Origin of the sequence: Nocardia sp. CDC159 (assembly GCF_023740735.1) — a bacterium.
Lineage (GTDB): Bacteria > Actinomycetota > Actinomycetes > Mycobacteriales > Mycobacteriaceae > Nocardia > Nocardia pulmonis.
Window position 1 is genome coordinate 1 of sequence record NZ_JAMRXH010000023.1, and the last position, 106,928, is coordinate 106,928.

General features: G+C 65.6%; 72 protein-coding genes and 1 pseudogene. 27 read left to right on the forward strand and 46 right to left on the reverse strand.

What is annotated here, in order from left to right; genetic code table 11:
• The 10 genes from NDR87_RS33525 to NDR87_RS33570 all read right to left on the reverse strand — a co-directional run.
• A partial coding sequence (locus NDR87_RS33525) for an acyl-CoA dehydrogenase family protein (protein WP_251941287.1) occupies positions 1-1,314 on the reverse strand: 1,314 nt, incomplete at its 3' end.
• A 483-nt stretch (positions 1,315-1,797) separates the two neighbouring features.
• Positions 1,798-3,297, reverse strand: a complete 1,500-nt coding sequence (locus NDR87_RS33530) for a serine hydrolase (RefSeq protein ID WP_251917929.1) — start codon at positions 3,295-3,297, stop codon at positions 1,798-1,800.
• Between the two features lie 41 nt (positions 3,298-3,338).
• The gene (locus NDR87_RS33535; RefSeq protein WP_251917930.1) at positions 3,339-5,495 is read right to left on the reverse strand and encodes an MMPL family transporter; all 2,157 of its coding nucleotides are present in this window, start codon (positions 5,493-5,495) and stop codon (positions 3,339-3,341) included.
• Positions 5,492-7,354, reverse strand: coding sequence for a non-ribosomal peptide synthetase (locus NDR87_RS33540; protein ID WP_251917931.1), 1,863 nt, complete (start codon positions 7,352-7,354; stop codon positions 5,492-5,494). The genes NDR87_RS33535 and NDR87_RS33540 overlap by 4 nt, the downstream gene beginning before the upstream one ends.
• Complete coding sequence (locus NDR87_RS33545; protein ID WP_251917932.1) at positions 7,351-7,539, reverse strand: MbtH family NRPS accessory protein; 189 nt, start codon at positions 7,537-7,539, stop codon at positions 7,351-7,353. Before NDR87_RS33545 ends, NDR87_RS33540 begins: the two co-directional genes overlap by 4 nt.
• Before the next feature lie 13 nt (positions 7,540-7,552).
• Entirely contained in the window at positions 7,553-9,184 is a 1,632-nt protein-coding gene (locus NDR87_RS33550) for a cyclic peptide export ABC transporter (RefSeq protein WP_251917933.1), read from the reverse strand.
• Entirely contained in the window at positions 9,181-13,764 is a 4,584-nt protein-coding gene (locus NDR87_RS33555; RefSeq protein WP_251917934.1) for a condensation domain-containing protein, read from the reverse strand. Before NDR87_RS33555 ends, NDR87_RS33550 begins: the two co-directional genes overlap by 4 nt.
• Positions 13,761-15,887 (reverse strand): non-ribosomal peptide synthetase, encoded by a 2,127-nt coding sequence (locus NDR87_RS33560; protein ID WP_251917935.1) that lies wholly within the window; start codon positions 15,885-15,887, stop codon positions 13,761-13,763. The genes NDR87_RS33555 and NDR87_RS33560 overlap by 4 nt, the downstream gene beginning before the upstream one ends.
• On the reverse strand, positions 15,874-16,863 hold the full coding sequence (locus NDR87_RS33565; protein WP_251917936.1) for a TauD/TfdA family dioxygenase: 990 nt from the start codon (positions 16,861-16,863) through the stop codon (positions 15,874-15,876). Before NDR87_RS33565 ends, NDR87_RS33560 begins: the two co-directional genes overlap by 14 nt.
• Positions 16,860-25,697 carry a non-ribosomal peptide synthetase gene (locus tag NDR87_RS33570; RefSeq protein WP_251917937.1) on the reverse strand — a complete coding sequence of 2,946 codons (8,838 nt, stop codon included), beginning with the start codon at positions 25,695-25,697 and terminating at the stop codon, positions 16,860-16,862. The genes NDR87_RS33565 and NDR87_RS33570 overlap by 4 nt, the downstream gene beginning before the upstream one ends.
• 446 nt (positions 25,698-26,143) lie before the next feature.
• Here NDR87_RS33570 and NDR87_RS33575 point away from each other — a divergent pair, with 446 nt between their 5' ends.
• The 6 genes from NDR87_RS33575 to NDR87_RS33600 all read left to right on the forward strand — a co-directional run bounded on the left by NDR87_RS33575 (position 26,144) and on the right by NDR87_RS33600 (position 32,148).
• Entirely contained in the window at positions 26,144-26,572 is a 429-nt protein-coding gene (locus NDR87_RS33575; RefSeq protein ID WP_251917938.1) for a helix-turn-helix domain-containing protein, read from the forward strand.
• A 102-nt stretch (positions 26,573-26,674) separates the two neighbouring features.
• Positions 26,675-27,151, forward strand: coding sequence for an ImmA/IrrE family metallo-endopeptidase (locus tag NDR87_RS33580; protein WP_251917939.1), 477 nt, complete (start codon positions 26,675-26,677; stop codon positions 27,149-27,151).
• A 4-nt stretch (positions 27,152-27,155) separates the two neighbouring features.
• On the forward strand, positions 27,156-28,400 hold the full coding sequence (locus NDR87_RS33585) for an MAB_1171c family putative transporter (RefSeq protein WP_251917940.1): 1,245 nt from the start codon (positions 27,156-27,158) through the stop codon (positions 28,398-28,400).
• A gap of 256 nt (positions 28,401-28,656) precedes the next feature.
• Entirely contained in the window at positions 28,657-29,070 is a 414-nt protein-coding gene (locus NDR87_RS33590; RefSeq protein WP_251917941.1) for a hypothetical protein, read from the forward strand.
• Between the two features lie 331 nt (positions 29,071-29,401).
• Positions 29,402-30,541, forward strand: a complete 1,140-nt coding sequence (locus NDR87_RS33595; protein ID WP_251917942.1) for a lipase family protein — start codon at positions 29,402-29,404, stop codon at positions 30,539-30,541.
• 164 nt (positions 30,542-30,705) lie between these two features.
• A complete protein-coding gene (locus NDR87_RS33600; RefSeq protein WP_251917943.1) occupies positions 30,706-32,148 on the forward strand; it encodes an FAD-binding oxidoreductase in 1,443 nt (480 codons plus the stop codon).
• On the opposite strand, the gene NDR87_RS33605 is transcribed toward NDR87_RS33600, so the two are convergent.
• The gene (locus NDR87_RS33605) at positions 32,069-32,701 is read right to left on the reverse strand and encodes a UbiD family decarboxylase domain-containing protein (RefSeq protein ID WP_251917944.1); all 633 of its coding nucleotides are present in this window, start codon (positions 32,699-32,701) and stop codon (positions 32,069-32,071) included. The genes NDR87_RS33600 and NDR87_RS33605 overlap by 80 nt on opposite strands.
• Before the next feature lie 194 nt (positions 32,702-32,895).
• Entirely contained in the window at positions 32,896-34,818 is a 1,923-nt protein-coding gene (locus tag NDR87_RS33610; RefSeq protein WP_251917945.1) for a primary-amine oxidase, read from the reverse strand.
• Positions 34,819-35,396: 578 nt separating this feature from the next.
• On the opposite strand from NDR87_RS33610, the gene NDR87_RS33615 reads away from it, so the two are divergent.
• The 4 genes from NDR87_RS33615 to NDR87_RS37535 all read left to right on the forward strand — a co-directional run bounded on the left by NDR87_RS33615 (position 35,397) and on the right by NDR87_RS37535 (position 41,899).
• Positions 35,397-36,950 carry an amidohydrolase gene (locus tag NDR87_RS33615; protein ID WP_251917946.1) on the forward strand — a complete coding sequence of 518 codons (1,554 nt, stop codon included), beginning with the start codon at positions 35,397-35,399 and terminating at the stop codon, positions 36,948-36,950.
• Positions 36,951-37,032: 82 nt separating this feature from the next.
• A complete protein-coding gene (locus NDR87_RS37795; protein WP_251917947.1) occupies positions 37,033-38,703 on the forward strand; it encodes an alpha-keto acid decarboxylase family protein in 1,671 nt (556 codons plus the stop codon).
• 24 nt (positions 38,704-38,727) lie between these two features.
• On the forward strand, positions 38,728-41,643 hold the full coding sequence (locus tag NDR87_RS33625; RefSeq protein WP_251917948.1) for an FAD-binding and (Fe-S)-binding domain-containing protein: 2,916 nt from the start codon (positions 38,728-38,730) through the stop codon (positions 41,641-41,643).
• Positions 41,644-41,767: 124 nt separating this feature from the next.
• On the forward strand, positions 41,768-41,899 hold the full coding sequence (locus NDR87_RS37535) for a hypothetical protein (RefSeq protein WP_286014351.1): 132 nt from the start codon (positions 41,768-41,770) through the stop codon (positions 41,897-41,899).
• 29 nt (positions 41,900-41,928) lie between these two features.
• Here NDR87_RS37535 and NDR87_RS33630 read toward each other — a convergent pair whose 3' ends face one another.
• From NDR87_RS33630 to NDR87_RS33655, 6 genes are all read right to left on the reverse strand, one after another.
• Positions 41,929-42,555 carry a response regulator transcription factor gene (locus NDR87_RS33630; RefSeq protein WP_251917949.1) on the reverse strand — a complete coding sequence of 209 codons (627 nt, stop codon included), beginning with the start codon at positions 42,553-42,555 and terminating at the stop codon, positions 41,929-41,931.
• A gap of 1 nt (position 42,556) precedes the next feature.
• The gene (locus NDR87_RS33635; RefSeq protein ID WP_251917950.1) at positions 42,557-43,729 is read right to left on the reverse strand and encodes a sensor histidine kinase; all 1,173 of its coding nucleotides are present in this window, start codon (positions 43,727-43,729) and stop codon (positions 42,557-42,559) included.
• Positions 43,730-43,734: 5 nt separating this feature from the next.
• Entirely contained in the window at positions 43,735-45,903 is a 2,169-nt protein-coding gene (locus NDR87_RS33640) for an MMPL family transporter (protein WP_251917951.1), read from the reverse strand.
• 693 nt (positions 45,904-46,596) lie between these two features.
• Complete coding sequence (locus NDR87_RS33645; protein WP_251917952.1) at positions 46,597-46,884, reverse strand: recombination protein NinG; 288 nt, start codon at positions 46,882-46,884, stop codon at positions 46,597-46,599.
• A 102-nt stretch (positions 46,885-46,986) separates the two neighbouring features.
• A complete protein-coding gene (locus NDR87_RS33650) occupies positions 46,987-47,370 on the reverse strand; it encodes a hypothetical protein (protein ID WP_251917953.1) in 384 nt (127 codons plus the stop codon).
• A 582-nt stretch (positions 47,371-47,952) separates the two neighbouring features.
• Positions 47,953-48,831 carry a hypothetical protein gene (locus tag NDR87_RS33655; RefSeq protein ID WP_251917954.1) on the reverse strand — a complete coding sequence of 293 codons (879 nt, stop codon included), beginning with the start codon at positions 48,829-48,831 and terminating at the stop codon, positions 47,953-47,955.
• Between the two features lie 902 nt (positions 48,832-49,733).
• Between NDR87_RS33655 and NDR87_RS33660 the strand changes: the two genes are divergently transcribed.
• Together NDR87_RS33660 and NDR87_RS33665 are read left to right on the forward strand one after the other, a co-directional pair.
• Positions 49,734-51,155, forward strand: a complete 1,422-nt coding sequence (locus tag NDR87_RS33660; RefSeq protein ID WP_286014352.1) for a cytochrome P450 — start codon at positions 49,734-49,736, stop codon at positions 51,153-51,155.
• A 26-nt stretch (positions 51,156-51,181) separates the two neighbouring features.
• The gene (locus tag NDR87_RS33665; protein WP_251917956.1) at positions 51,182-52,528 is read left to right on the forward strand and encodes a cytochrome P450; all 1,347 of its coding nucleotides are present in this window, start codon (positions 51,182-51,184) and stop codon (positions 52,526-52,528) included.
• Here the strand turns inward: NDR87_RS33665 and NDR87_RS33670 are convergent.
• From NDR87_RS33670 to mvaD, 4 genes are read right to left on the reverse strand one after another with little or no spacing between them, the layout of a single operon-like run.
• Positions 52,476-53,585 (reverse strand): hydroxymethylglutaryl-CoA reductase, encoded by a 1,110-nt coding sequence (locus NDR87_RS33670; protein WP_251917957.1) that lies wholly within the window; start codon positions 53,583-53,585, stop codon positions 52,476-52,478. The genes NDR87_RS33665 and NDR87_RS33670 overlap by 53 nt on opposite strands.
• A gap of 9 nt (positions 53,586-53,594) precedes the next feature.
• Positions 53,595-54,692, reverse strand: coding sequence for a type 2 isopentenyl-diphosphate Delta-isomerase (fni, locus tag NDR87_RS33675; protein WP_251917958.1), 1,098 nt, complete (start codon positions 54,690-54,692; stop codon positions 53,595-53,597).
• Complete coding sequence (locus NDR87_RS33680; protein ID WP_251917959.1) at positions 54,689-55,783, reverse strand: phosphomevalonate kinase; 1,095 nt, start codon at positions 55,781-55,783, stop codon at positions 54,689-54,691. Before NDR87_RS33680 ends, fni begins: the two co-directional genes overlap by 4 nt.
• Positions 55,780-56,802, reverse strand: coding sequence for a diphosphomevalonate decarboxylase (mvaD, locus tag NDR87_RS33685; RefSeq protein ID WP_251917960.1), 1,023 nt, complete (start codon positions 56,800-56,802; stop codon positions 55,780-55,782). The genes NDR87_RS33680 and mvaD overlap by 4 nt, the downstream gene beginning before the upstream one ends.
• A 365-nt stretch (positions 56,803-57,167) precedes the next feature.
• Between mvaD and NDR87_RS33690 the strand changes: the two genes are divergently transcribed.
• From NDR87_RS33690 to NDR87_RS33710, 5 genes are read left to right on the forward strand one after another with little or no spacing between them, the layout of a single operon-like run.
• The gene (locus NDR87_RS33690; RefSeq protein ID WP_251917961.1) at positions 57,168-58,082 is read left to right on the forward strand and encodes a polyprenyl synthetase family protein; all 915 of its coding nucleotides are present in this window, start codon (positions 57,168-57,170) and stop codon (positions 58,080-58,082) included.
• 44 nt (positions 58,083-58,126) lie between these two features.
• A complete protein-coding gene (locus NDR87_RS33695) occupies positions 58,127-59,554 on the forward strand; it encodes a family 2B encapsulin nanocompartment shell protein (protein ID WP_251917962.1) in 1,428 nt (475 codons plus the stop codon).
• A 19-nt stretch (positions 59,555-59,573) separates the two neighbouring features.
• Positions 59,574-60,824 carry a terpene synthase family protein gene (locus NDR87_RS33700; protein WP_251941288.1) on the forward strand — a complete coding sequence of 417 codons (1,251 nt, stop codon included), beginning with the start codon at positions 59,574-59,576 and terminating at the stop codon, positions 60,822-60,824.
• A gap of 43 nt (positions 60,825-60,867) precedes the next feature.
• Positions 60,868-62,289 (forward strand): family 2B encapsulin nanocompartment shell protein, encoded by a 1,422-nt coding sequence (locus tag NDR87_RS33705; RefSeq protein ID WP_251917964.1) that lies wholly within the window; start codon positions 60,868-60,870, stop codon positions 62,287-62,289.
• Positions 62,290-62,295: 6 nt separating this feature from the next.
• Positions 62,296-62,529: a hypothetical protein gene (locus NDR87_RS33710; protein ID WP_251917965.1), complete on the forward strand. Its 234-nt coding sequence runs from the start codon at positions 62,296-62,298 to the stop codon at positions 62,527-62,529.
• Positions 62,530-62,594: 65 nt separating this feature from the next.
• On the opposite strand, the gene NDR87_RS33715 is transcribed toward NDR87_RS33710, so the two are convergent.
• The 4 genes from NDR87_RS33715 to NDR87_RS33730 form a co-directional block, all read right to left on the reverse strand.
• Positions 62,595-63,767 carry a hydroxymethylglutaryl-CoA synthase gene (locus tag NDR87_RS33715; RefSeq protein WP_251917966.1) on the reverse strand — a complete coding sequence of 391 codons (1,173 nt, stop codon included), beginning with the start codon at positions 63,765-63,767 and terminating at the stop codon, positions 62,595-62,597.
• Positions 63,739-64,773: a mevalonate kinase gene (gene mvk / locus NDR87_RS33720; RefSeq protein WP_251917967.1), complete on the reverse strand. Its 1,035-nt coding sequence runs from the start codon at positions 64,771-64,773 to the stop codon at positions 63,739-63,741. Before mvk ends, NDR87_RS33715 begins: the two co-directional genes overlap by 29 nt.
• A gap of 34 nt (positions 64,774-64,807) precedes the next feature.
• Positions 64,808-66,208 carry a helix-turn-helix domain-containing protein gene (locus NDR87_RS33725; protein WP_251917968.1) on the reverse strand — a complete coding sequence of 467 codons (1,401 nt, stop codon included), beginning with the start codon at positions 66,206-66,208 and terminating at the stop codon, positions 64,808-64,810.
• Positions 66,209-66,460: 252 nt separating this feature from the next.
• Positions 66,461-67,900 (reverse strand): carotenoid oxygenase family protein, encoded by a 1,440-nt coding sequence (locus NDR87_RS33730; protein ID WP_251917969.1) that lies wholly within the window; start codon positions 67,898-67,900, stop codon positions 66,461-66,463.
• 707 nt (positions 67,901-68,607) lie between these two features.
• Between NDR87_RS33730 and NDR87_RS33735 the strand changes: the two genes are divergently transcribed.
• On the forward strand, positions 68,608-69,663 hold the full coding sequence (locus NDR87_RS33735; RefSeq protein ID WP_251917970.1) for a helix-turn-helix domain-containing protein: 1,056 nt from the start codon (positions 68,608-68,610) through the stop codon (positions 69,661-69,663).
• Between the two features lie 223 nt (positions 69,664-69,886).
• Here NDR87_RS33735 and NDR87_RS33740 read toward each other — a convergent pair whose 3' ends face one another.
• The 4 genes from NDR87_RS33740 to NDR87_RS33750 form a co-directional block, all read right to left on the reverse strand.
• Positions 69,887-72,451 (reverse strand): hypothetical protein, encoded by a 2,565-nt coding sequence (locus tag NDR87_RS33740; protein WP_251917971.1) that lies wholly within the window; start codon positions 72,449-72,451, stop codon positions 69,887-69,889.
• 421 nt (positions 72,452-72,872) lie between these two features.
• Positions 72,873-73,529, reverse strand: a complete 657-nt coding sequence (locus NDR87_RS37965; RefSeq protein WP_372494381.1) for a CGNR zinc finger domain-containing protein — start codon at positions 73,527-73,529, stop codon at positions 72,873-72,875.
• Between the two features lie 851 nt (positions 73,530-74,380).
• Positions 74,381-74,851 (reverse strand): helix-turn-helix transcriptional regulator, encoded by a 471-nt coding sequence (locus tag NDR87_RS33745; protein ID WP_251941289.1) that lies wholly within the window; start codon positions 74,849-74,851, stop codon positions 74,381-74,383.
• A 218-nt stretch (positions 74,852-75,069) separates the two neighbouring features.
• Positions 75,070-75,354, reverse strand: coding sequence for a hypothetical protein (locus tag NDR87_RS33750; RefSeq protein WP_251917973.1), 285 nt, complete (start codon positions 75,352-75,354; stop codon positions 75,070-75,072).
• Positions 75,355-76,200: 846 nt separating this feature from the next.
• On the opposite strand from NDR87_RS33750, the gene NDR87_RS33755 reads away from it, so the two are divergent.
• Both NDR87_RS33755 and NDR87_RS33760 read left to right on the forward strand, forming a co-directional pair.
• Positions 76,201-77,124 (forward strand): alpha/beta hydrolase, encoded by a 924-nt coding sequence (locus NDR87_RS33755; RefSeq protein WP_251917974.1) that lies wholly within the window; start codon positions 76,201-76,203, stop codon positions 77,122-77,124.
• A 143-nt stretch (positions 77,125-77,267) separates the two neighbouring features.
• Complete coding sequence (locus tag NDR87_RS33760; protein ID WP_251917975.1) at positions 77,268-77,585, forward strand: hypothetical protein; 318 nt, start codon at positions 77,268-77,270, stop codon at positions 77,583-77,585.
• 11 nt (positions 77,586-77,596) lie between these two features.
• Here NDR87_RS33760 and NDR87_RS33765 read toward each other — a convergent pair whose 3' ends face one another.
• From NDR87_RS33765 to NDR87_RS33795, 7 genes are all read right to left on the reverse strand, one after another.
• Entirely contained in the window at positions 77,597-78,772 is a 1,176-nt protein-coding gene (locus NDR87_RS33765; RefSeq protein WP_251917976.1) for a GGDEF domain-containing protein, read from the reverse strand.
• A 46-nt stretch (positions 78,773-78,818) separates the two neighbouring features.
• Positions 78,819-79,721: an MBL fold metallo-hydrolase gene (locus NDR87_RS33770; protein WP_251917977.1), complete on the reverse strand. Its 903-nt coding sequence runs from the start codon at positions 79,719-79,721 to the stop codon at positions 78,819-78,821.
• A gap of 57 nt (positions 79,722-79,778) precedes the next feature.
• Positions 79,779-80,717, reverse strand: coding sequence for a LysR family transcriptional regulator (locus NDR87_RS33775; RefSeq protein WP_251917978.1), 939 nt, complete (start codon positions 80,715-80,717; stop codon positions 79,779-79,781).
• Between the two features lie 1,966 nt (positions 80,718-82,683).
• Complete coding sequence (locus NDR87_RS33780) at positions 82,684-84,459, reverse strand: NCS1 family nucleobase:cation symporter-1 (RefSeq protein WP_251917979.1); 1,776 nt, start codon at positions 84,457-84,459, stop codon at positions 82,684-82,686.
• A gap of 330 nt (positions 84,460-84,789) precedes the next feature.
• Positions 84,790-85,797: an ABC transporter substrate-binding protein gene (locus NDR87_RS33785; protein ID WP_251917980.1), complete on the reverse strand. Its 1,008-nt coding sequence runs from the start codon at positions 85,795-85,797 to the stop codon at positions 84,790-84,792.
• Positions 85,794-86,672 (reverse strand): ABC transporter permease, encoded by an 879-nt coding sequence (locus NDR87_RS33790; protein WP_251917981.1) that lies wholly within the window; start codon positions 86,670-86,672, stop codon positions 85,794-85,796. The genes NDR87_RS33785 and NDR87_RS33790 overlap by 4 nt, the downstream gene beginning before the upstream one ends.
• Positions 86,669-87,472 carry an ABC transporter ATP-binding protein gene (locus NDR87_RS33795; protein ID WP_251917982.1) on the reverse strand — a complete coding sequence of 268 codons (804 nt, stop codon included), beginning with the start codon at positions 87,470-87,472 and terminating at the stop codon, positions 86,669-86,671. Before NDR87_RS33795 ends, NDR87_RS33790 begins: the two co-directional genes overlap by 4 nt.
• Before the next feature lie 682 nt (positions 87,473-88,154).
• Here NDR87_RS33795 and NDR87_RS33800 point away from each other — a divergent pair.
• Entirely contained in the window at positions 88,155-88,820 is a 666-nt protein-coding gene (locus tag NDR87_RS33800) for a TMEM175 family protein (RefSeq protein WP_251917983.1), read from the forward strand.
• 4 nt (positions 88,821-88,824) lie between these two features.
• Here NDR87_RS33800 and NDR87_RS33805 read toward each other — a convergent pair whose 3' ends face one another.
• Positions 88,825-89,403 (reverse strand): TetR/AcrR family transcriptional regulator, encoded by a 579-nt coding sequence (locus NDR87_RS33805; protein ID WP_251917984.1) that lies wholly within the window; start codon positions 89,401-89,403, stop codon positions 88,825-88,827.
• Between the two features lie 92 nt (positions 89,404-89,495).
• Between NDR87_RS33805 and NDR87_RS33810 the strand changes: the two genes are divergently transcribed.
• On the forward strand, positions 89,496-90,440 hold the full coding sequence (locus NDR87_RS33810; RefSeq protein WP_251917985.1) for an NADP-dependent oxidoreductase: 945 nt from the start codon (positions 89,496-89,498) through the stop codon (positions 90,438-90,440).
• 121 nt (positions 90,441-90,561) lie between these two features.
• Here the strand turns inward: NDR87_RS33810 and NDR87_RS33815 are convergent, their stop codons facing one another.
• Complete coding sequence (locus NDR87_RS33815) at positions 90,562-90,759, reverse strand: hypothetical protein (protein ID WP_251917986.1); 198 nt, start codon at positions 90,757-90,759, stop codon at positions 90,562-90,564.
• An 851-nt stretch (positions 90,760-91,610) separates the two neighbouring features.
• On the opposite strand from NDR87_RS33815, the gene NDR87_RS33820 reads away from it, so the two are divergent.
• Both NDR87_RS33820 and NDR87_RS33825 read left to right on the forward strand, forming a co-directional pair.
• Positions 91,611-92,201, forward strand: a complete 591-nt coding sequence (locus NDR87_RS33820; protein ID WP_251917987.1) for a DUF4360 domain-containing protein — start codon at positions 91,611-91,613, stop codon at positions 92,199-92,201.
• A 948-nt stretch (positions 92,202-93,149) separates the two neighbouring features.
• Positions 93,150-94,571, forward strand: a complete 1,422-nt coding sequence (locus NDR87_RS33825; RefSeq protein ID WP_251917988.1) for a hypothetical protein — start codon at positions 93,150-93,152, stop codon at positions 94,569-94,571.
• Positions 94,572-94,767: 196 nt separating this feature from the next.
• Here the strand turns inward: NDR87_RS33825 and NDR87_RS33830 are convergent, their stop codons facing one another.
• The 4 genes from NDR87_RS33830 to NDR87_RS33845 form a co-directional block, all read right to left on the reverse strand.
• Positions 94,768-95,970 (reverse strand): MFS transporter, encoded by a 1,203-nt coding sequence (locus NDR87_RS33830; protein ID WP_251917989.1) that lies wholly within the window; start codon positions 95,968-95,970, stop codon positions 94,768-94,770.
• A 186-nt stretch (positions 95,971-96,156) separates the two neighbouring features.
• Positions 96,157-97,752: a carboxylesterase/lipase family protein gene (locus tag NDR87_RS33835; protein WP_251917990.1), complete on the reverse strand. Its 1,596-nt coding sequence runs from the start codon at positions 97,750-97,752 to the stop codon at positions 96,157-96,159.
• A 134-nt stretch (positions 97,753-97,886) separates the two neighbouring features.
• Positions 97,887-99,119, reverse strand: a complete 1,233-nt coding sequence (locus tag NDR87_RS33840; RefSeq protein WP_251917991.1) for an acetyl-CoA hydrolase/transferase family protein — start codon at positions 99,117-99,119, stop codon at positions 97,887-97,889.
• 7 nt (positions 99,120-99,126) lie between these two features.
• Positions 99,127-100,314 (reverse strand): acyl-CoA dehydrogenase family protein, encoded by a 1,188-nt coding sequence (locus tag NDR87_RS33845; protein WP_251917992.1) that lies wholly within the window; start codon positions 100,312-100,314, stop codon positions 99,127-99,129.
• Positions 100,315-100,637: 323 nt separating this feature from the next.
• On the opposite strand from NDR87_RS33845, the pseudogene NDR87_RS33850 reads away from it, so the two are divergent.
• A pseudogene (locus NDR87_RS33850) lies at positions 100,638-101,775 on the forward strand (IS30 family transposase).
• Between the two features lie 228 nt (positions 101,776-102,003).
• On the opposite strand, the gene NDR87_RS33855 reads toward NDR87_RS33850, so the two are convergent.
• Both NDR87_RS33855 and NDR87_RS33860 read right to left on the reverse strand, forming a co-directional pair.
• The gene (locus tag NDR87_RS33855; RefSeq protein WP_251917993.1) at positions 102,004-102,888 is read right to left on the reverse strand and encodes a hypothetical protein; all 885 of its coding nucleotides are present in this window, start codon (positions 102,886-102,888) and stop codon (positions 102,004-102,006) included.
• A 1,172-nt stretch (positions 102,889-104,060) separates the two neighbouring features.
• Entirely contained in the window at positions 104,061-104,333 is a 273-nt protein-coding gene (locus NDR87_RS33860; RefSeq protein WP_251917994.1) for a hypothetical protein, read from the reverse strand.
• 673 nt (positions 104,334-105,006) lie between these two features.
• Between NDR87_RS33860 and NDR87_RS33865 the strand changes: the two genes are divergently transcribed.
• A complete protein-coding gene (locus tag NDR87_RS33865; RefSeq protein ID WP_251917995.1) occupies positions 105,007-105,198 on the forward strand; it encodes a hypothetical protein in 192 nt (63 codons plus the stop codon).
• 26 nt (positions 105,199-105,224) lie between these two features.
• Here NDR87_RS33865 and NDR87_RS33870 read toward each other — a convergent pair whose 3' ends face one another.
• Positions 105,225-105,794 carry a TIGR03086 family metal-binding protein gene (locus NDR87_RS33870; protein ID WP_251917996.1) on the reverse strand — a complete coding sequence of 190 codons (570 nt, stop codon included), beginning with the start codon at positions 105,792-105,794 and terminating at the stop codon, positions 105,225-105,227.
• A 276-nt stretch (positions 105,795-106,070) separates the two neighbouring features.
• On the opposite strand from NDR87_RS33870, the gene NDR87_RS33875 reads away from it, so the two are divergent.
• On the forward strand, positions 106,071-106,598 hold the full coding sequence (locus tag NDR87_RS33875; protein ID WP_251917997.1) for a hypothetical protein: 528 nt from the start codon (positions 106,071-106,073) through the stop codon (positions 106,596-106,598).
• The last annotated feature ends 330 nt before the right edge of the window (positions 106,599-106,928 follow it).

Genomic DNA, 106,928 nt, shown 5'->3' on the forward strand with positions numbered 1-106,928 from the left:
GCGGATGTACTGCTCGATCGGGTAGTCCTGCAGGAAGCCCGAACCACCCAGGGTCTGCAGCGATTCGGTCAGGTACTGGTAGGCCCGCTCCGAGCCGACACCCTTGACGATCGGCAGCAACAGATCGTTGACCCGCGCGGCCAGATCGGCATCCGCACCGGAAACCTGCTCGGCCACCACCGGATCCTGATGGGCGGCGGTGTACAGGTACACCGCGCGCAAGCCCTCGGCATAAGCCTTCTGCATCGCCAACGAACGCCGCACATCCGGGTGCTGGATGATCCGCACGCGCGGGGCCGACCGATCGCCCGCATGGATGAGATCGGCTCCCTGTACGCGCGTGCGCGCATACGCGAGAGCATTGAGGTGACCCGTGGACAGGGCCGCGGCCGCCTTGACCCCCACCATCATTCGCGCCAGCGCGATGACCTCGAACATCTGCGCGATGCCGTTGTGCACCTCGCCGACCAGCCAGCCCTTGGCCGGAATGCCGTGGCCGCCGAAGGTCACCTCGCAGGTGGCCGAGACCTTCAGGCCCATCTTGTGCTCGACGTTGGTGACGAAGACGCCGTTGCGCTCGCCCAGCTCACCGGTCTCGCGGTCGAAGTGGAACTTCGGCACGAAGAACAGCGACAGGCCCTTGGTGCCCGGGCCCGCACCCTCGGGGCGGGCCAGCACCAGGTGGACGATGTTCTCGAAAAGGTCGTCGGAATCGGCCGAGGTGATGAAGCGCTTGACGCCCTCGATGTGCCAGGAGCCGTCCTCCTGCTGGATCGCCTTGGTACGACCCGCGCCCACATCCGAACCCGCGTCCGGCTCGGTGAGCACCATGGTGGCGCCCCAGTCGCGCTCGACCGCGATCTCGGCCCACGTCTTCTGCTCGTCGGTGCCGTTGTTGTAGAAGATGGCGTTGAATCCGGGACCGGCGGCGTACATGTACGCGGCGGGCTGCGCGCCGAGGATCAGCTCGCTGATGGCCCAGTGCACGGTGCGCGGCACGCCGAGTCCGCCGAGTGCCTCGGGCAGGCCGACCTTGTCCCAGCCGCCTTCCTGCAGGGCGCGTACGGACTTCTTGAACGATGCGGGGATCGCGACGGTGTGGGTCCGGGGATCGAAGACCGGCGGGTTGCGGTCGGCCTCGGCGTACGACTGCGCGAGCGGACCCTCGGCCAGGCGACGCACCTGCGCGAGCATCTCCCTGACCGTGTCGGTATCCAAGTCACCGAACGCGTCTCCGTCCAGGATCGGCCCCAGACCCAGCACCTCGAAGAGATTGAACTCCAGGTCGCGGACATTACTCCGGTAGTGTTGCATTCACTATTCCTTGCTCGATGCACATTTCCTGGAACACTCACGGACGATCCCGGAAATAAATACACAGCCCTCTAATTCTAGGGCGAGCCAGGCATATCCCCGCCCCCCACATCAGTTTGCTGTAGACGAATGTCACCGGAGTGACCACACGGTGAATAATCGGTGCGGAGATCATATTGGTCGTATACTTCCCAAACGGCGTCCGAGATGCCATGATGTCCTCGCACGACGCTAATACAAGAGGGGATCTGCAATGGATATGGGTTACGTTTGGCTGGCGCTCGGGTGGATGGCATTCATAGCTATCGTAGTGGTGGTTGTCACCGCATTCTTGATAATCGTGATCCGGGGTAGCATGAATCGCAGCAACGGAACCGCGGGCTCGACGGAAAAAGCCGCCACTACCAAGAGCCCCGACCAGTAGCGACCCGGTGCCCGCCGACCGTTCCGGGACGGCGGGCACGGTCTACGCCGACGGCACCGCTATTCTGCCCCCCTCCGGCCGAGTATTCCGACGAGACGCTCATGCCGAAGAATGTGACGCAGGACGAGCAGTCCGGTCACGAGGAATATCTCGGCGACGAGAATCCAGAACAGCAGTGCGATATCGGGGGCCCAATTGCTGATGACCGTCAGTGGCGCCCCGACGATCCGCGGGACCCCGGCAAGCCCGCCGAACAGAAGCAGACCTCCTGTGACGGCGACGAGACCGACCCGGACACAGACCGTGCCGGTGCGACTGGGCCGAAGATCGCCACCGATCAGTGTGATGACGATTCGAGTGAGCCAGGCGACAAGGACCGTACCGACAAAGCAGAGGGTGGCCAACGTGGCCTCGTAGGCGCCCGGCCCGAATCCGAAGCGATCCGGGATCCCGAGCTCGGACCGGACCAGCGAACGGGCCGCGGCGGCGAAGCGCTCGGACTCCATCTCCCCGTACCGATTGGCAACCAGCACGACGGCCAGATCCCGTTCCGGAATCAGCGCCACGTGGGTGAAGAATCCCGGCACCGCTCCCGAATGCCACCGAACTTCGGTCGCTGTCCCGTCCGCACCCGCCATCCGCTCGACGAACCAGCCGAATCCGTAGCCTGCCGCACCGCCGGTGGCCACCGTCCCCGATCGAGACAAGGCCGCGGCCGGATCGGCCGAGAGCAGATCGGCGAGCTGCCGGGAGGCGTAACGGCCCAGCTGCTCGACCGACCCGGCCAGGTAGCCATAGCCCACCCCGGCGGCGTCGAATCCCGTGTGTATCCGCGCCGGAACGGTGAAGAACGGAACGAATCCGGGCGGCACCCGCTGCGTGAAAGTGTCGGCATCGGTGATGATGTCGTCGGCCCCGGCCGGGTCCGCGACCTCGTGCCGGACGACCTCGCCGAACGACTGCCCGGTCACCCGCTCGACGATCGCCTGCAGCACCAGGTAATTGAGGCTGGAGTACCGGAACACGCCCCGCGACGAGACATTGTCGACGCGCCCGAGATCGACGATCGCATCGAGCGCGCGACCGCGGCGAGACCAGTCGTCGGTGCGGGCCATGTCGTGCGGTAGGCCGCTGGTGTGATGGACCAGATCCGACACCGTGGTGGCTCGGTCGCGCACGACACGCTCCGCCGCCTCGGGCAGAAGCTGGGTGACGGGGGTGTCGAGAGTCAATTCCCCGCGCGCGGCCAACCGGGAAACGATCAGCCCCGCGAACGACTTGGACACCGATCCCCACACGAAGGGGGTTCGCTCGTCGATCGGTCGATCGTTGCCGTCCTTTCCCCATACCGCCCTGTCGACCACACCGCGACTGTCGACGATCTCGACGGCCATGCCGGGCACATCGAGCTCACCGGCGATCCGGGATACCTCCCGCGCCAGTCCATCGCCCGTGGCATTCGCCGCCGGAGCGCCGATCGACAGCGCGAACATCGACAACACCGCGAGCAGGGCCGCGACCCCACCAGCAGTTGTGCCGCCGAAGCATTTCCACACCATGCCGCCTTCTCTCGGATCTGCCTGTGTCGCTCGGCCCGCCATCACGCTGTCGAAACCGCTCGACGCGAATGCATCCCTCCGTGTCCGGCACCGCCCGTCGGCGTTGCGGACCGACGCCATACCCGATCACCGAGCAGCATGAGGACCGAAGGCAGAAGAATTCCACGCACAATGGTGGCATCCAATGCGATCGCCGCGGCGAGGCCTATTCCCAGCTGCTTCATCTCCTGTGTCGGAAGAATGGCGAACATCGCGAAGACGACCACCATCACCGCCGCCGCGGCCGTCACCGGCGCCGCCGAATTCACCACCCCCGCGCGAACCGCGTGATCGAGTCGAGCCCCGTGCGCGATTGCCTCCCGCACTCGCGACAGGATGAACACGTGGTAGTCCATCGACAGTCCGAACAAGATGACGAACAACATGATCGGCAGGAGCGTCACCACCGGCCCCACGTAGTCCGAACCGAAAATCGGCGCCCCCAATCCGACCTGAAACACCATCACCAGAATTCCGTAGGCCGCCAGGACCGAGAGCAGGTTGAGCACCACGCTCATCGCCGCCAATCCGAGCGAGCGGAACGCCAGCAACACCAGCAGGAACGAGATCACCAGCACGAACGGGATCACCACGACGATATTTCTGTACATCGATCGTGAAGTGTCGACGCTGACCGCGGTTTCGCCACCGACGAGCACGCGCCGATCCGCGGCCACCGCCGGGATGATGTCCTCGCGGAGCGCGGTGAGCGTACTGCCGGCCTCCGGGGAGTCGATGCCCGGCGCGCGAACCGCGATCTCGACGCGGGCGACGGTGTTGTCACTCGAGAACTCGATCGCACGCCGCTCCGGTGCGAATCCCGGTGTCGCCGCCGCCTTCTCGCTGATCGCCTCGAGTGTGCGACGAGCGCCGTCCGGGTCACCGTGCACAGCCGTCGCGGCCGTGTGGCTGATGCCGTACAGCGGATACTGGCCTGCCACGGCATCGAAGGTCCGCAGGGACTGGAAGGTTCGGGGCATACTGTCGGTCCCGGGCCATTCCAGGCGCATGAACAACGCCGGGGCGGCCAGGCAGACGAGAACCGCGGCCCCGATCACCGCCGCCACGCTCGGCCGACGGACCACGATGGCCGAAAGCCGAGCCCACATGCCCCCGTTGCTGTCCGCGGAATCCGATGCCTGAGCACCGAAATGACGGTGCACGACACCCTTGCGGCCGAACCCGAGGAGCGCGGGCAACAGGGTCATCGAGGCCAGCAGCGCGGCGACGACCACGAGGACCATGCCCAGGGTCAACGAATGGAAGATCCGCGAATCGGTGAGAAACGTCGCGGTGACCGATACCCCGGTCGTGATCCCGGCGATGAAAACCGAATGTGATGTCGCGGAGACCGCTATGCGGGCGCTCGCGTCCAGATCCGGGTTCTTCGCGAACTCCTCGCGCATCCGCCGGACGAAGAACAGCGAATAGTCCACTCCCAGGGCCAGACCCATGAGGATGATGAGACTGATCTGGTTCTCGTCCATCGGCACCAGGTGCGAGGTGATCCCGCCCCACAGGGCCGCGAGCAGCACGACGGCCAGGCCGATCGCCAAAGGCACCGCGGCCGCGATGATTCCGGCGAAGACGAGGAACAACACCACGGCCGTGATCGGCAGACTCACGACCTCCAGCAGGGACAGTTGGCGGGCGTAGGTCTGCGTCACGTCGGCTCGCACCGAATTCGGCCCGGTGGTGTCGATCGTGATGCCGGGATGCGCCGCCCGGGTCCGCTCGATCGCCGACGTCACGCCCCGCAGCCGAACCGACGGCGCCGCCTTCTCGTCGGTGAGGACGACTTGGATGAGCCGCGAACCCCCGTCGCGTGCCGACAGGATATTACCCACGGACTCAACCGATTTCGCCTGCCGCAACTCCCCGGCGAGCGCCTCGGCCGCGCGGTCGGCGGCCGCTTGGTCCGTGGCGGAGACGAGCACGCTCTCGGTCCGCGACGCGACGAAGTCCGCGGATCCCTCCAGTTGCTCCGCCGCGCCCGCCTCCCCCACGAAGCCGTCGGGAGTCGGCAGCTCGCGCACCCCCACGGCCGTGTACAGCACCGCGGAGAGCAGCAGGGCGGCCACCCAACCGAGCAGGACGATGCCGCGCCGACGGTAACTCCAGCGCGCGAGTCCGTCGACAAATGTGAGCAGTGCCGTCACACGATTTCCTTCCGTACCCTATTGAATTCTTCTCCCGCCGACACGTCGGACCGTCTGCTGCGCGCCAGTTCCGCATCGACGAGTACGGCCAGCTCGCGGATCGTCAACCGTTCCATGACATCCGCGAGCTGCAGTTGTACGCCGAACGTCCGGCGGATTCCGGACGAGAGCCGGGCCACCAGCAGGGAGTGTCCCCCGAGCGCGAAAAAGTGATGCGTCGTGCCGATATCGTCCACCCCGAGGAGTCGTCGCCAGAGTTCGAGCAGCCGCTGCTCGGTGGGGCTCTGCGGCGGCACCACCGCGGAATCCCCGACGGCGAAGTCGGCGGCGGACGGCGGCGGCAGCCGATCGCGAGCGAGCTTCTCCCCCACCGATATCGGAATGTCCTCGATTTCGACCAGCGCGGCGGGTACCGCATGCCGCGGGAGCCGACTGTGCAGGGTGCGCCACAGGGCCGACCGGTCGAGGCCGACGGCGTGATCTCTGCGCGCGAAGTAGGCGATGAGGACGTCTCCGTCGGTCCCGCCGACCGTCGCATGGCACCACCGCACATTCTCGTGCGCGGCGATCGCGCGTTCGACTTCGGTGAGTTCCAGTCGATAGCCGCGCAACTGCACCTGGTTGTCGAGCCTGCCGAGATATGTCACCCATCCGCTCCCGTCCGCCGTCACGCGGTCACCGGTGCGATAGCGCCGACCGCCGTGTGCGTCCGGATCGGGGACGAATGCCGCCGCCGTCGCGCGGGGGTTACCGAGATATCCGAGGGCGAGCTGGTCACCGGCGACGGCGAGCTCCCCCGGTCCGACCGAGCGGCCGTCGGATTCGATGCGATGGTCCTCGCCGTCCTCACCCAGAACGCAGGCGCGCACGCCCGGAAGCGGCGGGCCGATGGTGAGTTCGATCTTGCGTAAGCGCTCGTCGTCCAACCGACCACCGGTGCAGGACACGGTCGCCTCCGTCGGCCCGTACCAATTGTCCAGTCGGCACCCGGCGAAGGACGGGGCCGCGAGTACATCGGCCAACCGCAGGCCGTCCGCCGCCTCGCCGCCCACCAGCAGGCGACGCAGCGCCAGCCCGCCTCCGACGGCCTTGTCGTGCGAGCCGAGCTGGTACGCGGCCGACGGCGTCGTCGACAGCACGGTGCAGCCTTCTCCGGCAAGCACGGCGTGCAGCCGTGACACGTCGGCGGCCACCGACTCGACCACGAGCACAGACGTCGCGCCCGCCGTCAGGGAGCCGAAGAGCTCCCACACCGACAGATCGAACGCGGCCGATGACCGCGCGGCAACGATATCGGTCGGAGCGAGGTCGACGACCGCGCGAGCGGCGTCGAGAAACGCGGCGACGGCTCGATGCGGAACCGCGACGCATTTGGGCGTGCCGGTCGTGCCGGAGGTCGTGCACACGTAGCACACCTCATCGGCACTGCGCGGCCCGCGCTCGGTTGCCGGCCGGGCCGATCGGTCGACGAGGAGGTGCAGGCGCTCCGACAGTGCGAGTCGCGGCCGTCCCAGCCACGCGGCGGGCGCGAGATCGTCCCAGGCGATGACCGCCCGCGGGCGAATCGTTCGCAGCACCGTGTTTTCGACGTGGACCGGAGAGTTGAACGGGATCACCGTGTAGGCGGCGCCGGAGCGGAGGATGCCCAGCAACACCGGGAGGAGCCAGGAGTCCCTGCGGCCCTTGATCGCGACGACATCGCCGCGTCCGATCCCCGCCGACTCCACCTCGCGGCGCACATACTCGCAGCGCTCGAGCACCGTCGGTGCGTCCAGATCCTGGTCGATACAGCGCTGCACGACACGGCCGCCGAAACCGCGCAGGGCCGCGAGACAGCGTTCGTCGACGAAGACGCTCACGCCTCCCCCAGCGAACGACGCAACGACAACGGGCGGATATCGGTCCACACGGTCTCGATATGGTCCAGACACTCGTCGCGGGTTCCCTCGAAGCCCATCGCGGACCATCCGGCGGGTAGTTCCCGATCGACCGGCCACACCGAGTACTGTTCCTCGTCGTTTCGAACGACAGCCCATTCGGACATTCGCGAGCCCCTTTCAGTGGGAGATATTCGTATCGGCCAGGCTTTCGAGGGCCCGGGAGGGTGAAACCTGAACGCCACGTTCGAGTTTCAGAAGCGCGTCACAGGCGTGGAAGTACCTGTCGTCATGGGTGACGACCAGCACGATCCGCCCGGCATTCCGCAGGGCGGGAAGAAATTCGTGGTAGAAGCGGTGCCGAAATATCGGATCCTGTTCTGCCGCCCACTCGTCGAGAATGACGACGGCACGGGGGTCGGCCAGCACCTCCACCAGTGCGAGGCGCTTCCGCTGACCCGTGGACAGGCCGGAGAACTCGAAGCGGTCACCGGCGATCACCACCCGTTCGTGCAGACGCAATTCGCGCAACCAGTACTGCATCCGCTCGCGCACCGCCGGGTCGGTCGACCTGATTCGGCCGAACAGGTACGAGTCGGCGAAGCAAGCGCTGACGTTCTCCCGATAGGCCGCGAGGTCAGCGCCGGTGAGCGCCGCGCCGTCGACGACGAGCCGCCCGGAGGCCAGCGGGTACAGCCCGGCGAGTGCCTTGGCGAGAGTGCTTTTCCCGCTTCCGTTTCCGCCGACGATGAAGGTGACGGTGCCCCGCTCGAAAACATGGGACACCGGCCCGAGCCGGAATGTCTCGTCGTCGTCGCCATAGGTGAACACGGCGTCCTCCAGCGCGGCGGCACGCACCATCGACGGCGGTCGGGTCGGCGCGGCCGCCTCCTCGGACGATCCGTGCGCCGCGACGTCGAGGAGCCGATCCAACGCGACGGTCGCTCGATTGAGCACCGGGACGATGTTGAGCACGGTCACCAGCGGCGTATTGATGTAGAGCACCGCGAGGGCGACGGCGTACTGATCCCGCTCGGCGATGCCCAGCCACTGACCCGCGAAAACGATCGCGCCGACGCAGCCGAGGAACAACATCTGGCCCCAGTACCCGGCGACCAGGGTGATCGTGGATCCCTTCACCACGCTCTCGGCGTGGCGCCGGGAATGTCCTCGAAGATCCTCGTCCACGATCGCCGACCGCAGGGCGGTATTCAGCTTGAGATCCTTGAACCCGGCGGTGAGCGCCTCGAAGGCGGCCTGCATATCGTCCTGGGCTTTGCGGGCGCAACGCACATGCACCGCCGCGCGGCCACCGGCCCAGCCGTACGCCGCGGCGCCCGCGACGAATGCCACCACGAGCACCACGAGCGCGGGGAGCGACAGGATTCCCACATATGTCGCCGCGGACACCACGACCACCGCGTTGATCAGAAGCAGCGGCAGAGCCTGCACGGCCTGGCCGATGGCGGTCAGATCGTCGGTGAGGACGGCCAGAGCCCGGGACGGCTTGTAGGCCTCGAAATGGCGCAGCGGCATGGCCATCAGGTCGCCGACGACCTTCGTCCGGAGCTGATCGGTCGACCGCTGCGTGACTCGCACCAGCGCATTCGACGCGACCGCACCGGAAACCAGCACGGCGGCAGCCGCTCCCGCGAACATACCGATGCGCTCGGGCCCCCCGCTCGAGCCGACCGTGGACGTGATGATCGAGATCATCGCGATCGTGGCGACACCGGTCACGATCCCGGCCGTCACCGCGAGCATCGACATCAACCGGCCGCCCCGTAGCAAAACCGACAGCAGCGTTCTCACCAGTGCACCCCTTCGCTGGCACCCTCGTCGCGACCGACGCCCACAACGGCCGCGATCGTGGTCGAATACAGTTCGCGCAGCAGGTCCAGACGCTCGGCACTGATCCGCACCCGGTCCGCCACGAGCATCAGCGCGAGCGAATGCTCGGGCGGATGCACCGAAAACGTCGCCATCAACGCGTAATCCGTGTCCTCTCGCGAATAGTGCGGATCGGCGCTGGTTCCGAAGCGGTGCGTCCGCTCGACCTCGGCCAACCGGTGGAACTGCACGAAGTTGAATCCGAAATCGAACAGGGGCCCCCGGCCGACCAGCTGTTGTATGTCGATGTTGGGGACGCGGCGATGCGGTGCCATGGCCGCGTCGACCCGCGCGCAGTCCCGGGCCACCGCCACCGGATCACCCGTGACCACCAGGCGACGAGGCACCATGTTCAAGAACATGCCGCGGGTCTCGATTCCACCCGGCAGCTCGAGGCGTCCGTTCGCGGTGATGCCCGACACCACGTCGTTGTCACCGAACACGTCGGCCAGCACCAGGAAGTGAACCGCCATCGCCATGTGCCGCAACGACACTCGCGCCGACCGCGCCGCGCGCGCGAACGCGGTGGCGGTGTGATGATCGATCGGGATCGGCGTCCGATGCACGTCTCGGCCGCTGCCGCCCCGGATATCCGCGATCGACCTGGGCGTCACCGTCTCGAGGTGCCGCTGCCAGGCGGCGCGAGACGTTTGCGAGCGGCGCGCGGTCCGCTCGGCCGCGATGAAGTCGGCGAACCGTACCGAGTTGTCCGCGACCGGCGTCGTGTCGTAGTCGGGATCTCGGCGGCAGAGCGCATTGTGTCTGGCGATGATCTCCGCCAGGGTCGACGTCCAGCTCCAACCGTCGAGGATGATGTGGTTGTCGCTGATGATGAGCTGGTTCTCCGCCCTGCCGACCCGTACCAGCACCATCCGGAACAGCGGTGGCGTCGAAAGATCGAAGGCAGTCCGTCGTTCCTCGGCGACCAGCCGATCCAGTAGCGCACCGATGTCGTCGCTGTCGCGGGCATCGATGAATCGAAACGGCGGTGCGACCTCGCGGTAGACGATTTGCAGTGGCTCCGCGGCGATCTCGTCGTCGATCGCTGTCCGCAGCACGTCATGCCGTCGCACCGTGTCGGCCAGCGCGACGCGGAAGGCGCGCGGGTCGAGCGTGCCCCTGATGCGAATACTCACCGTGTTGTGGTAGACGCCGACCTCGTCATCGAGGCGGATGTGAAACAGCATGCCCTCCTGCGCCGCCGACAGCGGATAGGCATCGGCGGCGTCGTACGGGAGGAGGTCGCGCACGGCGGCGTCGACGAGTTCGAACCTCTCGACTCGATGCCATCCCGTGCCGTCGGGCGCGGTAGTGGGCTCACCCGCGGACAGGCCGGACTCCGGAACCTCACCGGCGAGGACGGTCTCGCGCAGCGTCTGCAGGCTGTCGGTCGCGAGCAGGTCGCCCACGCTCAGCCGGATACCGGCGCCTCGCAGTTCCCCGACGAACTGCACGGCGGTGATCGAGTCACCGCCATTGGCCAGGAAGGACTTTCGTATGTCGACCGTCCGGTCGCCGCCGAACACCTGCCGGAGGGCAGCCGTGAACGCGTCCGTCCCACCGGCACTCGCTTCGCGGCCGATGCTCGCCGCGAGTGCGACCGACCGCAACCGGTCGAGACGACGGTCGAGTTTGCCGTTCGCGGTGTAGGGGAAGGCACGAACCGCGTAGATCTGGTCGGGAATCTCATAGCGCGCGAGGTGGGCCACCGCATGCGCGCGAACGGTCGCCAACCCCGAATCGACCGTCGCGGCATCGGGGGCGGCTCCCGTGTCGGGGACGAACTCGACGAAGGCGATGAGCGCGCCCTCGGCCGCGACGACACAGCTGCGCTGCACCATCTCGGCCGACTCGAGCACGCGCTCCACACCGTCGAGCTCGATCCGGTGACCACGGACCTTCACCTGATTGTCGAGCCGGCCGCGACACAGCAGGGCCGCGACCCCGTCGATCGCCTGCCATCTGCCCAGATCGCCGGTCAGATACATCCGGTCCCCCGGCCCAGCGCCCGCGAACGGGTCGGGGACGAAGCGGGCGGCGGTCAGTCCGCCCTGCCGGAGATAGCCGACCGCTACGCCGTGGCCGCGGACGGCGATTTCCCCGTCACATCCCATCGGGAGGGCGTGCCCGTCCGGATCCACCACCACCACGTCGAGATGGTCGAGGGCCCGGCCGACGGGCACGATCCCCGAGTCGCCCGCTTCGGTCACCGCCCCCCGCGTGGTGTGCACCGTCGTCTCGGTCGCGCCGAGCATATTGACGATCTCGCACCGCGCACCGAACCGCTCGCGCCACGCCGTGACGTACGCCGGTGTGACGGCTTCCCCGCCGAGTACCACACGGCGGACGGTCCGTCCGATCGCCGTCACCGCCGCCGCCGAGTGTTCGCATGCGGTGAGCAGCGCACCGTAGGCGGTGTTGGTCAGCGAGAGCACCGAAACCCCGGCAGCCCCGATCGCCTCGGCGAGTACGAACGGATCTCGGATGGTGGCCGCGTCGAAGAGCACCACGCGGGCGCCGTGCGCCAGGGCGCACCACAGCTCCCACACGCTGTAATCGAAGGTGAACGAGTGAAGGCAGGACACCACGTCACCCGGACCGATCAGCTCGCCGGTCGCCTCGACGAGCGCGAGGACATTCCCGTGTGTCACGGGAACACCCTTGGGGCGCCCCGTCGTCCCCGAGGTGAAGATCGCATAGGCGGGTGCCGCGGCCCCCACCGCGGGCACGACGGAACCTTTCGCCCGCCCACGACCCGCGGGCGCGGCGCTGGCCCGGTCGACAGCCCGCAGACCCAGACCCGTCATGACCCGGGCATGGTCCGCGGGAACTATCGCGACGGTGGCGGCGCAGCGGTCGACGATCGACGCGAGCCGGGCACCGACCCGCGCGACATCGACGGGCACATAGGCAGCGCCGAGTGCCATGACCGCGCCGGCCCACTGCACGAAGAACTGGTCACGCTCGGCGGAGACCAGCACATGATCGCCGCGTCGGACCCCGGCCTCGGCGAGAAGCGCTGCCCGCGCATCGATTCCGGCGATCAGTTCGCGCCACGTCAAGGTCGCGTCCGGAGCCACGAGCGACACCTCGTCGGGGCGTTCGGTGGCGCGGGCACGAATCACCTCGGTGATCGACGACATCGACCGTGCCCGGCGCACGAGTGGCGCGCCGACCAATCCGACCTCGACATCCGCTGTGCGGCGATCGATGTCCGCGGCCATCGTCGCCAGGGCCGTCACCAGCGCGCCGCGCAGGCCCGCATGGGTGGAGCGGTCCCATCCGGCCAGCGCCGACTCCGTCTGACATTCGGCTCGGTCGCCCCCCACCTGCAGACTGACGGTCAAGGCGCCCTTCGTCTCACCGGTGTGCACGGGCACGGGCCGAAGGACGGCGTCGTCGATACGCAGCCCGGACCTATCCGCGGACTGGAAGTTGAAATACAGATCGTCCACCGGCCAGTAGCTCGGCACCGATTCGCGAATCCGCTCGACGACCTCCCCGATCGGTGCGTTCGAGTGCGTCAGCATGCTCGCCATCGCCGCATCGATGCGGGCAAGCAGATCGGCCAGTGACTCGCGCGCGGACACCTCGACGTGAACCGGCACGGTGTTGACGAAGGGGCCGATCGCGTCGAATTCGTCCAGTTCGCTCCGATTGGCGAAAGGCACCCAGAAACGGAACGATTCCGACCGCAACATTCGACTGAGCACCAGCGCCGTGGCCGCCAACCAGACGGAGACCTCGTGCACGCCGTGCCGCCCAGCGACCTTCGCGGCGGCATCCCGTGCCGAGGGCGCGAGATGTTCACGGCTCACCGTGGCCTCGCCGCGCCCATGCTCCTCGGCATTCCACACCCGCGCCTCGGCCCGCGAACGAAGGTGCGCGTACCACCATTGGGTGGCGTCGGTGTCGTCACGCGCTCCGACGACGTCGCGATAGCGTGGCCGCGGGGTCGATGCCGCCGTCCCGGGCGCCTGGAACTCCCGCAGGACGTCCGAGAGGAACAACGACATCGAGACACCGTCGATCACGACGTGATGGAAGACGACAGCAATTCGCCTCGTCGCGTCACCGTGGGCGAGCACCCCGACCCGTACCAGCCAGCCAGGGCGGTCCGCGGCGAACGGTCGGGAGACGAAGTCGAGGGTCGCCCGCTCGATGTCGCCGGCCGTCGCGACGTGCTCGGGAGTGCACGAGCCGTCGAGGGGGACCATGACATGCCCGTGCTCGGTGGACACAATCGTCGATCGAAGAATCGGATTCGTGTCGACCACCGCGCAGACGGCATCGACCACCCGCTGGTGGTCGATCCGCCCCGGGACATCGAACACGCATGGCACGGTGTACCGGGAGCCGGTACCGGCGAGGTGCCCGCGCCAGATGCGCTCCTGATAGCTGCTCAGGGGCGCGGGACCGTCCGACCCGATCGTCCTCGTCGACGGGCCGCCCGAGACCCTCAGCAGGGCCTCGAGCGCTGAGCTCTGCGACGGGCTGTTCACCGAGCCGACTCCAGCGTCGAGACGAGGGCGTCGAGCTTGTCCCGGTCGACCCGCTGCAGGAGCACGTCCTCGTGGTCGCCGAGGGTGTCGCGGTCCCGGAAGTCATCGATCGAAACGTCCACCTCGAGGATCCGGCGGTACAGCGCGATCAGCTTGAGCCGCTTCATCGAGTCACCACCGAGATCGGCCAGCGAGGTGTCCCGGGACCGCGCCGGACTGCCGAGGACGTTGCTCCAGATGATCTCGAGCACGCGATGCGAGGCATCGGTGTTCGCACCGTCCGCGGCGGCCACCGGTGCGGACACCAGCCTGCGGAGCGCGGTGAGGTCGACCTTGCCCGACGCGTGCCGGGGCAGTGCGTCGACCGCCCAGATGTGGCCGACGCCGATTTCGACACGCCAGGTCCGCCGCACGTAGGTCTGGACCGCCGAGACGACGTCGGGGCCGGTCGGCACGATGAAGATGTCGATGGAGCCGCCCGCGGTGTCGACGGCGGCCGCCCGCACACCGGGAACGGCCGATAGGTCCGCACGCAGGGCCTCGAGGTCCACCCGCACGCCGTTGACCTTGCGTTGCATATCCGAGCGGCCCAGGAACACCAGCCCGGCGGAGGTCTGCCGCACGAGATCTCCGGTCGCGTACATCCGATCGCCGGGTCGGCACCCCGGCGCGGCGCCGACCGACGGAAGAAACGATCTCGCGGTACGACCCGGATCCGCGTGATAACCGCGCCCGACACAGGCACCCGAGACATACAGTTCGCCGACACCACCCACGGGCACGGGTCGAAGCGCGCTGTCGAGCACGTGGGTGAACGAGCCGTGGACGGCCCGGCCGATCGGCGCGACGTCGCGATCGGTGCCGCAGTCGTGCAGCCAGGTCGCGTTGGAGGTGCATTCGGACGGCCCGTAGAGGTTCACGATGCGCACGCCGGGCCACCGCCGCAGGGTGCGCTCGATCAGCGTCACGTCGAGCGCCTCACCGCCGAGCAGGAGAACGCCGGATTCCGGAAACGCCTCGGTCGGGAGCAGGTCGAGGATTTCGCGCCACACCGTAGGAACCGTGTTGATCGTGACGCCGTCGATCCGCAGCGCCTTCTCGATCTCGTGCACCGGGTCGTCGGTTGTCGGTATCCGGACCGCACCGCCGACACTCAACTGACCCCAGATCTGTTTCACGATGGCGTCGAACCCCGGCGCGCTGAGCGCGGGCATCACCACATCGGGTCCGCATATTCCGGTCTCGGACAGGAATCGACAGTAGGCCGACAACTGCGCGTGCTCGATCACGATCGCCTTGGGCGAGCCCGTCGTCCCCGAGGTGAACGACACATACGCCGCGGCGGCGCCGGTCGCCGGTCGCCACGGGGCCGGTCGGTCCTCGGCACCAACCGGTTCGACCGGCGCCCGCGTCGCCCCTGTCCAGCGCATGACCTCGGCGTTGTAGTCGGTCGCATCCGTTTCGGACAGGAGCAGGTAGGCCCGCCGGGACACCAGAACACCCAGCAGCACGACGACGGTGTCGACGACACGGCGATACGGCACCGCGACGACCTCCGCCGCACCCTCGTCGTCGAGGACCGCCGCATACCGTCGCGCCCGCGCAACCAGTGCGCCGAAGGTCAGGGTGTCGTCGCCGACGCGAACCGCGACGCGGTCGGGATCCCGCTCGGCGACCTCGAAGACGCGCGTCACGATGTCGGCCACCTCGGCCGCGGCCGTCTCCGGCGGGCCGGCGGGCCGGGGAACGTCCACACCCAACTGGCGGGCCACCGACGCGGCCAGCGACTTGGCGACCAGGTCGTCGAGCCGAAATTCGCCGTGCCGCCCCCGCACCTCGATGGCCGAGACCGCCCCCTCGTCCACCCGCAGGTGAACCTCGACAGCGGCTGCCGATCCCGGCGTCTCGTCACCGATCGACACCGCCACCAGGCCGCCGGAACCGTCGTGTTCACCGACCAGGAACGGCGATGTCGCCCGGCTCACCGCCCGCTCGATCTCGACTCGATCCACCCTGGGCCGCATCCACGGATCCAGTTCGACGACCCCTCGCCCGGCGGCGTCGCGGGCCCACGCCCCGGCCCATCCCGCTGCGGACGAGCGGTTGTGGTCATGCATCACCATTCACTCCTGTTCCTACGATGCGACGCGCGTACGGCGGCGCCCACGTTCCCGCTCCTGTCATGCACACGCGGATCTCACGCGCACCCGCGAACGGTTCCCGACCGTGCGCGAATCGCCGATTGTCGATGACCAGCAGATCCCCCGGCTTCCAGGAAAAACGGATCGACGCCGACGCCACCGCGTCCCGTACCGCGGCGATGTCCTCGTCGGAGAAGGGGCGGCCGTCACCGAAGGTGGAGTTCTTGGGCACCCGCTCCTCGCCCGCCACCTCGAGCAGATCCGCGCGCAGATCGTCCGGCAGGGTACGAATGTTGAACGCGACGACCTGGTTGAACCAGTGTGCGGCGCCGTCGATTTCGAGGTATGCGGGCAGGACGATCGTGGTCGTCACCGCCCCATCGGACCCGACCTCGAGTTGTTCGCCGCGCTGCCGCACGGCGACCTCCAGCGCCTCGAGATCGTCGGTGCCGAACGCGACGGTCCAATCCTCGCCCAGCAGCGGGTGGAAGCAGCGGCGGTAGCGCACCCCGACCTCGTCGAGCGCGGCCCGAAGCCGAGCCGGAATGCGCTCGGCGACAACGTCTGTGGGCGCGATCGGGGTCGCGCCGTCGCGCGATGCGGCCCGCGTGCAGCAGAAGCCCAGATACCTGGGCCAGGTGGTCGCGTACGCCATCTCCGAATGCAGATCGATGGCGTACTGCGGGGGAAAATCGGTCGAGGTGTACACATTCTCGTGCAGCCGGGTCCGGGGCGTCGCGCCTCCGGCATAGGGTTGGGGCTGCTCACCGGTGATGTGGGCGACGACGGTGTCGAACCGATCCGCGACCGTGCCGAGTCCGCGCAGCAGCACCACGCCGGTCGCGGCGAAGGTCTCCCGAATCTCCTCCATATGCCCGGCGATCCAGTTCTCTACGCGCGGGCCGCAGTCGAACGTGGCGGGAACGCCGCGGTGTCGAATCACGTTGGTGGGCATCATCTTTCCCCCGTGCTGGTTGGTTCGTGGCTTCCGGGTATTCCCGCAGCCGAGTGTCCGAATCGATTCCGTGCGGCGGCCAGCACAGTGGCGACCGTCCCGTTCAGATCCCCGATCGCCTCGAGAACCATCTCGATACGGCGCAAAATCCGAGTGCCCGCGGCAATAGCGACGTGGTGGGTGTCGCAGTTGAGGGTGATCTCCACGGTGCCGTCGCCGTGCGCGTTGTCGACCACGCTCACCGTGAGCGGGAGCCCGGTCCGTTCCCGGGTCGAGAGAACGTCGATGGGCTCGTCCAGGAAGGTGCCCACCTGGCTTGCCCCGCGCGCGTCGTCGACGATCACCGCGCACTCGTACATGCCGTCGGCGGACACCGTGACACCCGCCGTCGCCGATGGCTCGTCCCGCAGTGCAGCGTGCATGGCCGTCAGCAGCCCGCCGATGTCCGACGTGGGCGCGAGCGATACCTCGACCGCCCGCCCGACGATGTACATCCCCAGAGCGTCCGCGTGGCCCTCCGGCCGCCGCTGCCCCACGGTGCCGAAGCGAACCGTGCGCGTGCCGTGACCCTCGGCGTCGTTTCCCGCCAGGACGATCGCCCACGCGGCGTGCACCAGCGCGGCGAACGTCACTCCGTGCGCGGCGGCGGTACGCCGTACGCGCTGACCGGCCTCGCCGTCGAGAAACACGGTCAGGTCGACATTGCCTTCGGGCGCACCGTTTTCCGGGGGACCGCCGTTCGGTGCACCGCCGAGATCGGGCAGCAGGACCGCCGCCTGCCGGTCCACCGCCCCGCCCGCGTCCGCGGCGCGCGCGTGCGATAACGATCGCGACACCACCATGTGGTCGAGCATCCGTCGATCCGGTTCGCCGCCCGTGGCGATGGCACCGATGTATGCCTGCTCGATGTAGCGAAGCAGCCGCTGGGTGGTCCAGCCGTCCACGACAAGGTGGTGATAGGTCAGCAGAAGGTACTTCTGCTCGCCGTCGACGACGAGCGCACGGAACAGCTGTCGGCCCTCGGAGCGGATGAGGGCACGCACCTCCCGTTCGGCCAGGCGCTCGGATTCCCCCTCGACGCACTCGGCCCGAACCTCGCCTTCGGCAGGCACCACGAGCACGGGGTCGGCCAGGACGCCCCATTCGATCGACCCGCGCAGCAGCGGATAGTGCTGCCCTGCCGCACGAACCGCCTCGGCCAGGCGCCGCGCATCCGCCCCAGCGGGAATCCGCAGCACCGCCTGCTCGATATAGGCCCCCTTGTCACCGTCGGATTGACTGCGCAGGTACATGGCCTCCTGGGCGCTGGTCAACGGAGCGATCGCGTCCAACAGTCCATACGTCCGGACGAGTGCGGACAAATCGTTGCCGCGCAGGTCCACCGCGCACCATCCGGTCCGGACCACCGGCCGGGCCTGCTTCGTCGCCCCGGCAATCGCGACCGCGAACGCCTCGCCGTATGAGATGGCCTCGCCGAGGTCGTAGTGCTCGATCGACACCGCGAGGCGGTCACCGTCGATCCACGCGTCGACCGCGAATTCGACCGGTCGGCGCGCGTCACCGGCACGCAGCCGACCGGTGCCGTACGGCCGGATCACGGCGGCGGTTCCGGGCCGGGCCACCCGTCCGAAGAAGTTCACGCCGACATCGACGCTCAGCCCCGGGGCCGGGTCCCGGCCGACGAAGTGGCGCAACGCTTCCACCCGCTGGCCGGACCGCCCGAGGAACCGTCGACGGCCTCTCAGTTCGGCGAGTTGCCCGGGGGCACTGCCGGTTCCGATCGGAATCGCGAGCAGACCGGTGAACCATCCGACCGTGCGGGTGAGATCGATCCCGTCGATGTCGAGATCGCGACCATGGGTTTCGACCTCCAGTACGGTGCGCTCGCCCCCGCGGTGCCGAAGATATGCCGAAGCGCACGCGATCTGGACGAGCTCCTCCAACGAGGCGCCCAGAGCAGCGGCGGCGGCCTCGACACCAGCCAGTTCCAACTCGATCGCCGTGCTCGCCGCGGACGCCTCACGACCGGGATCGCGCGACGAATGCCCGTCCACGCCGCGATAGGCGGCCCGCGTCGTTTCGAACACGTCGTCCTGCCGTACCGACGACGCCAACCATGACACCCATTCGTGAACGCTCGTGTACTCGGGTTCGAGCCGGGCGGGCCGCCCGGCCCGGATCGACGTGAGGGTTTCCACGAGATCGCCCGCCACGATCTGCAGCGACACGATGTCCATCACGAAGTGATGCGCCACGATGACGACCGCGGTGCGCGCGACGTCGAGCGCGCGCACGACGCCGAATCCGATCGGCTGTCCGCGTGTCATGTCGACTCGCCGGTTCAGCGTGTTGAACACCGCCGCGCAGGCGTGGTCGACCTCCTCGCCCCTGGTGTCGAGATAGTGCACCAGCGGGTCGTGGTCGGTGAGAACGAAGGACCATGCCGAACCGGTCGTATCCAGCCTCGTCCGCAGCATCGGATGCACGCGCAGTACGGCGGCGATGGCGCAATCCAATTCGGCCGACGCGGGCAGCCCCTCGATCTCCAGGCGAACGGCCATATTCCAGCGCGGCGGGACGCCGTGGCCCGACACTCGGCGCCGAAACCAGTGGATGGCGGGCGGAAGGTGCTCGCTGCGCGCGGGCTGCACACCCTTGCTGGCGGCGGCAGGGTCGACGGCGGCCCCGGCGAGGAGATCCTCGAGCGTGCCATCGGCCAGCAGTGTGCGGCTGTCGACGACGACGCCGTACCGACGCGCGGCGGCGCTGACGGTCAGAGCGCGAAGCGAATCACCCCCGGCGGCAAGGAATCCCGTCGACCGGTCGGCAGCGCCGACCGCCTGCCGCCACGCGTCGACGACGACGCGCTCGATGTCGGCCGAATCCGAACCGGCGCCGCCGCTGTCGGCGTCACCGGCCGCGGCACCCCCGCTGAGCCGACGCCGGAGGGCCTCGTCGTCGACCTTCCCATTGCCGGTCAGCGGCAATTCGTCGACGACGTGCACCACCGCGGGCACCAGATGCGACGGCAGCCGATCGGCGAGCGCCGCCCGTACCGCGGCACCGTTACGCTCGGCGCCGTCGATCACCACCGCGCAGTCCAGTCGCGGCACACCCCCTTCGGCAAGGGTGACGGGCAGAACGCGGGCGATGACAACGCCGTCCACCGCCATCGCCGCGTTCTCGATCTCGGCCGGATCCACCCGGTATCCGCGAACCTTCAACTGTCGGTCGACACGTGCGACGTAGGTGACCACGCCGTCCGCGGACCGGTAGGCCAGATCTCCGGTCCGGTAGACACGCGCACCCGGCACATCGGTGAAGGGATCGGGCCGAAACGCGTCGGCGGTGCCCCGCGGGTCACCGAGGTAGCCGGTGGCCAGCAGGGACCCACCGAGCCACAGCTCGCCGACGACACCCGGACCGACCGGTCGCAGATCCGGCCCGAGAACGTAGGCGGCGCGGTCACCGGCCGGAACGCCGATGGGAACCACCTCGCCGTCCCGTTGCGAAACCCGGTGGGACAGAGCGGTGATGACGCCCTCGGTCGGACCGTAGGCATTCCAGAACCGCAGCGGCTCATTGGACCAGCCGTCGGCCAGCCGGGCCGACAGGTGTTCACCTCCGACGACGATCGTCCGCAGCGACGCCAACGCGGTCTGCCGGTAGGCCCGCATCGACGGGCCGAACTGTCGCCAATAGCCTGTGGGCGGATTGAACACCGTGACACCGTGCGCACCGATCGTCCGGGCCACGTCGGCAGGCTCGAGCGCGGTCCGGGGCCGCAGCACGGCCGTCGCGCCCGCGTAGAGGCTGCCCAACAGTTGCTCGAGCGCGGCATCGAATCCGAGCGAGCCGAAGACCAGGATGACGTCGTCGCCGGTGTAATCGAACCGGCGGCAGATGGAATCGAGGTGACCGTCGAGCGCGTCGGTCCCGACGGCGATGCATTTCGGTTCGCCGGTCGTGCCCGAGGTGAAGATCAAATACGCGTCGCCCATGCGGCCGCGCGCCCCGGCCCGCGGCCCCGCGGCGTCGGCGACCTCGGTCACCGCCCACTCGTCGCGGGACCACGCGAGCGACCACCGGGCGCCGGAGCGGCCGAGCATCGCCGACACCCGCGACGTCGGCAGGTCGTCGTCGAGGACGATCCAGGTGGCCTTCGCCGTGCGAATGCCGAGCAATGCCGAAGCGGGTTCGCACTCCGGCGTGACCTCGACCGCGACCACCTCACCCGGCCGTACCCCGGCCGTGATCAAGCGATCGGCAAGATCGAGCCGTCTGCGGTCGAGCGTGCGGTAGTCGACGACCGTCCCGTCGCGCACGACCGCGGCGGCCTGCGGGCGGCGCCGGGTGTGGCCCGCCACGCGCTCGAGCAGATCCTCCGCACGGCGCACATCGCCGGGCGCGGTGACGAATCCGGGCGGCGCCAGGGTGTCGAGCAGCGCGCCGACACGGGAGTCGGTGTCGAATTCGGCGAGACGGCGGAGGACCCGTTCGAAGGTCCGCGCGATCGTCGCGACCGCGTCGGCACCGACCCGCGACGAATCCACGTGCAGCAGAAGGCGTTTTCGAGGCCACTCCCGAGCCTGGAGCACCAGGGCGAATTCGGTTTGTTCGAGCAGGTCGGCATGGGTCAGGACAACGCCCTCGCCGAAATCGAGTGCCGCGGGGTCGAGCGGATAGTTCTCCACCACGACCACGGTGTCGGGGGTCTGCGATGACCCGGTGGCGCCCGCCACGGCATCGGCCACCTCCTGGCCGACGTGGCCGATGACCTCCGCGACGGATGCGTCGCGGCGCCACTCGACGGCCAGCCCGTGCGCGCCGATGAACAGACCCACCGCACGGTCCATTCCGGGCTCGGAGATGTCGCGGCCGCTGCTGATCACCCCGTGCTGCGTGCGGTCCGTACCGAGCGCCGCGGCGAGGGTGAGCGACCAGGCGGTGTTCAGCAGCGTCCCCACGGTGACATGCCACCGTGCGGCTACGGCGTCGACCGCGACGTCGAGTTCGAGTTCGACCGACAGCTGCCGGTCCGATCGCGAGGCTCCGGCCGGTGCCACGACACGATCGAGCACCCGGACGGTGCCGCCTTCCGCGCCGGGCTGGCGGCGACCTTCGGCATCGGCGCGTCGGCGGGCGTACGCCACCAGGTCGAATTCGGGCGGCCGCGGATCGCGACCGGCATAGGCGGCGCACAGATCCGTGATGACCACGGGAAGCGACCACCCATCGGCGACGGCGTGGTGATGGGTCCAGACGCATCGGGTGCCGGCCGGACCGTCCGCGATGACCACCCGGGACAACGTCTCGGCGCCGATGGCGAATCCGCGCCGTCTGTCCTCCTCGAGCCAGCGCGTCCACTGCGACGAGTCGGCCCCCACGAAGGTGGTCTCGTCGACGACGACGGGGGTCGACGCGGCCTTGTCACGCAACAGTTTCTCGTTCGTGTCGTCGACGACGGAGCCCAGAATCGGATGCGCCGCGAAGACCGATCGCCATGCCCGAACCAGCCGTTCCCGGTCGACCCGACCGCTCAGATCGAGGACGAGTTGCTCGATGTACACACCGGAATGCGGATCGGCCGCGGTATGCAACACCATCGCCCGCTGCCCCCTGGTCATGGGTACCGGCAGGCCATGATCGATCCCGGCGGACCGGGTGATATGCCGCACGTCGACCGATTCGACATCGGCTGCCACGGCGTCCAGGCTCGCCCGCGACATCAATCGTTTGGGGGACAGCCGAATTCCGCGTCGGTGCAGATATCCGATGGCTCGCATGGCCGCGATGGAGTCGCCGCCCTGGTCGATGAACGACCGGTGCGGATCGACGGGTCGGTCGAGTGCGCGCTCGACCGCCACCAGCACGACGGATTCGCCCTGCTCGACCGTTCGGTCCGCGGCTCGGTCCCCGCGATCGGTCGCACGGTGACGGATCGAGCGCTCCGACTCCGCCGCCATCCCCGCCACCGCTCGCCGGTCGACCTTCCCGTTGACACCCCGGGGGATCTCGTCGACGACCACGGTCTCCGTCGGCACCATGTAGCGGGGCAGGAGACGGGCGATCTCGCCGAACGCCGCGTCGAGATCCACCGCCGCCACCGTCCGACGGTCGAGGAGGGCGACCAGGTTCCGCCGACCGGTCGGGCCGTCGGTGCGGGCGGTCACAACGCACTGCGCTCCAGTCGCCGCATGGAAGGCCGCTTCGACTTCGCGAGGCTCGATCCGGAAGCCCTGAATCTTGAGTTGATCATCGACGCGCCCCAGAAAATACAGACGTCCGCCCTCGCCGACCCGAACCCGATCGCCGGTGCCGTACATCCGGCCACCCGATTCCCGCGACCACGGGTCGGGTACGAAAGCGGCCGCCGTGGCGCGCGGATGTCCGAGATACCCCACGGCGAGGTTACCGGCGACATAGAGCTCTCCGGAATCACCGGCCGACACCGGTTCGAATGCCTCGTCGAGCACCAGCGTCCGGATTCCGGGGATCGCCCGGCCGATGGAAATATCCCCGTCGGAGCGGTCCAGATGATCGTAGGTCGACCACACGGCGGCCTCCGACGGCCCGTATTCGTTGGTGAGCGACGTCATCGGCAGTCGACGCCGGTGAGCCTCGCGCACCGCGCTGGCGCACTCCTCACCCGCGACGATCACCTGCCGCAGCGTGGTGAGGTCGGCCTCGTCGTCATCCAACAGCGAACCGTACAGCGAGGGGATCGCCAGTAGGTGGGTGATCCCGCGGGCTTCGATCGCCTCGACGATCTCGACCGTCGACGGCGCCGCGGCCATATCCATCAGGACCAGTTCGCCACCGGTCGTGAGCGTCCAGAACAAGCCCGCGTAGGCACTGTCGAACGACAGCGACGACAGGTGCAGGAAGCGTTCGGGCGGGCCCGCATACACGTCCCCGCGCACCGAGGTCGAGTGCGACAGCGCACGGTGGTCGACGAGAACCCGCTTGGGGACACCGGTCGTACCGGAGGTGAAAACCAGATACGCGGGATGTTCGGGACCGATCGACACACCGGTCTCGACCTGCGCTCCGGCCGGGGTCCGGTCGAGGTCGTCGATCCACCACACCGGCCCGTCGTACGTCTCGGGAATCGCCTGCGCGGTAGCCCGATTCGCGACGATGCCGGACACCCCGGCAGCGATCATCGTCGAACGGCGATCCGCCGGGTAGCCGGGATCCACCACGACGAAGGGACGGCCGGACGCGAGCACGCCGACGATCGCGACAACGGCATCGATTCCCTTCGGCAGGAGCACACAGACCGGGTCGTGCCCCTCGGCGTCGATACGACCGGCCACCGCCTTCGCCCCGGCCCACAACTGCGCGTAGGTGACCGTCCGGGTGCCGGAGCTGACCGCGGGCGCGCGCGAACGGTCGCGGACGACCGCCGCGATCCGGTCCAGCACGGTCGTCGTGTCGCGCACGAGTGCCTTCGACCGATCGGCCCGGTACGTCACCACGAGGCTCCCCGCGGGATGCCGCCAGCCGGAACCGAATTCGCCGGGCAACACGACTCGAATATCTCCGTGACCGCGCGCGAGGTCACGCAGTTCGGCAACCACCAGATCGGCGAGCTTACGAGCTTGCCCGCGAGTGACAGCGCCGGGATCGAAGTGGACAGCGCCGAGATATCGACCGTGGACGAACCCGGCTTGGAATCGGAACGGGAACTGACCGACCTGCGAGGGCAACGGATACGGTTGCGTGCGGTAGCCGGACATATCCAGCTCGAACCGGTCACCGAGAACGAATGCGGTGCCGAACCCGAGATACGAGGGCTCGTAGAGGAATGTCGTCTGGAGCACGTTCGACGCGTTGGCCGCGTACCGAATCATCTCGGTCGTCGGCAGCCGTCCGTGCCGGCGAGCGTTCTGCACACCGAGTCCGACCTTTACCAGGTCGTCCTCGATGTCCGCGCCCACGGCGACCCGGACCGCGGCCGGTTGGGTGAAACTACCTATGGTGGTCGCAAAGCGCGTATCACGCCGCAGAACGGGCAGGGCCACCGCAATATCGGCGGTATCCGCATCGGGAGCCGCGATCGCACCGAGCGCGCGCATATACGCCGCGAGGAATGCGGCGGCAGGCGAGATCCCTTTGTCCTCGGCCCGGCTCCGAATGGCGCCGGACGCCGTCGCATCGACCTCGATGCGCACCCACTGTTCCAGTGGGTCACCGGGTTCATCCGCATCGGGCAGAGCCGCGATCGCGGCGACGAGGTCGGTGTCGTAGCCAGCGAGGGCGCCCTTCCAATAGCTCCGGTCCGCACCTACCTCCGCCGAGGCCAAATAGTCCTGCTCCGCGAGGACGAACTCACCGAACTCCGCCGACTCCGCAGCCGATTGCCGCTGTTCGCCGTGCTCCAAAGACCACAGCTCCCCGAAGAATTCGCGAACGACGAACAGCGCACTCACCACGTCGACCAGGACATGGTGGCACACCGACACGACCACGGCCCGGACACCGTCGCAGCGAACATGGAACCGCACCAGCGGACCCTCGAAAATAGCGAAGGGGCGCTGCACCAGTTCCGACAGTTCCTCGCGAACCGGCCGTCGCCTGGTATCCGCCACCATTCGCACATCCAGGTCCACCAGCCCCGGATTGGTGACGTAGCCGAATCCGGAGTCGTCGGCCGCTATTCGGCTGGTCAATATCGGGTGTCTCTCGACGACGCGGCGCCAGGCAATCTCTACGGTGTCGGGACTTGCCGTCGTTTCGCCGTAGAACGAGGCGACGGTATTGTTTCCGACATTCTCCGGCTCGGCGACCTGGTCGAAGAGCATGGCCAATTGTGCCGAAGTGAATGGGTTCATCACTTTTCCTACGACTTCTGTGCCGATCGCCTTTCCGGCATTCACAGCACTGCTCACAGATCCCCCTTCGACCCCGGATCGGTCCACGCGTCTTGCTCGGCGGACTGGAATAGATGTCCAGCGAACGTAGACTTCGAGTCGCCCCGCCGAGCCGTCCGGTTCGTCCCCGTACCCGCGGCAGCAAGTGTCCGTCTACTGAGATAGCCACTTTTTCTCAGTCCGTTTACATCAGTCGACACTAATGAACGATCTTGTACCCGAGAAGATCAAGGGGAGGGAGTTCGTTACCTATTCAGCTTACGTTCATCGAAGGCGCTGTTCAGGGTCTCGACCGCGGCACCCGGCACCGGAGACCCGAGCGCCACCCCACCGCTGGCACGAAAGCGTCGATTGGGCTAGCATCTCGAGCAGGCCGGACCGTTTACCACAGCATACGAAAGCTCGCCATGACAGATGCCGCCGCCAAGCCGCTGGCCGCGAAGATCGAGTACCTGTTCCAGACGGTTCAACCGCTGGGCCGGGAATATTCGCTGCAGGAGGTGGCCGACGGCTGCCGGGCGATCGGCGGCGCCAGCTTTTCGAAAGCGTATGTGTGGTCATTGCGTACCGGACATCGTGACAACCCGACGATGCGGCATCTCGAGGCCCTGGCAGCCTTCTTCGGGGTGCCGGTGGCATATTTCTTCGACGACGAAGCGGCCGAACGAGTCGAGACACAGCTGGCTCTGGCCACGGCACTGCACAACGCGGATATTCGGGCCGTGGCATTGCGGATGACCAAACTCAGCAATTTGGATCGAAAGTCCCTGATTCGGATCGTCGACGAAATCCAGCGCATCAAGGAAGGGGCGACCGCTGCCGATCCCGAGAACTAGAACGCGAGGAAATGTTCCGCCGGGTCGAACGGTCAGGCAGCGGGGGGTGTAGTGGGGTATTTCATGGGCTGCCGTTCGGAGCAGCAGAACATTGCGGAGCTGGTGTCCAGGTGTCGGGCCCGCATCGACGCGCTCGAGCTCGACGAGGTCGACGTCATGTCGGTCAAGGCCCGGCTCGAACAGCGAACCGGCCGCACAATTCACCTGGTCCCCACGCCGCTCGCGTTCAATCAAACGTCCGGCCTATGCCTTTCGAGCGCCACCGAGGACTTCATCGTCTACAACGGCACGGTGAGCCGGACCTATCGAGACCACATCATCGCCCACGAGCTGGGGCATCTCCTGGCCGGCCACAACGGATCATCGGGCGCCACGACCGAACACCTGTTTCCCGACCTCGTCATCGACAAGGCTCATTTCCGGGTGGACGGGTATTCCGATCCCCAAGAGATCGAGGCAGAGGTCCTCGCCAGCCTGATCCAAACCAGAAGCCGAAATCGGTTCCCGGCGAACACCACCATGCTGCTGGGCGTCCTCGAAACGGCCTTCGGCCTGCGGCGCTCGCCCCGATCCAGCTGACGCGATGGCTGATCATCTCGGGGTGATTCTGAGCGTCGCCCTGCTGTGGGCGACACTGATACTGCGCGCACCGTTCGTCTGGCGCGACCGGTTCGCTCGAATACTGTGGATCGCACTCGCGTCCGTGGCATTCGCGACCACCCTCTATCTTCCGTGGGTGATCCACGCGCTCGCTCCGCTGCTGAGCTCGGAAAGAGCGGTCGACCTCACCCGCCACGCGAGTCAGATGGCCACCTACGTCACGATCGCCGTATTGTTCTCGTTCGCCGCACGATTCGGCCGAATCCACCTCATCTATCTGACGTTCACCGCCGCCACGGTATGCGCGATGGCGGCGATTCTTTCCACCGGCCCGCCGCACGATCGGGTCGTCAGCACAGCCCCGGGAGTGCCGATCGAGTACTGGATCGCCTTGTTCGGTCACCACATCGTCTCCGACATCGGAATCATCGCCGTAACAATCATCCTCGCGAGCAGGGTGAAGAGAACCGAGACTCGGTGGACGCTGATACTCTTCGCGACGGCCCGCATCGTCGCCGTTGTCTTGTGGTCGATCCTGCTGGCAGGCAACATCACTCACCAACGGTCGATTCTCGAATGGGTCCCGCCGGTGTTGGGACTGAAGGAAGTCCTGTTGGCGGCCAGCGTGGCGCTGCCCGGCATCACCGCCATCACCCGGTGGGTCGTCGATCAGCGTCGCTTGCACCGCATCTCGGGCCTGTGGAGCGAACTCACCACCCAATTCCCCAACGTCGTGCTTCACGTGCCGGCCGCGGTCGAGCCGCGGCTGCTACCCCGCCACCGCGAGGAGCTGGACTGGATCACCTACCGAAAGGTCATCGAAATCAACGACGCCATCACCGAACTCGCACCGTACACCCGAGAACACACCCTCGAAGACGCCGACCGTTTCCTCATCGCCCGCCGTGTTCCAGCACGCCGAAGACAACCCGCCGCCGCCGCGTGCTGGCTAGCCGCGGCAGCCCACGCCCACCGCCACAACCACCCACCCGACGCGAACATCCGGGTCCCTCCGATGCCGTTCGACGACAACGCCTTCCTGGCCCAGACCGCCGCCTGGTACCACACACCGATGGTCGCGGACTTTGTCGACACCTCTCTCGAGCAGCGGGAAAATCGCCGCAACCAGATCCAGCCCCACGCCTCCGAGACCGGGCCCGACCGCCGCGGTATCCTCGAACGCTGGACCCGAAAAGAGGGTTTCGACCGTCGGGCCGACAGGATTTGAACTGCGCCCCCTCGACCCCCAGGGGACCCGAAACCGTGGTTCTCATCATCGGCCGGAGGGGCGGCCGGTGGGTTCGCCCCGGTTCGGGCAGGCTCGCGCCGACGCCGCCGACGTCGGTGATGGTCCAGCTGCTGGCGCGGTCGAGGGTGATGGTGTAGCTGGCGGTGGCGGTGATGCCGATGGGGTTTCGTGGCTGCGGGAGGTCATGTCGATGAAGACCCGGACTATGTATTGGTCGCCGGTACGTTGAGAGACCTTGGCCGCCAACGGCTTTGCGGTGGATGTGTACTGCATTTCCGTCGGTAGCGGGCCGACGACGTTCACGGCGGCGTCCATTTTGGTTTTCAGCCCTTCGGTGACGCCGGTTTCGACGGCTTTGCGCCAGGTATCGATGGTGTTGCAGTCGACCTTGGAGACGTTGAGCGCGTACTGGGACGCCACGTCTTCGGCCTTGGCGAGGGCATCGGCTCATGCCAATGACGCGATGTATTCGCACCGGCGGGTCGGGACGAATACCGCGGAGGCGTTGCAGGCGTTTGGTGGAGCCCGTCGGCAAAGCTGCGAATATCGCTGTCTTGCCACGCGATCTGTGATGTCCAGGATTGGCGGGATTGTTGAAGATAAGGGGCCGCGGGAGGAATTCGACGAACCAGGTAATGAATGTGCTTGATACCGGCATGTCTCCGAAGCTGGTGCTTTCGTCGTGCGTGTTGATGAAAAAGCTTGCCTGGCAGCTTATCCGGTAGGCGCATCGGACTGCGCGTTTCGCGTGGCCACCGGCAAGGCCCTGGTTGCCACCACAGCGGTCACGACAGCAAGCCCGGTCCCTGGCCCCGGGTCGAAGTGACCAACTCCGATACGACCGCGGAAGCAGTCGAGATATAGGAGATATAGTACGAAAACAAACATTTTCTACACACCAATTGTGGTTCGCACTTGCCACGCTCGTCCCCGCCACGGCAGCAGGACGAGCTCCCGCGGCACCGAGAGGAGGGCTCGACATGGAAGTTCGAGGCGTGGTGTTATCGGCCGCGATCGCGGCCGCACTGCTCGTGACTGCCGCGTCGGCGGTGTCGGCATCGGCCGATCCGGGTGCGGCAGCGCCGGGATCGGTGATTGCCGTGGGGGCGTTGACCGATGGTGGGCATCCGGCCGGGGCCGCGGTCGAACGCCGGATCACCTACTGGTCCACCGGCCCGCAGGATCAACCGGTGCGCACGACCGGACGGGTGTTCCTGCCCGCGGGCAGCCCTCCGCCGGGTGGATGGCCGATCATCTCCTGGCACCACGGCACGGTCGGGTTGGCCGCCACCTGCGCCCCCTCGACCTCCAACTCCGACAGCGGTGACGAGGACTTCCTGTCGTGGTGGCTCACCCACGGCTATGCCGTCGTGGCCACCGACTACGCCTTCTACGGCGACCCCGGTGTCGCCGCCTACCTCGACGGGCACAGCGAAGCACACAACGCCATCGACATCGTCCGCGCCGCCCGCGCCGCCGAACCGTCACTGTCGAACAGCTGGCTCGCCGCTGGGCACTCCCAGGGTGGGCACGCGGTCCTTTTCACCGCCGCGCTCGCCCCCGTCTACGCACCGGAACTGGACTACCGCGGCGCCATCGCGCTGGCACCCGCCAACCATCTCACCGAGCAATTCGCCGTCCTCGGCAACCCCGCCACCCCCACCCCGCCCGAGCTGCTACCGCAGGCCGACATGCTGGCCAAGATCCTGCGCGGGCTGTCCGTCGCGCGCCCGGAGTTCGATCCCGGCCCCTACCTCACTCCGCATGGAGCGCAGTACGTCGCCGACAACGGCCGACTCTGTCCAGCCGAGCTGTTCCAGAAATACCACGGGATCACCTTCGCGCAATTGCTCGCCGCACCCGTGGCCACAGGCGATTTCCCTGCCACTGCGGCCCCGGTGCTCGATATCCCGCTCACCGGCTACCAACGTCCGGTGTTCATCGGTCAGGGCCTCGCCGACACGCTCGTCCAACCGAACCTGACCGACGCCACCGTCGCGCAACTGCGCGTAAACAACCAGCCCGTCACCTACCGCACCTACCCCGCCACGCATCTGACGATCCCCACCGCGGCAGCGGCCGATGCCCTCGGCTTCGCCGATTCCCAACTCGGTCGATAACACGCCACACCCGTCCACATCGCGCGCCAGCCAGTCGGCGGTGGTGAGCTCGGCAGGCATACGCCGTAGGTGCCGGGAGCAGCGCTCCTTCGGTTAATATTTGGCTATCGCGAGTTCGCGCCGGTTGTCAATTCGTGTGGTCGTGACGCGGAAGGGGCGAGCCGATGGCGACAGCGAAGCAAGCGGATGCGGATTCGCGGGCTCCGCGTGGAATAGATGCTGTTCGTCCGGGTGACGAGGCGTACGAGGAGACCAGGCTTGGCTGGAACCTGTTGTATCAGCGCAGGCCCGCCGAGATCCTGCTGCCGACGACGACCGAGGAGGTGGTCGCGTGTATCCGAAACGTGACTCATCGGAAGGTGCCGTTCCGGGTGCGGTCAGGCGGACACGACTACGACGGTGAGTCGTCGGTGGACGACGGTGTCGTGATCGATCTGCGCCGTCTGAACAACATCGCCATCGATGACGATGTCGCGCGGGTCCGGGTCGGCCCGGGCGCCACGCTGGGCGCGGTCTATGCCGCCCTCGCGCCGCACAAACTGGCCCTTGCCGCTGGTCTGTGCTCCGGTGTCCGCGTCGGCGGCCACTGTCTCGGTGGCGGGAACGGCTTGTTGCATCGATTTCTCGGGGTGAATTGCGACCAGCTTCTCGCCGCCACGATGGTCACCGCGACCGGCGAGGTGATCCAGGCAAGCGCCGACCAGAACCCAGACCTGCTGTGGGCGCTGCGCGGTGGCGGAAACGGGAACTTCGGCATAGTGACCGAGCTGATCTATCAGGCGACGCCGGTCACCGAGTTCGCCAGCCTGGTGTTGTCCTGGGATCCGGCGGACTACGAGCAGGTCCTGCGGGCGTGGCAGGATTGGGCGCCCTTCACCGATACACGTCTGACCTCGACGTTTGTGATCAGCAAGGACCGGGTCATGGTTATGATCATGTTCGCGGGCCCGGAGAAGGCGCTCAGCACGCTGCTGCCCAGGTTCTTGACCGAACGCGCCTGCGCGACAGGGCAGCGAATTCGAGAATACGGAGATTATGCCGCGGCATTGACCGGAATCATGTCCGAGTACGCGAGCGTCGACAATGCGGATTTCGATGAACACGTCATGTGGTCCTCGGTGGCGGTAATGACCGACCAGCTGGACGAAACCGCGCGGGCGATCATAGGCAGCGCTGTCCGCGGCGGCCCGGGGCAGTCGTCGGTTGCGATTTACGCCCGCGGCGGAAAGATCTGCGAACCAGCCCCCGACGCGACTGCCTATCCATGGCGGACATCGACGCTGGAGCCGCTGCTGCGAACCACCTGGCAGGACGAGAACGATCGCGAGCCATGCATGTCATGGATTGACGAACTGTTTCACCAGCTCGAACCCTATATTCATGGCGTATACAAGAACGGCTCGATGACATATCTCGTGAAAAGCCGCTACCGGTGGTATGCCGGAAACCTGCCGAAGCTGATCGCGATCAAACGCACGTACGACCCGGACAACGTTTTCTCACATCCAGCAGGTCTCCCTGTTTATGTCACACAGCAGCACATCGATGAATGGGATCTCCCGGCCGACATCGTCGCCGAGCTGAGGGCTCAGGGCAGTCTCGCCTGAGGTCGTGCACCGGGATCGGAAGAATATTGAGGTGGCGTCGGTGGCGGACCTGCATCCGGTAACAGCCGACGTTCTGGGTGTCGAAGTTGTTCCAGTCCTCGGGGTCTCGGCTGACGACTGCGCCCTTGTCGAGGTAGAACCCGGCGTCGAATTGGTTGAGCCGGAACAGCGGCATCAGTTCGAACAGGTTGATGTCGTCACCGGACACCGTGTTCTCCGCCCACGGGGGGTTGTCCCGGCGCTCAGGCGCGACAGGGTAGGCATCCCAGCGCCGCACCCATTCGTCGAACATCGTGCGAGCCGAGGACCCCGGATCCAGATCCATCGCGACGGCGAGATTCTGCCAACCGGCCACGGTGTTCATCAGTACGCGCGCATCGGTGAAGCCGGCGATGTTGTCGAAATACAAAGCGGGAGAACGATCACTCATGCGGATACCGGCCACGGCCGCCGCGGCGAGGTCCGGTTCGGGCTGCACGCGTTCGGTGATATGCAGCAGTTGGTCATGACTCTCGAGAGCGGCCAGGAACGATCGCAGATCGTCGTACGGCATATCCGGGTCTCCTCTGCATACGCTCATGGCAGCCGAAGCCGGCATGTCGGGCGGGCGGCCCGCGTTGCCAGGCCCAGGTGAATTCCGGCGGAGTTCGGCGGGCGTTCTTCGCGGATGAAATGTCCGCAGCCGGCGGTTCGACGGTGTAGTCGTCGGCCTGGGTCTCGGCGACGCGGGTCTAGCGGACCACAGGATTACTGGTGGCAGTGGTCGGTGGCTGTTCGGGGGACGTCGAGGGTGGGGTTGCGGTCGAAGAACCCGGCCGGTTTGAGGACGAAGCCGGTGTAGTCCACAGGCATGACAGGCCAGTCCTCGGGTCGTGGGTAGTGGGTGATTCCGAAGGTGTGCCAGACCACCAGCTCCTGGTTGTCGACGGATCGGTCGGCCGCGGCGTAGGCGGGCAGTCCCGCACCGCCGGGGTTCTGGTTCACCAGATCGCCTGCGGCGTAGCGTTCGTCGGGGTCGTAGGCGGTGACCCAGAGGTGTTTGGTGGCGAAGGCGGCGCGTTTGGCGATGGACGACCCGTCGGCGGCGAGCAGGGGTGGTTTGCCCTCGGGATAGAGCATGTAGCCGACCGGTTGGCCGAGCCGGTTGCGTGCGTCGGGATTGAGGATGTGCCAGCTGCGGCCGGTCCGGTTGTCGGCGAGGCGCTGTGCCTGCGATTCGCGTGTGAGGGTGGTGCGGCGCAGGGTGAAGGCGTTGCCGTGCGGGTTGTCCGGGCCCGCCGGCACACGCTGGGATTCGATCTCGTCGACGCGGTTGCGCGGGCCGTCGATCATCATGTCCAGTCGGGCGCAGAACAGGTGCTGGTGGTAGGGGGCGCCGAGGCCGGGGGCAATCTCGGAAGCGTACGGGTAGTCCGCTTCGGGGTAGGCAGAGGGGAAGACGATGCCGGTGGCCTTGGCTTCGAATTCGATGGTGCCGTCGAGGTAGAGGTACCAGAAGAAGCCGTAGTCGTAGTTGCCGATCGTGGTGAAGAACGAGATCACCAGGCGGCGTTGCCGGCGCGTCTCGCGGGAGCCGGTCCACAGGTCGGTGTGTTTCCACAACACCCCGAAGTCCTCCTCGTGCATGCAGATCGCGTGACGCAGGGTGCGGGGGTTTCCGCTCTCGTCGGCGAGCACGGCATCGAAGTATTCGATGTGGCCGACACAGTCGCAGCCGAGTTCGAGGGAGTTGGCGAATCGGCCGACCAGGTATTCCCCGGTGTCGAAGTAGTTCTGCCACGACCGCACCGGCGAGGGGTCGCCGTAGGGGACCACCATCTCCGCGATCGATGCACGGTGGATGATGGGACGGATCCGGTCGTGGTCGTGGAAACCGATCTGGTGCAATACCAGTCCTTCGCGGGCGTCGAATCCGACTCGCAGCGACCATTTCTCCCACTCGACGAGGTTGCCGGTCACGGTAAAGCTCGGGCCCTGCGGCTGGGTGATCTCGATGGGTTTCTGGGTGGTCCGTGGCGGTCCGGTCACCGCCGGGTCGTCGAAGTTGCCGGATTCGGCCGGGATGGGCATCGGGCCGGTGTCGATCACCTGCAGCACCTGCCGGTTCGTCATATCGACGAAGGCGACCAGGCCGTCGATCGGGTGGGCCCACGGGAGGTCTTTCTCGTTCTGCTGATGAAACGCCAATCCGCGAAGGATTCGGCGCCCCTGCTCATCGGGGTAGTCGAAGACACCGGCCGACAATGGGCACACGCGCACCTGGGCGATATCCAGGCCGCGTGCCGCGAGGGCTTTCAGCCAGGCGGGATCGGTGGCCAGGATCTGTTCTACCAGCCCGAACTCCTCAAGCAGGACCGGCATCTGCCCGTCGACGATCGCGTCGATGTTGCGCTGCGACAGCACCGAACGTGCGCGCAGCGACACCACCGCGTCGACGGCATCAGGCCGGTCCGTCTCCTGCAACAGCACGCGGTAGCGCCGATCGAAATCCGTGTCGGCGTGTCGAGCGTAGAGGCGGTGTCTGTCGGGTTCTTCGAGACCGACATAGGCGAAACGGGTAGCGGTGGAGACAAGTCCCGCCGCGGTGACGATCTCCCGGACCTCGGCTATCTCTTCGGCTGTCGGTAACGCCAACGGATGGTCCACGCGCTCGGGTGTCGAAATCGTCATCACCTGTCCTTTCGCGTCCGCTGGGAAGCAAGGATGCACAATCACAGAAACTCAGCAGATACCGCGCTGGGTTCCGAAAACGATCGGTGCGCACACCGACCGCGTTGTCATCCGAACTCTGGTGGTACTGGCGCGTGTTGGACAGTGCATATCATAATCGAGTTCTCGACCGATACGCACAGATATTCCCAAGTAGAACCGTTTTCCGCAGAGCTGGGTCCGATTGTCTGGGCGCGTAGCCCGGTTTGCGATGAAGGAAATCCACGTAATTGCCTGCGAGCCCTCGAGTCATGCTGGCTCGTGTTCGCTATTTTGTAACAAAGACGCATCTCGGGTGAACCGGTGGCGGGGAGAGGTACGGGTGGCGGGCGCCGTCATGTTGCGTGGGCAGGTGTGATTGCCCCACCCCCGGGCAATCTGCTCTCCGGTACTCGAGGGACGAGCTGGCGGTGTTTGGTTCGGATCGAGTAATTCGTGGCGGACGGATCGGAGGCACGGTGGGCGACGAATACGCTGACCTCGTTGTCGGGAATGGCCGGATCTACACGATGGATGGTTCCGCGCCGTGGGTGGATGCGATGGCCGTCCGCGGGGGCCGGATCGCGGCCACGGCCGACGTCCGGGAATGGACGGGACCGGATACCGAATATCTGGACCTGGGCGGCGGGTTCGCCATGGCGGGCCTGGTCGATGTGCACACGCATACAGATGGCGGTTACAAGGAGCTGTTCGAATGTGTCCTGCCGCCCGAAGCGTCGTTCGACGACATCCTGGCCGCGGTCCGATCGGCGGCATCCGGGCGCGGCGAGCACGAGTGGATCGTGGGCGGGTCATGGCCGAACACGCTCGCCGATCGTCTCGGATCGCGCGCGGCGCTGGAAGCATTGGACGACGCCGCCGGTGGTCGGCCGGTGCTGCTGTCCGACGACAGCTACCACAACCGGTGGGTCAGTTCGGCGGCGTTGCGGGCGGCCGGAATCGTCGACGGCGGGGACGGGGTCGTGTGCGATCCCCAGGACGGGCGCCCGGTCGGATTGCTCACCGAACCGGCGGGGATAGCGGTGGATCGAGCCGCTGCCGCGGCACAGGGAGATATACACGAGCGCGAGGTGCGCGGCACCGCTCATGCGGTGTCCACCCTGAATTCTTTCGGTATCACCGCTTTCGGTGAAGCCGCGGCCAGCTTGGCCACGCTGCGCGCCCTGGACCGGCTGGACCACGAGGGCACATTATCGGCGTGGGCGGTGTCGGCGATGATGGCACGCGATCCGATCCGGGGCAGCGAACCGGTGGGTGAGGCGCTGTTCGAGCAGGGACAGCAGTTGCGCGGCCGCTGTCATCTGCCCACCTTCGTCAAGATCTTCCTCGACGGCGTGCCGCCCAGCCGAACGGCGTACTTCCTCGAACCCTACGTCCCTTCGGGAGACCAGGACGATCAGTGGCGCGGCCGGCCCGCGATGGATTCGGCCGAACTGACCGAGTGGCTGCGGGTTGCCGCGCGGCGGAACCTGTCGGTCAAGATCCACTGCTCGGGCGACGCATCGGTGCGACAGGCGTTGGACGCCGTGGCGAGGCTGCGGGCAGACGGCGATCGGGACACGATCGTGCACATCGCGCACGCGCATTTCGTCGACCCCGCCGATCTGGGCCGGTTCGCCGAACTCGACGTGGTCGCCGACATGTCACCGCCGCTGTGGTTCCCCGGGCCGTTGGTGGATCAGACGAGCGCCCCGCTGGGACAGGCCCGTTTGCAGCGGCTGAGCCCCTGCCGGGATCTGATCGACGCCGGGGCGCTGCTGGCCGGCGGTTCGGACTGGCCGGTGAGCGAGCCGAATCCGTGGCCCGCGATCGCGGGCCTGGTCACTCGCGAGGACCCCACCGGCCGCCGAACGGGTGCGTTGGGCCCACACCAGCGTCTGACCGTGGCCGAGGCGCTTGCGATGTACTCCCACAACGGCGCCCGCGCATTGAGGATCGACGACCGCACCGGCTCACTGCGACCCGGCCGATCGGCAGATTTCATCGTGCTCGACCGCAATCCATTCGACGTCGACCCGCACGACCTGGCCGAAACACAGGTGCTGGCAACCTATTTCGCGGGTAAACGGATCGAGAAGAACAGCAACACCTGACACCGCCGCCATTTTTCGGTGAGGTCACTCCTTTGATTTGCGCGCTGCTTGTCGAATGCATCGGTATTGAAGGGAGGCTGTGGTGAAGGTCGCGGACTATTTGTTGGATCGGTTGGCCGAGCGCGGGATTCGGCACGTGTTCGGTGTGCCGGGTGATTACAACCTGGCGTTGTTGAATGAGGTGCTCGCCCACGACGGATTGCAGTGGGTCGGTAACACCAACGAATTGAACGCGGCCTACGCCGCCGACGGCTACGCGCGCGTGCACGGCCTGTCGGCGGTGGCGTTCACCTACGGGGTGGGAGAGCTGTCCGGAATCAACGGTGTCGCGGGGGCGTGTGCGGAGAACGTGCCGATCGTGGTGATCGTGAGCGTGCCGTCGCGCGCGCAGTGCGCCGCGCACGCGGTCATGCATCACGGCCTGCCCGACGGGCAGTGGGATCACTTCGCGCGGATGTACCACGAAGTGACCGCCGCGCAGGCGGTCCTGTCGCCGGAGAACGCGGCCAGCGAGATCGATCGGGTCCTGGCCGCGGCCGAGCGGGAGCGGCGGCCGGTCTATATCGCGATTCCCTCCGATGTCGCGACGGCCGCGCTGCCCGAGGGGCATGCGCCCGCCCCCGAGCCGCGGGGCGATGACGGCTCGGCCGTCGCCGAGTTCACCGATGCCGGCTCGGCCGTTGCGGAGTTCGCCGCGGCGGTGGCCGCTCTCGCCGCCGATAGCGCGCGGGCGGTGCTGTTGCTCGGGCACGAGGCGGCGCGTTTCGGGCTCGCCGCACGGGTACAGCGGCTCGCTGTGTCCACCGGCATCCCGGTGGCGATCACCCCGATGGGCAAGGGGACGGTCGACGAGGACGCGGTGGTTTGGCTGGGGTTGTACGACGGCGGTGCGAGCGAACCCGCCGTGCGTGAAGCGGTCGAGAAGGCGCCGCTGCTGATCCGTATCGGAACGCCGCTGTCGGACACCGAAACCGCCGGATTCACCGCACGATTCGACGAGAGCCGAGTCGTCGACGTGCGGCCCGACCACGGCACGGTGGCCGGCCGTCGGTTCGCGCCGCTGCCGTTCGACCAGGCCCTCGACGCCCTCGGTGAGGTACTCGCCGGCATCGGCTGGGATTCGACGGTTCCTCCGGCCGCTCCAACGGCGAGTGCGCAGGGCGCGGGCGGGCGACTGACCCAGGCGGCGCTGTGGCCGCGGGTCGCGTCGGCGTTGCGTCCTGGTGATGTCGTGGTGGTGGGGTCGGGCACCGCCGCGTGGGGGATGCTGAGCCAGCACCTGCCCAGCGGCGTGACGTATCTGGCGCAGACGCATTGGGGTTCGATCGGCGGAGCACTGCCAGCCGCGCTCGGGGCGAGCCTGGCGGCTCCGGGGCGGCGGGTGGTGCTGATCATCGGCGACGGGTCGCTGCAGCTGACCGTGCAGGAGCTGGCGACCGTCGCGCGCTGGCGGCTACCCGTGACGGTCATGTTGATCAACAATCACGGCTACACGATCGAGCGGATCATCGACGGTGCCACGGCCGTCTACAACGACATCCCGCTGTGGAACCACCGTGCCGTCGTGCGCGCCATCACCGCGGTCGACGACCTTCCGGTCACCGAGATACGCACGACCGCCGAACTCGATAACGCGCTGGAGGAGTTCAACCGCTCCGCGCCCGCGCTGCGGGTGTACGAGTTCCACACCGATCTGATGGATGTGCCGCAGCGGTTGCAGTCGTTTGTCTCCACTCTCGCCGCCGCCCGTTGACACCGACTACTGGAGGTCTCGGTCATGTCCGTGCGAACACGTCTGCGTGCCGCGCTGCCCATCGACACCGCGGCGCACCCCGACCGGCTCGCGGGTGCACTGACCCGCGGCACTCCGCGACGACTGCGCACCGATCTCGAGCGGCTCGTCGGCACCGAACAGGTCCTGTCCCGGCCGAGTGACCTGGTGCGTTACGCCAGTGACGCCAGCCCCTACCGGCTCATCCCCCAGGTGGTGGTGGTGCCCCGTGACGAACGCGACGTCGCCGCCGTGCTGCGGTACGCGCGCGAACATCATCGCGCGGTCACCTTCCGCGCCGCCGGCACCAGTCTCAACGGCCAGTCCCAGGGCGACGACATCCTGCTGGACGTGCGCCGCCACTTCGGTGGCGGCACGGTCGAAGCCGACGGCGCGCGGCTGCGAGCACGGCCCGGTCTGATCATCGCCCACGCCAACGCCTTGCTGGCCCGCCACAACCGGATGCTCGGACCGGACCCGGCCAGCAGCGGCTCGGCCACCGTCGGCGGCGTGGTCGCCAACAACGCCAGCGGCATGTCCTGCGGGGTGGCCCGCAACTCGTATCACACGGTGCGCTCGCTGCGGATCGTGCTCGCCTCGGGCACGATCGTCGACACCGCCGACCCGGACGCCGACGCGATGCTGGCCGCCACCGAACCCGATCTCGTCACCGAATTACTCGCTATCAAGGCCGATCTGGCGGCCGACACCGCTCTGACGGCGCGGATCCGGCAGAAGTTCGCGATCAAGAACACCAACGGATATCGGCTCGATGCCCTCCTCGACGGCGACACCCCTACCGAAATCCTGCGCGGATTGATGGTGTGCTCACAGGGCACGCTCGGATTCCTCAGCGAAATCGTCTTCGACACAGTCCCTTTCGGGCGATTGCATACCACCGCACTGCTGCGCTGCCGCGACCTGTACACCGCCACCTCCCTGGTCGCGCCGATGATGGCCGCCGGCGCCCACGCCGCGGAACTGATGGACGCCGAATCCCTGCACGCCGCGGCGACGGTGCCCGGCGCGCCCGCCTGGCTCGGCGAGATCGAGGACACCGAGGCGGCGCTGCTGGTGGAATTCCGCACCGGTGACCCCGCGACCCTGGCCGATCTCGAGAACGCCGCCGCCAAGGTCCTGGCGGCAACGTCGGATTCGGTCCGGGGCGAATTCACCCGCGACTCCGCGACCGCGCTCACCTACTGGCGAGTCCGGGAGGGCATCTTCGCCGAACTCGGCGCCACCCGACCCCACGGGACCGTGCTGCTGGGGGAGGACGTCTGCGTCGCGCCCGAGCGGGTCGCCGACGCCGCCGTCGACCTGCACCGCGTGCTGACCGAGCACGGCTACCGCGCGGCGATCCAGGGCCACGCCTCGGCGGGCAACCTGCATTTCGCTCTCGCCCTGGACCCCTCCTCGTCCGAGCAGGTGGATCGGTACGCCCGTTGCATGCGGGCCGTGGTCTCGCTGATCCTCGACACCTACGACGGCTCGCTCAAAGGCGAACACGCCACCGGTCGCAACATGGCCCCATTCCTCGAACGCGAGTGGGGTGCGACGGCTGTGGAATACATGCGCCGTGTCAAACACGCACTCGATCCCGCCGGTATCCTCAACCCGGGCGTGGTGCTCAACGACGACCCCGACGCCAACATCCGCCACCTCAAGACCATGCCGACGGTCGACAACGAACTCGACCGGTGCATCGAGTGCGGATTCTGTGAACCCGTCTGCCCCAGTAGGGATCTCACGACCACACCGCGGCAGCGCATCGTGCTGCAACGCGAAATCGCCCGCCAGGGCGAACCCAACCGGGTCACCGCCGCACTCACCGACGACTACGACTACGACGCGGTCCAAACCTGCGCCGGCGACGCCAGCTGCGCGATCGCCTGCCCGGTGCGCATCGACACCGGCGCCGCCATGAAACGCTTGCGCCACGCCACCCACGGCGCCCGCGCCGAACGCATCGCCGCCTGGACCGCCCGCCACTGGGGACCGATCGAACGCATCGCCCGCCGCGCGGTCGGCCTCGGCCGCGTCCTCGCCGCACTCACGGGCGACCTGCCCCTGCGAGCGATCACCGGCCTCGCACGACTGCTGTTCGGCAGCGACCTCATTCCCCAATGGCTCCCCGAAACCCCCCATCCCGCACCCGCCCGACTTCCCGCCACCGACAAAACCCGCGCCACCGCCGTCTACTTCCCGGCCTGCATCAACCGGATCTTCGGCACCCCCGTCGGCAGCACCGACGAACCGACCATCGCGGAAGCCGTTGTGCGACTGGCCGAACGAGCCGGACAACCGGTATGGATCCCCGACGACGTGATCGGCACCTGCTGCGCCACCATCTGGCACAGCAAAGGCTACGACACCGGCAACACGCTCATGGCCAACCGGCTCGTGGACAACCTGTGGCGCTGGAGCGACCACGGCCGACTGCCCATCATCATCGACGCCAGCTCCTGCACCCTCGGCGCCCACCGCGAAATCCTGCCCTACCTCACCGACGAAAACCGGCACCGCCATGCCCGGCTCGACATCCGCGACAGCATCACCTGGGCTCGCGAACTGCTGCCCCACCTCGCCATCACCACCAGAATCAATACCGCTGTCATCCACCCCACCTGCTCCATGCATCACCTCGACAACACCGGCGATCTCGCCACCCTCGCCGCGGCATTCGCCGACCATGTCGTCGAGCCGATCGTCGCCACCTGCTGCGGCTTCGCCGGCGACCGCGGCTACCTGCACCGAGAACTCACCGAACACGCCACCGAAACCGAGATCGCCGAGATAGCCGCCACCCCCGCCGACGCCTACCTCAGCGCCAACCGCACCTGCGAACTCGGCATGCAACACGCCAGCGGCCACCCCTATCACTCGGTACTCATCCACCTCGAACAAACCACCAGACCGTGACCACCGTCCACCCCGCGAGCCGATCTGGCCGGGATGCCCGCGCCACATCGACGCCCGGAAACCGTCCCGACCTGGTGTCGATACCGCGCAAGGAATACCGACAGTTCGAGGCGCACTAGCCCTGATGGTCGTGCTGCCCCCGGACGAGGTGGCGGACCTGCTCGGCGAGCGCAAGCGCGCCCTCGCCGAGCAGGCCGTCCAGCAGCGCGAATTCCTCCGCGCCGCGGCGGATGTCGACCGATTACCCGCGAGGTAGCCGAGCGATCCTCGGCGTCGTTTCTACGTTCATGGCAGGAGGCCGCGATCCATGGCGACGACGACGGCGTGGGTGCGGTCGCTGACATCGAGCTTGGCGAAGATGCGCAGCAGGTGGGTCTTGACGGTGGCCTCGGCGATGGTGAGGCGCCTGCCGATCTCGGGATTGGAAAGGCCGGCGGCCACGGCTCGCAACACCTCGATTTCCCGGGCGGTCAGGGGGATCTGCTCGGGGCGGCGCATCCGGGCGACGAGCAGATCCGCGACCCGGGGGGCCAGGACGGTGCGGCCGCGGGCCGCGGCGTGGATGGCCTCGACGAGTTGGTCGCGGGTGGTGTCCTTGAGGAGATAGCCCATGGCGCCGGCCTCGATGGCGCGTTCGATTTCGGAGTCGGTGTCGTAAGTGGTCAGGATGAGGACGCGGGTGGCGGTGCGGGTGGCGATCTCCCGGGTGGCCGCCACGCCGTCCAGGATCGGCATGCGCAGATCCAGCAGGGCCACATCGGGTTTCAACCGCTCGGTGAGCTCGATCGCGGCGCTGCCGTTCTCCGCTTCGCCGACGATGTCGACGCTGGGTTCGGCGGCAAGCAGTGCCGCGAGACCCGCACGCATGACGATGTGATCGTCGGCGAGAATCAGGCGCACGGGTTCGGCCATGTCACATCCGATCATCGGCGGGTAGCACGGCGAAGATGCGGGTGCCTTCGCCGGGTGAACTGGTGACGGTGAGCTCGCCGCCGAGTTCGGCGAGGCGGGTGCGCATCCCGTTCAGGCCGAAGCCGCGTGCCTCGTGGGGAGTGAATCCGATTCCGTCATCGGTGATTTCGAGTTCCACCCCGGTTGCTCCGCCCGTTAGCGTGACGCTCACGGTGCCGGCCCCGGCATGCTTGCGCACATTGGCCAGCGACTCCTGGGTGCAGCGCAGCAGGGCGATCCGGGTGGGCTGATCGCATTCGATATCGCGCAATTGAGCATCCACGGTCAGTCCGGTGTCCTCGGCGAACCGGTCCAGGATGCGCCGCAGCGACTGCGCGATACCACCGGACGCGGCCCCGCCCGCCGGTGCGGAGCCGACGAGTACGCGTGCCTCCACGAGGTTTTCGCGGGCGGTGCGCTCGATGGACAGCAGCTGCTCGGCGCTGGTCACCGGATCGGTGTCGATGCCGCCGCGGGCGGCCTCGGCCAGCACGATGATGGAGGCGAAGCCCTGGGCGAGCGTGTCGTGGATCTCGCGCGCGAGCCGTTCGCGTTCCTCGGCCGCGCCCTGGCGTCGATGCGCCACGGCCAGCTCCGATTGCGTGCGTGCCAGTTCGGCGCCGAGCACCCGGGCGCGTTCGTCACCCTGTCTGATCACCCGGTCCATCCACAACCCGAGCAGGACACCGCCGGCGAGGCCGATCAGGGTGAAGACCACATTGCCCGGGGAAAATGGCGACCCGGTGAAGGTCCCGACCAGGGTGGCCACCGCGGCCGCCCCGAGGAAGCCGATCGCCTGACGCGCGGTGGCGGTGTGGATCCAGAACATGGGCAGCGACACGATGAAGAACGCCGCACCGCCGTCGAGCAGAATTGCCGTCACGCCGAGCACCAGCACGAGCATCCCGAGAAACCCGCTGGGCCGCACCACGGGATTGCCCGGAAACGACCGCAGGATCAGGTAACTCAGGGCGAGCACCGCCACCAGCGCCCACGTCCCGTACTTCGTGGCGTCGGCCCTGTCGTGCACCGCGATCACCGGCGGGCACAGGCCGAACAAGACCCAGCAGAGGAGGTACCACCGCCGCAGTGTCCGGATCCGAAACCGATCGTCGGTGCCCGGCTGCTGGTTCATTTCGATCAGCCTACTTTCACCGGCGCGCGGCGCTGTGTGACAGCGGTCGGCCGCGTCGGCCACCACGTTCGATTACCGAGCAGGAGCAGCAGGGCGGGCAGGATCACGATCCTGATGACGAACGCGTCGAGTAGCACGGCGGCAGCGAGCGCGAAACCCATTTGCTTCATCTCCATGATGTGCAGCGGGACGAAGCTGGCGAACACCGTGACCATGACGAACGCGGCGCTGGTCACCACGCCCGCCGAACCGCCGACGCCGTCGAGCACGGCCTGCCGAATGGTGGCACCGCCGTCGACGGCCTCCTTGATCCGGCTCAGCACGAAGACCTGATAGTCCATCGACAGGCCGAACAGGATCACGAACAGCAGCAGGGGAACTCGGGAACCGATCGTGCCGGTCGAGTCGAAATCGAGCAGGCCCTCGGCCCAGGTGTTCTGAAAGACCAGGGTCAGCAGGCCCAGCGAGGCGCCCGCCGAGAGCAGGTTCAGCACCACACCGATCAGGCCGAGCACGAGGGAACGGAATGCCGCGGCGGTCAGGACGAAGGTCACCAGCAGCAATGCCGCGACGATCATGGGCAGTTTCCGCTTCTGATGTGCCGGATAGTCGGCGTAGCGGGCGACCTCACCGGTCACCGCGAAGTCGATGCCGGACAGCGCGCCGATCGTGGCCGGCACATAGTCCCCGCGAACCCGTTCGAGCGACTCCACGGCCGCCTTGTCGCCGACATGGTGCCGCACGGGCAGTTCCAGCAGGCTGACCCGACCGTCGCCGGAGGTGCGCAGATTCGACGTGCCCGTCAGCGCCGAATCGGCCGCGGCCCGTCCGGCCAGGGCGCGCAGCGCGCTCGCGACCTCGTTCGCCCGGGCCGGGTCCGCCGTCACGACCACCTGGTGCATCGACTTCAGTTCCGGGAAGGCGGCATGAAGCCGATCGAAGGTCTGCATGGCGGGGATCGTGCGCGGGTGGGTCTCCCGCCCCATATCGGTGAGTTCGAGGCCGACCACCGGTGCGGTGAGCACGAGCATGGCGAGCACCGAAACGGCCAGCCCGGTGGCCGGTTTCGCCGCGACCCCACGGAGTACGAATCCGGTGAACCGCCCGCCCTTCGACGGCGTCCGGCCGACCGGTCCGGCGTGCGCGGCCCGGCGCACGGCCCGGCGCTCCGCTCGCTCGGTGAGCATCGCCAGCAGTGCGGGCAGCGCGGTGAGCGAGCTGACCACCGCGACCAGCGTGACCAGGATCGCGGCGGTCGCGATCGAGGAGAAGATCACGTCATCGGCGAGATACAGGGTCGCGGTGGAGGCCGCCACGGCGAGCCCGGACACCACGACCGCCCGACCCGAGGTCGCCGCGGCCAGTTCCACCACCGCCCGGGTATTCGGCATTCCGGCGCAGCGAGCGCGCTCCTCCCGGGCGCGCTTCAAATAGAACAGTGTGTAGTCGACACCGACCGCCAGCCCGATGAGCAGGATGATGTTGGTGCCGATCCCGTTGTCCGGGAACAGGTGTGAGGCGGGCATCGACAACCCGATCGCGGCGACGATCGAGGAGACGGCCAGCAGCACCGGCACCAGCGCCAGCGCCACCGACCGGAAGACGAACAGCAGCGTGATCACCGTGACCGGCAACGCGATCATTTCCGTCCGAGCCAGATCCCGCCCGCGCAACTCGTCGACGCCACTGCTGACGGAGGGCCCACCGGTCTCCTCGATCAGCAGCCCGGGATGGGCCCGCTGCACCAGCTCGGTCTGCGCCCGGAGCGCGCCGACATGCTTGTCACCGTCGAGTTCCGCACCCGCCATGGTCACATCGATACGCAGCGCCGTTCGGTCCGCCGTATACACCGGTGGTGCCACGGATTCGACCTCCGGCAGCGCCCGCATCCGATCGGTGACCTCCCGAGCGACGCCATCGGCGGCGGCATCCAACCGGGCCCCGTTCCCGGTGATGAGGATCCGTTCCACGGCCCGCTGTTGCAGTCCGCCCGAGGCGGCGATCGCCTCCCCCCGCCCGGCTTCCCCGATCCGGAAATCCTCTGTGGCGGCCGGCCGCCCACCGACTCCCACCCCCACCCCGACGCACAGGGCAACGAACACGAACCATCCGACGGTGGCGAGCCACGGACGACGTGCGCTCCAACCAGCGATGGCTACCAGGCGATTTCGCATACCTGAATGCTGCTGGCCGACCCCGACCTCCGAACAGCCTCGACAGATCGAATCTCATGTCCACCGGTCGGTGGACACGACTCCCGAATATCCCTCCGGGGGGTTACCCGTGCGGGCGAACCGGCAGCTCGGTCATGCCGCGGATCAGGACGCCGATCTGCCACTGCGGGGTGAAGTTCGGGTCGGCGAACGGCAGCGCGGCCAACCGGATCCCCGCCACGGCGTACACACGTGTGAAGCGGTTTCTGGGGTGGCCCGTGCGCGCGTCGCACGATGGGGGTAGCCCTTCGGGGGAGAGTTCAGAGCCGACGGGGAGTCGAGAAGCCGAGCGGGCTCGACTTTCGACCCGCCCCTCCCCTCGCGAGTGTCCAGGTCCGCACACCGATGCCGACCGGGCTGTCCGAAATTTGGATCCAGACCAATCCGTCTGCACTACCGCTGCGAATAGTTCTTCGGCTCGATGCGGGTCAGAGGGGCTGTGCCGCAACGAGTTCGATTCGCTGTCCGCGCGGCCGTGGCCGTCCGCGCCTGTTGGCCAGTGGTCGCTCGACCCGACCACGCCGAAGTCCCCTGATGGAGGTGAGGTTCAAGCATGGAGTCGTTCAGCGGTGCGCCGTGGCTACCCATCGAGGTCGCGTCCGGCCTCGGTGGCGTCCTCGGCCGCCGGTTATGACCGGCCAGCCCCGGTAGCGGTCAGAACTCCGACCGCACCCACGCACCCGCCGGAGCGGGCTCTGCGTTGCCGCGAGAAAGGTTGCAGCGCAGATGACTCGGCCGGATGTTGGCCGGTTCGAACGCCAGATGCGGGTGCGTGGACACCGGATAGTAGTGATCGGCCTCGAACCCGTTCGGGTCGAACCGCTTCGCGGTGTAGTCGATCGGCTGCCCGCACACCCAGCACGTCAGCTCTTGGGTGCGGACGTCGGCGACGAGTGCCGCCACCGGTAGGTCTGGCGCGGGTCCTTCGCCACCGATCCTCATCGGTCCACTCATCCTGTAATCGTCGGTGGCTCCACTCCTGAACCAGAGTCTTCACCTGATCGGACGGTTCAGGGTCTGTGTAGTCGGTCGCCGTTGGGTCGATTACCAAATGACCACTCCACCACCGACGCCAAGCGCACGCCCTGCCGCGAGCTGGATAGTTACCAGGTTGGCCGCGACCGCATCGATCACCGTCAAATGTGTCGCATCGGGCCACGGCGGGTACGGAAACGGCGCGATCGCACTGAGGTTGTGGCCGAGCCTGGCACATTCACCCGCGAACTCCAGCACCTCATCCGGCTCGACCCACAGATTATCCTCCGCCAGGACCGGGAAAAACCGTGCGCCCAGCTCACGGACGGCCGCACTACCCCATACCTCGGTGCGCCAGCTCTCGAACCCGGCAAGGTTCATCCAATCCTTCGGCGCGTCGAGGAACAACATCTCGCCGTCCCGAAGAGTAAAGACGTGCACGGTCAGACTCACGAGGGCAACTGAATCACACCCGCAGGTGGCGGCTCTAGTGGCTACTTCCTTCGGCCTGAGCCGCCCTCGAAGATGCACCAGTGCCGACGCGGCGGTGCCGTCGGTTCTGCGCGGCGGCACCGCGACTCGGTGGCCACGAGTCGACCCGCCAGCTGCCCGTTTCGAGTCGTGCTACCCCTCGCGTGCCCGAACGTTTCCCGTAACTCTGCCGTGGATCACTTGGCCACACCGGATCAGGACCCGCCCATGCCAACGCGACACGATTCGTCGAGTGCGCACCCTCACGGGTCAGGAACCGCACTATTCGGCGCGACCCCGAGACCACGTATTCAGCACTGGCACACCGAACAGTGCTCAGGAAAACATCCTGCCCCCCGACGCTGGTCAGGGGGTTTTTACTGTCGGGCTGACAGGATTTGAACCCGCGACCCCTTGCCCCCCAGGGAACCCGAAACCTCGATCTTGCCTCCGCTCAAGTGCGTCACGTCCAGGTCGCAGCACCGCAACTCGGTCTCGACGGCTGACGAGCTTCATGTAACCGCACCCGTCAGCATCCCCTTGACTTCTATGGGATTTGGTTGGTCAGGCAGTCGAGAAGGGGGCGCCGGGCTCGTGCCCGGAGACTCGTCCATGGTCCGCGACGTCGGTCTCCGCCTGCCGGATCGTGGCCTGCCAGGAGCCTGCCCATCCGCAGTCGCAGAACGCCCGCGCAATGCGCGAGGTATCGAAAGCGTCGGCGGCAGGCGCCGGGCCGAGTTGGATCCCAATTCGAAGCGGACGGGATTCGTCGGTGCCATCTCGTTGGTCGATCGGATTGGTGCGGATGTTGCCAACGAGATTGTCGTCCCTCTGTTTTGGTGTTGGCGGCGTAAGGGTGATGTCAGCTCTGGGCATTCCTCGCGGCGGCGGATTGCCCGATGCTGCCGGACGGGTCGCCGCTTCACCCGCTGGGCTGCGGGCGACCAGCGTGATCGCGATCGGGTCGGCCGAATCGTCGGCGACATGTTCATCGACGAGTCGATCCCTCACGTCCTCGGCCTGTCCGCGCGTGGGGTGCACCGATACATGCCGCTCGCCGGAACCCAATCCATCGATGACAAGCACCCACACCTTCGCCGGGTCCAATTGTGCGGCAACCTCACCGTGCGGATCACAACCGATCCGATCGACCACCCCCGCGAGATCCTTCACCCAACCGCGACGTTTACAGCGCCGAGCGATCTCCAGCTCGGTCGCGCCGGTGGCGGTGACCAATTCACGCCAGGAGCGTCCACGCACCCAACCCTCGGCGAGCGCATCGTCCATCGCTTCGCTCCAGTAGCGTTTTCCGTCGGCGCACGCTTGATCGCGCAGACGCTTCTCCCAGTCGTATTGCGGGTTCGCCTCCAGCTCGGATCTCAGAAGATCGGCCGCCCTGCTGTTTCCCTTCTGCTCCCCCCGCACAGCCTCCGGCAGCAGCATGCCGCAACGGGCAAGAACTGCCGATCGACTGCGCTGTAAGTGCGCCGAAATCTCCGGCACTCCCCAGCCGGCACGGATCGCCTCGACAAGCCACCGGCACTCGGAAGTCAGCCAGAGCGCTCCTGCCCGCGCCAGCGAATCACCTTGCTCGTGAGTAGTTTCCATATGCCACCATCCCCGCCTTTCCCGGACCCATCCCCGGCCCGATAACCCCAGTATGGCCAGCACCAACGACAGAAAGCAGTTGTCCAGCAGGATGTTCCGAGTTCGAACCCCCTGAACCGGAGCCAGCTGTTCCGCCTCGTGATCGCCAACCCGACACCGGCAGGGCTGGCAGGGAGTGTCGACGGCGGAGCCTGGTCTCGGTCCAATGAGCCGAGATTCGGGCGTCCAAGATCACTCACTGTCGCGGAGTGCGAAAGTTCCTGCCCGTGGACGTTTCCAGCGGCATCGGAGGATTGGGAGGCAAGGGAGGCATCGCTACGGTTCGATTCGACACGCATGGACAAGCAGGTGCGCCGCCTTCAGGGGTTGTGTCAGCCTTGCCTTTGAGCGTTGAGTTCCGACCGATAGCGATCCGGCGCAGTCAAGCCTACTGCGCCGATCCTCGACACCCTACATTTGGCGATCAACTGCGACAACGAGTTTCACTATCGGATCCCGCTGTCCGCTGACAGCCGCCGCCAGGGCGGTATACGCACGGCGTACCAGCGGTGTCGGATTTCGGCCCCGTTTCCCGCCCCGGCGATCCCAGGCAGCCACAACACCGAGGCCCAAATTTCTTTGGCATCCGCCACTGATGCAGGGGCTTCACTGGACCTTGGATGGCGTGATCCTCACACCTGAACCACAACTCCGTCAAGAATTTTCGTCAGACGATAAGACCTTCGAAAGACGATCCCATGAAAGCACGTTCCACGCGTATTCAATGGCATCACCGTAGTTCTCCAAGCCGCAACCATGCCTCGCGGGCTACCGTGGACGCGATCCCGACTGCGCCAGGCGAACTTCCGGTGATCGGACATATGACTCAGCTTCGGCGTCTTGGTCCGTTCCTGGCGTCCCTACCAGCGCACGGTGGCCTGGTGAACATACACATCGGCCCGGTGAAAGCAGTGGTGATATGCGATCCGGATGCCACCGGTCAACTACTGCGCGACGATCGGACGTTCGACAAAGGGGGACCGCTTTACGATCAAGGCCGTGAGCTTATCGGAAACGGCCTGGGGCTGTGTCCGCACGACAAGCACCGCCGCCTTCGGCGCCTGGCTCAGCCCACGTTCCACCGAAAGCGTTTGCCCGGCTACGCCGAGGTCAAGATGGCGACTGTCGAGTCCATAATCGGCAACTGGCGGCATCAGCAGATCATCGACATCTCCGCAGAGATGCGGACGATGGTGTCCAAGGGGCTGTTCGCAGCCATATTTCCCTCCAGCATAGCCCCCGAAACCCAAAGCCAGATTCTCGCCGATCTCGACACAGTATTGAGTGGGGTCTTTCGGCGAATGGTGCTGCCGCGAGCACTCAATCGACTGCGGGTCATCGACAACCGGCACGAGACACTGGCCAACACTCGTCTGCACGAAACCATCGACACCATTATCAACCATCGCCGCACCGAGGGTATCGATGACGGTGATCTGCTGTCAGCCCTGCTGAATGCCCGCGACCTTCAAAGCGCTGAACAACAGCTCTCCGATAGTCAGATCGCAGATACGATCATGGCCTTCTTCATAGGCGGCGTCGACACCACCGCCGCGACTCTGTCGTGGGCACTGCATATGCTTGCGCAACACCCCGACATCGAACGGCAGGTGCAGGCCGAGGTCGATACCGTCCTTTCCGGACGGCGGGCCACCTTCGAGGACCTGTCTCGTCTCGAAGTGACCGCCAGGGTCATCAAGGAGACGCTACGCCTGTGGCCGCCGGTTTGGTTGCTGACGCGAGTCGCCACGGCCGACGCACAGCTCGGTGGCTATGTCATCCCTGCTGGAACCAACGTCATCTACAGTCCTTATGTCCTCCATCACCGTTCTGATTTGTACGAGAACCCGGATCGGTTCGATCCGAACCGGTGGACGCTCGAATCGGCTGCGTCCCACAACGGTTTCATCCCCTTCGGCGCGGGTGGCCGAAAATGCATCGGCGATTCCCTGGCGATGACCGATGCTGTGCTCACCTTGGCGACGATCACTGCACGGTGGCGGTTGACACAGAGCCCCCATCACCGGGTCCGGCCGAAATTGGGCACCTTCACCCTTCCGCAGGGCCTGCACATGCGCCTCATCGACCGGAGTTCCGATCCCGGACCATCAACCGAGTAGGACTTTCACAACGTTCAGGAAGGGCCATGTCCACCATGACCTCGATACCCTATGCCCGGGGGCGGTTGCCCGTCGTGGGGCATCTCGCGGCTTTTGCCCGCGCCCCGTTGGGATTCCTGTCGTCGATCCCCGAACAGGGCAACCTCGTGCGGATCAAGCTGGGGTCGCTCGACGCTGTCGTTGTCTGCGATGCCAACCTCACCCGGAAGTTGCTGCTCGACGATCGGGTATTCGACAAGGGCGGGCAGATTTTCGATCGTGCCTACGACGCGCTCAGAGATGGTTTGGCCACCTGTCCGCATGCGGTGCACCGGCGCCTGAGGCCGTTGATCCAGCCGACTTTCAATCCGGCCAGGATTCCGGCTTACTCCGCCACGATGTCGGAGAAGATCGCCGCGGTAACCGAATCTTGGCGTGACGGCGAGGTTCTCGATGTCACCGCGGAGATGCTGAAGCTCGCGTCCAGCACGGCAGCAGCGGTCTTCTTCGGCGGTAGTGAGTTGGATGCGACGGATCGCGATCAGGTGATGGCCGACATGGCAACGCTGTTCAACGGCGTCTTTCGCGTCGCCATGATGCCGCCGTCACTGTACCGTTTGCCGATTCCTGGCAATAACGCTCATCGGGACGCGGTGATGCGATCGCGTCGGGTCCTCGCTGAAATAATCGCGCGTCACCGCACCAGCGCTTCGGGGCCGGACAGTCTCCTGTCTGCCCTGCTCACCGCGCGGAGCGACGACGGTCGTCGACTGTCCGATGCCGAGATCTCCGATCAGGTCATCTCGTTCTTCATGGCCGGAACCGACACTACGGCAACAACTCTGGCCTGGGCGTTGTACTTCGTCGATCGCAACCCAGCGGTCGCGCAGCGGCTACGCGAGGAGGTCGACAATGTGCTCGGCGGGCGCGTCGCGCGCTTCGAGGATTTATCCGACCTGCAGGTGACGAAGCAAATAATCACCGAAACCCTGCGGATGCGTTCCCCAGTCTGGATGCTCACCCGGAAGGTGAGCGAGGACACCGAATTGGGCGGATATCGGCTGCCCGCGGGAACGGTGGTCTTGTACTCCAACTACGTTCTACATCACCGGCGCGATCTTCTTCCCGATCCGGACCGGTTCGACCCCGATCGTTGGGATCCCTACAACCCCGACCGTCCCCCTCGGGACGCGATCATCCCCTTCGGTTTCGGGCCCCGCAAATGCATCGGCGACAAATTCGCGATGACCGAGACCACCCTCGCCCTCGCCACGATCGTCAACCGATGGCAACTGAGTACGCTTTCGGACCGAGAGGTCAAGCCGGTGGTTTCGTCGGTCATCATGCATCCACGCCGGCTGCGGATGCGGGCGCGGACCCGCGCCGCGTCTTAGCGCTTCCCGCGGTTCGCTCGAGGCGCAGATGGGCTCGCATCAGTTCGCCGGGGTTGGTCTGAGCTGCCAGCAGGGATAGTTCTCCACAGAGGACCGTGGCGGCCGCCAGCACGGCCAGGCGGCGGGCGTTGTCCCCCGGATCGCGCGGCGTGCGGCAGCCGAGCCGGGTGAGGTTCTGCTCGACGAACGGGAGTCGCTTGCCGTTACCCACCGTTCCGACGATGAGATTGGGGATGGTGCAGGAGAAGTAGAGGTCGCCGTCGCGATCTTCGGCGCGAGTGATGCCCTGCGAACCCTCGACGATGTTGGCGGCGTCCTGTCCCGTGGCGAGGTAGAACGCGAGCAGCATGTTCGCGTAATGCGCGTTCGCCGAACGGATACCGCCGGCGAGCAACGTGCCGATGAGATTCTTGCGGGTATTGAGGGTGGCGATGCGGGCGGCAGTACTACGCAGGCGTTGCTCGACCAGGCATCGGGGAATGAGAAGTTCGGTGACGACGTTCTTGCCTCGACCCAGTATCCCGTTGACGGCGGTGGCCTTCTTGTCGGTGCAGAAGTTGGCTGATATCGACCCGTAGCGCAGTTCCGGTCGGCTACGCAGGATGTGGTCGACGAGCACATCCGCGGCGAGGGTCGTCATATTGTGGCCGGAGGCGTCGCCGGTGGTGAATTCGAGGCGCAGATACAGCAGGTTGCCGACGATCTGGTGATGCAGACCGATGAGGCGCGCGTGGCGGCTGCTTTCGGCCACCACCGTTTGCAGTCGCGGCAGCTGGTCCCTCAGTTGGGTGGCCGCGGCGTATGCGGTTGCGGCGTCGTCTGCTTCGAGCAGGATCGAGCGCGTCATGCGATCGTCGACCACGGTTGCGATGATGCCGCGCTCGGTGTTCATGGTGATACGCGCCCCGCGAGCGACCGAGGCCCACAGCGGTGATTCGTATGTGGCCAGTGGAACTTCGGTCACGGTGGTGCCGATATCGTCGCTGACTCTAAGGGGGCCTACCCATTTCATCGGGATCGCGGCGGACGTCGACTGGTGTGTGATGGGATGAGACATCGCAGCCTTTCACTGGTGGGAGTTCGCGGGGAGGGCCGCGGAGCGGTCCGTCCGCGCCGCATAGGCGCCGACGTCGATGCCGCGAAGTCGGCAGAAGTCCGCCAGCTCACCGGTGATCACGAGATCACAACCGGTCATGGCGGCCGGGTCGGGCGCACCGAGAATCGTCATGATCTGCCGGAGCTGCTCGAGCCATCTCTCGATCCGGTCGATGAGCGCGGCCACGCCGCACTCGACCAGGGCGTGCAGGAAGCACCCGGCCACGCCCGCCGCCCGGCCGCCGAGGGCCAGAACGCGCGCGACGTCCAGAGGGCTGCGGATACCGCCCGAACCGAGCAACTCGATGCCCTCGATCGGAGCCGCGTCCAACAGGCAGGCCGCCGTGGACTGGCCCCACCACGTGAGATAGGAGTAGTCCACGTCGGCGCTTTCGCGACGACGGTTCTCGATACGAGCGAAATTCGTTCCGCCGCAACCGGACACATCGACCACCGCCACCCCACAGTCACGCAACTGCCGCACCGTACGACGGCTGAGCCCGAAACCGACTTCCTTGACGACAACCGGGACGGGAACGCTGGCAGCGATATCTTCGATGCTGCGAGGCCAGTGCGAGAACTCGCGATCCCCCTCCGGCATGACAATCTCTTGCACCGCGTTGAGATGGATCTGCAACGCATCGGCGCAGAGGAGATCGACCGCTCGGCACGCCTGTTCGGGTGAGGCATTGGCATTGACATTCGCGAACACGATGCCGTCCGGATTCTCGCGGCGCAGCACTCGGAAGGTGTCGGCCACCCGAGGGTTCTTCAAAAAGGCGCTCATCGACCCGGAAGCGATCGGCACTCCGGTTTCGCGCGCCGCGACCGCCAGGTCGCGATTTATTCGGCCGGTCCAATCGCTGCCCCCGGTCATTGCGTTGATGAAGACCGGTGCGCTCCAGGTCATCCCGGCAATCTCGGTGGCCAGCGAGACGTCATGGACGTCGATCCCGGCGAGGGCATGGTGCATGAAGGAGATCGAGTCGAAGTCGTTGTACCGTACTCCTTCTCGATGTTGTTCTGCCGCATACCGAACGTGATCGTCCTTTCGGTCGGCGATGCTCATTCCGTCTCCTCGACTGGTTGTACTACTCGCAAGGGAAGCGGCCGGATCCCTGCCTCGGCCCAGCGTTCGTACACTTCGGCGACACGATGGGCGGCCTCGATCGGCAGAATGGCGATGCCACAGTCGCCGCCGCCCGCTCCCGAGGGTTTGCTCGCGGCCCCGACGGCTTCGGCGCTCGTGCAGAGGGCGACGAGGCCGGGGGTCATGATTCCCGCCCCCGTGGCGGCATCGAGCTCGGCGAGCAGGCCACGGGCGCACCGTATTTCGTCCTGTACCCAGGACGGATCGTCGGCTTCAAGCGCGCAGACAAGGGCTTCGACACAGCGCGTGCTTTCGGTCAGGAACCGACTATGAGCCTGCGTGCTGGTCCGCTGCTGTGCTGCGATCAGTCCGGTCGTCGATGCGGGCTGTCCGGTCCATCCCACCAGCAGCCGCAGCTTGGTGGGCGGTCGTAACGGCTGCACCTCGAAGCCGGGCCATTCGCGATGCAGTGCGCTGTCCACGCCATGCTCGCGGACCAACTCGTGCACCCGGTACCGGTCCGGCGCGCGGTAGGCGAGCCATCCGCCCCACACCCCGGCCGCGAGGTCTGCCCCCGAGGTCTGCGGGCTGACGGTCGCCGTCGCGAGCAGTGCGAGGCGATAGCGCAGTGACGCGCTGGGCTCGAGCCGGTAGAACCGGATCAGGGCCGATACGGTCGCGACCGTGACCGCGGCGCTCGACCCGAGCCCGAGTTTGTGCCCATCGCGGTCGGTCAGATCGCTGGTGATCGTGAGTCGCAGCGGACTCGGCCGCAGCCCGCGCTCGGTGATCAGCGTCTCGACGACGGACAGGGCGGCGGATACGAATCGAAATTCCGCCAGCACGCGTTCGGGACATTCCTCGGCGACCAAGCGTCCGCCCTCTCGGTGCAGACGCAGGGTTATGCCGCCCAGCGCATCGGAACGCAGCGTGGTCCAGGTCTCGCCCGCCCGGCTCAGCCGGACGGTCACATACCGATCGACGGCCATGACCACCGCGGGACGACCTGGTTCCAGCACGGCGTATTCGCCTGCGAGGAAAAGCTTTCCGGGAGCGCGTGCGACGATCATCGCGGATCTCCCGCGAGGAGGGTGGCGGGAGGACCCGGCGCTGCCACGTGTGTGGTGACGTCGTCGCCGAGTTCGCCCAATGCGGCCGCCACCTCGTCGGCGTCGGCGCGTCCGCACAGCGCAACGACATTCGGTCCGGCGTCGACGGTGGCGTGCACGGCGACGCCGCACTCGCGCAACCACACGATGCGGTCCAACACGGCCAGCGATCGTGCCAAGAGATATCGGACGGCCGGTCGTGCCGCGAGCATGGTGGCGTGCATGCCGAGAGCGTTGTGTTCGGCGATCCGGCCGACCAGACCGAGGTCTCCCGCCGCGATCGCGGCGCGTATCCGGGCCAGATCGTCGGTACAGGACTCGACCCACGCCCGATACAGCGGGGAGGTCGCAGCGGTGTGGCGCATGGCGATTCGACTGGGCACCGGCTTGGGCCGGTGATCGACGAGGGCGATCACCATCGCCGCGTCGAGGGAAGTGGCATCGATCTGCTCGGCATAGGAGCTGTCGTTGCCCGCACACCCGGTACCGCGGCCAGCATGCCATTCGACGAATCCGCCGTACACGGATCGGCACGCGGAGCCCGAGCCGCGGCGCGCCAGTCGCGAAAGGTCCCGGCGGTCGAGCGCCAGCCCGTACGCGTGCGCGGCGGCCATCGCCAACGCGGCGAATCCGCTTGCGGAGGACGCCAATCCGGCTCCGGTGGGCACCGTGTTCACGGTGTCCACCATGGCCCGCGCATTGCTGTCGGCGAGTGTTCGTACCAGATCCAGGAATTCGCTGACCCGGTTTGCCGCGGCCCGGGGCGCCGACCGACCGTCCACGCTGACGATATCGGCGGCGATCGAGGGGTCCACTCGGACTGTGGTGGTCGTGGGAAAGATATCGAGGGTCATCGACAAGCTGCCGTTCACCGGCAGGATCCATGACTCGTCCCGCTTTCCCCAGTACTTGACCAAGGCGATATTCGGGTGGGCCACGGCAGTGGCCCACCCGGTCTCTCGCACTCTGGCACCGATCATGAGTACTGCCTCGATGTGTTCGGGAATGAAGCACTTCTTTCCGTTTCAGTCAACAATGTGAGCACGATGACAACTGCAATAAAAGTTGGTGTTGAAAAGTATCGTTCGGCTCGTTGCACCCCAATTCTTTTGGGGTACAGCGGCTCTCGGTCACGACAGAATGGGTGCCAGCGAGCGAGTCCGCGACTTCGGAACTCGAACCGATAGCGACGCGTAGCTGAGGAGCGCACATGTCGATCGACGGTACGATATCGCCACTGGACAGACAGAAGGCTGACGTTCAACGCCTCCTTTTGCGGGCACGGGCGAATTGCGAACCGATACTCCGAAATTCACTCGGCAGACTGCCGGAACCATTGCGACTGATGGCTTCGTATCACTTCGGTTATTGCGATCGCCACGGCACACCGGCGTCGGGCACCACCGGCAAGATGTTCCGGGCGGCACTGACCCTGGCCACCGCGTCGGCCTTCGGAGCAGCGCCCGCCGCCGTGCGCTACGCGGCGGCCGTCGAACTGATCCACAACTTCACCCTGATCCACGACGACATCCTCGACGGCGACGTGGAACGGCGCGGACGACCGACCGTCTGGGCGATCTGGGGTAAGCCGCCCGCCCTGCTGCTCGGCGACGCCCTGCACGCCCTCGCCATCGAAATCCTCACGGACACACGCGGGCCCGAGGGTCGGTGCGACGAGGCCGTTCGCCGAATCGAGCAAGCGGTCGTCGACATGTGTCGCGGCCAGTACGAAGACTGCGATTTCACCGAGCGTAGGCCGGTGACCGTCGACGCTTATCTCGAGATGGCAGCCGGAAAGACGGGCGCCCTGACGGGGTGCGCGTGTGCGCTGGGCGCCCTGGCGGCGGGCGCCGACGTGCGCGTTGTCGACGCGCTCGAGTCGTTCGGACGCCGGGTGGGCGTGGCCTTCCAGCTCATCGACGACATCATCGGCATCTGGGGGGATCCCGCCGAGACCGGGAAAACGGCCAGCGATATCGCCGAGCGTCGCATGACCATGCCCATCGTCGCGGCCATCGCCTCGGGCACCGATGCGGGCCGCGAACTGGCAGCGCTGTACAAGCCAGCGTCACAACGCGATTCGGGCCGACACGGAATCCCGCACATCGCCGACCTCATCGCATCCGCCGGCGGACGCGAGCGGACGCGTCGCCGAGCGGAGCTGTGGACGAACTCCGCCATCGTCGAATTGCCCTGCGGGGGAACGCCGTTCAACGAACTCGTCGAGTTGGCCCGCGCAGCGCTGCGTCGGGATCGATAGCGACTCCGACCCGTACCCATCCAAACAACGAAAGAGGTGGACACGTGACATCCTACGACGAAATCGCCGCTCCCCCGGAGACTTCCACGAACGGCCTGCGACAGCGCAGCCTGAGCACGGCGGCGGCGCGGAACCTGTCGACCACGACCAAGACCCCGCCACTGATGGCCGGTGTGACCTCACGATGGTTGCTCAGGAAGCTGGCATGGGTCGACGTGCGAGGTGGCGCGTACCGGGTCAATCGGCGGCGGACCATACGCAGGCGCGGCGGACGGATCGCCTTCTCGATGAACGGCGACGGACAGTTCCAGATCGTCCCGGAGTCGCTGGGAGAGTTGGCGATATTGCGCGGTTACTCGAACGCCGAGGTACTGGCCGAGCTCGCCCGACAGTTCACGCCGAGAACGTTCGAGGCCGGCGAGGTGGTCGTGGAGGAAGGTCAGCCGATCCAAGAGGGGATCGTCGTGGTGCACGGCCGCCTCGAGCGCATGGCCATGGGTCAGTACGGGGAACAGGCCGTTCTCGGCGTGCTCATCGCCGGTGATCACCTCGGGGACGAGGGACTGATGCGGACCGACCCGCTGTGGACCGCCACGGTGAAGGCGGCGACCTCCGGAACGTTGATGACCATCCCCTGGTCGACGTTCACCGACGTGATCGAGCGCAACGCCGATCTGCGCGCTCATCTCACCGCCTACCTGGAGAACGACTCGGTGCGCGTGAATTCGAAGGGTGAGGCCGAAATCGCGCTGTCGGCCGGGCACCACGGCGAGGAACGCATCTCCACCACCTTCGTGGACTACGAGCCCGACCCCCAGGAGCACGAGCTGTCACTCACGCAGACCATCCTGCGCGTGCACACCCGAGTGGCGGATCTCTACAACGACCCGATGGATCAGATCGAACAGCAGCTGCGGCTGGTCGTCGAGGAGATCCGCGAGGGACAGGAGCGGGAACTGATCAATCACCCCAGCTTCGGGCTCCTGCATGCCACCGACTACGACCAGCGGATCTCGACGTATTCCGGCCCACCGACACCGGACGACCTCGACGACCTGCTGGCCATGCGCCGACGCACCGATTTCATCCTGGGACACCCACGCGCGATCGCGGCCTTCGGCCGCGAATGCAGCCGCCGCGGCCTGGTACCCGAGGTGAGCACCATCGACGGGCACCGAATCCCCTCCTGGCGGGGCGTGCCGATCTACCCGTGCCCCAAGATCCCGGTCACCGCGACACAGACCTCCTCGCTGATTGCCATCCGCACCGGGGAGCACGATCAGGGTGTCGTCGGGCTGTACAAGACCGGCCTCCCGGACGAGTACGAGCCCGGCCTCAACGTGCGATTCATGGGGATCAATCAGCGCGCGTTGATCGAGTACCTCATCACGGCCTACTACTCGATCGCGGTTCTGGTCCCGGACGCGGTCGGAATCCTCGAGGACGTCAACGTCGCAGCCCCACGCATGTGACACGAGTACGGAGGAAGCCTTGACCACATCAACCGTATGGGATGCAGCGGCCCGCCGGATTCCGTCCGGGCCGACCGGCCTGGGAACGTCCGCGGCTCAGTTCGTTCACGAGCTTCTCGCCCGCCCTGCCAGTAGTGGCGAAGTGGTCGATACCGCACAGGATGCGGCTCGCCGCGCTCCTGTCGACGCGCCCCGGGAATCGCTGGAAATTCCGCCCATCTGGTGCCCGCTACCGGTCCAACCGCGCGACGGCGGGATCGTCTTCCAGCATCGCTCGGAGGACTTCTTCCGGCGGATGGGGTTCGACGGGACCACCGTGCGATCCACACCGGATATGTGCACCGGGGAGCTGGCACGCATGTGGGCGCCACACGGCGATACCGAAGGGGTCCAACTACTGAGCGACTGGCTCATGTGGGCGTTGCTGTTCGACGATTACTACTGCGACGACGGCCCGATCGCGCGGGATCCGACGGCATTCAACCATCTCGCCGCCAATCTCATGGATTTCGTCATGAATCCCCGACGAGCAGCTCTCGGCCTCGAGGATTTCGACGCGTTCGCCGCGAGTCTCACGGACATCCTGGCGCGAGTTCGCCGACGGGCGAGCTCGGAACACGTACTGCAGTGCGCACTTTCGCACTACAGTTGGATGCTCGGCGCCGCGTGCGGTGTATCCGATCGGTCCGGGCGCTACATGCGCAGCGTCGACGAGCATCTGATCGCGCGGCCTCCGGATGGGGGGTCGCTGCCCGCGTTCTACCTCACCGAGGCCGCCGAAGGGACCTGCCTCGACGCCGACACCCGAGATCGACCCGATGTGCAGGCGTTCACGGCCGCGGCCGGAGCCTTGCTAACGGTGCCAACGGATGTCGCCTCGTTTGCGAGGGAACGTGATCAGCGCAGCCTGGAGTCGAACCTCGTCGAGATCATCGCTGTGCAAAACAAATGCTCACGGCAGGAGGCCGTCTATCTTTCCTGCGCCCTTTTGGAGGAGGTGATGGAGTTGTTCGTCACCTTGAAGGGTGTGCTGTCGAGAGGTGCTACGCCTGCACTCCACCGTTACCTCGAACAGTTGTCGAACATCGTCTCCGGGACCATCGAGTGGCAGAGGCGACTTCCCCGCTACGCCAAGAGTATAGATGCTGCGCCACATCGGGTTTCACCCGGACGGCTTTCCGATGCGCCGATTCACGAGGTGTCGGAACGGCGGCTGTTCTCCCGCGTCGAGCCACCCCCCGCCATCCGCTGGTGGTGGGAATTCATCTGACGCCCCGAGGCAAATCAACCAATACTTTCCGAATGAGACCATAATGACCACCCGAGAATCAACTCCCGACCTCTCCCCCACCGGCCCCGCCGAACAACGCTCGCTGAGTACATCGGCCGCTCGCAATCTCGCCACCACGGTCAAAACCCCGCCGCTCATGGCGGGAATCACCGCACGGTGGTTGTTGCGCAAGCTCCCCTGGCTCGACGTTGCCGGAGGCGTCTACCGAGTCAACCGCCGACGGACCTTACGCCCACCCAGCGGAAAGGTCACCTTCGTCCGCAACGGCCCGGACGATATCCAGATCCTGCCCGAGAGTCTCGCCCAGGTTCCGCCCCTGCGCGGCTACTACAACATCGACGTATTTCGCGACATCGTGAGCCGTTGCACGACAAGGGATTTCGAGGCGGGAGAGGTGATCCTCGCCGAAGGTGAACCGGTACAGGAGGCGGTCATCGTCGTCCACGGCCGACTCGAGCGCACCACCACCGGACCGTACGGCGAACCCGCCCTGCTCGGGGTGTTGACCGACGGCGACCGCCTCGGTGACGAGGCGCTGCTGCAGACCGATCCGCTCTGGACCGCCACCGTCAAGGCCGTCACCGCGGGAACCCTCATGACGTTGCCCTGGCCCGGCTTCCTCGAAGTGGTCGACAACAATCCCGACCTCCGCGACCACCTGGCGGCCTACGTCAGTAATTCCGCCCTGCGCGTCAATGCCAAGGGCGAGTCCGAAATCGAGCTCACCGCCGGCCCGCAGGGCGAGGACGAGATCGCGACGTCGTTCGTCGACTACGAGGTCAGCCCTCGCGAATACGAGCTCTCGCTCACCCAGACCATTCTGCGGGTGCATACGCGGGTCGCCGACCTGTACAACGAGCCGATGGATCAGGTCGAGCAGCAGTTGCGGCTCACGGTCGAGGAGATGCGTGAGGAACAGGAGTGGGAGCTGGTCAACAATCCCGAATTCGGGCTGTTGCACAACACCTCACCCGACCAGTGCATATCCACCCATACCGGCCCGCCGAGCCCGCACGATCTGGACGATCTGCTCGCGATGCGCCGTCGGACCGATCTGCTGCTGGCCCATCCCCGAACCATCGCGGCATTCGGACGGGAATGCAACCGGCGGGGGCTGGTGCCGGAAACCTGCTCCGAAGACGGCCATCGGCTGATGTCCTGGCGCGGTGTTCCGATCTATCCGTGCCCGAAGATCCCGATCACCGACTACCAGACCTCCGCCATCCTCGCGATCCGCACAGGCGAGCGAGAAGAAGGAGTCGTGGGCCTGTACAAGACCGGAATCCCGGACGAGTTCGAGCCCGGCATCAACGTCCGCTACATGGGCATCAACCAGCGCGCCATGCTGGAATACCTTGTGACAGCGTACTATTCGGTGGCGATTCTCGTTCCCGATGCCACCGGGATACTCGAGAACGTCAGCATCGCCGCGCCGAGGAGGTGACCAACCATGCCCACCGACAGGCCGGAGAGCAAACAAGGATTGCGGTACCACAGCCCCGCGATCAAACCTTCGCATTACGCCTTTGCCCGCCCTCGTGAACCGGAGGCGATTCTCGAGCCGGCACCGTACGGCGACTTCACCGCCGGCTGTGAGCGGGCGTGCTGTCGAATCGACGAGGCGACAGGCGGATTGCTGACGAATTTGCTGAGCCGGATCATCGATCGGCGTCTGTCTTATTGAGCAGGCTGTCGCTGGCGACGCAATGGGGCGTCGCCAGCACCGCTGTCCATCGCACCGGCCGGGCACTAGCACGTCTGGTAGATCCTTCGGTGTTCGGCTTGACCCGCGAGTCGATAGGATCCCGTACTCTCCTCGGAGAACAGGTGATCCATGCCTTCGGAACGCGATCGAGCTTCGTGCAACCGGCGGTATCGGCCATAGGAGATCCTTTCCCTCCGGGCGATAGCGTCTCGGTTCGAGGCCGTTCGAATGTGCCGTCGGTAATCCGGGGAAACGGTGCCGGTCAGAAATTCCGCCACGCATCCCGATCCGTAGCTCGCCAGCGCTATCGGGCGGTCGGCGAGATCGGTATCCGAATCGAGCAGCGACGCGAGGGCCAGATACAGCGAGGCGGTATAGCTGTTGCCGACCATTCTGTTGTATCGAGTGGTCTCACCGATGGCCCTTTCGATCTCGGCCGGATCTGGCGTGATCCCGTTGCACTCGAGCAGGTGACGATGCGCCTTGTAGGCCATCTTGGTGAATGGCTGGTGATAGCAGAATGCTTGCAGCTCAGCCCATTCGCGACCACCCTGCTTGCGGTAGTCCGTCCAGGCCATCTGCATCGCGTCCAGGTAGGCCGATATCGAGTACCGGCCGTCGACCACGGCCGTGCTCCGGTAGGTGGGACGCCAGAAATCCATCACATCGCTGGAGTGGATTCCCGACCATGGGTCGAGCGTCATGATTCCCGGGTTCGCACTTATCAGCATGGCCACCGCCCCGGCTCCTTGCGTCGGCTCCGCCGCGGAGTCCAGGTCGTACCTGGCGATATCGGTCGCGATCACCAGGACGCGCTGATCCGGGTCTCGCGTGATCAACCCGGCGGCGAATTGAACGGCGGCCGTGCCGGCATAGCAGGCCTGCTTCAACTCGACGACGCGCGCGGTGTCGGGTAGGCCGATGAGCCGATGAAGATACAGCGCCGCGGCTTTGGCCTCGTCGACACCGCTTTCGGTGGCCAGCAGAACGCTGCGGAGCCCCTCGGTGCCGTGTCGTTCCAAGATCGGCGCCGCGGCTGCCGCCGCCATGGTGACGATGTCCTCGTCGGCAGCGGGGACGCTCATCTGTTCCTGGCCGAGCCCCACCGTGAATTTCTGTAGCGGCTGTTTCCGTTCGGCGGCGAGTTCCGCCAAGTCGAGGACATAGTGTGTGGTGGCGACCGACAGATCATGTATACCCAGGTCGATGGCCGTCATATTCTCGGATCCTTTCACTAGGACACAACAATTCGAGCGTCGAAGGTGTCGGGGGGCCGTCCTGTACGGCCGTGGTCCACACATGAGCCGCACCGGCCCGGGACAGCGCTTCGACGACATCCGGCGCGGTCTCGGGCGTTGTCAGAGCGAGCACACATCCACCGAGGCCGCCGCCGGTCAATTTCGCTCCCGCTGCGCCCGCCCGGGTCGCCGCGGCGATGAGGTTTTCGAGCTCGGGACTACTGACACCCCACCGGCGGAGTATCGACTGAAAAGAATTCATCGCACGTCCGAGCGCCGGAACATCCCCTGCCTCGATCATTTCGGCCGCCGAACGGGTCAACTCCGACGCGCGATCCAGCAGCCGACGGCATCCGGAAGAACTCTGCAGTTCCTCCGAAACCAGTTCGACGGCTCGGCGGGTGCTGCCGCATATTCCGGTGTCGGCGATGACAAGCGTGGCGCGCAGGCGTCCGCTCAACGTCCGGGCCGCGCCGTCCTCGAACCAGAGCAGGTGATGAGAAATCGCAGCCCACGCGTCGACCCCGCTGGCCCGACCGTGGGCGAGACGCTCCCCGCATTGCACCAACCGGAACAGTTCGATCGGATCGACGGCCCTGCCGACCAGATCGGCCAGTGCCGACACGCACGCCGCGGCGCAGGCGGCACTCGAACCCAAGCCACGCCCGAGGGGTATGGAGCAGTGCAGACGGAACTCGACCGGTAGATCGAGTAGGTCCCATTGCTGCCTGGCCGCCGCCACCGCCGCATACAGGCTGGAACCGGACGAGCGGGAAATCTGATGTTGGACCCAGAAGCGGATACGAACACCTCGGCGACCATGGTCCGATTCGGTGGGACCGAGATGCCGCGATACTCGCGCCGAAACGGGCAGGGCCGCAACAGGCAGCGCGATAGCGGGCGAGCCGTACACCGCCGCGTGTTCGCCGAGCAGGATCACCTTGCCGTGAGCTCGCCCATGGCCCACAGCGGATTCGGCGGTCATGGCGGTTTTCCTTCCCTGCGACGGTGTGGACCGATCAGGCCAGGACGCGAGCCAACTTGACCAGATGGTCCAGCTCGGAACGAATCAGATAGTTGTCGTTGTCGACCACGTAACGCAGGCATTGGTGTGCCTCCGCGTTGTACTGCAGGTCCTCCGGCGACACGGCGGCGGCCTTCATCAAGGCCAGCGTGGCAGCGGTGGTATCGCACCGCAGCACATAGGCTTTGGCCTGGCAGAGATGAAATGCCGCACGGCGGCCGATCGTTTGCTTCTCGGTGGGTTCGACCATCGGCGCCAGTTTGATCGCCCGGTCGGGATCGTGGCGCGCGAGAGCGATCTCGATCTCGGTGAGGCCGACCTCGACAGGGCCGAACGGTATCCCCCGGGCCTGCCGGTCCTCGCCCAGTTCCCCGGCGGCCCGCCGCGCGATGACCGACAGGTCCATGCTTTCGCGCAGATCACCGGCGACCGCCGCCGCAAGGGCGGCCACCAGGTGCAATGCTCCCCACAGCACCGCTGCGTCGACGTCGGCGGGCGGGCGATCGCCGATTCGCCGGGCCGCCGCGAGAGCGAAATCGTGCCCCTGCACCGGTTTTTGTGAATGCAGCAGCTCGCTGGCGAGGTGCCACACGCTCGCCGCGACGAGTAACGGCTGCCGAGTATGGCTCGCGCTACTCATCGCGCGGTCGACAACGATGGCCGCGAGAGCGTGATCACCGCAGGCCGCCAGCACCGCACGCGACAGGTGGCAGGCCGTCGTGACCAGCTCCGCGGTATCGGTGTCCGGCTGCTGCCAATGGGCAACTCGGGCACTGTCGACCACCGCGGGCAAAGACCCGGCAAGGCGCGAAAAGCGCTGCGGTGAGCCGTCCCAAATCTGTTGACAATCAGTCAGTTTCGACCGTATCGAGGCGAGATCGGAACCGCAGTCGCCCTGGTCCCGAAGAGCGGGATGGTCCCAGAGAACCCGGCGCAACGCAACGAAGTCCTCGTCGATGTGGCCGGGAGACAGCCCGCCGGAAGGCCATCCGATGAGTTCGGCGGGATCCTCGATTCGCAGGACCTCCGCCAGCCGTGCCAGCACCTCGATGTTGTTCAGCGGCCGCTGCCCGGACTCGATGAGCCGCAGCCACTCTTCACTGCGCCCGACCAGATTCGCCACCACTCTTCGTGGAAGCCCGCGCTGCCGCCGCCGGATTCTGAGGCGTTGTCCCACGGTCAATGGCGTCGGGGTGAGCGTTTGCATTTGCTGATTTCCTCGGGCATCTAGGCACGACTCCCGGGTAGTCCGGAAACATGCCGGAACGACAACACCTTTCGGACCGAACAGAGTGAAAATCCAAAGATTCGGCTCGGTTGGGGGCGGCGCTCGTAGACGGCGAACGATGAGTGCGATGGGCAATTGCCGCTGAACGCATCCGGTTTCGCTCGTCACCTACCGGAACTGCCGCTCCAGGTCATTCCATCGAGTGCATCGGTGGTCGACCAATCTCAGGCTATCCCGCCCGATGAGTTCGAAATCGACTCGTTGTGCACACTGCTCGCCCCTCAGTGCGAGACCCGAGGTGATTGCATCGGCAATTTCATATCGTCTCGACCGATGCCCTGCCCAATGTACACGGTCGCGTCGAGGACCATCCCGAAACGCCGTAACCGGCAGATCTCAACGCATCCGTCAGCGCGGCTGTCACATCGTCGACGGGCAGACCCGGGTCGTGAAGCTCCCATGAAAGCCTGGGAAGAAGTGCCGGTCGAGGTGAGCGACAGCGAGCGGTCGTTGCTCGATCGCTCGGGCGTCGAGGATAACCAGGGCGGTGCGATGTTCGGCGGACAGATAGGTAACCGCGAGAATCCAGCCGTCGTCTTCCTCTGACTTCGCCGTCCGTGGGACGAACACCGGTTCACCGGCGAACTCGCCGTGAGAGAAGACGTGCCGACGCTCGAAACCGGTGCGGTGGTCGTATTTGACGATGGCCCCGTCGCGATCGGGGTGGTATGACGCGTAGTAGCTGTATCGATGGGCCCGACCGGTGCGACGCTCGTCGTGCATAGGAAACTCGAGCGCGTCCAGACCCTCGATGTCGTTCAGCTCGACCCGCCCCGCCATGGTGATTCGCACGCGCGCGGGTCTGCCCATCTCCGGAAGTCCGTTGCGAAAGTCCTTCAGCGTGCTGGTCAGGAAATCGAAGGAGTCGTATCGCACCACATCGAGCACGACGTCGCGACCGTCGTCGTAGGCGTTGTCGACGTGGACGTATACGAAAGGCTCACATTCGATCACGCGGTGAGCCCCGCCGTCACGAGGGACCAGGACGATCCGCATCCCTTGTTCCGGACGGTAATCGGCGGCATCGCCCAATGCTCCGCGGCCCAACATCGCCAGCCCGGCGCGCACCGGATCGATGGTGATCGGGGCAAGGGCGAAGACCAGGTAGCGCTCGGTAATCGCGAAATCGTGTTGCACGACGAGGTTGTCCAAGCGAACCAGCCCTGCTTGGTGCAGGCGACCCGACGGATCGACCCGATAACAGCGGAGACCTGCCGGGATCTTTGGTCCCAGAGCCAGATCCATCCCGAAGTTGAACAGCTCGCCGGTGACAGGATCGATCTTCGGATGCGGCGAGAACCTACTCCACCGTGGGAGGCGGCCATCGAAATCGCATGGCCCGACGGTGGACAGGTCGTTCAGGTCGAGCTCCCACGGCCGACCCGCATCGCTGAGCGCCAGCAGGCGGTTCGCGTGGGGCACGGCGTGCGTGTTGGCCGTGTCCGCGGGCATCCGCCCGACATTGGCAGCTGTACCGGCCGCCTGTGTGTACAACCCTCGCACTCGCGCGCCCCGACCACTCTCTTCGGCGAGGAACTTGGGCGTACGAACGTAGCGCGACCGAAAGCGCACCACACCGTCGTCGATGACGAATCTGGACACGAGTCCGTCTCCGTCGAAGGGATGTCCGGCTCGAAAGCCTCCGGCCTCCCAGCGCGCCGGGCCATTCCGATACAGGGTCCCGCGCAACCCCTGCGGAATCGCGCCGACCACAGGCAAGCAGATCTCGTCCTGCGACTCCCGCGCCGGCTCGAACACCCGATGTATGGCCGTACTCCGGGCATCTTCGACCGAAGACATCAGCACTCTCCCTCGACAGGCGGCGACAGCGAGCAGCTGACGCCACTACGTATGGTCAGCCGAATGAAATGATTATATAAGAACCTTCTCACCAACTCAAACAAGTGTCAACAGCTGCGCCCGGCACGCGTCCGAACCGGCAGGAAGAAATACCCCGTGCAACCATCACCTGAGCCGGACAGCTACCACCCCCACCCTCCACCTATCTGCCGTCTTCCCTCCGGAACCATCCATTCCTCGGCCAGCCACCGCATACGGCACAGCCCGGACCTACGTACGACGGGTTGCGAGAAACCTGTTCGGCGGTCGGAAATGGTGACAGTGCAACACCTTTCACGCCCATTGCGGTAAGATCAAACATCTTCGGTCCGGATGGGAAGTAGCTCCACTCGTGGTCCTCACTCCCCCGCGCACCGAGGCGGCTGTGGCGCATGTACGAGTGATCTGCAGGGGTCGAACAAGGGGTGCGATGGGCCGTCCTCACCGTTCAGGTCTGTTTTCACTCCCCCCGGGGTCGGGGATCATGGCTTCGATCGGCACAACTGCCGATTCGGATCCGTGCCTTCCTCGGGTGATACCTCGACGGAGGGTGAGCCATCGGGTCATGCGGAAGCAACTCGATCGTATGTGCGCACGGCCGGCCGGACCGCGCAAGGTCCAACGAGATCGGCTGGCAGCAATGGAATATCGATCGAGGAGATGGCGAGATGACACTTGTGCTCGACACGTCGACGGTCGAGCCGGGCAACCGCGCCGAATTGGTTGCGGCAGCAATTCTTCAGATGACAGCGCCGGCACACATTGTCTTGACCGACACGGAGCAGGCCGTCCAGGGCCGCATCGAGACCTGGCAGCTCGGCCCTGCCAATCTGTCTCGTATTCGGACCGGAGGCTATTACGTGGATCGCACGCCACGACAGATTCGCACCACACCGTCACCGAGCCTGATGATTGTCGTCTCCCCGCGCCACACCGTGCGCTGGGCACACACGGACAGCCAGCACGAGATCCTTCCCGGCAAGCTGTATCTGGCAGATCTCAATACGCCCTTCGAGGCCAGCTGGAACGGCGGTGAGGTTCTGACACTACAGATGCCCATGGAAGATCTGGGCGTTTCGATGGAGTCCATCCGCGACGCGGTCGGTTCCCTGTCGGCAAGTCCCATGCAGCGGCTGATCACCGGCCAGCTGATGTTCATGACCGACGTCGCCGATGCCCTGGAGAACGAGACCGCCTCTTGGGACGTCGGCGAGGCGCTCCTCGGTTTGACACGGGGACTCATTACTTCGGAAGCCGTTCGAAAGGGCGACGGCGCAGCGTTGCCCGCCGATGCTCTACTGGCCCAGATCCGTGCTTACATTCGCCGCCATGCGGCCGACAGCGACCTCACCGTCGCCCGCATCGCTCGCGCGCACTACATCTCCGTCCGGCGGCTGTACCAGCTCTGCGCCAACGCGAATTTCAGCCTGCAGCAGGCGATTATCGAGGAGCGCCTGCACCAAGCGCGACGCGCCCTCTCCGACCCCCGATCCCGGCAAGAACCCATCGCAGTGATAGCAAGCCATTACGGCTTCCGCGATCCGTCGCACTTCGCGCGCCGCTTCCGCGCCGCCTTCGGAATGACCCCCCGCGAGTGGCGGTACGCCATACATCGCGAAGGCCTCCACACAGCCGACTCTTCCTCTTCAACGCTCAGGCCGATCCCACACGTCACGGCAATCCACCAAAGATGCGGCCACGACACGGGTCGCCACCCGACATAGGCAAGTTCACCATACGAGCCCCGCGGCAGAAAACGGCCTGCCGTACATAGTCGACGACGACATTCGGCGGTACGACCACACCCTGCCTGCTGAGCCAGCCCTGGTGGCGGGGCGCGTGGAGGGTTCGTGGTGCCGACATCCTCTGGGCCCCGCCACCGAAGGTTCGATGCTCGATCAGCAAGCGGCGTGGCCGACTACGGCGACACAGTCGGCGCTGGCGAAACTATCTCGGCAGCCGCAGGCGCGATTTCGGTTTCTGCGGAACGGATGGGGAGCTTTGGGCGGTTGCTTCTTCCTGCCGTAGTTCGCGCTCGGCTTCCTGCGCGTTCTTCTCGGCATTCTCGATGTCCCGCTGCGCTTGTCGCAAATGTGCTTCCAGCTCACTCAGCGACGGAAGCGGAATGTCGATGGTCTTGCCGTTCTGATCCAAAAGTTCATAGGATACTTCTCCGGACCTGACGATGGCGATGTCCTTCTCCAGGACATCACGCCATTCCTTGGCGAAGGCAAGTTGGTCGGTCGCCGTCGCTGCCGACTTCTTGCTGTCCTCGACCATCAACACGACCAGCCGTGGTTCGGGGTTCGGGTCGTGCAGCGCCGAGACGGCGTGGTGGGTCTCTTTGGGGGCCTTGCGGAGTCGCTCGGCGTGCCGGGTCAGCAGCGCGGTGTCCTGAGCATCGCGAAGGTTCAGTCCGTCCTTGCTTCGGATGGCCTGCTGCAACGCGGCGGCAAGATCCCCGGCGGCGAGGTCCTGCGCGCTGGGAACGGGCAACACCTCGGCGGACAACCGTGAGCGCACCAGATTCAGGTGCACCTCAACGGTATTCGAACCGTCCGGGCTTCCCTTGTGCGTCAGGTTGAACCACCAGTTGCGAACCGGGTCCAATCCGGCATGCAGCCATCGACCGTCGGTATTGACCAGGTGCTCCTTGGCGAACCACTCGTTGTAGGCTGCCGCCTCCTTCCGCAGTGTCGAGCTGACACGGTCTCGGATCGCGGCATCCAGTTCGATGCCCGCCCGCTTGTTCCCGTCGTCGAGTGCCTTTTGCAGGTCCGCGCGCAGTTTCTCCTGTTCCGCGCCCCATTCCTTCTCGCTTCGGGCCGTGTCGCCGGGCGATGCGGCGCTGCGCCGTGCCTGGAACCGCTGTTCCGCGGCGGCGAGATGGTTGGCGTACTCGTTGATCAAGCCTGCTCGAGTCAACTGTTGTTTCGCCTGATGGTCGAGCAGCGTCGGCTCGATCAACGCCGCCAGCCGCTTGGGCGCATAGAACTCCCGGAGGTATTTGTTCCACCCGTCCGCGCGGGCCTGCCGGAATTGCTCCAGGCTCGGCGCCTCCTTGGAGTGCCACCATTGGCTCATCAACCGGCCGCCATGAATTCCCAACCCCGCCGCGACGGCCACCGGATTGCCCGACCACAACAGGGCGTCGGCGAGCAGACACTCCGCGGTATCCCAGCCGTCGGTTCGTCCCCTGGCGGCATCCGCCGCGGCAGCCGTTACACACCCGACCCCGGGGACGATCGACGTGTAGGCCGACACGTAGTCTCCCCAAGAGGCGCCCGGTGTCGCATGGACCCGGTAGAGCCCGTAGCCGTAGGCGCCGACACCCAGCACACCGAGACTGATCTTCCCCGCCGACATCGCCTTCGACGCCCATGCCCGCGCCTCTGTGGGCGCGGCGAACCGGCCCGGTGGCTGCAGGCGTTCGTATCCGGCGAATGTGGCGCGCACCTGAGACGGCGCCAGTCGCTCACCCTCCGCTGTCACCAGGTTCAACCCCGACTTGGTTGCCAACTCCTCGAAGTACTTTCCGGCGGCGGCTTCCCGGGCGGCCAGTTCCGCCTCGGGATCGGGGTTCGCGGCTGGTCTCGGAACCTCCTGTGTCGCTTTGTTTTCGGGTCCCTCTTGCCGCGGTTCGGGTGCACGCTCCTGCGGGCCCTCGGTCGTGCAATCAGCGACTGATCGCTTCACCCGCCCGGTCGGCGCGGGCGCACAGGCGGTGCCATTGAGGAGCGGCGCCTGATTCGCTTTCGGCTCGAATGCGCGATCGAAGGCCGGGTTGATTCGCACGGAATCCTTGACGTGTTTGAGCTGGTTGCCGATCACGTCGATCTGGAACGCCGAATGTACTCGTTCCGGCCGGATTCCACCGCGTGCATCCCATTCATAGTGGTAGCCGACGCTCTGCAGGGCCAGCTCCGCCGATTCTTTCTCCTTCGCCGACCCGATGTCCTTGAGTTTGTCCAACGTGATGCGGACACTGTAGAAGTTTTCGTCCGGCCGGATGACGTAGACCCACGGCCGCTGGCCAGGTTCGAGAGAGAACTGACTGGCCAGCCATTGAGTCGCCACCTCGTTCAATTCGGAGGTGGTCGACACCAGATTGGTGGTCCCCTTCTTGTTCGCCGCCTCCCCCGCGCTCTCCCCGCCAGCACGCGTGCTGTGGCCCCAGATATGATCGAGAACGCTGTCGTTCGTGCCCACGCCGGGTACCCGGAAACCGTCTCTGAATATCTCCTCAGGTCCGCGCGTATCGATTCGATAGACGATCTTGGGAACCTTGACCTGCCTTGGTATCTGACGTTTCGTCGGGTCCTGCATCTCGTGAACGGGCGGGAAAAGACTCTTGTAATCGTCTTCGGATGCTGGTGGCGGCGGTCCCGCGAAGGCCTCGTCACCAGCGGGGACGAGTACTGCGAGCGCAGTGGCCAGCGCGGCGACCCGGCGGGCGCAGGCAGCGGAGAACAGGTTGTGATGGCGGCGCTCAAAAATAGTTCGTGCTGCCATGGGAATATCGGCTCTTTCTGTCGTCGGAAATGAACGGACAGAGTTGAGCGACAAGTAGTCCACAGAAAGTACGACATGGCCTGAGGCCTGCCCGTGCGCGACTCGGCAAACCCCTGCGACGTCGATCCGGCCACGACACCGGAAGTGCTCGTAGACGCCTGCTCAACTCCCCAACGAGAGAGTAATCGGGCATTTCGCCCACCCCAAACAGGCTGAATTCACTTGAGCTGCAACTCTCTAAATTTGCAACAGCGAGGCTGTCGTGATAGGGGAGGCACTGAGGGCGGCGGTACATGTTGGAGACCTCGCCGGAGCCACCTGGACGCCGTGCGCGTTCTGCTGGAGTGTCGAACGCGCCGTTCCCATAGATCGAGCCCGAGATCCGGGCGCGGCCGTCAGATACGAGGCATGCCGATCGACTTCATCCCTCGGCAGTCCCAGCCGCCCGGGAAGGTTCGACCGGTTTTTCAACGCTCGGGCGGCCCGGATCGGACGGATTGACCGCCGGAATCCAATTCTCGGTTCGGCTACTACTCGCCCGCCGCCGGTTGTAGTAGGCCGCCGCGGACATCCGATCGTTACAACTGTCGCGGCAGTATTTCCGTTTTCCCGGGCGGGAGCGGTCGACAAAAACACATCGGCAAGGCGCCGCAGCGCAGACTCCGAGTCGCTGGACACCATGCTCGGCGATGTGCACCGCCAAGGCGCCAGCCATCCTCCCGGCCAGCGCACCGAACCCGGGTGCAGGCAACTCCCACGAAAGGCTCAGCGCTTCATCGGATTCGACACGGAGCTGCGGCACTACTCCCAAGCCTCGCAACAGGGTGTTCACCCGACCGGCCGCATCCGCGGCGTCGACCGCGCCGAAGACGGAACCCAATCTGTAACGTAGCCAACGTAGTTGGGGCAGGTCAGTGTCGTGCAACTCCTCCGCCAGCGCCACCTCGCCAGCACTCCGCAATATTGCCCGGAAGTACTCCACGTCGACCAGCCTGTCGGGCGGACTAGAACACACATACACTGTGTTCACCAACTCCACGACCAGGTCCAGATCGTCCAATTCCGTCCCCTCATCCACGGCGAGCCGCCAACGTCGCTCACAATTTCACGCGGGCGAGCTGGCGTTGCTTTCAACATCGAGATCCCAACCGCGACGATGAACCGGGAGTTCGATAACAGCTCCCCTACCCGATCACCAGATCGCCGCGGCGGCTACACACCCTCGCCACACACTGTTCAGCCCGAACATCCCCAACAGAGTTCTTTCGATGAACAAATTGGGGGCCGGTAGGTTCAGCCCAGCTGTGTTCGCCCTCTTCCCTGGAAGTTGCGCGGGCAAACCCATCAGGACTCGAACGCAGCATGGCGCCCGAGGTCCGTTATTCTCGCCACCAACCCGCTACATCGAGCCCGGTATCCATGAGCATGCCACCGGGCAATTCACCAGGAATCAGCAGGCATCAAGGAACGAGAACGGCATCGCAGCCCTCTCGGCGCGCCGTTACGAGGCCCCGGCGAGACGAAACTTGCCGATCACCAAGGCAGAGCACAACATCGGCGGGCACTTCGCATGTGCAGACACGGTGATCGATCTCCTTCGGTCGGAGCCTGTTGCGACGATGAGAGTGTTTCGTTTCAGTCGCCCCACGGTAGCTGAAGCCCGGACGCGAGACAAGACGTACATGGTGTCTCGCTCCCATCACACAGAGCTGGAACCCGAATTGCCGCAGCGCTTCTCGGAAGCGGAGAGGCGCCCCAACCGCGCGACGGCGGCCCGGACAGCGCCTCACGGCCGCGATCGGCACCGAGAAGATTCGCGAACCTCCCTCTACAGCAACACATTACACAACCGAGGACTGTTGGTTTCCGCCGCCGCCGAACAGGAAGGGCCATAGTGCTTCATCAGGGCCACCACGGTCATCGCGGCGATCACGGTCCCGGCCACGTCGGCAGCAGAGACTCCTGATACTGGGCGTCCGGGAACGCGTCCTCGACCGTCCGCAACAGCTCGGCTGTTCCGATCAGGCGGGCGAGTGCGACCTCGGACAGGCCGTCCGCGGCGAGAAGCAGGCGGCGGAGCACCCGATTGTGCAATCTCGCGGCGATCCAGTGATCCTCGGACGAGTGATCGGGGGCAGGGCGCATGAGCGAAGGTCGGATCCCCGTATAGAAGTAGTCCGCATTCACGCCGAACACGGTGGCCAATGCCGTGACCGTTCGGGCCGACGGGCTCCGCACGCCAGAACGTAGCTGGCTGAGGTACGGCACGGTGAGGGGATAGCCGACGGCCGCCAGCGCTTTCGCAACGGCAGCGTTCCTCAACGGCTCCCCATGTATACGCTCCCACTCGACGAACAACGCTTCGAGAAAATCCGCGAATCGCGACTCTCCTTCTACCACACGAACTTCCTCCCCAACCTTTCCCACCACGCAAGGACCGAGCGTCCTCGGGCGATGAGCCGCAATACCGGTCGCTCGACGCGTTACAATCCCCCGTTTTCCGAATACTGAGCTATGCCGCTCACCAAACGTCGGTCATCCCTCGATCACCGCGTTACACAGCAAGACAAGCGCCCCGCCTCCCGGTCTCGATCGAGAGGCGAGGCGCTCTGTCAGAGTTATTCGGCCGTCGACGACTTGGCGGGAGCGGTCGGAGGGGGCGGGAGCTGACGCGCGATCCCGTCGGACGTACCGAGTACCACGCCCGTCACCGCGCCGACGCTCGTGCCCACAGCGAATCCGATCGTGCCGCCCAGGATCGCCCCGACCGGGCAGCCCACAATCAGGAATGGCAACCCCGCCACGCAGCCGACACCCATACCGAAAGCCGTTCCGGCGACGCCACCTACGGCGCCACCGGTAAGACCGCCGATGAGCGCACCGGCCTCGGCACTGGGAAACACGTGGGCAGGATAATCGGGCAGACCCGCAATGGGCGTCCCCGACGCCGGTCCGGCATCAGCCGCCGACGCCCGCAACGGCCCATTGGTATGTGCCGTAACTTCTTGGAGCTCAGCGTATTCGCGCTCGGTACCCGGCGCGGGATTCACCGAGCCGACTGCGGCAGCCGGAGCCGCGGCCGCAACGGCGGCCGGTCCCAGCAGCCCGACAGCGGGCGGCACAACCGCTGCGGCGAGAGCGAAAGCGAGCTTGGATGTGGTTACTGCATTCACGAATCTTCACCTATCTGTCGAACGAAGTGCGGTGAAGCTACCAACTGACGGCACCCGACAGCAACATTTCAGCTACCAACACGCGGCCTTCGGAGTATCGTGAATAGCCGATAACATCGCCCGCGAAATCCGATGTGCCCAGGTCAAACGCGGGAACCGGACTCGGCCAAAATGGAGAGCGTGATCAGCGCCACATGAGTAGATATTCGCTAGCGGCAGTAGGGAACTGGCCAGCCCGAGCACCGGTAGCGATATCAGCCCGTGGCTATCACGTCGCCGTCACCACCCACCACGCGACAGCGACCTCTCGTGAACGCAAATCAACATATCTGCGCTGGGCACTCGACGGCCGAACCATCAGCCTGGATCTGCCGGATCCATCCGGCACTCCGCACCCCAGCGCCACTTCGTCGAACTCCGCAGCTCGGCCGAGCGCTCCCCCACAACGCGATGCGTCTCCCGCGGACGTGCCCAGCCCGAAGTTCGAGTGGCAAATCGGATTCCCGCTAGCGCTTGCAGCTACGATCCGGCATACATAGTATGTGTGACACACTGTCCCATCTTCAGAGGGAATTCATGACACGTGTACAGCGTCGCTGCGACGTCAGCTTCGATTCGCAGGGCACCGGTATCGCCGGCTGGGTGTACCGGCCCGCCGCGGCAACGACGCCGTCACCGGTTCTGGTCATGGCCCACGGATTGGGCGCGGTGAAAGAGATGCGGCTGGATGCGTTTGCCGAACGGTTCGCCGACGCCGGGATCACAGTCCTCGTGTTCGACTACCGTCATTTCGGGGCCAGCGACGGGACGCCACGGCAGCTTCTGAGCATCCGACGCCAGCTCGACGATTGGCAAGCCGCTATCGCCTACGCGCGAAAGATCGAGGGTGTCGACGCCAGCCGGGTCGCGTTGTTCGGAACCTCCTTCAGTGGCGGACATGTGCTGCGAGCTGCCCTGCATGACGGCCATATCGCCGCGGTGGTGTCCCAGTGCCCCTTCACTGATGGCCCTGCCTCGACTCCAACCATCGGTCCGCGAGCTATGACTGCGGTAACCGCACGAGCGCTCGCCGACCTTGCCGCCGCGGCGCTCGGGCGATCTCCTGTGAAAGTCCCTCTGACCGCCCTTCCCAACCACACGGCTTTGATGAACGCCGCGGACGTGGTACCGGGCTACTCGGCCATGATCCCGGCATCCGTTCAGCATCCCAATTACGTCGCCGCCCGGATCGGGTTGTCCCTGCCGTTCTACCGGCCTGGCCGAGCCTTGGAAACCCTGCGCTGTCCGGTCTTTCTCGCGGTTTGCACCGAAGACAGCGTCGCACCGGCGCAGCGAACACTCCGGTATGCACGCAAGGGTGGCGCGAACATCGAAGTGCGCGAATACTCCGCGGGCCATTTCGACGTCTACCTCCCACCGACCTTCGAGACTGTGGTTGCCGACGAGATCCGCTTCCTGCGTCGCCATCTCGACCTGACCGGTGTGCACTCTGATCAGTGATCTTCGTCCATCGACGGACCCGCAACCCACATCGGTTCGATCGGTAGGCGACAGCGCCGGTGCCGACAACGGTTTTCAAACTTGTCGGCGGTAGAACATATGGTGAGCTCTGACGAAGTATCCGGGAGAAAGGGTGCCCTGTGGTGGATATCGTGACGGACGCGCGGATCGTGGCAGCACTACGCCGCCTGTATCCGCTTGTCGCAGAGCGCGATGATTTGGCCCAGACGGTCTCCCATCTCCGGGAAGCCACCAGTGCCCGAGAACTCGAGGAACGCGACCGCCACGGCAGTCGCATGGCAGAGCTCGACGAGCGAATCCTTCGCGCTACCGCAGCTGCCCTCGACGAGATCGGGCTGTACGACGGGGCCCGAGCGATCGAGTGGGCGATGGAATCGGCAACCGCTCATAACCCTTGCGCACCAACGACAGTCGCCAACGGCAACAACGGACGCCCGTAGGACGTATGGGATCAGGAGGCCAGGACCGAGGGATCCTCACCGGGGGTACTCTTCGCGACAACCACCCTGTTGCCACCGAGACGTTTTGCCACGTACATCGCTTCGTCGGACAAGCGCAATCGGCGACGGCAGCACACGACGCCGCCCTCACCAGGGGCCGGGCCGGTGTCACACAGCGCGACTCCGATACTGGCCGTCACTGCGACAGGCACGTTCGTCACGGCCGTTATGGCACCGCGTAGTCGTTCCGCCACCGCATCCATACCGTCGCGAAGGTGGCCCACAACCACGAATTCGTCGCCGCCGGTGCGCGCTACCAACGCATCCGGATCGGCCGCGGCTCGGAGTTGCCGGGCGGTTCGAATCAGCAGTTCATCGCCCACGGAATGACCGTAGTGGTCGTTGACGATCTTGAATCCGTCTATGTCCACCGCGGCGAAATAAAACCTCCGGTGTTGCCGACCGCAGGGCGTCAACCATCGAGGCCAGCCCTGAACGCTGCTCGCGTGTCGAAGCAGGTGACACTCCAGACCGCGTCTATTCGCCAGGCCGGTGAGCGGATCAGTGTGTGCGTCCCGGCGAAACAGCCAGCAGCAGAACTGCACCACAGGCAATACACAGCACGCCACGACGAGAGGGGACACCGATTCCATCACGAGAGTCACGCCGATGTCTCCAGACCGGGAGTACCCGAGAACCGCCAGCGTTGGCAGGGCGGAAATCGATAGCAGGGACCATCCGGCATGCACCAGTAGCGCCCGCGGGCCGTGGAAAATCGCTAGGTATGCTCCCGTAGCTACCAGGAGCGCATTTCCCGTCGCACCCAGCACGGGGTCCGGGGCGATCACATTGTGGATTCCGACAGCGACGTCCAGGAGAGCAACCCATAACAGGGATTCGAACTCCCCCGGCCATGGCAGTAACCACCAGCGCAACGTCCAAAGCGCGGAAGGAACAGCCAAGAGGCAGACTCGAGCAGCGCCTGCCGGGGCTTCTCGCCCTGCGACCACTATCAGGGTGATCCCGGTGAGCGACACCACCACGATTCCTACCGCGCCGATCGAGACTTTCAGTCGCCACCGGAAAGAATGGTCACCGGCGGCATGGACCGGCCAGCAATAGTGCAACCGGTCGCCCCACCAGGATCGAAATATCTGCCCACTGTCCTTCATGTCGCTCTTCACCACATCTCGGCAGCATCCATCGACCACTGATCGCACTCGGTGGAGATTTTCAAAGAACAGTACATTTGCAGGAGCCCGCCGAGGGCGGCAGGAAGACGCTGAATTCTCCGAAGTCGGCGGCCTTCACCGGATCCAGGAAGCAGTCGACACGATCCTCGAGGACTACCGAGCCCGTCACCAATTTTTCGAAGGCGTCGGCAACACGCCTCAGCACTTCCGGGTAAGCTCGATATCGCGCTCCGTGAGCGCATAGAATATCGTCTATATAGGGCGCGATATCGGTCGTAAGCATCGCGGTGGTGAGCGCATACGTTTCGATATGCGCCGTTGCCAGATGGGCATACATGGATCCCGTGCCGATAGTATCGCCTGAGAACAAGACCCGATTCCGCTCGTCCAGAAGACAGATCGAGTCCGCCGAGTGTCCTGGCGTATAGACGACTCGCAGACAACGGTCACCGAGGTCGATTTCTTCACCGTCCTGAAGAAGCCGGGTCGGCTCCACGTACGCAATTTCCCAGTGCATCGGATCAAAATGCTCCGGAAACGGTCGCATTCGCATCTCTGGACCGAGGACGTTGAACCAAATCCTGTCTATTTCCGCAAAGGCGCGGTACTGTTCCTGAACGGCGTCTACCGCTATGAGATATTGAGACAACCAATGCTCTGGCGGACCAGTACGATGGAGCTCCGAGCCAGCAAAATGAAAGGCCACCTCCTCGAACTCGTGGTTACCTCCGACATGATCGAAATGATGATGACTGTTGACAACTAGTACAGGGCGATCAGTGATCGTCTCTACACATCGCCGGATGCTGTCCACTCCCAGGCCGCTATCGAACAGGACCGCACGGCGGGAACCCACGATCAGATAGCTATTGACGTGCATCGGTTCGGCAATCAGGTAGATCCCGTCACGTATTCGCTGCACCGCGAACCAATCCCCGGCCATCTTCACCACCTCCCGTGCGTTGTGCTGACAGTAGTATCAGCTGACGTCCCGACTCCTTCATGGATACGCTTCCGAACCCTCCAACAGGCCAATCGCCACGAGCTTACGGCCGAGATTTCCATTTCCAGCGATCTCGAGAAACCTGTCCACAACTGGCGATTCATCTCGAGCTTGTACCGATATCGTCCGCCGGATAGGCTTCTCCAGGTGTACAGCTGAGAGCATCGGCCACGCACCCTTCAGCGCCATCTTCGGCACCAGAGTGACCCCGATTCCATGCGCAACGAGACTCAGCGCGGTAGGAACGTCCCCAGCGGTGGCCACGTACCGCACATCCACCCCGGCGCGCTCGGACTCTCTTCTTATTATCTTGTCGATGTCGGAATGGGTGCGATACCCCACCCACGGCTGTAGGGCAAGCGCTGGCCATGTCGCCTCCAAGCCCGCCGCTCGGCTGCGATGGCAGGCAATGACAAGCTCCTCTTCACCGATGGTTCTCGCATTTCTGCCGTCGCGAAATGTCTCCAGGGGCCCGACAGCGAGATCGACGATGCCGCGGTCGAGCGCAGCGCAGAGCGACCGGGTATCGGTGTAGGATTCCACTGAAATGCGCATGACCTGCCGCTCGCGCTGCATCCGATAGATTATCGGCGGGATCAGCTTCGTCGCCAAAGTAGTCGTGGCGCCGACAGTGACCACATCGTCGCTGAATGTCCGACATACCGACAGTGTCTCGTAAAACGAGTCCATGACCCCGGCCGCGTGCTCAAAGAATACGTTCCCGAACCTGGTCAGAGACGATCGGCCGGACGCGCGGTCGTACAGCTTTCGGTCCAGCACCGCTTCGAGTGCGCATATCTGTTGCGACATAGCCGACGGCGTGACGCCGAACTTCTTTGCAGCAAGGGCCTTGGAGCCAAGCCGTACCGACCACACAAAGTATTCAATCTGTCTGAGCGTTATCGGATTCGATGTGAGTGACGCGAAATCGAGCACCGGCAGTTTCCTATTTCTTCATGCGCACTCGCAAATCATATTGCAGCCCGCGGATGTTTGCTCAAGATGTGCTGATCGTATGCATAGCGCGAGACAGTGTCAATATTTTCTTCTCATCATGTCGGTGACGTACATCACTACGTTTCGGTATAGGTAATATCCATTTCAATTTCCCCCACTTCAGCGTCTTGCCGAACAGTCCACATAGTCGCTCAACCCGCCCCGAGGGATACGAGAACAGCCGGCATCGCCACTTTGCATACAAAAGCGCAGATGGGGCAACCATCCAGAAAAGCGATGGCGTTTGGATCCCGGTCAGAGGGGTGGGAACACAGGACGAAGCGCTCGGCCGGTCTGGGCCTGCGGGCAAACCAGTACTGCGGGCATACACGGGGTCAGCCGGCCGGCAGCAAACCTCGACTCTCCAGCATCAACGTCCTCGGTGGAACGTTGGACACGAAGTAAGAGCACACATGTCGGAGTGGCCAGAAGCCTCGGAGCGAGGTGAGTGCACCATATCGCGGTCCGGGCGGCCACGAAACCTCGAACCGCGCGCACTTAAGGAATACCTTGCCATCGTCAAGATGCCCTACATCATCACTACCCGCCCGGTCCGGCCAGCTCACCCGCGGTGCGAGACCGGCGCTCCTATTACTCGAGGCCCGCTAGCGACACCGTCTCGGAAAAAGTTTTTCGGCCAGCAGCTCTCGTAGCAACGAGATTTGACCTTACACGGCCCTCGGGCCGCCATAGTTCCTACGGCACGCACCGCCGACACCCGCCGCGTATCCGAAATAGTTCCAGATGGCAGCTTGTGATGAGAATCTCAACAAATGGTTGGCCGCAGCGGGATCCGCAGGTTAGCTGCTAAGTTACGTTTCGTTCTCGATTGTCGGAGGTCGGGGCGCACTGTTCGTCCATTGTGATTACATAATTATCAAGGGCGTGTCATGGGTTCATCATCTTCACCACAGAATCCCGCGAGCCGGGTCGTGCGAATCGATGTGGCTCTTGATTCACCGCCCGCGCAATCGCGGAGCACTGACAGTGGCTCCGATCCGATGGGGGTCGGGCCATGTAGTGCCATGCCAGAGCGGTCGAAATATCCAGGCGGCGCATGCCTGGCCTCCGCGCCCGACACGGCTGGCGCGGAAATTCCTCCACACAGATCATCGCGCTCAGCAATTTCGATATCACGGTCCCCCTGCTCATTCCAGGGCCGGCGCCCGAAGTGAGCTCCCGCCACCGCGGTGGCGTCTATCGGAGTGCGGCGGATCACCCAGATCCCTTGGACGCCTCCGCGGTTGACTCCGGGGTGAACAGGCCAACGATTCCCAGTTCCGTGGCGGCTTCGAGCGAATTCCATCCTGCCGCGACAGCGGCAGCGAACAGCTCGAGGCGAGCCTGCCCGGCAGTGGCGTACTCGCGGAGCGCGGACTCGTATCGCCTTCTCGCAGCCTGCAGTTCAGCTCCAGTGATGTCCACACTCAAACGGTAGCAAATGGATGGCAATACTGGTGCGGTGTCGCCGATCCTCCTCCTGCCCCGGAGTCCGCAGGGATAGATCCCGTTGAGCCAGCCGAAATAGCAATCCGCGCAGGCTCTTCCACCCTCACCCCACGTCGTAGCCCACTCGCCGCACCTGTCAAGTCGCTAGGATTACGCGCGCGCAGTCGATTGCTGTGCAGTTACAGACCGATCATGGCGATATCCCCGGACCCAGGTACGCGAATCACAAGGCTCTCCACACCTTCAGCGTCGAGAGCTACACGCCTCCCGCCGACAACTTCCGGCCCCGGACCTCATATGTTCGAACAGGGTCTCGGGCGCAGTAACGACCGTATCGGCTCGATGCGGATCGACGGGCTGAGGGTGGCGCGGCCGGCGCGGTGGTTCCTGCGCTGCGGGTTGCCAGCGCGGTAGCAAAGGTCGTGGGACATCGAGTTCGGGCCGATGCCGGCTCGGATCAGATTCCTGATTCGGCCGAGTTACCGTCTCGGTCAACCGGATCGACTCCGGAGCAGGGCCTGCGCAATCGGCCCTTGGTTGGCCATCGCAGCCAGATCCGATGCCGTTTATCCAGTCGGATAAGGAGAGGGTAGGTCAACATGGCCGAACCGAGGCCGACGGCCCAGCCGTAGTCGGCGAGAGGCCGCAGGGCAGGTATGAGTCCATCCGGCGGGAACGGACCCGGTGCCACGCCGTCGCCGATAGTCGAGTAGGAGCCACCGATGGCAAGGAGGGCGCCGACCACGAGGGCCAGTGCTGCTCGCCAGTTCCAGCCGCCCGCATACCAGTAACGGCCGAAGCGGCGGTACAGGTCGGCGACCACGAGCTGGGTGCGGCGGACGAGCCAGTAGTCGGCGATCAGGACTCCCGCGACCGCCCCCAGCAGCCCACCGACAGTGTTGAGCCAGATGTAGATGTAGGTATGGGGGTCGGCGATGAGCTTCCACGGCATGATCACCACACCGACCACACAGGTGATCAGGGCCCCGGTGCGGAATCCGACGACCCTCGGCGCCAGATTGGCGAAGTCGTAGGCCGAGCTGACGATATTGGCGGGGATGTTCACCGACAGCGTCGCGATCAACACGATCATCAGGGCGAACAGCGTGCCGATGACTGAGTCCACCTTCGCGGCCACCTGGACCGGGTCCCATATCGGTGCGCCGTAGACGGACTGGGTGCCAGAGGTCACCAACACCGCCAGAAACGCGAACAGGGTCATCGTGGTGGGTAGTCCCAGCGCCTGGCCGCGCATCTGGGCTCGTTGACTGACGCCGAACCGGGTGAAGTCGGGCATGTTCAACGACAGCGTGGACCAGGACCCGATCACACCCATCAGCGATGGGAAGAAGACCACCCAAAAGTCATGGCCCCAACCAAGTTTCGAGGGTTCGCTCACCAGCGGACCGACCCCGCCCGCCTTCACCGCGATCCATATCAGCAATGCCACCGCGCCGACGATCACCAACGGCGCCGCCCAATTCTCGAACCGTCGCAGCGCCTCCATTCCACGCATGACGATGGCCACCTGAAGCACCCAGAACAGCGCGAAGGATACCCATTGCGTCCACGGGTACCCACCGAAAAGATCAGCGTGCGACCAACTCTCGCCGAACAGCCTTCCGGTCAGCACGAAGATCGCCTCGCCGCCGATCCAGGACTGGATGCCGAACCACGCGCACGCTACCGACGCGCGCACCAATGCGGGCAGATTGGCCCCGCGCACCCCGAAACTCGCCCGCACGAATACGGGAAACGGAATCCCGTACTTGGTGCCGACATGCCCGGTGAGCAGCATCGGCACCAACACGACGACGTTGGCCGCGGCGATGGTCCCGACCGCCTGCACCCAGTTCATTCCAACGGCGATCAACCCGGAGGCCAACGTCCAGGACGCGACGTTATGAGCCATGCCCACCCACAGCGCCATGAAGTTGTAGGTCGTCCAGCGCCGCCGCGCGATCGGGACCGGGCGCAAATCATCGTTGGCCAGAGCAGCGTCGTCGAGAACCACGCCGCCTGCCAGCTCCACCCGGCTGTCGGGCCGTAGTATTTGTTCTCCTGCAGACGATTCCGATGCTTCCATGGCGTCCGGCCGGGAGGTGTCGGTGCTCATGCTGCGTCCTTTTCTGCTCGACGTCGACGCGACCCGGGTGAGGTGATGAGCCGGTCCGGTGCCGGACACCGCCGTCAAGTAGCGAGGTCCTCGCCCTGCTTCGATTCCGACCGCCACACCCACGACTCTTCGCGGCACGAATGTGAACCAGGGCCAGCGGTGGAAATGCATTCAGGTCCACACCGTCTGGGCCGCCAACTGGACACTCCCGCGACACCGGCGCTCTGGCACGGCCTGAGCCGCAGGTATTGCAGTAGCGCTTGATGCGACCCGGCCCTTCTCTCAGCGCTGACGATCCGCATCTCGAGCACAAGCTCCACGACAGGGAGGAATCCGACCCAGCTCCGGGATGCGAACAACAACCTTTTCGCGTTGCCGAGCCCTAATATTTGGTGCCGCGCCCCTAGGAAATTGGGGGCAAGTTGATTCGAAGCATGAGTGTGAGCATCATCTTCGTACCGCCGCCCGAGCGAACGTGAAGTCCACGAAGGACTCCGTGTTCAGCGCCGACGCATCCTGGATCAGTCCTGTCGCCCGATAAACCTGCTGCTGTCTATCGAGTTGGTCGGGTAGCGGAGCGAGATCGGGCAGCCAGATATAGGAGGGAGTGTCTCGAAGGACGGCAATGTCCTGTCCCGTCGCCTCGGCGAGGATCGTCAGAACCTCTTCGGACTTCGCCCGACCGTCCTGAAGGTCACTGCTGGCCCGGACCAACGCGTCGAAGAAGCGTTGTGCTGCCGGCCCGCGGGCGAAAACGCCACTGTAGATCACACCGGTGGCCGACGAGCCCTCCGGCGGGACCGCCAGCGGTCTGGCCACGCCCTCCTTCTCCATCCGCGTCGTGAACGGGGCGGCGACCAGTGCGGCATCGACGCTGCCGTTGGCCAGCGCGGCCTGCATGTCCGGGATACCCAGGTTCACGACCTGGACGTCGGCCAACGATAGTCCCGCAGGCTGCAACACCGTCGCAACCTGGAAGCCACCCGCTGCCCCTGGGCCGCCTGCGATCGCTACCTTCCGGCCACGAAGATCGGCGGGCGTGGTTACCACGCCATCCAACTTCCTCGCCACCTCCAGCGCGCTCGGGGAAGCCTTCGCATCACCGGGGGCCAGACCCATAGAGCCGACAATCTTCAGGTCGAGGCCGCTTGCGATCGCGCTGAACATGCCAGCCGAGAACCCGGCCGCGACGACGTCCACCTTGCCGCTCGCGGCCGGCCCGACCGCGTCCTGTCCAGCCTTCACTTTCTGCAGGTGAACGGTGATGCCCTCGGCATCGAAATACCCTTTCGCCCGCGCCACGTACAGAGGCGCGAACAAGGTCGACGGTACGACCGCAACAGTGACCTTGGTGGTTCCCGAAGTCAGGCTTCGACCCGCGCACCCTGTGAAAATCAGGGCTGCGCCGACGATCAACGCAACGATGCCGAGGGCACGACGGGGATGTGTTCTCACGAAGATGGCTCCTTGCTCTCGTACGGATTCGCCTGCACAGATTTGGCGGCGGACGCGCGCCGCCACGGCATCGCCAGCCACCCACCCACCGAGACGACGCCGGTCAGTGCCGCGCCCAGAAGCGCTGCGGTCAGCAACCCCACATACATTCGCTCCGGCTGAAACAACTGCCAGCTGTTCCAGATCAAGAAGCCGACTCCTTCGTCGGAGGCAACGAACTCGACAGCGATCGCGACCACCACGCCGAGCCCGACGGCGACCCGAAGCCCCGTGCAGATCTGGGGCAGGCATGCGGGCCCGACGACCAACCGAAAACGCTGCCCCCCTCGTACTCGGTATGCCGTGGCCAACTCCAGCGCGCCGGTGTCGACCTCGCGCATGGCTGCCTGGGCGTTGATCTGGGTGACGAAGAAGACCGTGATCGCCACCGCGAGGATTTTCGGAGTGCTCCCCAAACCGAATATCAGCAGGAGCAACGGCAATACAGCGATCTTGGGCAAGGCGTACAGCGCGGTGAACAACGGCGCGAGCGCGGCACCCAGCAGACGCCAGGCGCCCATGCCCAACCCGACCGCGGTGCCGGCCACGGCAGCGGGGACATAGCCGCCGAGCAACCGGAGCACGGTAGCGGACAGATCACCCAGCAGCTCGCCGGAGGCGATCATGCCGGTCGCCCGAGCCAGGATTCGACTGGGCGGCGGAAAGACCAGGGCATCGATGACACCGGTCTGGGCAGCGCACTGCCAAGCCGTGAGTGCCAGCGTCGGAGTCAGGATTGCCAACGCGATCTCGCGGCGGCGAAGTCGGCGCCGACGGCGTACCTCCGCGAGCATGATGCGCTGCGCTCGAGGGTCGTGTTCCGCTGTCCGGCTCATGACGCGATCGGCCTTGCTTCAACCTCGCGACGCAGGAGGTCCCACAGATACCCTCGAAGCTCGGCGAACTCCTTCGTGTGCTGCACGTCCGGGTGGCGGGGCCGCCCGAACGGCACTTCGATTTCCGCGCGCACCCGCCCTGGTCGCGCCGTCATCAGGACCACGCGGTCGCCGAGCAGCAAAGCCTCCTCCAGCGCATGGGTGACCAGCACGACTGTTTTACGTTCCGTCTCGCACAACGTCAGCAGCTCCTCCTGCATCAACAGACGAGTCTGTGCGTCCAGTGCCCCCAATGGCTCATCCATCAACAAGCACGCAGACCCGGTAGCGAATGCACGCGCGATTCCCACACGCTGCCGCATCCCGCCCGACAATTGATATGGATAGGCGCCCTCGAAGCCGGACAGCGCCGTACGCGCGATCCAGTCCCTCGCCCTTTCTGCACATTCAGTCCGGCGATACCACCTCGACAATCCAAACAATACGTTTTCGAATACGGTGAGCCAGGGCAGCACCCCGGATGTCTGGAACACGAACGCAGTGGCAGGTCGGCCATCCTCGTCGCGGGGTCGGACCACCGTCCCCGAACTCGGCTTCTCCAGATCACCGAAAATTCGCAGCAACGTCGACTTCCCACAGCCGGATGGACCGACGACGGTGGTGAAGGAGCCCTCCTCCACGTTCAACGCCATCTCCCGCAACGCCCACAACGGTCTGCCGCTGCCGAAGAACAGCTTCGAAACCCCATCGACCGCGAACGCGAGCCTCGTCTCAGCGGCCACATCGCCGTGGTGCAACATCTACTCTCCTCATCCAGTCGTACCGCCCTGACGACTCCGGACCGTCAGAAATGTTTCTTGGTCAGGACCCGGTTTCGCGAGAAAGGATTCCAGCATCGTCCATATCCCCTGCCGACCATGCCGCATTCTCATGAACAATATCGCGCCTCGGCGGGCCATTCGAAGACGGACACCGAGGACGATAGGTCTGATTTTTGCAATTCAGCAACTCGAAGCAGAGATATTTCAGCTCGAGCTACAGGCTGTTAAGCAGAATCAGAAGCGTAAGGCGACGGCCTCTACGGCAACTACCTGGAAGACGGTGCACCGGGTATCCGGACCACGATCCATCCGCTGTCGAGTCCGGTGAGATTCTGGCTCTGGCACGCAGGCTGAAACCGGCGCGGACGGCGTCGTAGTCACGGCGTAGACCGCAGATGAAGGAACGCAACGCTGGTAGGTCGTCGGATTCGACTGCGGTCATCCGTGCATCCAGGTCGCGGCCCGCGACGAAGCTCGGGCACGCTCCTTTCCAACCACGATGGCTGGCGCGGCGGTCCGGGAGCGTTGCGGGACGGAGACCCGATCTGATGGACTGAAGCGTCGCGGGTCTCTGAAGCATCGCCGATCCGCTCGCTGTAGTGCGTCGACCTTCGGCGCGGCTGAACTCGCAGAACGGAGCAGTTCTCGTAAAGTCCTGACCATGACCGACGCGGCGACCGAGGAATTCCCCGTTGGGCGGCCGAGCGCTTCTCGGGTGGAGGCGTTCAGCGATGGTGTCATGGCGATCGCCATCACCCTGCTGGTCATCGATATCCGGTTGCCAGAGAGCGAGGGTGATCTGCTGAAGCAGTTGCTGGGGCTGTGGCCGAGCTATCTGGCGTACTTGGGATCGTTCGCCACCATCGGCGTGATCTGGTTGTCCCACCACGCCTTCTTCGCCCACGTTCGGCAGGTGAATGGTCTGCTGCAGGCCGGTAATTTGCTGGTGCTGCTCTGCGTGGCCTTTCTGCCTTTTCCCACCACCGTGTTGGCGCATCATCTCGAGGATGGTGGTCGCAATGCCGGTGTTGCGACCGCGTTCTATTTCCTTACCGCCGCGGTGCAGGCGGGTGCGTGGATCGTCATATGGGTCGCGGTGCGTCGGGACTCGACGCTGTTGCGGCCTGGTTGTTCGGCGGAGGTCGCCCGGACCGAGACCCGTCAGGCAGTTGTCGCATTCGTGGCGCTCGCCGCGATTGCGGCGTTAGGGCTGGTTGTGCCCACCGCGGCTCTGGTCCTCTATCTGCTCGCGGTGGTGGGCTATGCCCTACCGGCAATGGCTTGGACACGCCGGGTGCGCGGGCAGCGGCCCGATCTCTCTTCGTGAGGCGTTACCGGCGGGTTGGAGGCCGCAGGCCATCCATCAGGAGGTTCAACAGGCGGGTGGCGAGTGCTTCGCGCTGGGGTTTGGGAGCCACCGTGAAGATGCCGATGAGACTCGCGGCGATGTCTTCGGCGGTGACGTCTCGGCGGAGCTCGCCCACCGCGTGGCCGGCGTCGAGGATTGTGGTGATGGCCGCCAGCAGCTCGGTTCGCGTCTGGTCGTGGGCAATCTCGCCTGTCTCGATCATCGCCAGCAGTGTGTCGAGCATGCCGTTCTTGGTCGCGATCCAGTCGCCGAAAAGATCCATCCAGCGCCGCATCGCCTCGGCTGGAGGCAGTTGGTCGAGCAGATCGCGGGCACCGGTCGTCAGTCGCGCGACCTGGCTGCGGTAGACCGCGTCGACCAGCGACTGCCTGGTGGGGAAGTGCCGGTAGAGGGTGCCGATGCCGACTCCGGCTTCGCGGGCGATGGCACGCAGCGACGGCTCGGAGTCAGCCGCTGCGAACACGCGGGTCGCCACCGCGAGCAACTGATCGCGATTACGGGCAGCATCGGCTCGCCGCGCCGGGATCTCCGCCTCAGTCAAAACGGATCACGCTCCGGTTGTGTTACAGTCGCCCATAAAGCGGAGCATAGTCCGTTTCGATGCGTTCCCTCTACCCAAGGAGGCAAGCGAGCATGCAGACGCGCAGTGGCACCGCAAGCCGGGCAGTCCGACTCGATGTGTTCGGCGGCCCAGAAGTCCTGAAGGTCCGGGAGGTTCCTGTTCCAGAGGTCGGACCGGGACAGGTGCGTGTCCGGGTCACCGCGGCCGGGCTGAACCCGATGGACTGGTTCATGACTGCTGATGCGGACACCGCCAGCCGGTTCGGCTTGACCCTGCCGGTCGGATTCGGGACCGACTATGCGGGAGTGGTCGACCGGGTCGGTCACGGAGTGACCGGCTTCGCACCCGGAGACCGGGTGTTCGGCGGCGCTCTGTCGCGCGCGGTCGCCGACTTCGTGGTGATCGACCCGGCCGCGGGTATCGCGGCGAACGAAGCCCATCACACCCCCGACGGCGTCGACGACCGCACCGCCGCCACCCTCACCATCGCAGGACGCACGGCATCGGCTGCCCTGGCCGTGGTCGGACTCGGACCGGAGGACACCGTGCTGATCGGCGGCGCGGGAGGTGGAGTCGGGGTGTTCGCCGTCCAGCTGGCCCGAATCGCAGGGGCGCGGGTGATCGGAACGGGATCGGCGGCATCGGCCGACTACCTGCGCGATCTCGGCGCCGAGCCGGTCGCCTACGGCGACGGCTTGGAAGACCGGGTCCGCGCACTCGCTCCCCGCGGTATCACCGCCGCGGTCGATCTCTTCGGCACCGAGACAGTGCACGCCGCAAGGGCACTCGGCGTCCCTGACACCCGGATCACCACCATCGCCACCCAGGTCGACGGGATCACACCGGCCAACGGCGCCAACGCCGCCCCCGGCGCGCTGGAAGAACTCGCTGGTTTGGTTGCGACCGGCCGGCTCCGAGTCCCCATCGCCGCAACCTTTCCCATCGAGCAGATCCGCACCGCGGTCGAGCTCCAGGCCAGTCGGCGGGTGAAGGGCAAGGTCGTCATCGAGCTCTAGGAAAACGGGCGCGTCGCGAGGGAGAAGATCCTGTACTGCCGCTGGCCGCGCGGTCGGGGTAGCGAGATCGGCTGCGCCGCAGAACGTCCGGCATTGCCGACGAGAGGACGTCTTGGGCAGTCTATCGTTCGCCGTGACGATCCATCACCACCGCCTCGGTGATGACCGTCAATGGTCCTTCGTCGGGCGTCGAAACCTCGAACCGGTCGAAGTAGGTTGCCGCCAACTCTTCGGTCAGCGAGATCGCATGGGGCTCCGAAAAGGATCGGTCGTGGACGCGCTGCAGGACGACGTTCCGCGACGTCGCCAGATAGATCACTCCGGGATGACCAAAAATGGCCCGAGAAGTTCCCGATACCGGTCACGCGTGCTACGCGACCAGAACGAATATTCAGAACAACGCTACGGCCAACCCCGATCAGACCAAGCAGCCATTCCTGGAGGTCCGCCTCGACGGACTCCGCGACATTCTCGGGTAGCGGATACGTTCCACCCCCCGGCCCCTGCTTCCTCGTCGATCGACAACCGGACGAATTCTTGGACAGCCAACCTTTGAGCCACAGTCGACTTGCCCGCATCAGCTGGTCCATACATGAAGATAACCCGGCTCATTTCGGTGACGGTAACCCGCAGCACTGGAACGTCCCACTTTGCCGCTATTCGGTCGCTGGTCGCTGGTTCATATCCGCATCGGATCTGCTGGGCAGCAAGGCTTTCCAGCGGATGTCGTAATACTGCGAGGTGTTGGCACGGGGAAACGTGGCTATGAGCACGACGACCCACCAGGGGAGAGTCGATCACGAAAATGTGTTCCAACCCCGATGATTTCGGCCGAACTTCGACCCATCCTGTAACGAATCATGAGGTGCTCAACGGTTGTCGGCGGAGTTCCGGATATGCCGACGACGGTGATCATGGAACGGGTTGGGTGGCAACAGGTCCGGACAATGTTCTTCGAACGGGTCCCAAAGACCGCGACGTCGGCAGCATCCCCGCTGCGAATACCAACGATTGAGCGCTCGATATGTGAGCATTACCGAATATTTCCTAGTACCCGTTCATTGACGGTCGAATCGTTATCAGAGAACCGGTAGCAAATTCCTGGAACGAACGTATCTAACCTTACACGTCCCTGCTGGATGGGCGGCGTGTACAGGAAAGGAAACCATCATGAGGACCACCCTGCGGCGCACACTCACCGCCTCTGTCACCACGGCAGCGACCGTTCTCGGGCTCACCATGCTGACTGCCCCGGCCGCGCACGCCGCCACCGACGCGCGCATCACAACCATCGACTACGCGGGCAGCGGATGCGCTGGAAGCGCCACCACCGACATCGACGCCACCGGCACCAAGGCAACCATCACCTTCGAGAGGTACAGGGCCGATGTCGGACGTGATGTGAACCTCACTGACAGCTACAAGAACTGCAACCTGATCCTGACTGTTTCGATGCCGACCCTGCGCAATCTCACCGCGACAGTCACGCATTCCACGTACTGCGATCTGAAACAGGACGTAGAGGGGCAGTCCCGAGGCTTCGTCCGAGCAGGAGGCGACGTCATCCCAGCCACGTTCAGTGAAACCTTCACCGGACCGGAAGAAGGTCGATGCGACGTGAGCGCCTCCTCCACTTCCGCGGTCCCCCTCGTCGGGGAGGCAATCGTCCAGAGCTACTCGGAGCTCATCCTGAACAACTCAGCGAACAGAAGGCACAGCGGCTTCATGATTACAGAGGTGGCGGTGGTTCAGCTCAGCTGATCGGGTCTGCGCTTCAGCGCGAGTGGCCGTGCCGGCGACCGCAACCGCGGCAGGCACGGCCACCAGACACAGCGGTGTACAGGTCGACACGGCGCGGCAAACGGCACCGCAACACAACTCGTTCCCTGATAAGGGAACCCAACCCTGCTGGGCGCCTCGGAAAGAGCCGGAGCGCCCGAGTAAGCGGGGTATGGTCGCAGTCCGCGACGCCGCCGACCGATGAGCAACCTGCTCGGCGCCGTACGCACGGTCGCCTGCTCCCGCGACGGGTTCGCACTCTCCGGGCAGGTGATGTCTTCAGAGGCGGATACGAGTCCGCCCCGCCAAGCTCACCGGTCGGCCAACCCCAGCAGCCCGCATCGCATGCGGTACCGAACTCCGCGACCCCGACCGAGCTCCCGGCCATGCAGGGAGACCGGTCTGGGCGAACAGCGGGAACTCGCAATGGGCGCTTCTCCGAGCCTCCCTCACTTCGCCGGAAGACTCCGAGCATGGTCCGATAGGACCGGAGTCCTTCGCGGCCGCACCGAAGAAGCCGTTCGCACAAGTTGAGGCTCGAACGGTCCGTTGTAACGGGAGTCGGTGTCCGAGCAGGTGGCTCGTAAGCGCGAGGTCGTCGGCGACCTCCGGCAGCTCCGCGGGAGCGGCGCAGCCGAACGAAGTCACACCCGAGTCTGCGAATACGGCCGACTTCACCGATCTGGTGCAGATCCTCCTGCTCACTCGTGACCGTCCGCTCGCACCCCGCGGTCTCCTCGAGGCCGAGGCAAGGTCTCGCGGCCGCACCCAGTATTCGACTGTGCCTGCACAGCGATGAGCTGATTCTGCACAATCAATTCCCGGGCGAATCCATCAGCGGTACATGAACGCGCCGAAAAACACACGCTGACCAGCGATTCCGGCCGCACAACACAGGCGAGCCGATCGCAACTACAACGAGGCACGCGAGTGTCCAGGACGTTGCGTGTGCCGGATCGGTTTAGGATTCACCTCACACTGGTAGCTCTCCTGTTGGCAAGCTCTACACCTTGTGCCCTCATCGATACCCGGGAAGAGGTCGTTATGTCGAGCAGGTACGTGGCTGTAGCGCGGCGACTGGTGATTTCAGCCGTTGTTTTGCTCACCGTTCCACATCTCGGGCAGACTGTGGTATCGGCAGAGCCGTTCGAGAAATCACCCCATTTTCCCATCGCCGCCGAGAACAGCAACACATCTTCAGTCGAAAATGTGATTCCAGGAGCGCTCGATGCTCAATTCGACGAACTCCTGGGAGCTGCGGAGGTCGGCTGCGAGAAAGGTAAGTTGGATCCGTCCATTTGCAGGTTGTCGAATGAGCAGATTCGAGCGGTTCCGACAGACATGAAGGTGGTGGAATCCGACCTGATCGCGGCGATTCAATCGGATCCACAAGCTAATGCGACGTCTACCGAACTGCACGACGTGGCCGCTCCAGCGTCCATCGCCAGGGTCACCGAACTGTTGAGGCGCGCCATCAGAGCAAGCAATAACCCAACGGTCCGAAAGTTGACCGACAAAGCCAACGATTTCGCCACTTGGGCGTCGCGTGCAACCGTGGCAGGGAGTGCTCTTGCGGAGAACACCGCCGAGGACTACGCAAGGGCCGCAATCTATCTGGCAGCGAGTGCGACACCCCCGGTCGGTGATCTGATCTCGCTGGCAGAAGCGATCTCCACCGAGGACGTCGAGCAAGGCATCGTAGCCGTGGTAAGTCTCTCGGCGACTGCGATAGCGTTGATATTCCCGCCCGCCGGCGCGGTCGTCGCCGCAGGCGTAGCCGTATATAACCTGGGGAAATTCTTGTTCAACTACTTCCTGGCCAAAACCCGCGACTGGATCAAGCAACCACCCGGCACTCCAGAGGAGCTCTTCCAATCGGGCGCAGAATTCAAATGGACAAGCTACCCCTTCAAGGGTCAGAAAGTCAACATCCTCCTCACAGATGACAAATTCGTTACCACCGCAAATCTCATAATGAATTCGAAGTGGACGGAGTACAACCGCGACAGGCGTCCCGTAAAATATACGATCCCCTCCGGGGATAAGAAATTCTACGGCGGCGGAGCCGGGGGCTTCGACGAAATATCGATAACCATATGGCAAGACGGCAAGGCCGCAACTTCCGAATGCACGAAACAGGGAAGTACCTTTAGTTGCTCAAAGTTGTCCAGGCCGGTGGAAGTTTCTCTGGAGAAACCTGCAGCCTTGGAGATGAATGTCATCGCCCAGAAATCCAAGGAACTGTCCTTTTGCAAGAAGGAAGCCTGCATCACCGGTACACATCTTATCGTTTCCTCCGAAGGCACGGAGGATGTCTCCATCCCATTCATTCTCGGCGTCGGCTACAAGTAGCGTTCGACTGGAGTAACTGTGACATCCGCTCAAATCATGGCACCCTCGGTCGACATACGTCTCGGGTCAACGGACGCCGGCATACATGAACTGCATGGTGAGGCGGCACTCCAGCCCAGGACACCCGGTCCGTCCCACCGAGACGATCAGGCCGCCCAGATGCGGGAAGAAGGTCGTTACCCGGCGGGTTCGATGCTCATCCCCGTGCCGCAGCCACCTCGCCTCGGTCGGTCGCGGCGACGGGAGCGTGTGTGGTGGCCAGCACCGGCGCGGCGAGCAGGAGCGCGGCGACTCCGAGAACGCAGAGCGCATACCATCCACCGGCATCCCACAGCTGGGAGGCTGCCAGGGAACCGAAGGCGATGCCGAGGAACCGGGTCGTGAAGTACAGGGTGTTGAGCCGGCTGTGGTACTCGGGCGCCAGGGTGAACAACATGGCCTGGTTGACGACCTGGTTACCCCATACGCCCACATCGAGCAGGATCACGCCCAAAACGAGGGGGATCAGCGAAATCGCACCGCAGGCAAGGAAGATCCAGCTCGTGATCGAGACGGCCAGGAGCGCGATCTGTGCGTATCGGCCGCCCTTGCGGTCGGCCAGGCGTCCGGCGCGCGGCGAGGCCAGGGCGCTGGCGGCGGCTACCAGACCGAACAACCCGGCCACCGCTGGCCCGTAACCGTAGGAGTTCTGCAGCAGGAAGGTCAGTGTTGTCCAGAAGGCTCCGAACGATATGCCGATCAGTGCCCCGGAGGTGCAGATCCGGCCCACCAGACGGTCGGACCGCAATACCGCCGCCAGACTGGCCAACAGGCGGTGATAGGGCATCGCAGCGGTACCGCCGAGGCGTCGGGGAACGGCCACCAGCAGTAAGACGATCAGCACAGTCATCAGGGCGACCGAACACCAGTACACCGCGCGCCATCCGGCCACCTCTGCCAGCGCTCCGGCATAGGCGCGCGAGGCGAGCAGCCCGACCAGCAGGCCGCCCTGCAACACACCGATCACCGAGCCGGTGGACCGCCCGGTGGACAGGGCCACGCCCAGTGGGATGACGATCTGCGGAATCGGGGTGAGGACACCGATTCCGAAGCTGATGACCGCGAAGGCGAGGAGACTCGGTGTCGCGGCGGCTGCGGTCAGGGCGAGGGTGGTGGCCACGCTCAGCGCGATGATCAGTGTGCGTCGATCGAGGCTGTCGCCCAGGGGAACCAGCAACAGAATGCCCAGCGCGTAACCGAACTGGGTTGCGGTGGGCACCACACCCATCACGCCCTCGGAGACCCCGAACGATTTCGCCATGTCGGTCAGCAGCGGCTGATTGATGTAGATGTTGGACGAGGTGACCGCGCAGGCCACCGTGAGGACGACCATGACGACACGATCACGGGCGGAAGACATCACCGACCTCCTCGAATGGCGGACTGGAGGGGAGCCGCCCTGCGGGGCTGGCGGCCCTGCCTCGCCGCGGACCTGTCGTCTCGACACGGGCCGACTCGGCTCGTGCGGGCGCGCGCCTCGGCGCTTGTGCCGGGCGCCGCGACACCCCGGTCGCGGCAGCAGGCAGAACGTCGTGCCACACCCGGATCACCTGAACGTGTTCCAGAACTGGCACCGGTGCTCGCTGGCCGCGTCGGTGGTCACCTTGGTGTCGCCGGGGGCGAACTGGAGGGCGCGCTGCGCGGTGTAGCGCGGCCACGCGGGCTGGTCCCCGACGGCGGGATCGGTGGCGTTCACGAACGCGGCCCAGTAGCGAATCATCTGCTGAGACAAGGCCCGCTGGTCGGATGTGGGCGGGGCGGGCAGGCCCTCCACACGGTCGAACAGGTAGGGCAGTTCCAGCGCGTGCGCAGCACCTAGAGGGAACGGCAGCCCGGACCACTCCGGGGGGACGGCCGCATGCGCGTCGGCGAACTCGTAGGCGTACACCGGTGCGGCCTTGGCCAGCCCGTCGGCCATATCGAGAATCGGGCAGACGAAATCCCGGTCGGTGCCCACGGCGGAAAGCGCCAGCACCGGATGCGGGTAAACGCGCAGCGGGTAGCGGGCCGCGACCTCCCCGGCACGGGGCCCGACCAACCCGGCCAACAGGTTCGGATAGTTGTCGGCGGTGAAGGTCTGCGGATTCTTCAGGTAGCTGTCGGCGGTGAACGATGTCCCCTCGTCGTGGGTGAAACCGATCAACACCGGCACCTTCGCGGTCTGCCCGCCGTGGATCGCCTCGACCGGATTCGCCGGCAGCAGCGCCTCACCCGTGACTGGCCCGGGTACCAGATCATCCCCTCGACCCACGAAACCCAGTGGCGCATCGAGTAACCGGGCCACCGGCACCGCGCGCAGGCACGCGGCCACCGCGGCGGGCTCGCCGTCGCACCCGAGCCGAGCGGCGTAGTCCTGGCTCGCTGCGATCGCGGTCGCCCGATCGGCCTGCACCTGACACGGACCGCTCTGCAACACCGCCGCCCGGAACAACCCCACCGACGCGGGTGAGGCCAGGTGATCACACACCGACATCGCGCCCGCCGACTCCCCGGCGAGGGTGACCTTTGCCGGGTCACCGCCGAACGCGCCGATGTTGTCACGTACCCACCGCAACGCGGCCTGCTGATCCAACAGGCCGAAATTGCCGACCTGCCCACCGTCGTGCGCCAGCGCCGGATGTGCCAGGAAACCGAGCGCACCGAGCCGGTAGTTGATCGTGACGACCACCATGTTCCCGGCGTTCACCAATCCGATCGGTGTGTAATCGCGGCCGCTGCCGGTCAGGAAGCTGCCCCCATGTATCCACACCAGCACCGGCAACCGCGACCGCTCCCGTGCCGCCGCCGGAGTCCACACGTTCAGACTCAGACAGTCCTCGCTCTGCGACCAGCCGGGTTGATCCTGCGAGCCGGTCTGTGGGCACTGCGGGCCCGGTGTGGTCGCGTCCCGCTGCCCGCTCCAGGCGGCGGGAGCAGCGGGCGGTTGCCATCTCCGCTCACCGACAGGTGCTGCGGCATAAGGGATTCCGGCGAAGAGCCGATGATCGTCGGCCACCTGCCCGCGCACCTGCCCGTCGCGGATCGTCACCACCGACTCCGCGCCGCGTCCGCTGCCTTCCGCGGATCCGCACCCGGCCGCCGCACAGATCAGCAACCCGACCGCCACCGCAGCCCGCAGTCGACGAAATACCCCAGTACGCACGCGACCTCCCTCGACGTAGAAAAACCGGACAGTTGAAGGCGCTGACACCGCAATGGCCGGATATCGAACGTTCGACCGGCTGGTGTGTATGCCGGCGAATTGGGTTCCTCGTTGTCCGGCTCGACTGAAGGGCGTCACTGTAGCGGGAGGCCGAGTTTTCGGCCGTGCTCGCGGAGGTGGTCGCGGGCGTGCGGGTGCGCGACCCGGTCGAGGATCTGCTGGGCCTGGTCGGTCATGTCGTTGCCCAGGATTTCGGCGGTGCCCTGCTCGCTGACCAGGCAGGTGTGCTGGAAGGAGGTGACCGGGCCGGGCAGCCGCGGCACGACGGTGGAGACGTCGGCCTTCGGGTGCCACGACGGTAGTGCGATGATCGCGCGACCGCCGGGCGAGCGCAGGGAGCCGCCGACGAAGTCGACCTGTCCGCCGAATCCGGAGTAGATGGTTCCGCGCAGCCAGTGCGCGTTGGCCTGGCCGAACAGGTCGATCTGCAGGGCGGTGTTCACCGAGATCAGCGCCGGATGCCGGGCGATGGCGGCGAGGTCGTTGGTTTTCTCGGTACGCAGCAACTGCACTCGGGGATTGTGGTCGATCCAGTCGTACAGTTCGGCGCCGCCGAACACGAACGACGCGGTGACCGGTGCGTCGGGATCCAGCGCTCCGGCCTTCTCTATGGCCAGCACTCCGTCGCTGAACATCTCCGACCACACCACCAGATTCCGCCGGTCCGTCAATTGGGCCAGGACGGCGTCGGGCACCGCCCCGATCCCCAGTTGGAGGGCGCTGCCGTCCGGAATCAACGCCGCGACATGGTCTCCAATCCGCTGTGACGCCGCGCTGGATGGTCGCGGCGTCGGATGCGGTAGCGGCTCGTCCACCTCGATCGCGTAGTCGATGTCGTCGACCGGCACGATCGCGTCGCCGTGCACGTAGGGCATCCCGGGATTCAACTGCGCGATCACCAGGCCGCCGCGGGCGCGCACGGCCTCGATCGCGGCGGGCAGGATATTGACCTCGATACCCAGCGACACGGTATCTCCCACCACGGGCGAGGTGTGCAGCACCACGATGTCCGGCGGTAGCTGGTGGGCGAACATGCCAGGCACCAGCGACAGCCGACAAGGGAAATACCGCAGCCGCGCCCGGCCCCGCATACTCGGTCCGACGAACGGCGTTTCCAGCGTCACGCCCTCTCGATCCGGTAGTGCCGCATGGGTATTCAGTGCGAACAGCCGATATTCGACCAGGGCCTGATCGACGACTGTCAGTGCCCGCCTCGGCGTGGCGAAGTTGCCGGCGATCACGACCCGTGGTGTATCGGCGATGCCGGACAGTCTGCGGCTGAGCTCCGCCTCGGAGAGAATTCGCATCGCGTGCTCACCCCTGGAAGGCGGCGCGTCCGGTGAGGGCCCGGCCGATGGTGAGGGTGTGGATTTCGGCGGTGCCCTCGTAGGTCATCACGGCCTCGAGGTTGAGCGCGTGCCGCAGCGGCGAGTACTCGTCGGTGATTCCGCTGCCGCCGAGGATGGTTCGGCATTCGTGGGCGATGGCGGCGGCGGCGCGCACATTGTTCAGCTTGCCCATGCTGATCTGCTCCGGGCGCAGTGTCCCGGCCTCCTTCAAGCGGGCCAGGTGCAGTGCGAGCAGCATGCTGTTGCCGAGGGAGATCGTCATATCGGCCAACTTCTTCTGGGTGAGCTGGAACCCGCTGATCGGACGATCGAACTGGACGCGGGTGTCCGCATAGGACAGCGCGGCCTGCAGGCTGTCGCGACCGGCGCCGATGGCGCCGAACAGGATGCCGAACCGGGCCTCGTCCAGACACGACAGGGGCGCCCGCAAACCTTCGGCTTCCGGCAACCGCGCGCTGTCGGGCAACCGCACGTCGTCGAACATCAGCTCCGAGGTGACCGACGCGCGCAGCGACAGCTTGTTGTGAATGTCACGGGTGCTGAACCCGGGCGTGCCGCGCGGGACCAGGAATCCGCGCACACCCTCGTCGGTGCGGGCCCAGACGGTGGCGACATCGGCCATGCCGCCGTCGGTGATCCACATCTTCTCCCCGTTGAGAATCCAGTCCTTCCCATCGCGCACCGCGTGGGTGCGCATCCCGGCGGGATTGCTGCCGAAATCGGATTCGGTGAGGCCGAAACACCCGATCGCCTCGCCTGCGGCCAGGCGCGGCAACCATTCCCGCTTCTGATCCTCCGAGCCGTAACGCCAGATGGAGAACATCGACAGCGAACCCTGCACCGACACGAAACTGCGCAGACCACTGTCGGCGGCCTCGAGCTCGAGGCACGCCAGGCCGTAACTGGTCGCGTCCGTTCCCGCGCAGCCGTAGCCGGTCAGATGCATGCCCAGCAGTCCGAGCTTGCCCAGTTCCGGGACCAGATCTCGCGGAAAGGTGTGGTTCTCGAACCAGTCGGGAATATGCGGACGGGCGCGGTCGGCGAGCAGTTCGGCGACCGCCTGCTGGATATCGCGCTCCTCCTCGCTCAGCAGGCCGGCAATATCCAGGATCGCCAATGGGTCGGTCAACGGGGCGGCCGCGGGGTGACTCATCGGAACTCCTTACCCAACCGAATTTATACGTAACCGTAGGTTACCGTTACGTAGTTATTTGTCAGCAACAGTTCAGTGTGATCTACCCCTCGGGCTATCTATCAGCAAATACCGTGTGGTTTTGCCGCCGCCCGCATCCTGACTTCAGTTTGCTGAGGTACACGCAAATGCCGCGTTCCGCGCGGCCCGAGACGGCCGCGCCGCAGGCCGAAAGATCAACGCGCAGAGACCCTCTCGGCCGGAGCAACGCACGGAAATGCCTGTGCTCTCAAGGGATCATCGCAACGCTGTGTTTCTCCAGATGCCGAGGGATGTGGTGTGCGATGGCGAGATCGCCGTTGTCGGAGGCGGAGGTCGAGGAGGTGTGGCGGCGGTGGCGGTCCGGGCAGGCGGTGAAGGTGCTGGCCCGGGAGATGCGCCGACACCCGTCGACCGTGCGGGACCTGCTGAAACGCTGTGGTGGTGTGCGTCCGGTGCCGCGATGTCGCGGTCGATTGCGGTTGAATCTGGCTGAGCGCGAGGAGATCTCGCGGGGTCTGGCCGCTGGCCAGTCGCTGCGATCGATCGCCGCCCGGTTGGGACGCGCAGCGTCAACGATCTCGCGAGAGGTCGCCGCCAACGGTGGCCGGGACCGGTATCGGGCCTTGGTCGCCGATCGCGCCGCGTGGACGCGGGCGGTCCGGCCGAAACCGACGAAACTGTCCCGGCAGCCGGAGCTGTCGGCGTTGGTGGCAGACCGGTTGGCGCGGCGCTGGTCACCGCGGCAGATCGCGGGCTGGCTGCGCCGAAACCCGCAGAGCACCCTGGGGTATGTGTCGCACGACCATCTACCGGTCGCTGTTCATCCAGGCCCGCGGCGACCTGCGCCACGAGCTGACCCGCTATCTGCGCACCCGCCGGGCGATGCGGCGACCCGTCGGCGCCCGGCTGCCCGACGGCCGCGGCGGCCGACCCGGAGTGTGGAGTATTGCCGCATGTCCCGCCGAGGCCGACGATCGTGCCGTGCCCGGGCATTGGGAAGGAGATCTGGTCTTCGGCCGGGGCATGACCCCGATCGCGACAGTGGTCGAACGCTCGACCCGGTTCCTGATGCTGGTCGCGCTGCCCGACGGGCACCGCGCCGATCTCGTCGCGGCCGCGCTCGCCGCGAAGATCACGACGCTGCCGACGGCGGTGCGGCGCACGCTGACCTGGGATCAGGGCCACGAGATGGCCGAGCACGCCCGGTTCACCGTCGCCACCGGTGTCCCGGTCTACTTCTGCGATCCGAAGAGCCCGTGGCAGCGCGGCAGCAACGAGAACACCAACGGCCTTGTCCGGCAATACCTTCCCCGCACCGTCGACATGCGCGACTACACCCAAACCGACCTCGACGCCATCGCCGACGAACTCAACCAACGACCTCGACAAACCCTCGGCTACAAAACACCATCAGAAGCACTCAACGACGCGTTGCGATGACCGCCTGAAGCCGCAGGCATGCGCGGATACTGCGACGGCCCCGAGATGTCTGGGAGCCGTTGATCTTCCGTTGGGTGTCGACGGCGGCTGGGGCGGCGCTCGCGGCATTACCGCTCACTCAGGCTACTGTAGCCAGCTTGTTCGGACTGCTCGGCTACGGCACGTCATCTGCCTGGTGAGCGGGATGCTCCGAGTAGCAATGGATCTCTCGGCGGCCGTGCGTATCGGTCAGCGCGGCAGCTGATGGTAGAGCCGGACGAGTTCTTCGGCTGTGGCACGAGCTGCGGCGCAGCCGTTGAAGGCATCGATTGTGATGATCTCGGATTTCAGGTGATCGTCGAACATACTGCCGAGGTGCTCTGGGGTGAACACTGCGTCAGAAGGCGGCTGCAGCGCGGTCGAGACGCTGATCTGACAGTGGCTGTCCGGCCCCCCTGCACCTTTTCTTTGCACTGCCCGTAGGCCACCGATCATGGTTTCCTCCGCGCCGCTGTCGCGATTTCTGACGGACTCGATGTCCATGTGTGCGCTGTCTCTGACGAACTGGTATTCGATGTCCTGGTATGTCGAATCGTCGTGACCATCGAGCTGGAACCGGCATCCCCAGGGCAGTTCGTTCCCGTCTTCCTTTAGCGCGGGACGGTGTCCCTGTCCGATCGTGCCGAGCACGGCGCACGGATCGAGTGCGGCCAGCGGGGAGTTCATGTGGGCATATTTCGAGGTCGCTCGTAAGGGCGGGTCGAGCCGGTGCGTGAGGGCTGCGGTGGCGATGTCCCGAGCTGTCGCACAAGGATCGCCGGAGTGCACCGTGAAGCTGATATGCCAGCGGTCACCGACCGGCGCATCCGCAGAACAGTGGTCGGGCTTGGCCTTGTTGTCGTCCCATGTGCGAGTCGTGATCGCGCTCTCACTGCGCTGGGCTTGACCGGGAAGCATCGTTGCCGTGATCGTGCTGCCAGGCCCGATGTCGGGGGATTTGAATGACACACTGCACTGGCTGAATTCGCGGTCGACACCGAAGTAGTTGGGCGTCCCGATCCGGTGTATCACGGCGTCGTCGAGGTAGCCGCACGGATCCAGCGGGCGCAGAGTATCGCGGTAGGCGATCATCATCTGGTCCTGTGGAGACAGCACCGTCGCCCACGCCGGGACCGGCCCCGGTGGTGCCGTCAGCGGTGGGAGTGTCGGTACTGGCGCGGTGGGTGTCCGTGTCGACGAGGACGCACACGACGACACAGCGATCACACCCGCCATCAGCATCGCGACAGCAAGGACTACTCTCCTCATGCCGACGGACACTACGCCCCATTCACCGTATTCGTCCGATCAGATCATCACAAAACCCTCATTCGACCCGGTCACATCGAATCGCGGGGACGAGTCGGTCGACAAACCTCTCCCCCCACGATCCGAAGCCGCTCCGACACAAGCGGTTTGCCGATGCGAGGCATCAAATCAAGACTCTCATCGGCTATGAGGGAGCGTTGCCGACGGCTGCAAGGTATTCGGCTCGTTGATCTCCCACAGCCCGCGCTGGCCGCTTCGAACCGCGCGGGTTGCGGCATGAGCGCACAACTGCTTGATGTAGAACGACTTACGTTCTCGGATGGCCTGGAAATCTTCGGAGGACCTCATCTACGTGAAGCCTCGTCTGATGGCTTGAGTCGCTGGAGCAAGGCGTTATCACGCTGGCAGCAACCTGCGGACTGACCGATTAGCTGGCAGGAAGGGTTGTCGGGACTTCCACGTCCGCAGCCGCCTCAGACCGCTGACGTCTTTTCGGCTTCCACTGATCGATCCAGCTGAGCAACGTCTCGATGGACCTGAGAAGAAGCTCTGTCAGCAACTCGGCGATCACGGTCTTATTGTTCCAGACGGCCGAGCTGTGCCAACTTCTTGACAGTCAAGATGGTTGGGTCGCGCGAGTGATCTGCGTCGAGGCGGTGGTCGATGGTGCCAGCGCTACGGTCGAGCGCCCAGTCGGCCACTTCGGCGCCGGGCCGGTCTACTGCGAGGGCTCCAGGCCCCTCGGACGTTCAGGGTTCCCGGTGGCGAGATCGGTCCTTCGCAGTTGAGTAGCGGACGTTCGCCGGGTGCAGGCTCAGGATCGCGTAGCCGCGGAGATGACCCGCCCGGTACCTCATCGGTAATTGGTATCCGAACTGGCACACCGTGGTCGTGCATCCACAGCGCGTGCCACGGGTCGATTGCGATCCGACAGACCCGTCGTCGGATATGCCTGGCCCGCTGCGGATGCCAGCCTGCGAACCGAGCTTCCAATCGGTTCACAGGTTGCGGTCGACGGTCTTGCAGGTATCGCGGCCGACATCCTCGACGGTATCGACGGTATCGTTGAGGAGTCCGCCGCGATCGATGATGTCTTCGAGGACTCCGCCGAGGAGGCCGCCTGCGCTAATCGTAGCGTCGCAGCCGGTGTCGACGGTGTCTTCGATGCTGTGGCCGGGATCGTGATCTGCCTGTGCGAAGCCCGCGCCGCTGAATAGCGCGGCGACTGTCATCGTCCCGGCTGCGATGGCGCGAATCGACTTGGTGTTCATTTCAGGACTCCTGTGCAGGGGAGGCTCGCTCGCTGAGACCTCCGATATGGGATCTATCGGACGCCGCTGCGAAATGTTAGCTGGATCACAGCTACGTGTGGCTGTGACGTGGTCGTCCTCCGCATTCAAGCTGGTCAGCTGCACTGGTCGCAGAGTCGGCATCACCCCAGGAAGTAGGTGCCGGGAAGATACCACGCCGGGCGGCGCAAGCGTGGGTTCCCGCGCGCGGACTGAAAATCGGCCAGGCGGGCACAGCGGTATACCCGCGCGGCGTTGATGCCGCGCTTGAGCCACCCCGGCAACCTATGCTGCGGCCCAACGCGGCCCGCACCGACTAGCACTCCTTCGGCGCACTGCCATCCACTACGACCAGAAGGCTACCGGCAGGTGAAACAACTTGAAGCACAACGGATTAATGTGCAATAGAGCCTTGGTTCACCAACCCGTTCAATTGACCAAATGACCGACCGACACACCTCGTCGACATTTCCGTGCCTTGCTCAGGCCGAGGGTCTCTGCGCGTTGATCGGCCTGCGGCGCGGCCGTATCGGGTCGCGCGGAATGCGGCATGTGAGCGCGTTCCTATGCCCCACAGCCGGCTTGGCGTCGAGGGCACCGTGATCGATATGGAAGAAGCCTTGCCCACGGTCGACGTGCGTTGTGGCGTGCCGACGTGATCGTCTTGTTCGACTGGTTGTCCAGCACCGATCTGCACACGGTGCCGATTACACACCCGGCACACAAGCAGGCGTGGGCGGATCTTCGGACGCGGTTGGAGCGGGCGGCCGACGAGGACGTGACGACAGCCACCGCTATGGAGATCGCCACGGCCCAAGAGGACGTGGCCCCAGACATGGGCGGGTGACCGAGCCGATTCGGCGGGACCCTGATCTACATTGGCCGACCAAGGAATGCCAGCAGGCGCTCTTGCACCCCAGCAGAGTCCTGGATCTGGACCGCGGGAGCGAACAAGCCACTGGCCGCCATGATGGGGTGGGCTCGCTCGACAGTGGGCAACAACTCCGCAACGACTCGCGGATCAAGCGTCTCGTCGGCTCCGATCGCACGGGCCAAATCCCATGTGTGAGTGGCCAGGTCGGTTGTCAGGATACGTGCAAGATCGGCAATCGGAGCGTCGCCGCCGAAGGGTGAGGGCGCCGACTGCTCCAGTGCGCCGGGGAGCGTGAGTCCGGTCTGCACCGCGGTGCACGCGGCCGTGAACGCTGCCGCCGGATCGCCGTCGGGTCGCTCGACAGGTCGAACGAGCAGCCGCGAGGCCATCCGTTCGTGGTTGGCGGTGACATGGTGCACCAGTCGTCGGACATCCCACTCCGAGCACGGGGTGGGCAAGTCCCAGTGGTCGGGCGCGACTTGCTGCAGGCAGGTGTGAAATCGATCGGCGGTGCGGCGATGCAGTTCGACGATGTCCATGCGGATGGTCTCCGGAATTCGCTCGGTCACTTGCACATTGTCAGCAAGAGCCTAGCAGCGTTGACTATGTCTAGCTATAGCCAGACCGAGAGTCTTGCTGAAATCGCTTGGTAATTCCAAGAAGCGGACGTTGCGGGACAGTCGACCCCACCACTCGGACCGCGCGACCATTCGGTGAACCGCTTCAGATCGTTCGTGCCGTAAAGGTTTGGGGCCGCCGTGACGGCCGCGCGGGTGGCGAGCTGAGGATATGCATCGAGACGGAAAACCGTTGCGCGCCAGCGAACCACTCGCCAGAGTGACGGCGTGGTTTCAGAGGAGGAGCGGGTCGTGATCGCCCGGATACGCCTGCCACCACCCGCCGACGTGACCGAAGCCTTACGAAAACTGAAGCGGCTACAGAAGACCGAATGCCTGGCCCTGGGCATTCCATGGTCGGATGACCGGCTCATCGCGGTGCACGAAGACGGTACCCCCGTCCGGCCCGAATGGTATTCCGACGAGTTCCACCGGTTACGGCGTCGGCTCGGTCTACGCCGCATCCACCTGAAAGGGCTGCGCAACACCTCGGTAACTCTCATGCTCGCCCGCGGTATCCATCCGCACACCGTCGCGACCTGGCACGGGCACGACCCAGCGGTCTCACACACCGTCTACAACAACCCGCAGCCGGAGGACCTCCGAGCAGCCGGGACCACACTGTTCAGCGCGACTCCGAGACCGCGGATTCAGCGTTGGCACACCGTTGGCACACTGAACGATGTTCAAGAAAAATCCCGAAACCAGCAAACCCCTCCCGACGCTGGTCAGGAGGGGTTTTCACCGTCGGGCTGACAGGATTTGACCTGCGACCCCTTGACCCCCAGAAATCCGGATCCGCTATCTCTGCACGTCACGAACGGTATGCCTTCGTTCCGGATACCGTGCGACCCCGCGATGTTCGTGTCCGCGCAGCGCGTGTGGTCCCCAGATGGTCCCCAAGCCAGCGGATTCGACCGGGCCATCATCCGCCCTGGCCATCCCACCCACCCGGTAGTGACTAGGGCGTGTCCTGTAAGTCATCGCAGCCAGAGGATGATGGCGGCGATGGTGAGTTCGGCCTGGTAGTAGGCGGCGCGTTTGGCGTAGCGGGTGGCCAGCTCCCGGAATTGTTTGAGCCGGTTG

What these genes read in the sequence shown, in the direction of transcription:
- NDR87_RS33585 (WP_251917940.1), top strand. Translation starts at nt 27,156, where the DNA reads ATGGCTGATCATCTCGGGGTGATTCTGAGCGTCGCCCTGCTGTGGGCG.
- NDR87_RS33575 (WP_251917938.1), top strand. Translation starts at nt 26,144, where the DNA reads ATGACAGATGCCGCCGCCAAGCCGCTGGCCGCGAAGATCGAGTACCTG.
- NDR87_RS33655 (WP_251917954.1), bottom strand. Translation starts at nt 48,831, where the DNA reads ATGCTGCTGCCGGAGGCTGTGCGGGGGGAGCAGAAGGGAAACAGCAGG.
- NDR87_RS33605 (WP_251917944.1), bottom strand. Translation starts at nt 32,701, where the DNA reads ATGCCGTACGACGATCTGCGATCGTTCCTGGCCGCTCTCGAGAGTCAT.
- NDR87_RS33820 (WP_251917987.1), top strand. Translation starts at nt 91,611, where the DNA reads ATGAGGACCACCCTGCGGCGCACACTCACCGCCTCTGTCACCACGGCA.
- mvaD (WP_251917960.1), bottom strand. Translation starts at nt 56,802, where the DNA reads ATGATCGGTGCCAGAGTGCGAGAGACCGGGTGGGCCACTGCCGTGGCC.
- fni (WP_251917958.1), bottom strand. Translation starts at nt 54,692, where the DNA reads ATGAGCATCGCCGACCGAAAGGACGATCACGTTCGGTATGCGGCAGAA.
- NDR87_RS33710 (WP_251917965.1), top strand. Translation starts at nt 62,296, where the DNA reads ATGCCCACCGACAGGCCGGAGAGCAAACAAGGATTGCGGTACCACAGC.
- NDR87_RS33645 (WP_251917952.1), bottom strand. Translation starts at nt 46,884, where the DNA reads ATGAGGATCGGTGGCGAAGGACCCGCGCCAGACCTACCGGTGGCGGCA.
- NDR87_RS33630 (WP_251917949.1), bottom strand. Translation starts at nt 42,555, where the DNA reads ATGGCCGAACCCGTGCGCCTGATTCTCGCCGACGATCACATCGTCATG.
- NDR87_RS33755 (WP_251917974.1), top strand. Translation starts at nt 76,201, where the DNA reads ATGACACGTGTACAGCGTCGCTGCGACGTCAGCTTCGATTCGCAGGGC.
- NDR87_RS33680 (WP_251917959.1), bottom strand. Translation starts at nt 55,783, where the DNA reads ATGATCGTCGCACGCGCTCCCGGAAAGCTTTTCCTCGCAGGCGAATAC.
- NDR87_RS33615 (WP_251917946.1), top strand. Translation starts at nt 35,397, where the DNA reads ATGGCCGTCCGCGGGGGCCGGATCGCGGCCACGGCCGACGTCCGGGAA.
- NDR87_RS33530 (WP_251917929.1), bottom strand. Translation starts at nt 3,297, where the DNA reads ATGGTGTGGAAATGCTTCGGCGGCACAACTGCTGGTGGGGTCGCGGCC.
- NDR87_RS33845 (WP_251917992.1), bottom strand. Translation starts at nt 100,314, where the DNA reads ATGAGTCACCCCGCGGCCGCCCCGTTGACCGACCCATTGGCGATCCTG.
- NDR87_RS33690 (WP_251917961.1), top strand. Translation starts at nt 57,168, where the DNA reads ATGGCTTCGTATCACTTCGGTTATTGCGATCGCCACGGCACACCGGCG.
- NDR87_RS33730 (WP_251917969.1), bottom strand. Translation starts at nt 67,900, where the DNA reads ATGTCTTCGGTCGAAGATGCCCGGAGTACGGCCATACATCGGGTGTTC.
- NDR87_RS33595 (WP_251917942.1), top strand. Translation starts at nt 29,402, where the DNA reads ATGGAAGTTCGAGGCGTGGTGTTATCGGCCGCGATCGCGGCCGCACTG.
- NDR87_RS33565 (WP_251917936.1), bottom strand. Translation starts at nt 16,863, where the DNA reads ATGATGCCCACCAACGTGATTCGACACCGCGGCGTTCCCGCCACGTTC.
- NDR87_RS33635 (WP_251917950.1), bottom strand. Translation starts at nt 43,729, where the DNA reads ATGAACCAGCAGCCGGGCACCGACGATCGGTTTCGGATCCGGACACTG.
- NDR87_RS33625 (WP_251917948.1), top strand. Translation starts at nt 38,728, where the DNA reads ATGTCCGTGCGAACACGTCTGCGTGCCGCGCTGCCCATCGACACCGCG.
- NDR87_RS33860 (WP_251917994.1), bottom strand. Translation starts at nt 104,333, where the DNA reads ATGAACACCAAGTCGATTCGCGCCATCGCAGCCGGGACGATGACAGTC.
- NDR87_RS33855 (WP_251917993.1), bottom strand. Translation starts at nt 102,888, where the DNA reads ATGATGATCGCCTACCGCGATACTCTGCGCCCGCTGGATCCGTGCGGC.
- NDR87_RS33740 (WP_251917971.1), bottom strand. Translation starts at nt 72,451, where the DNA reads ATGGCAGCACGAACTATTTTTGAGCGCCGCCATCACAACCTGTTCTCC.
- NDR87_RS33735 (WP_251917970.1), top strand. Translation starts at nt 68,608, where the DNA reads ATGACACTTGTGCTCGACACGTCGACGGTCGAGCCGGGCAACCGCGCC.
- NDR87_RS33570 (WP_251917937.1), bottom strand. Translation starts at nt 25,697, where the DNA reads ATGAACCCATTCACTTCGGCACAATTGGCCATGCTCTTCGACCAGGTC.
- NDR87_RS33610 (WP_251917945.1), bottom strand. Translation starts at nt 34,818, where the DNA reads ATGACGATTTCGACACCCGAGCGCGTGGACCATCCGTTGGCGTTACCG.
- NDR87_RS33660 (WP_286014352.1), top strand. Translation starts at nt 49,734, where the DNA reads ATGAAAGCACGTTCCACGCGTATTCAATGGCATCACCGTAGTTCTCCA.
- NDR87_RS33600 (WP_251917943.1), top strand. Translation starts at nt 30,706, where the DNA reads ATGGCGACAGCGAAGCAAGCGGATGCGGATTCGCGGGCTCCGCGTGGA.
- NDR87_RS33640 (WP_251917951.1), bottom strand. Translation starts at nt 45,903, where the DNA reads ATGCGAAATCGCCTGGTAGCCATCGCTGGTTGGAGCGCACGTCGTCCG.
- NDR87_RS33545 (WP_251917932.1), bottom strand. Translation starts at nt 7,539, where the DNA reads ATGTCCGAATGGGCTGTCGTTCGAAACGACGAGGAACAGTACTCGGTG.
- NDR87_RS33830 (WP_251917989.1), bottom strand. Translation starts at nt 95,970, where the DNA reads ATGTCTTCCGCCCGTGATCGTGTCGTCATGGTCGTCCTCACGGTGGCC.
- NDR87_RS33705 (WP_251917964.1), top strand. Translation starts at nt 60,868, where the DNA reads ATGACCACCCGAGAATCAACTCCCGACCTCTCCCCCACCGGCCCCGCC.
- mvk (WP_251917967.1), bottom strand. Translation starts at nt 64,773, where the DNA reads ATGACCGCCGAATCCGCTGTGGGCCATGGGCGAGCTCACGGCAAGGTG.
- NDR87_RS33670 (WP_251917957.1), bottom strand. Translation starts at nt 53,585, where the DNA reads ATGTCTCATCCCATCACACACCAGTCGACGTCCGCCGCGATCCCGATG.
- NDR87_RS37535 (WP_286014351.1), top strand. Translation starts at nt 41,768, where the DNA reads ATGGTCGTGCTGCCCCCGGACGAGGTGGCGGACCTGCTCGGCGAGCGC.
- NDR87_RS33715 (WP_251917966.1), bottom strand. Translation starts at nt 63,767, where the DNA reads ATGACGGCCATCGACCTGGGTATACATGATCTGTCGGTCGCCACCACA.
- NDR87_RS33840 (WP_251917991.1), bottom strand. Translation starts at nt 99,119, where the DNA reads ATGCGAATTCTCTCCGAGGCGGAGCTCAGCCGCAGACTGTCCGGCATC.
- NDR87_RS33665 (WP_251917956.1), top strand. Translation starts at nt 51,182, where the DNA reads ATGTCCACCATGACCTCGATACCCTATGCCCGGGGGCGGTTGCCCGTC.
- NDR87_RS33560 (WP_251917935.1), bottom strand. Translation starts at nt 15,887, where the DNA reads ATGGTGATGCATGACCACAACCGCTCGTCCGCAGCGGGATGGGCCGGG.
- NDR87_RS33795 (WP_251917982.1), bottom strand. Translation starts at nt 87,472, where the DNA reads ATGTTGCACCACGGCGATGTGGCCGCTGAGACGAGGCTCGCGTTCGCG.
- NDR87_RS33770 (WP_251917977.1), bottom strand. Translation starts at nt 79,721, where the DNA reads ATGGCCGGGGATTGGTTCGCGGTGCAGCGAATACGTGACGGGATCTAC.
- NDR87_RS33800 (WP_251917983.1), top strand. Translation starts at nt 88,155, where the DNA reads ATGACCGACGCGGCGACCGAGGAATTCCCCGTTGGGCGGCCGAGCGCT.
- NDR87_RS33790 (WP_251917981.1), bottom strand. Translation starts at nt 86,672, where the DNA reads ATGAGCCGGACAGCGGAACACGACCCTCGAGCGCAGCGCATCATGCTC.
- NDR87_RS33810 (WP_251917985.1), top strand. Translation starts at nt 89,496, where the DNA reads ATGCAGACGCGCAGTGGCACCGCAAGCCGGGCAGTCCGACTCGATGTG.